The organism is Emcibacteraceae bacterium, from assembly GCA_041396985.1.
Classification (GTDB): Bacteria; Pseudomonadota; Alphaproteobacteria; order Sphingomonadales; family Emcibacteraceae; genus Pseudemcibacter.
The window spans coordinates 865,072-956,471 of record JAWKXO010000001.1 but is presented as its reverse complement, the minus strand read 5'-3'; the positions used below and the strand labels follow the sequence as shown (position 1 = coordinate 956,471).

General features: G+C 40.5%; 89 protein-coding genes and 1 tRNA gene (1 of these 90 running past the window's edge). 74 read left to right on the top strand and 16 right to left on the bottom strand.

The window, feature by feature from the left end; all coding sequences use genetic code 11:
• From R3D86_04635 to R3D86_04605, 7 genes are all read left to right on the top strand, one after another.
• On the top strand, positions 1–880 hold an 880-nt coding region (locus R3D86_04635), incomplete at its 5' end, for a heme o synthase (GenBank protein ID MEZ5757487.1).
• Positions 881–1,000: 120 nt separating this feature from the next.
• Positions 1,001–1,567 (top strand): cytochrome c oxidase assembly protein, encoded by a 567-nt coding sequence (locus tag R3D86_04630; protein ID MEZ5757486.1) that lies wholly within the window; start codon positions 1,001–1,003, stop codon positions 1,565–1,567.
• 23 nt (positions 1,568–1,590) lie between these two features.
• Positions 1,591–2,388, top strand: a complete 798-nt coding sequence (locus R3D86_04625) for a cytochrome c oxidase subunit 3 (GenBank protein MEZ5757485.1) — start codon at positions 1,591–1,593, stop codon at positions 2,386–2,388.
• Between the two features lie 5 nt (positions 2,389–2,393).
• On the top strand, positions 2,394–2,774 hold the full coding sequence (locus R3D86_04620) for a DUF983 domain-containing protein (protein MEZ5757484.1): 381 nt from the start codon (positions 2,394–2,396) through the stop codon (positions 2,772–2,774).
• Between the two features lie 3 nt (positions 2,775–2,777).
• Positions 2,778–3,488, top strand: coding sequence for an SURF1 family protein (locus tag R3D86_04615; GenBank protein ID MEZ5757483.1), 711 nt, complete (start codon positions 2,778–2,780; stop codon positions 3,486–3,488).
• A gap of 66 nt (positions 3,489–3,554) precedes the next feature.
• Positions 3,555–4,943: a threonine synthase gene (gene thrC, locus R3D86_04610; protein MEZ5757482.1), complete on the top strand. Its 1,389-nt coding sequence runs from the start codon at positions 3,555–3,557 to the stop codon at positions 4,941–4,943.
• Positions 4,940–6,196, top strand: a complete 1,257-nt coding sequence (locus R3D86_04605) for a pitrilysin family protein (GenBank protein MEZ5757481.1) — start codon at positions 4,940–4,942, stop codon at positions 6,194–6,196. The genes thrC and R3D86_04605 overlap by 4 nt, the downstream gene beginning before the upstream one ends.
• Here the strand turns inward: R3D86_04605 and R3D86_04600 are convergent.
• The 3 genes from R3D86_04600 to mutY are packed head-to-tail and all read right to left on the bottom strand — an operon-like array spanning position 6,193 to position 8,312.
• Complete coding sequence (locus R3D86_04600) at positions 6,193–6,591, bottom strand: GFA family protein (protein ID MEZ5757480.1); 399 nt, start codon at positions 6,589–6,591, stop codon at positions 6,193–6,195. The two genes, R3D86_04605 and R3D86_04600, sit on opposite strands and share 4 nt — an antisense overlap.
• Positions 6,588–7,211 (bottom strand): glutathione S-transferase family protein, encoded by a 624-nt coding sequence (locus R3D86_04595; GenBank protein ID MEZ5757479.1) that lies wholly within the window; start codon positions 7,209–7,211, stop codon positions 6,588–6,590. Before R3D86_04595 ends, R3D86_04600 begins: the two co-directional genes overlap by 4 nt.
• Before the next feature lie 3 nt (positions 7,212–7,214).
• Entirely contained in the window at positions 7,215–8,312 is a 1,098-nt protein-coding gene (mutY, locus tag R3D86_04590; GenBank protein ID MEZ5757478.1) for an A/G-specific adenine glycosylase, read from the bottom strand.
• A 160-nt stretch (positions 8,313–8,472) separates the two neighbouring features.
• Between mutY and R3D86_04585 the strand changes: the two genes are divergently transcribed.
• From R3D86_04585 to R3D86_04550, 8 genes are all read left to right on the top strand, one after another.
• Positions 8,473–8,958 carry a DciA family protein gene (locus R3D86_04585; protein ID MEZ5757477.1) on the top strand — a complete coding sequence of 162 codons (486 nt, stop codon included), beginning with the start codon at positions 8,473–8,475 and terminating at the stop codon, positions 8,956–8,958.
• 175 nt (positions 8,959–9,133) lie between these two features.
• Entirely contained in the window at positions 9,134–9,853 is a 720-nt protein-coding gene (locus tag R3D86_04580) for a thioredoxin domain-containing protein (GenBank protein MEZ5757476.1), read from the top strand.
• Between the two features lie 32 nt (positions 9,854–9,885).
• Entirely contained in the window at positions 9,886–13,371 is a 3,486-nt protein-coding gene (gene smc, locus R3D86_04575) for a chromosome segregation protein SMC (protein ID MEZ5757475.1), read from the top strand.
• Between the two features lie 206 nt (positions 13,372–13,577).
• The gene (locus R3D86_04570) at positions 13,578–13,913 is read left to right on the top strand and encodes an AtpZ/AtpI family protein (protein MEZ5757474.1); all 336 of its coding nucleotides are present in this window, start codon (positions 13,578–13,580) and stop codon (positions 13,911–13,913) included.
• A gap of 18 nt (positions 13,914–13,931) precedes the next feature.
• Positions 13,932–14,681 (top strand): F0F1 ATP synthase subunit A, encoded by a 750-nt coding sequence (locus R3D86_04565; protein MEZ5757473.1) that lies wholly within the window; start codon positions 13,932–13,934, stop codon positions 14,679–14,681.
• A gap of 74 nt (positions 14,682–14,755) precedes the next feature.
• Positions 14,756–15,007, top strand: a complete 252-nt coding sequence (locus R3D86_04560; GenBank protein ID MEZ5757472.1) for a F0F1 ATP synthase subunit C — start codon at positions 14,756–14,758, stop codon at positions 15,005–15,007.
• Positions 15,008–15,074: 67 nt separating this feature from the next.
• Positions 15,075–15,578, top strand: coding sequence for a hypothetical protein (locus R3D86_04555; GenBank protein MEZ5757471.1), 504 nt, complete (start codon positions 15,075–15,077; stop codon positions 15,576–15,578).
• The gene (locus R3D86_04550; protein ID MEZ5757470.1) at positions 15,575–16,081 is read left to right on the top strand and encodes a hypothetical protein; all 507 of its coding nucleotides are present in this window, start codon (positions 15,575–15,577) and stop codon (positions 16,079–16,081) included. The genes R3D86_04555 and R3D86_04550 overlap by 4 nt, the downstream gene beginning before the upstream one ends.
• Positions 16,082–16,130: 49 nt before the next feature.
• Here the strand turns inward: R3D86_04550 and R3D86_04545 are convergent, their stop codons facing one another.
• Both R3D86_04545 and R3D86_04540 read right to left on the bottom strand, forming a co-directional pair.
• The gene (locus tag R3D86_04545; GenBank protein ID MEZ5757469.1) at positions 16,131–17,009 is read right to left on the bottom strand and encodes an MBL fold metallo-hydrolase; all 879 of its coding nucleotides are present in this window, start codon (positions 17,007–17,009) and stop codon (positions 16,131–16,133) included.
• 3 nt (positions 17,010–17,012) lie between these two features.
• Positions 17,013–18,035: a polyprenyl synthetase family protein gene (locus tag R3D86_04540; GenBank protein MEZ5757468.1), complete on the bottom strand. Its 1,023-nt coding sequence runs from the start codon at positions 18,033–18,035 to the stop codon at positions 17,013–17,015.
• 121 nt (positions 18,036–18,156) lie between these two features.
• Here R3D86_04540 and R3D86_04535 point away from each other — a divergent pair, with 121 nt between their 5' ends.
• The 3 genes from R3D86_04535 to R3D86_04525 are packed head-to-tail and all read left to right on the top strand — an operon-like array spanning position 18,157 to position 19,994.
• Positions 18,157–18,384, top strand: coding sequence for a DUF2007 domain-containing protein (locus R3D86_04535; GenBank protein ID MEZ5757467.1), 228 nt, complete (start codon positions 18,157–18,159; stop codon positions 18,382–18,384).
• On the top strand, positions 18,381–19,127 hold the full coding sequence (locus R3D86_04530; protein ID MEZ5757466.1) for a methyltransferase: 747 nt from the start codon (positions 18,381–18,383) through the stop codon (positions 19,125–19,127). The genes R3D86_04535 and R3D86_04530 overlap by 4 nt, the downstream gene beginning before the upstream one ends.
• Before the next feature lie 12 nt (positions 19,128–19,139).
• The gene (locus R3D86_04525) at positions 19,140–19,994 is read left to right on the top strand and encodes a S49 family peptidase (GenBank protein MEZ5757465.1); all 855 of its coding nucleotides are present in this window, start codon (positions 19,140–19,142) and stop codon (positions 19,992–19,994) included.
• Between the two features lie 7 nt (positions 19,995–20,001).
• Here the strand turns inward: R3D86_04525 and R3D86_04520 are convergent, their stop codons facing one another.
• Positions 20,002–21,024 (bottom strand): polysaccharide deacetylase family protein, encoded by a 1,023-nt coding sequence (locus R3D86_04520; protein ID MEZ5757464.1) that lies wholly within the window; start codon positions 21,022–21,024, stop codon positions 20,002–20,004.
• Between the two features lie 199 nt (positions 21,025–21,223).
• On the opposite strand from R3D86_04520, the gene R3D86_04515 reads away from it, so the two are divergent.
• The 7 genes from R3D86_04515 (at position 21,224) to R3D86_04485 (ending at position 30,555) form a co-directional block, all read left to right on the top strand.
• Entirely contained in the window at positions 21,224–22,105 is an 882-nt protein-coding gene (locus R3D86_04515) for a glycine--tRNA ligase subunit alpha (protein MEZ5757463.1), read from the top strand.
• A complete protein-coding gene (gene glyS, locus R3D86_04510) occupies positions 22,106–24,142 on the top strand; it encodes a glycine--tRNA ligase subunit beta (GenBank protein ID MEZ5757462.1) in 2,037 nt (678 codons plus the stop codon).
• A gap of 6 nt (positions 24,143–24,148) precedes the next feature.
• Positions 24,149–26,812 (top strand): pyruvate, phosphate dikinase, encoded by a 2,664-nt coding sequence (gene ppdK / locus R3D86_04505; GenBank protein MEZ5757461.1) that lies wholly within the window; start codon positions 24,149–24,151, stop codon positions 26,810–26,812.
• Between the two features lies 1 nt (position 26,813).
• A complete protein-coding gene (locus R3D86_04500; GenBank protein MEZ5757460.1) occupies positions 26,814–27,545 on the top strand; it encodes a DUF3047 domain-containing protein in 732 nt (243 codons plus the stop codon).
• Between the two features lie 426 nt (positions 27,546–27,971).
• On the top strand, positions 27,972–28,349 hold the full coding sequence (locus tag R3D86_04495) for an SEL1-like repeat protein (GenBank protein MEZ5757459.1): 378 nt from the start codon (positions 27,972–27,974) through the stop codon (positions 28,347–28,349).
• Between the two features lie 83 nt (positions 28,350–28,432).
• On the top strand, positions 28,433–30,022 hold the full coding sequence (locus R3D86_04490; GenBank protein MEZ5757458.1) for a peptide chain release factor 3: 1,590 nt from the start codon (positions 28,433–28,435) through the stop codon (positions 30,020–30,022).
• A 77-nt stretch (positions 30,023–30,099) separates the two neighbouring features.
• Complete coding sequence (locus tag R3D86_04485) at positions 30,100–30,555, top strand: PAS domain-containing protein (GenBank protein MEZ5757457.1); 456 nt, start codon at positions 30,100–30,102, stop codon at positions 30,553–30,555.
• Here the strand turns inward: R3D86_04485 and R3D86_04480 are convergent.
• Together R3D86_04480 and R3D86_04475 are read right to left on the bottom strand one after the other, a co-directional pair.
• Complete coding sequence (locus tag R3D86_04480; GenBank protein ID MEZ5757456.1) at positions 30,552–31,187, bottom strand: nitroreductase; 636 nt, start codon at positions 31,185–31,187, stop codon at positions 30,552–30,554. The two genes, R3D86_04485 and R3D86_04480, sit on opposite strands and share 4 nt — an antisense overlap.
• A gap of 20 nt (positions 31,188–31,207) precedes the next feature.
• On the bottom strand, positions 31,208–31,813 hold the full coding sequence (locus R3D86_04475) for a DUF4136 domain-containing protein (protein ID MEZ5757455.1): 606 nt from the start codon (positions 31,811–31,813) through the stop codon (positions 31,208–31,210).
• 134 nt (positions 31,814–31,947) lie between these two features.
• On the opposite strand from R3D86_04475, the gene R3D86_04470 reads away from it, so the two are divergent.
• The 19 genes from R3D86_04470 to R3D86_04380 all read left to right on the top strand — a co-directional run bounded on the left by R3D86_04470 (position 31,948) and on the right by R3D86_04380 (position 51,898).
• Positions 31,948–32,022 (top strand) — tRNA-Val (locus R3D86_04470).
• Positions 32,023–32,098: 76 nt separating this feature from the next.
• On the top strand, positions 32,099–32,998 hold the full coding sequence (gene cysD / locus R3D86_04465) for a sulfate adenylyltransferase subunit CysD (protein MEZ5757454.1): 900 nt from the start codon (positions 32,099–32,101) through the stop codon (positions 32,996–32,998).
• Positions 32,998–34,875: a sulfate adenylyltransferase subunit CysN gene (gene cysN / locus R3D86_04460; protein MEZ5757453.1), complete on the top strand. Its 1,878-nt coding sequence runs from the start codon at positions 32,998–33,000 to the stop codon at positions 34,873–34,875. The genes cysD and cysN overlap by 1 nt, the downstream gene beginning before the upstream one ends.
• Before the next feature lie 103 nt (positions 34,876–34,978).
• On the top strand, positions 34,979–36,436 hold the full coding sequence (locus tag R3D86_04455) for a capsule assembly Wzi family protein (GenBank protein ID MEZ5757452.1): 1,458 nt from the start codon (positions 34,979–34,981) through the stop codon (positions 36,434–36,436).
• A 26-nt stretch (positions 36,437–36,462) separates the two neighbouring features.
• Positions 36,463–37,455 (top strand): NAD-dependent 4,6-dehydratase LegB, encoded by a 993-nt coding sequence (locus R3D86_04450; protein MEZ5757451.1) that lies wholly within the window; start codon positions 36,463–36,465, stop codon positions 37,453–37,455.
• The gene (locus R3D86_04445; protein MEZ5757450.1) at positions 37,448–38,587 is read left to right on the top strand and encodes a LegC family aminotransferase; all 1,140 of its coding nucleotides are present in this window, start codon (positions 37,448–37,450) and stop codon (positions 38,585–38,587) included. The genes R3D86_04450 and R3D86_04445 overlap by 8 nt, the downstream gene beginning before the upstream one ends.
• Before the next feature lie 2 nt (positions 38,588–38,589).
• A complete protein-coding gene (neuC, locus tag R3D86_04440; protein MEZ5757449.1) occupies positions 38,590–39,786 on the top strand; it encodes a UDP-N-acetylglucosamine 2-epimerase in 1,197 nt (398 codons plus the stop codon).
• Positions 39,777–40,850: an N-acetylneuraminate synthase gene (neuB, locus tag R3D86_04435; GenBank protein MEZ5757448.1), complete on the top strand. Its 1,074-nt coding sequence runs from the start codon at positions 39,777–39,779 to the stop codon at positions 40,848–40,850. Before neuC ends, neuB begins: the two co-directional genes overlap by 10 nt.
• Positions 40,843–41,475 (top strand): acetyltransferase, encoded by a 633-nt coding sequence (locus R3D86_04430; protein ID MEZ5757447.1) that lies wholly within the window; start codon positions 40,843–40,845, stop codon positions 41,473–41,475. Before neuB ends, R3D86_04430 begins: the two co-directional genes overlap by 8 nt.
• A gap of 7 nt (positions 41,476–41,482) precedes the next feature.
• Positions 41,483–42,541 (top strand): nucleotidyltransferase family protein, encoded by a 1,059-nt coding sequence (locus R3D86_04425; GenBank protein MEZ5757446.1) that lies wholly within the window; start codon positions 41,483–41,485, stop codon positions 42,539–42,541.
• Complete coding sequence (locus tag R3D86_04420) at positions 42,531–43,547, top strand: Gfo/Idh/MocA family oxidoreductase (GenBank protein ID MEZ5757445.1); 1,017 nt, start codon at positions 42,531–42,533, stop codon at positions 43,545–43,547. The genes R3D86_04425 and R3D86_04420 overlap by 11 nt, the downstream gene beginning before the upstream one ends.
• Entirely contained in the window at positions 43,544–44,254 is a 711-nt protein-coding gene (locus tag R3D86_04415) for an acylneuraminate cytidylyltransferase family protein (GenBank protein ID MEZ5757444.1), read from the top strand. Before R3D86_04420 ends, R3D86_04415 begins: the two co-directional genes overlap by 4 nt.
• The gene (locus tag R3D86_04410) at positions 44,241–45,011 is read left to right on the top strand and encodes an oxidoreductase (protein MEZ5757443.1); all 771 of its coding nucleotides are present in this window, start codon (positions 44,241–44,243) and stop codon (positions 45,009–45,011) included. The genes R3D86_04415 and R3D86_04410 overlap by 14 nt, the downstream gene beginning before the upstream one ends.
• Before the next feature lie 15 nt (positions 45,012–45,026).
• A complete protein-coding gene (locus R3D86_04405; GenBank protein MEZ5757442.1) occupies positions 45,027–46,007 on the top strand; it encodes a hypothetical protein in 981 nt (326 codons plus the stop codon).
• Positions 46,004–47,161: an acyltransferase gene (locus R3D86_04400; GenBank protein MEZ5757441.1), complete on the top strand. Its 1,158-nt coding sequence runs from the start codon at positions 46,004–46,006 to the stop codon at positions 47,159–47,161. The genes R3D86_04405 and R3D86_04400 overlap by 4 nt, the downstream gene beginning before the upstream one ends.
• Before the next feature lie 63 nt (positions 47,162–47,224).
• Positions 47,225–48,160 carry a Gfo/Idh/MocA family oxidoreductase gene (locus R3D86_04395; GenBank protein MEZ5757440.1) on the top strand — a complete coding sequence of 312 codons (936 nt, stop codon included), beginning with the start codon at positions 47,225–47,227 and terminating at the stop codon, positions 48,158–48,160.
• Positions 48,161–48,186: 26 nt separating this feature from the next.
• Positions 48,187–48,873, top strand: a complete 687-nt coding sequence (locus tag R3D86_04390) for a hypothetical protein (GenBank protein ID MEZ5757439.1) — start codon at positions 48,187–48,189, stop codon at positions 48,871–48,873.
• Between the two features lie 21 nt (positions 48,874–48,894).
• Positions 48,895–50,727, top strand: coding sequence for a hypothetical protein (locus R3D86_04385; GenBank protein MEZ5757438.1), 1,833 nt, complete (start codon positions 48,895–48,897; stop codon positions 50,725–50,727).
• A gap of 55 nt (positions 50,728–50,782) precedes the next feature.
• A complete protein-coding gene (locus R3D86_04380) occupies positions 50,783–51,898 on the top strand; it encodes a hypothetical protein (protein ID MEZ5757437.1) in 1,116 nt (371 codons plus the stop codon).
• Between the two features lie 34 nt (positions 51,899–51,932).
• On the opposite strand, the gene R3D86_04375 is transcribed toward R3D86_04380, so the two are convergent.
• Positions 51,933–53,315, bottom strand: coding sequence for a hypothetical protein (locus R3D86_04375; GenBank protein ID MEZ5757436.1), 1,383 nt, complete (start codon positions 53,313–53,315; stop codon positions 51,933–51,935).
• Between the two features lie 160 nt (positions 53,316–53,475).
• Between R3D86_04375 and R3D86_04370 the strand changes: the two genes are divergently transcribed.
• The 8 genes from R3D86_04370 to R3D86_04335 all read left to right on the top strand — a co-directional run bounded on the left by R3D86_04370 (position 53,476) and on the right by R3D86_04335 (position 61,543).
• Positions 53,476–54,378 (top strand): Wzz/FepE/Etk N-terminal domain-containing protein, encoded by a 903-nt coding sequence (locus R3D86_04370; GenBank protein ID MEZ5757435.1) that lies wholly within the window; start codon positions 53,476–53,478, stop codon positions 54,376–54,378.
• Between the two features lie 107 nt (positions 54,379–54,485).
• Positions 54,486–56,348, top strand: coding sequence for an asparagine synthase (glutamine-hydrolyzing) (gene asnB, locus R3D86_04365; GenBank protein ID MEZ5757434.1), 1,863 nt, complete (start codon positions 54,486–54,488; stop codon positions 56,346–56,348).
• A gap of 15 nt (positions 56,349–56,363) precedes the next feature.
• Complete coding sequence (locus R3D86_04360; protein ID MEZ5757433.1) at positions 56,364–56,798, top strand: hypothetical protein; 435 nt, start codon at positions 56,364–56,366, stop codon at positions 56,796–56,798.
• Between the two features lie 41 nt (positions 56,799–56,839).
• Positions 56,840–57,388, top strand: coding sequence for a hypothetical protein (locus tag R3D86_04355; protein ID MEZ5757432.1), 549 nt, complete (start codon positions 56,840–56,842; stop codon positions 57,386–57,388).
• Positions 57,389–57,393: 5 nt separating this feature from the next.
• Positions 57,394–57,897, top strand: coding sequence for a hypothetical protein (locus R3D86_04350; GenBank protein ID MEZ5757431.1), 504 nt, complete (start codon positions 57,394–57,396; stop codon positions 57,895–57,897).
• Positions 57,887–58,693 (top strand): formyltransferase family protein, encoded by an 807-nt coding sequence (locus tag R3D86_04345; GenBank protein MEZ5757430.1) that lies wholly within the window; start codon positions 57,887–57,889, stop codon positions 58,691–58,693. The genes R3D86_04350 and R3D86_04345 overlap by 11 nt, the downstream gene beginning before the upstream one ends.
• 55 nt (positions 58,694–58,748) lie before the next feature.
• Complete coding sequence (locus R3D86_04340; protein ID MEZ5757429.1) at positions 58,749–60,335, top strand: alginate lyase family protein; 1,587 nt, start codon at positions 58,749–58,751, stop codon at positions 60,333–60,335.
• Positions 60,332–61,543 (top strand): glycosyltransferase family 4 protein, encoded by a 1,212-nt coding sequence (locus R3D86_04335; GenBank protein ID MEZ5757428.1) that lies wholly within the window; start codon positions 60,332–60,334, stop codon positions 61,541–61,543. Before R3D86_04340 ends, R3D86_04335 begins: the two co-directional genes overlap by 4 nt.
• Positions 61,544–61,579: 36 nt before the next feature.
• On the opposite strand, the gene R3D86_04330 is transcribed toward R3D86_04335, so the two are convergent.
• Positions 61,580–62,155, bottom strand: coding sequence for a carboxymuconolactone decarboxylase family protein (locus tag R3D86_04330; protein MEZ5757427.1), 576 nt, complete (start codon positions 62,153–62,155; stop codon positions 61,580–61,582).
• Positions 62,156–62,249: 94 nt separating this feature from the next.
• Here R3D86_04330 and R3D86_04325 point away from each other — a divergent pair, with 94 nt between their 5' ends.
• Both R3D86_04325 and R3D86_04320 read left to right on the top strand, forming a co-directional pair.
• Positions 62,250–63,029 (top strand): enoyl-CoA hydratase-related protein, encoded by a 780-nt coding sequence (locus R3D86_04325; GenBank protein ID MEZ5757426.1) that lies wholly within the window; start codon positions 62,250–62,252, stop codon positions 63,027–63,029.
• On the top strand, positions 63,022–65,049 hold the full coding sequence (locus R3D86_04320; GenBank protein ID MEZ5757425.1) for an NADPH-dependent 2,4-dienoyl-CoA reductase: 2,028 nt from the start codon (positions 63,022–63,024) through the stop codon (positions 65,047–65,049). The genes R3D86_04325 and R3D86_04320 overlap by 8 nt, the downstream gene beginning before the upstream one ends.
• Before the next feature lie 28 nt (positions 65,050–65,077).
• Here the strand turns inward: R3D86_04320 and R3D86_04315 are convergent, their stop codons facing one another.
• Positions 65,078–65,386 carry a DUF1272 domain-containing protein gene (locus tag R3D86_04315; protein ID MEZ5757424.1) on the bottom strand — a complete coding sequence of 103 codons (309 nt, stop codon included), beginning with the start codon at positions 65,384–65,386 and terminating at the stop codon, positions 65,078–65,080.
• A 121-nt stretch (positions 65,387–65,507) separates the two neighbouring features.
• Here R3D86_04315 and R3D86_04310 point away from each other — a divergent pair, with 121 nt between their 5' ends.
• The 12 genes from R3D86_04310 to rodA all read left to right on the top strand — a co-directional run bounded on the left by R3D86_04310 (position 65,508) and on the right by rodA (position 78,878).
• Entirely contained in the window at positions 65,508–66,749 is a 1,242-nt protein-coding gene (locus R3D86_04310; GenBank protein MEZ5757423.1) for a M20/M25/M40 family metallo-hydrolase, read from the top strand.
• 83 nt (positions 66,750–66,832) lie between these two features.
• Positions 66,833–67,771, top strand: coding sequence for a radical SAM protein (locus R3D86_04305; GenBank protein MEZ5757422.1), 939 nt, complete (start codon positions 66,833–66,835; stop codon positions 67,769–67,771).
• Positions 67,772–67,840: 69 nt separating this feature from the next.
• Positions 67,841–69,055, top strand: coding sequence for an O-succinylhomoserine sulfhydrylase (gene metZ, locus R3D86_04300; GenBank protein MEZ5757421.1), 1,215 nt, complete (start codon positions 67,841–67,843; stop codon positions 69,053–69,055).
• Between the two features lie 40 nt (positions 69,056–69,095).
• Positions 69,096–69,503 carry a Co2+/Mg2+ efflux protein ApaG gene (gene apaG, locus R3D86_04295; protein MEZ5757420.1) on the top strand — a complete coding sequence of 136 codons (408 nt, stop codon included), beginning with the start codon at positions 69,096–69,098 and terminating at the stop codon, positions 69,501–69,503.
• Positions 69,504–70,097, top strand: a complete 594-nt coding sequence (gene folE, locus R3D86_04290; protein ID MEZ5757419.1) for a GTP cyclohydrolase I FolE — start codon at positions 69,504–69,506, stop codon at positions 70,095–70,097.
• Positions 70,098–70,176: 79 nt separating this feature from the next.
• Positions 70,177–71,337 (top strand): acetylornithine deacetylase, encoded by a 1,161-nt coding sequence (gene argE / locus R3D86_04285; protein ID MEZ5757418.1) that lies wholly within the window; start codon positions 70,177–70,179, stop codon positions 71,335–71,337.
• Positions 71,338–71,678: 341 nt separating this feature from the next.
• Positions 71,679–73,223, top strand: coding sequence for a 2-isopropylmalate synthase (locus R3D86_04280; protein ID MEZ5757417.1), 1,545 nt, complete (start codon positions 71,679–71,681; stop codon positions 73,221–73,223).
• 213 nt (positions 73,224–73,436) lie between these two features.
• Positions 73,437–74,474, top strand: coding sequence for a rod shape-determining protein (locus R3D86_04275; protein ID MEZ5757416.1), 1,038 nt, complete (start codon positions 73,437–73,439; stop codon positions 74,472–74,474).
• Between the two features lie 41 nt (positions 74,475–74,515).
• Positions 74,516–75,376 carry a rod shape-determining protein MreC gene (gene mreC, locus R3D86_04270; GenBank protein MEZ5757415.1) on the top strand — a complete coding sequence of 287 codons (861 nt, stop codon included), beginning with the start codon at positions 74,516–74,518 and terminating at the stop codon, positions 75,374–75,376.
• A complete protein-coding gene (mreD, locus tag R3D86_04265) occupies positions 75,376–75,882 on the top strand; it encodes a rod shape-determining protein MreD (protein MEZ5757414.1) in 507 nt (168 codons plus the stop codon). Before mreC ends, mreD begins: the two co-directional genes overlap by 1 nt.
• Positions 75,883–77,730, top strand: coding sequence for a penicillin-binding protein 2 (mrdA, locus tag R3D86_04260; GenBank protein ID MEZ5757413.1), 1,848 nt, complete (start codon positions 75,883–75,885; stop codon positions 77,728–77,730).
• Positions 77,730–78,878, top strand: a complete 1,149-nt coding sequence (gene rodA, locus R3D86_04255) for a rod shape-determining protein RodA (protein ID MEZ5757412.1) — start codon at positions 77,730–77,732, stop codon at positions 78,876–78,878. The genes mrdA and rodA overlap by 1 nt, the downstream gene beginning before the upstream one ends.
• Positions 78,879–78,888: 10 nt before the next feature.
• Here rodA and R3D86_04250 read toward each other — a convergent pair whose 3' ends face one another.
• A complete protein-coding gene (locus R3D86_04250; protein ID MEZ5757411.1) occupies positions 78,889–79,461 on the bottom strand; it encodes a DNA-3-methyladenine glycosylase I in 573 nt (190 codons plus the stop codon).
• A gap of 1 nt (position 79,462) precedes the next feature.
• Positions 79,463–80,266 (bottom strand): hypothetical protein, encoded by an 804-nt coding sequence (locus R3D86_04245; GenBank protein ID MEZ5757410.1) that lies wholly within the window; start codon positions 80,264–80,266, stop codon positions 79,463–79,465.
• 86 nt (positions 80,267–80,352) lie between these two features.
• Here R3D86_04245 and R3D86_04240 point away from each other — a divergent pair, with 86 nt between their 5' ends.
• Entirely contained in the window at positions 80,353–81,630 is a 1,278-nt protein-coding gene (locus tag R3D86_04240) for an amidohydrolase family protein (protein ID MEZ5757409.1), read from the top strand.
• Positions 81,631–81,636: 6 nt separating this feature from the next.
• Here the strand turns inward: R3D86_04240 and R3D86_04235 are convergent, their stop codons facing one another.
• Entirely contained in the window at positions 81,637–82,776 is a 1,140-nt protein-coding gene (locus tag R3D86_04235) for a mechanosensitive ion channel family protein (GenBank protein MEZ5757408.1), read from the bottom strand.
• A gap of 124 nt (positions 82,777–82,900) precedes the next feature.
• Here R3D86_04235 and R3D86_04230 point away from each other — a divergent pair, with 124 nt between their 5' ends.
• A complete protein-coding gene (locus R3D86_04230; GenBank protein MEZ5757407.1) occupies positions 82,901–84,271 on the top strand; it encodes a VanZ family protein in 1,371 nt (456 codons plus the stop codon).
• Here the strand turns inward: R3D86_04230 and R3D86_04225 are convergent.
• Positions 84,216–85,388, bottom strand: a complete 1,173-nt coding sequence (locus R3D86_04225; GenBank protein ID MEZ5757406.1) for a VanZ family protein — start codon at positions 85,386–85,388, stop codon at positions 84,216–84,218. The two genes, R3D86_04230 and R3D86_04225, sit on opposite strands and share 56 nt — an antisense overlap.
• A 152-nt stretch (positions 85,389–85,540) precedes the next feature.
• Between R3D86_04225 and R3D86_04220 the strand changes: the two genes are divergently transcribed.
• The 5 genes from R3D86_04220 (at position 85,541) to R3D86_04200 (ending at position 89,687) form a co-directional block, all read left to right on the top strand.
• A complete protein-coding gene (locus R3D86_04220; GenBank protein ID MEZ5757405.1) occupies positions 85,541–86,569 on the top strand; it encodes an NAD(P)/FAD-dependent oxidoreductase in 1,029 nt (342 codons plus the stop codon).
• A 188-nt stretch (positions 86,570–86,757) separates the two neighbouring features.
• Complete coding sequence (locus R3D86_04215) at positions 86,758–87,069, top strand: hypothetical protein (GenBank protein MEZ5757404.1); 312 nt, start codon at positions 86,758–86,760, stop codon at positions 87,067–87,069.
• Positions 87,070–87,072: 3 nt separating this feature from the next.
• Complete coding sequence (locus R3D86_04210; GenBank protein ID MEZ5757403.1) at positions 87,073–87,732, top strand: response regulator transcription factor; 660 nt, start codon at positions 87,073–87,075, stop codon at positions 87,730–87,732.
• On the top strand, positions 87,719–89,101 hold the full coding sequence (locus tag R3D86_04205) for a HAMP domain-containing sensor histidine kinase (protein ID MEZ5757402.1): 1,383 nt from the start codon (positions 87,719–87,721) through the stop codon (positions 89,099–89,101). Before R3D86_04210 ends, R3D86_04205 begins: the two co-directional genes overlap by 14 nt.
• 115 nt (positions 89,102–89,216) lie before the next feature.
• Positions 89,217–89,687 (top strand): RT0821/Lpp0805 family surface protein, encoded by a 471-nt coding sequence (locus R3D86_04200; GenBank protein ID MEZ5757401.1) that lies wholly within the window; start codon positions 89,217–89,219, stop codon positions 89,685–89,687.
• 122 nt (positions 89,688–89,809) lie between these two features.
• Here the strand turns inward: R3D86_04200 and R3D86_04195 are convergent, their stop codons facing one another.
• Complete coding sequence (locus tag R3D86_04195; protein ID MEZ5757400.1) at positions 89,810–90,325, bottom strand: FKBP-type peptidyl-prolyl cis-trans isomerase; 516 nt, start codon at positions 90,323–90,325, stop codon at positions 89,810–89,812.
• Between the two features lie 223 nt (positions 90,326–90,548).
• On the opposite strand from R3D86_04195, the gene R3D86_04190 reads away from it, so the two are divergent.
• On the top strand, positions 90,549–91,400 hold the 5' portion of the coding sequence (locus R3D86_04190) for an inositol-3-phosphate synthase (GenBank protein MEZ5757399.1). 276 nt of this gene lie beyond the right edge of the window; only the first 852 of its 1,128 coding nucleotides appear in the window; it begins with the start codon at positions 90,549–90,551; its stop codon lies off the right edge, out of view.

Here is a 91,400-nt window from a genome sequence, read left to right as displayed (position 1 = left end):
GCCGAGTGCAGGTGACTATTTTAACCTGCTTAAACCGCGGGTGATGTCCCTTGTTATATTCACGGCCTTTATTGGAATGCTAGTAGCACCCGGAACTATTCATCCGGTGATAGGGTTTACGGCTATTTTATGTATTGCAGTTGCCGCAGGAGCTGCCGGTTGCCTGAATATGTGGTATGAGGCCGATATTGATGCCATGATGCGCAGAACGGCAAACAGACCAATCCCATCCGGACGAATTGATGCACAGTCTGCCCTCCATTTTGGTGTTGCACTGTCTGTTGGCTCCGTTCTTGTGATGGGCCTTACAGTTAATGTTACAGCAGCCATCCTGCTTGCGGTTACGATACTTTTTTACGTGGTTGTTTATACAATGTGGTTAAAAAGAAGAACGACGCAGAATATTGTTATTGGTGGTGCTGCGGGCGCATTTCCCCCTATGGTGGCCTGGGCAGCAGTGACAGGTGATATAAGCCTGGAGAGCGTTGTTCTTTTTGCCATTATTTTTATGTGGACCCCTCCGCATTTCTGGGCACTATCCCTGTTTGCCTGTAAGGATTATGAAAATGCAGGAATTCCGATGCTTCCGGTTGTGCGCGGAGAAGCCTATACAAAAAAGCAAATTATGCTTTATACGGCCCTTATGGTTCCGGTATCAATTCTGCCCTGGTATTTGGGGTATGCCGGAATAGCATATGGTTTGACAGCTGCATTACTCGGTGGAATGTTTATCTGGCTTTCTTATGCCCTTTTGACGGATCGAAAATCAGTCGATGAAAATAGTGCAAGCGCAAAGAAAGTGTTTTTCTTTTCGGTATTTTATCTTTTTGCATTGTTTGCTGTGCTGGGTATTGAAAATATAGTCGGGAGGCTATTTTGATGCCGCTGCATGACGAACATAAAAAACGTGCAGGACGTAATTATGCTCTGGCCGCCGTGCTGGGCGCTCTTGTTGTGTTGTTTTTTTTCATCACGCTTGCAAAGCTTGGGGTGATTTGAAATGACTATGCAGGCTAGACAACAAACCAATCATACTAAAGCTCTTGCCCTATCATTGGGCATAGTTTTTGTAATGGTTATGCTAGTCGCTTTTTCAGTGCCTCTATACAGATTATTCTGTGCAGCAACGGGCATAGGCGGGACAACAAACAGAGCTGAATATGCACCGGACCAGAATAAAATTCTTGATCGTGAAGTTACCGTGCTGTTTAACGCGGATGTTAATGGAAATCTGCCCTGGTATTTCAAGCCGGAACAGAGAAAAGTAAAAGTGAAAATTGGTGAAGAAGCACTAATTTTCTATAAAGCCATAAACAAAAGTGATAAACCGGTAACCGGCGTGGCAACATTTAATGTAACACCATTTAAAACGGCTTATTATTTTAACAAGGTTCAATGTTTTTGTTTTACAGAACAGACACTGCAACCGGGTGAAGAAGTGGATATGGCAGTAAGTTTCTATATTGATCCCGAATTCGATAAGGATGAGGACGTGGATGAGATCAAGGAACTGACACTTTCATACACTTTTTTTAAATCAGAAGACTATAACAAACAATTTGAATAGATATATCATATAAGGAATAATTTATGTCAGATTCACATGCCCCAAACCATAACTACCATCTGGTAGACCCAAGTCCATGGCCAATATTCTGTTCGTTTTCGGCATTTATATTGTTTTTCGGTGGCGTTCTTTATTTGCATTATGACAACCCATGGGTTGTCAGCATCGGTGCATTGCTTACAATTTTTGGTGCCTATAGCTGGTGGGGTGATGTGATCCGCGAAGCTGAACATGAAGGGCACCATAAGCCTATTGTTCAGCTCGGTCTGCGCTATGGCATGTTTTTGTTTATCATGTCCGAAGTTATGTTCTTCGTGGCATGGTTCTGGGCATTCTTTGATGCCAGTATTTTCCCGAAAGAAGCCATTAATTATGTCTGGCCACCTGAAGGGATTGAAACACTTGATCCATGGCATCTGCCATTAGTGAACACTCTAATCCTGCTACTGTCCGGTTGTACTGTAACCTGGGCCCACCATTCGCTTATCGAAGGTGACCGTGCAATGTTTAAACAAATGCTCCTATTTACAGTTCTGCTGGGAATGAGCTTTACAGGCATTCAGGCATATGAGTACCATCATGCAACATTCGGCTTTGCTGATGGCATCTATAGCTCAACATTCTATATGGCAACAGGTTTTCACGGGTTCCATGTTCTGATTGGAACTATATTCCTTCTTGTGAATCTGTTCCGTGGAATGGCCGGGCACTTTACACCGAAACATCATTTCGGGTTTGAAGCCGCTGCTTGGTACTGGCATTTCGTTGACGTTGTCTGGCTTGTATTGTTCTTCTGCATTTATGTGGGAATTACAGGTTAGAAAAATTGCCTGATATCAAAAAAACAGACACATCAGCCTCGCCTATAAAAGCGGGGCTGATGTGTCGTTGTCCCCGGTGTGGCAAAGGTAAATTATATAAGGGGTTTCTTGATTTCGCCGATAAATGTTCAGAATGTGAACTGGACTATTCGGACTTTGAAAAAGGCGACGGACCAGCCGTCTTCATAATTCTGATTATGGGTTTTATTGTCGTCGGCTTTGCCCTGGTTGTTGAAGTTAGATTTCATCCGCCGCTTTGGGTTCATGCGGTGCTCTGGACACCGCTTATTCTTGGCGGGTCTATCGCAATGCTCAGACCAATGAAAGGTCTGATTATTGCCATGCAATATATTTATAAAGCACGTGAAGGTAAATTGGACCAATAATAAATGTTTCCCTATTCATTCAAGCCCAGATTTTGGCCAACTCTGATCTCGATCATTTTGCTGGCTTGTTTGTTATGGCTAGGAAACTGGCAGGTAGAGAGACTTGAGTGGAAACTCGGTTTAATAGAACAGATTGAAAACAGGGCCTATGCCGAACCAGTTGCACTTCCCGATACAGAAATCACGCCTGAAGACATGGAATACTTATCAGTGAAGGTCACAGGTAAGTTTAAAAATGATCAGGAAATGACATTATATAGTGTCGGCCCGAATGGCGAGGCGGGTTATGATCTTTATACACCGTTTGCGGATCAATCCGGGAAAATAATCATTATAAACAGAGGCTGGGTCCCGGAACGGATGAAGAATCAGCAAAGTCGACCTGAAACCCTGGAATCGGATATTGTAACTGTTGCAGGGTTGTTAAGAGCGCCGGTAAAGAAGCTGTGGTACGGTCCAGAAAATGATCCGGACAATAATAATTGGTATTACGGAAATTTGAACGCCATGATATCGGCACATAATCTGACAAATGTATTTCCCATGTTTTTATATGCTGTAAGTATGGGAAATAACGATGGTTTTCCAATTGCGGGTCGAACAGAACTTAATATCGTCAACAACCATCTTGATTATGCCTTGACCTGGTATGGACTGGCCATTGTACTTGTGATCATTTATTTGATCGCACATTTGAAAAAGAAAGAAAAGTAACAGTTGCAAGTAGCCGGCATTTCGCTAATGTGTGCAACGAAATTTTAATGTCTAAAGGACAGTGAAGTGAAATACAAAAGCACACGTGGCGAGGCGCCGGAATTAAATTTTGAAGACGTGCTTCTTTCGGGACTTGCCCGGGATGGCGGATTATATCTTCCGGAAAGCTGGCCTCAGATTTCTGAGGCTGAAATCAGGGATATGCGTGGAAAAAGTTATCAGGAAATAGCTTTTCAGGTAATGTCGCCATATGTTTGTCCGGAAATTCCCGAAGCGGATTTTAAAGGCCTAATCGAAAAAGCTTATTCCACCTTTCGCCATGAAGCAGTTGTCCCGCTGTCCCAGCTGGACAGTAATGAATGGATGCTTGAACTATATCATGGTCCTACCCTGGCCTTTAAGGATGTTGCCTTACAGCTGCTTGGTCATTTGTTTGATTATGTTCTGACCAAACGCGGTGAGAAAATTACCATTGTTGGCGCCACTTCCGGTGATACTGGCTCTGCTGCCATTGACTGCGTGCAGGGGCGGGCATGCGCAGATATTTTTATGCTCCACCCGCATGGGCGGGTATCGGATGTTCAACGCCGGCAGATGACCACTGTCCTTAAAAATAATGTTCATAATATAGCCATTGAAGGCGATTTTGATAATTGTCAGGCCCTGGTAAAGGCATTGTTTAATGATCTTGAATTCAGGGATAAAATCAGACTGTCCGCTGTAAACAGTATCAACTGGGCACGGGTGATGGCTCAGATCGTCTATTATTTTACGGCTGCCGTGGCTTTGGGATCACCCGATAGAAAGGTTTCTTACAGTGTGCCAACCGGAAATTTTGGTGACGTTTACGCAGGATATATCGCAAAACAGATGGGACTTCCTATTGATCGTTTGATAGTTGCCACCAATGTTAATGATATCCTGTCCCGCACATTGTCAATCGGCGAATATAAAGTTGGGGAGACCATACCAACCATCAGCCCAAGCATGGATATTCAGGTTTCCAGCAATTTTGAAAGACTGCTGTTCAATATTTATAATGGCAGTGGTGCTGATGTCCGGCATCTGATGGAAAATTTAAAACAGTCTGGTGTGTTCATTATTTCATCTGCGCAGTTAGAGAGAGCAAAAGAAACATTTGATGCTCTGCGTGTCGCGGAAGACGAAACAAAATCCACGATTGCGGAAGTTTATAACTCAACAGGCCAGATCATTGATCCTCATACGGCTGTTGGTATTCATGCGGCAAGGCAAATCAGACAGGATAACTCAGTGCCAATGATCAGTCTGAGTACGGCTCATCCGGCTAAATTCCCGGATGCGGTTGAGGATGTCACGGGCATCCATCCGGCGCTACCGGCTCACATGGCGGATTTGTTTGATAGAGAAGAAAAATTCGATATTCTTCCAAATGATCTTGGCGCTCTCAAAAAATATATACTGGACCATTTATGAGTGTTGAGATAACGAGACTTAAAAACGGTCTGCGTGTTGTTTCTGACAGGATAGCCAATGTTGAAACAGTAACTGTTGGAGCATGGGTTGATGTTGGCAGCCGGTTTGAACGGGCCGAAGAAAACGGACTTTCCCACATGCTTGAACATATGGCCTTTAAGGGAACCGAAAAAAGATCCGCTTATGATATTGCTGAGCAAATTGAGGACGTGGGGGGATATTTAAATGCCTACACATCCAGGGAACATACCACATATTACGCAAGACTTTTGAAAGAAGATCTGGAACTTGGTGTTGATGTACTTGGTGATATTCTGCAACATTCCATTTTTGATGAAGGTGAACTGGAACGTGAACGCGGTGTAATCATTCAAGAAATTGGCCAGGCAGAGGACACGCCGGATGATGTGGTTTTTGACCTGATGCAGCAGGCCGCCTATCATGACCAGCCTATGGGAAGACCAATCCTTGGGACTATAGATCTGATCAACCATTTCAGTCGCAATGACCTGACCGGGTATATGGCGGATCATTATAAAAGCGAACAGATGGCTGTGGTTGCCGCCGGAAATCTTGATCATGATAAGCTTGTCACCATGGTAGAGAAATATTTCTCAGATCTTGATTTTAAAAGAACCAAAAACAAGCAAACAGCTATTTATACAGGGGGCGAGAAACGCACCGAACGTGATTTGGAGCAGGTAAATCTGCTTTTCGGATTTGATGGAATATCCTATTCCGACCCCGATTATTTTGCATCTCAGGTCATGTCGATGGTGTTGGGAGGCGGAATGTCTTCAAGACTTTTTCAGGAAGTGCGTGAAAAGCGCGGACTGGTTTATTCCATATATTCATATATGGGATCATATGTCGATGGTGGGACCTTTGGCATCCATGCCGGAACCGGCGAGGATCAGGTAGAGGAGCTAGTCCCGGTCATTGCCTCTGAGTTTCATAAGATGGCGGAATATACGGATGAGCAGGAAGTCAATCGTGCCAAAGCTCAATTGAAAGCTGGTCTTCTTATGTCGCTTGAAAGCACAACAAGCCGTATGGAACAACTGGGTAGGCAGCAGATGATTTTTGGCCGACATGTGCCACATGATGAAATTCTGCAAAATATTGAAGTTGTAAATGCCGAAGCCGTCATGAAATGTGCCAGGAGAATTTTGTCGGGCAGTACCCTAAGTTTAGGGGCAATCGGCCCTCTTAAAAATCTTGTTGAGTTTGAAAAAATATCCGCCCTTTTTTAATTTGGTGCACCTTCATCATATTTAGGAAGTCCGTCGTCCAGATAAACATGTTTAAGAGCACGTTTAACCCAGATATGCTGTGTAATTTCAATTTTATCAGGATCTTCAAGTACGCCGATCGGTATATCAAAACATTTTTCAGAATGTATCGACATGTTGGATCCGCAAGTGGCGCAAAATCCTCGTTTTAATCGACTGCTTGACGCATAAAGCTTCAGACTGCCTTTGGTGATTTTTACCTTATCCTTATCAAAGACCACCCAGACCATGAAACTTGATCCGGATGATTGCTGGCAGGTTTTACAATGACAATATTCCGCATAATTAGGCTTGCCACAGGCTTCTAATTCAATTTCGCCACACATACAGCTGGCTTTATGAATTAATTCTGTCAATTTCTTTTCCAGTCCTTCGGATACATGGTCTGATAATTTGGCTCTGCTTCAATTCGCCCAAACCATTTTTTTATTGCCGGGAAGCGTGTCATATCGAAATTTCCCATATGGGCTTTATGGCTATACGCATAAAGCGCGATATCGGCGATCGACAGGTGATTTCCAACAAGATAGTCGTTATTTTTCAAATGATCTTCCATAATCTGTAAGGCGGCATATCCCTTTTCATGGAGTGTGGGGATTTCAGCTCTTCGTGGTGACGTTTCCGGTAACATGGTCAGGATGAATTTTGCAACAGCAACAAATGGTTCATGCGAATATTGTTCAAAAAATAGCCATTCCATAACTTTGGCCTGCTGCCATGGATCATCCGGAAAATAGTCCGTATTTTGTGACATATAAAAAAGTATGGCGTTTGATTCTGCCAGACATCTGCCGTCTTCGAACTGAAGAACGGGAATGCGTCCGTTTTTATTTATATTTGTCAAAAAATCCTTGCTACGGGTCTCTCCGTTGACCACATCATATTGAATATTTTTGAAATCAGTTTCCAGTAATGAAAGCAAAAGGCGTATTTTATAGGCATTCCCGGATTCGGTATTATCGTGAAGTATCAGCATAGTTTATAGATCCAATAAGGGTTCACCGACATGAGTGAAAATTTTTTTCATAACAGTTGGCAGGGCATATTTTTCAGTTTTATCGACAGCACACCATTCACCTTCCTGAAGATTAATCATTTCTTCCAGATCAAGTTTTACTATTTTTAATTCAAGATGGAAATGGGTAAAAGTGTGCCGAACAATGCCGGGCAGCAAGTCCCAGTTTGCAATAATGGGAACTCTTGGGGGTGGAATATTGTCCCAACTGTTGCTTAAGGCCCATTCATTGGATGGAACTTCCATCATGCCGCCAAGCAACCCTTTATCTGGCCGTCGTCTGAGCCATACTTTCCCGCCATACTCAGCCCAGAAAGCATATCCTCTTCTGGTCGGGCGCTCTTTTTTATCGATGCGTGCCGGCAATTCTGCCGCAGTTCCCAGTGTATGAGCAAGGCAGTCATTTTCTATAGGGCAATTCGGACATTTTAAATTTCGCGGGGTACAGATCGTTGCTCCAAGATCCATAAGGCTTTGTGCGTAGTCTCCTGGTCTGTATCTGGGGGTTAGTTTTTCGGCAAACTCTCTTATTTCCGCTCTTGAATCCGGTAATGGTGTTGTGATGTTGAATATACGGGACATCACCCGTTCCACATTGCCGTCAATAACAGTTGCCGGAATATCGTAGGCAATAGAGCTAATCGCCGCAGCAGTATAGGTACCTACACCGGGTAATTTTAAAAGTTCGTCATAATTTTCGGGAAACTTGCCACCCAGTTCATCAACGATATGGTTAGCACATTTATGCAGGTTTCTGGCCCGCGCATAATATCCAAGTCCTGCCCAGGCGACCAGGATATCGTCAAGATCAGCTGCCGCCAGGCTCGCTATCGTTGGCCATTCGGTTGTAAATTTCTCAAAATATGGAATGACAGCAGCAACGGTGGTTTGTTGCAGCATGATTTCGCTTAGCCATACATGGTAGGGGTTCGGAACAATGCCCCCGATTTTTGCCTCGGGCGAAATTCGCCAAGGCAGAATACGTGCATTCAGATCGTACCAATCAAGCAGTGCATCAACCAGTTCTGCCTTTTTTTCATCATTATTTATAATGCTGCCCATTTTTATCCTGATCTACCGATTCTTTTTATAAACTATACAATAACGCGAGAGTGAATACAGACATGAATCAGCAAATTATATATAATCGACCGGATTAAAGCCTTATTTTTGCCACCAATTTTCCTATCATGAATATGTATAAAAGAGTATTGTGTAATTTATGTCAGAAAATGTAACAGAGAACAGATCCTTTAAAACCAAGTCAATTGCCGAACTTGCCGGAGCCATTAACAACTCGACATTCCGGCGGTTTGGTTTTGTAAAGAGCGATATTCTCATCCATTGGAAAGAAATTGTAGGAGCTGTTCTGGCAAAATCAAGTCTGCCTGAGCGTCTGATTATGCCCAAACATAATGAATATGACGGTATTCGAGCGGGTACACTTCATATTCGGGTAGAGGGAAGTTTTGCTCCAGAAATGCAACATCTTGAACCTCTGGTCATTGACCGGATAAATTCTTATTATGGCTATAAAGCTATTGAGAAACTTGTTTTTCACCATGGTATGATCAATCCGGTTCCAGAGAAAAAGAAATATCAAAAACCGATTCTTAACGATTCTCAAAAAAGTGAACTTGATTCTCTGCTTAAAAATATAAAAGATGACAAATTAAGAAAAAGTCTTTTACGGTTGGGGCGGAGCTAATCAGCGGGAATAATCAGCAAAAACCGAAGCAAACCAAGAGATTTACAAGACGCAGGCTGGGGAGCATGAAAACAGGGTTAAAAAAGATCGGTAAAAGCAGGGCACTTTGTTATTCTTGACTTGATTTGTAGATAATTTCATTTTTATATTAACAACAATATATTGTAGGTAGATTATGATTAAACAACTATATACGCGAAAAATTGCTGTCTTTATTGGAGCGGCGCTCTTTGGAATGCTCTTATCCATACTACCGGGCTGTGCTCAGGAAAACAGTGATTCTGGGGCGTCGACAAACGCAGAAACATCTGCTGATATGTCATTTCTCGACCATGATATGGTTCTGGGAGATCCGAATGCACCGGTGGAAATGATAGAGTATGCCTCACTAACCTGTGTGCATTGTGCTGAATTCCAGAAAAGAATTTTGCCTGAGATTAAAGAAAAATATGTTGATACGGGAAAGTTGAAAATTGTGATGCGCAGCTTTCTTCTGAATGCAATTGATGCTCAGGCAACACTCCTGACTCGTTGTGTTCCGGAAAAGCGATATTTCAAATTCATGGAAGCACTGTTTACATTACAGGATCAATGGTACGATATTCCGGAATATCAAAGACTGACCAGTCAACATGATGCACAAACGGCAAACCGGATGTTCGTTGAACATACTATGGGGGAAGTTGAAAAAATGGCACGTCAGATAGGCTTGAATAAAAGTAAAATTGACGCCTGCCTGACGGATCAGAAAATTGCAGATTATGTATTTTCAGTACACAGAGGCGGTATTGAGCAATATAAGGTAAATGCTACTCCAACAATTATCGTCAATGGCAATAAAGTAAATCTTGATCTGGCATCTGTTGAAAATGCTATCGAGGCGGCACTGAAATAAGTTTCGGCGCAAAAATATAGGAAGGGAATATTTTGCATTTTACGCGACTAAGATTATCCGGGTTTAAATCATTCGTTGATCCGACGGAACTGGTTATTGAACCTGGGTTAACGGGTGTAGTGGGCCCGAATGGTTGTGGAAAATCAAACCTTCTTGAAGCCCTGCGATGGGTGATGGGGGAAAATTCCGCAAAAAGCATGCGTGGGAATGGGATGGATGACGTGATTTTTGCAGGCACCTCAACCCGTCCCGCCCGTAACCTTGCTGAAGTTACCCTCAGTCTTGATAATCAGGACCGAACAGCGCCATCTGCTTTTAACGATGAAATTGATCTTGAAATTTCAAGGAGGATTGAGCGGGATAGCGGCTCCGCCTACCGGGTGAATGGCAAGGAGATCCGCGGCAAAGATGTTAAGCTTATGTTCGCGGATGCCTCAACGGGTGCCCATTCGCCTTCTTTGGTAAGTCAGGGACGGATTGGTTCTCTGATTAGTGCCAAGCCAAAGGAAAGAAGGGCCATCCTGGAAGAAGCAGCCGGGATCAGCGGGCTTCATTCGCGTCGTAATGAAGCTGAAAGCAAGCTTAAAAGTGCGGATAAAAACCTGGAACGGTTGGGCGATGTGGAAATCGGTCTTCAGGAGCAGATCAGAAACCTTAAAAATCAGGCAAGGCAGGCAACACGCTATAAGAATGTCGCCGGTGAAATTAGAAAACTTCAGGCACTTCTCCTGTATATCGAATGGCAGACTATAGAAAAAAATATCGGCACGACGTCACGGGATGAGAGGGAAGTATCGCTCATTGTCGCTAAAGTAACGGCTGAACTTGCAGCGTTAAGTAAAGAGCAGGCCATAATTGCATCAGGACTTCCCGAACTTAGACAGAATGAAGCCGAACTGGCGGCGAAGCTGCACCGGATAACTGTAAGCCGTGACAGTCTCGACGGCGAAGAGCAGCGCGTAATAGAAACACAGGAAAAGCTGAAGGCGCTGCTTATTCAGATAGATCAGGACGAAGAACGGGAAAAGGACGTTATTAAGGATTCTTTATCCACTATGGAGCGTCTTGAGGTTGAAAAGAAATTTCTTGAGGATGAAATTGCTGGTGCTACAGGTAATATTGAACAACTTGCAAAAAATTTACAGGAAAAACAGTCTGATACACTGGACGCAGAACTGGCACTGGAAGAATTGACGGGAAGACTGGCGGAAAGAAATGCTGACCGTATCAATTTTACCCGTGAGATTGAAGAGCGCAGGGGGCAAATTCAAAATCTTGAAGACCAGAAAGTCACTGTTGAGGAAAGACTTTCCACACTTGAGAATAATAATCTGTTTACCCAGACTTTAAGTGGTGCCGAGAAAAAACTGAAAGAGGCCGAGCAACAGATAACAAAAATGCGCCTGGCCTTTAATGAGGCAGAAGATAAGAGACAGTCAATTCAGCAAATGGAGCAGGAGGCAAGAAATCTGCTACAAATGTGTGAAAGCAAACTGGCCAGAGTAAAAGCAGAGAAAGAAGCCCTTGAAGAAGTGTTAAGTGCCGATTTTGATGGCAAAGGCATCCCTCTTCTTGAAAAGCTGTCTGTTAAAAAAGGCTATGAAACAGCCCTTGGTGCTGCCCTAAATAGTGATCTGGATGCTAGCGACGATCCCCAGTATTCTGTGCACTGGCGGGAATTGCCGCCCTTGGGTGAAAATAATAAATTCCCGCAAGGGGTGGAAACTCTTGATCAGTTCGTTAAGGCTCCATCGATTTTAAAAAGACGTCTTTGCCAGATAGGTGTTGTGGACAGTGAAGAAAAAGCCCTTGAAATTTTAAAGGATTTAAAAGCGGGACAACGTCTTGTAACGCTTGGCGGTGGTCTCTGGCGATGGGATGGGCTTTGTGTTTCTCCTGATGCGCCATCGGGAACTGCGATCAGGCTTGCCCAGAAAAACAGACTTGAAAATCTCAAAAACGAATATTCAGAAAAAGAAAAAGAAGTATTAAAGGCATCAGAAAATCACAGTAAATTTAGTGAAGAGCTTTCATCCATAAAAGACATAAGCAGGGCGGCGCGTGACGAATGGCGCAAAGCGGATGAGGAAGCGATAAATGCCCGTCGGGAGATGACCGAAGCTGAGAAACTGGCTGCCCGGCATCAGTCGGAAGAGACTGCTCTAAAGGATCGTCAGGCTCACATTGTGCAGGATTTGAAAGATCAGAATATTCGTTATATGGCGGCAATAGAAAATCTCGAAAAATTGCCGGAGATGGTTGAGCTTGAAGAACTGATTGCCCAAAACAGGGAAAATGTGGAAGCGCGTCGTAGAGAATTTTCAGAAGCCAGAATCGCCCATGACAGTCATCAAAATCAAAGCGAAATGCGCCTTAAGCGCCTTGAGCAGATAAATTCTGAATATGACAATTGGCAGGTGCGGATTAGAAACGTCAATAATCATCTTGAAAATCTCGCCATAAGAAGCGAGGAAACAAAAAAAGAGCTGAGCACACTGGAAAACAGACCCGGTGAGATTGTTGTAGAGCGACGTAAACTGAATGTATTGATTGACGAAGCCGAAACGGAAAGAAAAGCCGCTGCGATTAAATTGGCGGAAGCAGAAAATACGCTGGCCAGCAAAGAGCGTGAAATGCGTGAGGTTCAAAGTCGTGTCAGTGAAGCGCGTGAGCGTAAAGTACGCCTTGAAACCAATCTTGAGCAGTTTATCGAACAGAAAGATCATCTGGGTCGCCGTATTCAGGAAGAGTTTGACCATGAACCGGCCGAACTTTTCGCTCTTGCAGAACTTAATGAAGGTGATGAATTGCCGGATGAAGATGAATCGCATCAGAAGCTGGAGCGCCTTAAAATTGAGCGTGAACGACTTGGGGCAGTGAACCTAAGAGCTGAAATTGAGCTTGAAGAAATAAATGCCCAGCTAGATGCGTCTATTAAAGAGCGTGAAGAGCTGGAAGAGGCAATCAAAAGACTGAATAAAGCCATTTCAGATATTAACCGAGAAGGCCGTGCCCGCATGCTCAAGGCCTTTGATGAGGTGAATAATCATTTTAAAGATTTATTCACCACCTTATTTGGTGGCGGTGAAGCTTTTCTTGAACTTACAGAATCTGATGACCCGCTCGATGCAGGACTTGAAATTATGGCCAGTCCTCCGGGCAAGAAAATGCAGAATTTGGGCCTCCTTAGCGGTGGTGAACAGGCTCTTACAGCGCTCTCGCTCATTTTTGCGGTGTTTATGACAAACCCATCACCAATTTGTGTGCTTGATGAGGTTGATGCACCGCTTGATGATGCCAACGTGGAACGATTCTGTGATTTGCTTGATGAAATGAGAAAAAACACCACCACCCGTTTTCTGATTGTGACGCATAATGCCATCAGCATGAGTCGTATGAACAGATTATATGGTGTGACAATGGCGGAAAGAGGGGTTTCCCAATTGGTTTCTGTTGACCTGGAAAGTGCTGAAAAAATCCGTGATCGGGTCACGGATTCTCAATTTCAGAACGCCTGAATATTTTAAAGCTTTTTACTGAAAAAAATTTGATCTTAAATACCATTTAGTTTCAATAAGTTAATTTTATGAAATCGGGTGAATAATGAGTGCTTTTTGGTGCTTGACAGCTGTGACGTCTGAAACTATGTTGCACACAATTTTACGGGTGTGGGGCAAGGTGTTTTCAAGTGTAACATCTCTCCGGAATATGCAGGAGCCTTTCATTGACTGACAATAAAAAATCGTCAGAGGAAATGAAAGCGGAACTGGATGATTTAAACGCCCGGTTAAGCGCCGCTCGCGAAGCCTCTAAACCAAAAGTGGCAGGCGGGTATAATGAAGCGACCACTTATGGCAGGGCCACAAGACTGGTTGCGGAATTGATTGCCGGAATACTGGTAGGGGTGCTTTTGGGCTGGTATTTGGACCAGTGGTTGGGTACCAAGCCGTGGCTTATGATCCTGTTGATCATAATTGGGGCCGCTGCTGGTATTTTGAATGTTATGCGTGCCGCCAAGCAAATGGTGCAAGGTGGGTCGTATAATGAAGAAGGTAAATAGAGACTAAGGATATTTAAAGTGGCAGGTCCGCTCGAACAGTTTGAAATTCATTCGAAAGTTCCGATTGAGGTCGCTGGATACGATATTTCAATCACAAACTCTGCAATAAGCCTGGCAATTGCCCTGGTTATTTTGATGGTCTTTATGCTGGGTGGTATGCGTAAAGCGGCGCTGGTACCAGGCCGCTGGCAGTCCAGTGTTGAAATGTGTTATGAGTTTATCGCCAAAATGCTTGGGGACACAGCTGGCCATGAAGCCCGCCAGTTTTTCCCATTTGTCTTTACGCTCTTCATGTTTATTCTGACCGCAAACCTGATGGGAATGGTGCCCTGGCTGCATCTCTTTACAGTTACCAGCCATATTGCAGTCACCTTTGCGTTGGCATTTTTTATTTTTATTGGTGTAACAATACTGGGTTTCATTAAGCATGGAATTGGCTTTTTGAAATTTTTTGTTCCTGGTGATGCGCCACTTGCTTTGTTGCCCTTGCTGGTGATTATTGAGATTGTATCTTATCTTTCCCGCCCAATCAGCCTTTCAGTGAGGTTGTTTGCAAATATGGTTGCAGGACATACCATGCTGCAGGTGTTTGGTGGATTTGTGGTAAGCCTTGCGGCAGCAGGAGGTATTTTCGCTCTTGGCTCAGTATTGCCATTTGCATTCATCGTTGCCCTAACCGGACTAGAATTACTGGTTGCCTGTTTGCAGGCATATGTATTTGCAGTATTAACCTGCATTTATCTGAACGACGCTCTTCATATGCATTAATGGATATGAGAAACGAAACTTTTAACGACTAAATGAATTTAAACTTTTCATAATTAAAGGAAAATAAAATGGAAATGGAAATCGCAACCCTCGCAGCAAATGCTGACATCCAAGCTGCTCGTTATATTGGTGCCGGTCTTGCCTGTACAGCGCTTATCGGTGCTGGTGTTGGTATTGGTGTGATCTTCGGTAACTATGTTTCTGCAGCAATCCGCAACCCATCTGCTGCCGGTCCGGTTTTCGGTCAGGCGATGCTTGGTTTCGCTCTTGCTGAAGCGACTGGCCTTTTCGGTCTGGTTATCGCCTTCATTATCCTGTTCGTATAATAAGTCTGAACTTTAAAATTAGATTATTAATGAACAGGCCTGATCCGTCAGGATCAAGGAGGAACCCATGCCACAATTAGATCCAGCGGTATTTCTGCCCCAGATTTTCTGGTTAATCGTTGTTTTTGCAGCACTCTATATTTTTATTGCCCGTAAAGCGGCACCAAAAATTGCAGATGTGCTTAAAAAACGTCAGGATAGAATTGCTGATGATTTAACAGCTGCGGAACAGCTTCAGGCAAAAGCTGAGGAAGCCCGCATCGCCTTTGAAAAAGCACAGGCAGATGCCCGTAATAATGCGGCATCGATTGTGCTGAGCAAGAGGGATGAGATTAAGGCTGATACCGAGGCTGCTTTGCAAAAGCTCTCTGAAGAGTTGAATGCAAAAATTGATGAAGCACAAAAACGCATTGATGAAGCAAAAAGCAAGGCTTTGAGAGACGTCCGTGACGTTGCAACCGATGTCTGTTCAGAAATTGTATCGCAAATTTCAGGATTAAATCTGGATAAAAAATCAATTGAAAAAGTTGTTAAAGCAAAAACCGATGCTGCCATGAAGGGAGACGCATGATGGAAGAACATGTAAGCTTCTTTGCCAATCCTGAAAGCTGGGTTTCAATAGCGATCACAACTTTCTTCATTCTTATCATCTGGAAAAAAATTCCGGCTGTTTTTGCCAAAATGCTTGATGACAGATCGCGGGAAATTGAAAATCAGCTTGAAAATGCAAGAAAACTTCAGGCTGATGCCGAGGCGCTTCTTTCAAAATATGAACGTGATCTGCATGATGCTGAAAAACAGGCTGTTGAGATGATGGAAAATGCAGAAGCGGAAGTGAAGCTGATGGTTTCAGAAAGCAAAGCGCAAATGGCCGAGCTGACCAAGCGGCGCAGCGAGTTGGCCGAGCAGAAAATTGCTTTGGCTGAAGCCGCCGCACTAAAAGAGATCAGATCGTTAACCGTTAACATTGCGACCGAAGCGGCCCGTGACCTGATTGGCGAAAACATGAAAAAAGCCGATCATGATAATCTGATCAAATCCGGCACGGATAAACTGGATGCTAAATTCCATTAATCTATGGCGATAAAAAGTTTTAAAGCCCTGTCATAATTGACGGGGCTTTTTATTTTTTAAGGCTGTAAATGGAATTTTCTGTCGGTGGGCTGTCGCTGCCGACTTTTCCCAATTCAACCAATCGGATCAAATGGGCAAATATAGTCCTTGATGCCGCCAGATAGAGGCTCTTATCAATCGCCGGGTAGATCATCCTTACAATTTGATCCATTGATTTGTCGCCCTGTTCAAGAAAACGGCAAATTTCATTATCCCGTCTTAACCTGTGGGCATAAACCTGTTTCACAAATTTTTTGGGATCATCAATGGGCCATCCATGGGTTGGGTAATAAATATTATCATCCCGCATCAGTAATTTTTCGAGACTTATCAAATATTTGGTCATATTGCCATCCGGCGGTGAAATAATAGTTGTTGACCAACCCATGACATGATCGCCGCTGAATAGGGCTTTCTCCTCCAATAGCGCAAAACAAAGATGATTGGAAAGATGTCCTGGTGTGTGAAGTGCCTCAAGCGTCCAGTTGTCCCCTTTCAAAATATCGCCATCTTTTATAAGTATGTCAGGTTTGAATTTTTTATCGAGCCCTTCTGCACTTTTGCTCATTGAATATTGCTGTCCACTTATATCAAACCCATATATTTTTGCTCCGCAACGTTCTGCAAGGGGTCTTGCTCCCGGTGAGTGGTCGGTGTGATTGTGGGTTACCAGAATGTGGCTGATCTGCTCGCCTTTAAGGGAAGAAATGATAGCCTCAATATGGTCAGTCATATCGGGACCGGGATCTATGACAGCCACATTTTTATGGCCGATAATATATGTACCGGTACCTTTAAATGTATAGGGGGCGGGGTTGTTGGCAGTGATGCGTCTAATAAGCGGGCTTATATTCTCTATTACCCCATATGGAGGTGAGAAATCCTGCATATATTAATAAGCTCTGTTGATGCAGAAATCGACGATCCCGATCAGGGCTTTTCTATACTCATTATCCGGGAAGATTGCCAATGCATCACGGGCAATGGATCCATAATGACGCGCACGTTCAATAGTGTCAGAAAGGGCATTATGCTTATTCATAAGCTTGATAGCATGTTCCAGATCGCCTGCTTCCTGCTCAAGATCTTCCATCGTTCTTCTCCAGAACTGGCGCTCTTCGTCAGTACCGCGTCTGAAGGCAAGAACAATTGGTAATGTTATTTTTCCTTCCTGGAAATCATCACCGACAGATTTGCCCAGCGTTTTCTGCTCTGCCGAATAATCCAGCACATCATCAATAAGCTGGAAAATAATGCCAAGATTTTGGCCGTAACTCATCAGTGCTTCGCATTCTGATTTAGGGCGGGCAGCAATAACGCCGCCGATTTCACAGGCCGCTGCAAATAAGGCTGCTGTCTTTGCACAAATAACTTCCATATAAGCGTGCTCGGTCGTGTCCGTATCATTGGCTGTGACCAGCTGCAGCACTTCACCTTCAGCAATAACGGAAGAGGCACTTGAAAGAATGCGTAAAACCTCTAGTGATCCGTCCTCAACCATCAGTTCGAATGAACGGCTGAATAAAAAATCGCCAACCAGAACGCTGGCTTTATTTCCCCAGATGGCATTGGCGGTATTTTCACCGCGCCTAAGATCACTTTTATCGACCACATCATCATGAAGAAGGGTTGCAGAATGAATAAACTCAACACAGGTGGCCAGATGGATATGACGGTCACCTTCATAACCACATAGCCGACTGGCGGCGAGTGTCAGAAGAGGACGCAGTCTTTTGCCGCCTGAAGCAATCAGATGCCCGGCAAGCTGAGGGATAAGGGCAACTGGGCTCTGCATTTTGAGCAGAATTGTCTGATTAACTTTTTCAAGATCATCACTTACAAGATCAACCAGTGTTGCGAGTGCGGTCGCACCTTTATCTTTTTTTTCTTCTTCAAAATTTATTACAAGGCCCACTTTTCTTTTCCCTGTTGCGGATTTTAAATTTACGCTAGAACTGAATATACTGCAAAATAGTCATATGGGTACATTATGGCAAGCAGACAAACGAGAAACCACATAAAAAAGGGCAATTTTATTGAAAGATTTGTTATTTACTTCCAATCCTGTGTTACTTTCCCGCATTTCTGCGATTTTGGAGGCAGAAAATATTGAATTTGTTGTTCTGGGCGGTGTTGCAAGTCTGTTTGGAGGTAGTTTTGCAGGTATGTCGACACGGGTGATGGTTGAGGAAAGTAAATTTGAAAGAGCCATAAGATTGATTCGTGAAAATCATCTGCAGGATGATGTGGAACTCGTGCAATGACTGACGGGAAAATAACAAAAGATGACTTTCTGGGAGGGCGCATTTCATTAAGCCAACCTGCAAAAGGATACAGAATTACCAGTGACAGCGTCTTTCTTGCTGCAACGATCAGCCTAAAAGCAGGTGACAAAATTCTTGATGTGGGTGCTGGCACCGGTGCAATCCTCTCATGTCTTTCAGCACGTCTAGGCGAAAATGCCAGCGAAGTTACCATGCACGGAATTGAAATTCAGGATGACCTGATAACATTGGCCATGGAGAATTCAGGGGGAACCATAAAATATTATAAAGGCGATATATTCGATGACGTACCGGGATGTGAGCCGAACAGTTATCATCATGTTGTCAGCAATCCGCCTTATTATGAAAAGGGTAAGGTAAAAGCCTCACCTTATAAAACCAAAGCTGTCGCACAAGGCGATGGAATTTCTGATTTAAGGCTTTGGGTCGAAAGATGCTTGCGTATGGTCCGGCCAAAAGGCTTTATCACACTCGTCCACAGGGCGGACCGGCTTGACGATATTATTTGTGCTTTAAGCCAAAAGGCAGGGTCCATCATCATTTATCCGCTTTATTCAAAAGCAGGCAAAGATGCCAACAGGGTTATTATTCGTGCCCAAAAAGATGCAAATGGACTTTTATCCTTGAAATCAGGACTGATCGTGCATAAATCTGATGGACATTACACGGATCAGGCAGAAAATATTTTACGACATGCCCGGTATTTGGATATTACAGAATAAAGAAGAAATTTTATGAAAAAAACATTCCGTAACCTCATTTCAAAGCTTCCCATTGATGCACTGGCCAATCCGGCGCCGGTTGTTGCCGTATTGCCGCTTGAAGGGGTGATCGGCTCAAGCGGCCGTTTTAGCAACGCCATCAATCTGGCTAATCTGGAAGATAAAATTACTGAAGCATTTGAAGTTTATAATGTAAAGGCGATTGCCCTGACTATAAATTCCCCGGGCGGATCACCTGTTCAATCTGAACTGATCGTTAAACGTATTCGTGAGCTTTCAAAGGAGAAAGATATCCCCGTTTATGCTTTCGCCGAAGATGTGGCCGCATCCGGCGGTTATATGCTTGCGCTGGCTGGTGAGGAGATTTATGCACATCAGGCCTCAATAGTCGGTAGCATTGGGGTCATTAATGCAGGATTTGGCTATCCGGCAGCAATTGAGAAACTTGGGATTGAACGTCGCGTTTACACAGCCGGGGAGAGCAAATCCCTGCTTGATCCCTTTAAGCCGGAAGTGGAAAAAGACGTTAAAATGATGAAAAGTCTTCTGAAGGAAGTTCATGATTTCTTTAAGGATTTTGTCAAGGATGCCCGCGGAGACAGGCTGAAAGGCTTGCAGAAGACTATTTTCTCCGGTCAGGTCTGGAATGGCGAGGAAGCCACTAAACTCGGGCTGATTGACGGTGTCGGGGATATGCGCTCCGTAATGAAAGAAAAACTTGGCGATGATGTTAAATTTAAACGCATTAAAGAGGAAAAAAGCTTCTTTAAAGGTCTTCTGGGAATGAGAAGTCCAAATGTGTCAATCGCTGATGATGTGATTAAAACGCTTGAAACAAGAAGCGAATGGGGCCGATTTGGCTTGTAAAGAGCCGTTATTTTCCACGCAACTTTCTTAATAATTCAGTAAAGCCTGAAAGCTCGGATTCATATTCGATTTGTGAAATGCGCGCGCTGTCCAGAAAACGGCTCCAGGCATGATATGGTGTTTCCGGTGTGATTAGGCCATTATCGCATGTGGTTGACGTTTTAATCCCCAACTCATCAAGAATATGCCAATGTTCCTTTGACCAGACACCACTGGGGTAGCAAAAATGGCTCATTGGTTTTTCAAGCAGGGGATTAATTTGTTCCTTGTTTTTCTCAATTTCTTTGGCGGCTAGGATTGGGTCTGTGGGAAATGTATGGCGGTGAGTATGAATTTCAATATCCATTTTTCCTTCCACACACTCCTTAAGCTCAGCCTGGTTGATGAGATTTAAAATCCTGCTTTTATTAAGGACATCAAAATCCTGACCGGTTGCTTTTCCAAGCTTGGTGAGTAGGTTTACCCTGTCTTCGTTTCGCTCATAGGCCTGTCCGGTTGCCGTAATTTTCAGGCGGGCTTTTTCGCATTCTTCTGTTCCCGCTTTCACAGTTCCCAACCCCTCGATCCCCAGTTGGGAAAGATCAAATTCATCAAGCTCACTATTCCAGAACATATAATTGACCCCAAGAGTGAAGATGGGGCAATCCTTGTCAAAATAATAAGACGTTAGGTAAAGTGTAGACGGAAACCCATATTTTTTTAAAACGGGCAGACCAAGTGCATAGGTGCTATAAAATCCGTCATCAATGGTAATAACAACTGAATTATCCTCTATATTTCCCGATTTTGTTGCCTGAAAAGCTTCTTCAAGTGAAATGACATTATAGCCTTTGTCTTTGAGAAAGCGCATACGCTCATCAAAAATGTCCGGTTTAATAAATAATCCGGGGACAAATTTCTCCTCATTTTTCAGGCTGAAACCATGATAACAAAGAATACGGATTCTATTTCTGTAGGATAATTTGGCCAGATGGAAAAGGCCGATATATTTCGCAACCATCAGAATGGTTTTTTTTATGGTGTCTTTCACTGATGGCTATTCCATGCTGATTCTTATTAATTATTTGAAAATAATGGTTTTTTTTATTTAAGTTCAGAGATATATATACCCTTGGAACTAACCTCCACTTTAGTTTATGTGAATTATAATTTCAAGCCTTGACCTAGGCCATCCGGATAGGTAGTTTTCAGCGTGTTTTTCTTCATTTAAATTAGGAAGATCCTGCCTTATGAGTGGTGATAATTTGGACGATACTTGTTTTCAAAATCTTATTTTGAAATTGCAGCACTTTTGGGCGGATCAAGGCTGTGTCATCTTGCAGCCCTATGATATGGAAGTCGGTGCCGGTACATTTCATCCGGCAACGACGCTCAGGTCACTTGGATCCAAGCCATGGAAAGCAGCTTACGTTCAACCCTGTCGTCGACCAACAGATGGCCGCTACGGCGAAAATCCAAACCGTATGCAGCATTATTACCAGTTCCAAACAGTCTTAAAACCATCTCCTGATAATATTCAGGAACTTTATCTTAAAAGTCTTGAAGTGCTCGGCATTGACAGTAGTCAGCATGATATCCGTTTTGTTGAGGATGACTGGGAAAGTCCAACCCTTGGGGCCTGGGGTCTTGGCTGGGAAGTATGGTGTGATGGAATGGAGGTAAGCCAGTTTACCTATTTTCAGCAGGTTGGCGGTTTTGACTGTAAACCGGTTATGGGTGAACTGACATACGGCCTGGAAAGGCTGGCTATGTATATTCAGGGTATTGATAACGTATATGACCTTCGCTGGAACAATGATGGCGTAAAATATGGTGATGTATTTTTACAGAACGAACAGGAATTTTCGGCCTATAATTTTGAGTTGGCCAATACGGATGCATTATTCCGTCATTTCAGTGATGCAGAAACAGAATGCCGGTCAATCCTGAAACAGGGGAATTATCCACTGCCTGCTTATGATCAATGCATAAAAGCATCCCATTGTTTTAACCTGCTTGATGCCCGCGGTGTTATCAGTGTTACTGAGCGTCAGGCCTATATCGGCCGGGTTCGTGCCCTCGCCAAGGCTTGCTGTGAAGCTTATCTGGTTTCATTGGGTGAGGAGGCATAAATGGCTGAATTTTTACTTGAAATTTTCTCGGAAGAAATTCCCGCCCGAATGCAGGAAAGGGCTGCTGCTGACCTGACCGCTCTTGTTACCTCAAAATTGGATGATGCAACGCTGGCTTATGGTAATGCTACTTCTTATGTAACTGCAAGAAGGCTGACACTTCATATTAATGGTCTCGCAACCGAACAGCCGGATGTTTCCGAAGAACGTCGTGGCCCAAGGGCCGATGCGCCGGAGCAGGCAATTGAAGGTTTTCTGCGCGGTGCCGGGATCAGTCGTGAAGAACTGATTGAGAAACAGGATAAAAAGGGATCATTTTTATATGCCGTTATCAATCAGAAAGGTCGCCCTGCGGCAGATGTCATTGCGGAATTCCTGCCGGATATAATTAAAAACTTTCCGTGGCCGAAATCACAGCGCTGGGGGTCTGGAAATTTACGCTGGGTTCGACCCATGCACAGTATTCTCTGTATTCTTGACGGGGCCATTATCAATTTTGATGTTGATGGCATTCAGTCGGATAATAAAACGCGCGGTCATCGTTTTATGGCACCGGATGAAATAACGGTTTCGTCATTTGCCGACTATAAAAAGAAGCTGGAAGATGCCTATGTTCTTATAGACCGCAATGAACGTATGGATAAGGTTGCTAAGGAGGCAGCTAAAATTGCAGCAGAATCCGGACTTGATATAGTTGAGGATCAGGGTCTTCTGGGTGAAGTGGCAGGGCTTGCGGAATATCCTGTTGCCATGCTGGGAAGCTTTGATAAAGAATTTCTTGATGTGCCGCCGGAAGCATTAACATCAGCCATGCGTACCCATCAGAAATATTTCTCACTTAAAGATAAAACGGGCAATCTGGCCAATAAATTTATCTTTGTGTCAAACATGATAACCTCTGATAGTGGTGCAAAAATTATTGATGGGAATGAACGTGTCCTGCGCGCCCGGCTTAGTGACACAAAATTTTTCTGGGATCAGGATTTAAAAACAAAATTGGCTGATCATCTGCCGGCGCTGGATGACATTATTTTCCATGCGAAACTGGGTACTGTCGGCAAACGTGTTGAAAGGCTTGAAAAACTTTCAGGGTTTATAGCGGGCCTCATTGGTGCTGATCAGGACAAGACAAAATTGGCGGCAAAACTGTCTAAATCGGATCTTGTGACCGGTATGGTTGGTGAATGTCCGGAACTTCAGGGACTAATGGGAAAATATTTTGCCCTGCATGAAGGACTGGATAAAGACATTGCCAATGCCATTGCTGAGCATTATTCGCCGAAAGGACCGTCTGATATGTGCCCTTCAGCGCCGGTTAGTATGGCGGTTGCTTTGGCTGAGAAGATAGATACTTTGGTAGGCTTTTTTGCAATTGATGAAAAACCGACTGGGTCGAAAGATCCGTTTGCACTTCGCCGTGCGTCCCTTGGTATTATCCGTCTGGTTATCGAGAATAAATTACGGATTGGGCTGGATGATTTAATTTCAAAATCAGCGGAAACCTATGGATTTGACTATGATCAGGAAGATCTTATGAATTTCTTTTGGGACCGACTTAAGGTCTACTCCAGGGATGGGGGCATCCGGCATGATATTATCGGTGCTGAATTCTGTTGGGATTTTGTAAAGTTGATGAACAAGGCAAAAGCCTTGCAAAGTTTTGTGTTAACCGATGACGGTGAAAATCTCCTGGCCGGGTATAAAAGAGCGGTAAATATCCTTGTCGCAGAGGAAAAGAAAGATAACGTGAATTATCAGGGAATTGTTAACCAATCATTGCTAGAAATGTCAGAGGAAATAGCCTTATTTAATGCTTTGTCAGATGCTGAAAATAAAGCGGTGGCAGCTAATGAAGATGAAGAGTTCGAGGAAGCCATGTCACAATTATCCACACTGCGTGGACCAATTGATAATTTCTTTGAAAAAGTAACAGTAAATAGCAATAACGATAAAATACGCGAAAATAGATTAAAATTATTATCACAAATCAGGACAACCATGAATTTGGTCGTCGATTTTTCTAAAATAGAAGGTTAAGTAATTATGGCAAAATGGGTTTATAATTTCGGTGATGGATCGGCTGAGGGCGAGGCGTCCATGAAGAATTTGCTCGGCGGGAAAGGGGCTAATCTGGCGGAAATGTCAAATCTTGGCCTTCCGGTTCCCCCAGGGTTCACAATCACCACCGAAGTTTGTACAGCATTTTATGAAAATGACAAAAATTATCCAGATGATCTGGTTGAACAGGTAAAGGCGTCAATTGCAGCAATTGAAAACACTGTTGGGGCCAAATTTGGTGATGAGGAAAACCCGCTTCTTGTGTCTGTCCGCTCCGGCGCGCGTGTTTCAATGCCGGGTATGATGGATACGGTTCTTAACCTTGGTCTTAATGATAAAACGGTTGAGGCGCTGGCCCGCAAAAGCGGTGATGAGCGATTTGCCTATGACAGTTACCGCCGGTTCATTCAGATGTATTCAGATGTGGTTCTGGGTGTTGAACATTATCTGTTTGAAGAACTACTTGAAATTCATAAAGAAGAAAACGGTTATATTCTTGATACAGAGCTAGGGGCAGCAGACTGGAAAGAGCTGGCACAGGCATTTAAGAAAAAAGCGGAACAGGAACTGGGCCGCCCATTCCCGCAGGATGTGAATGAACAGCTTTGGGGTGCCATAGATGCCGTGTTCGGGTCATGGATGATTGAACGGGCAATGGTATATCGTCGCCTTCATAATATTCCACATACCTGGGGGACAGCTGTTAACGTCCAGTCAATGGTTTTTGGTAATATGGGCGATGATTGTGCAACCGGGGTTGCCTTTACCCGTGATCCATCAACGGGTGAAAATGCCTATTACGGTGAATATCTGATCAATGCGCAAGGCGAAGATGTCGTTGCCGGGATCAGAACACCACAAAACCTGACCAAAGATAGCCGTATTGCGGCAGGCTCGGATATGCCATCTATGGAAGAAAGCATGGAAACTGTTTATAATGACCTTGCTGATGTCTTTCAAAAGCTGGAATCCCATTACCGGGATATGCAGGATATTGAATTTACCGTTCAGCAGGGTAAATTATGGATACTGCAAACCAGAAGCGGTAAGAGAACAGCACCTGCTGCACTGAAAATCGCTGTTGAAATGGTTCATGACAATATTATCACCAAGGAAGAAGCCTTGATGCGGGTGGACCCTGCAGCACTTGATCAGCTGCTTCATCCGACGCTGGACCCGAAAGCCCACCGTGATGTTCTGACCAAAGGTCTGCCGGCATCACCCGGTGCGGCCAGCGGTATCGTGGTCTTTAGTGCCGATGAGGCGGAAAAACTGGCTAAAGAAGGAAAAGATGTCATTCTGGTTCGTATTGAAACAAGCCCGGAAGACATTCACGGAATGCACGCGGCAAAAGGTATTCTGACAAGCCGTGGTGGCATGACGTCACATGCGGCTGTGGTTGCCCGTGGCATGGGTCGCCCCTGCGTGTCGGGCGCTGGTGCCCTTTATATTGATATGGCTGAAGGGACCATTACTGTAAACGGCCGGACTATTAATCGACATGACATTATCACAATCGATGGCGGTAATGGCGAAGTAATGGCCGGTGAAGTTGCAACAATAAAACCACAACTGGGGGGTCATTTTGCCGAGCTTATGGGTTGGGCGGACGGCAAACGTAAATTAAAAGTCCGCACCAATGCGGAGACACCGCTTGATGCCACAGCTGCGCGTGAATTCGGCGCAGAAGGAATCGGCCTTTGCCGGACCGAGCATATGTTCTTTGACGCTGACCGTATTGTGAATGTGCGTCAAATGATTATGTCAAACAGCGAAGAAGGGCGCCGTTCCGCTCTCGAAAAACTTCTGCCTGTACAAAAGCAGGACTTTATTGAGCTCTTTACAATTATGAAAGGGCTTCCGGTAACCGTACGTCTTCTTGACCCGCCGCTTCATGAATTCCTTCCTCACGAAGATGAAGATTTCCGAAATGTTGCGGAAGCCATGAATGTTGACATCAGTTTCCTTAAACGTCGCGCGGAAGAGCTTCATGAATTTAATCCAATGCTTGGACACCGGGGGTGCCGTCTTGGTATATCCTTCCCTGAAATTTATGAAATGCAGGCGCGGGCTATTATTGAGGCGGCGATTGAAGTTTCCAAAACTCTTGGCGAAGCCGTAATTCCGGAAATTATGGTGCCACTTGTTGGAACCCGCAAGGAACTTGAAATCCTCCGCAAGCTGATTTGTAAAACCGCTGACGATATAATTGCACAGTCCGGGGAGAAGCTTGAATATCTTGTTGGGACTATGATTGAGCTACCTCGTGCTGCCCTACGCGCCGGGGATATTGCCAATGTTGCGGACTTCTTCAGCTTTGGTACAAATGACCTGACCCAGACCACATTTGGTATCAGCCGGGATGACAGTGGTCATTTCCTTGATGATTATCTAAAAGCGGATATTTATGATCAGGATCCTTTCGTCAGTCTTGACCAGGAAGGGGTTGGAGAGTTGGTGAAAATCGGCGTTGAACGTGGTCGAGCCACAAGGGCGGATCTTAAAGTCGGCATCTGCGGTGAACATGGCGGTGATCCGGCATCGGTTGAATTCTGCCATAATACTGGTCTTGACTATGTATCCTGTTCGCCTTACCGTGTTCCTATAGCAAGATTGGCCGCAGCACAGGCCGCATTAAAGCAGGGATGATATGAGAAGCTTGTGGAAATGGATGAAAATCAGAAAATTTCTGTTTCTTTTATTTCCACTATTGATGTTTTCAGGTTGTGGTCAGCAGGAACGGAGTAATATACTCACTCCGGATGGCTCACCTTCCGTATCAATAATGGATTTCAGCAATCCAGTTTCGCTAAAACCGCTTGCCGAAGGCTGGTATCACAGAACTTTCTGGTTTGTCTCCCCTATGGATATTTCCTTTGTAACCAAGGACGGCCATCCATCAATCAGACTGGCCACGGATAATAGTGCTTCCATGCTTTTTCGATATGTTGATTTCAATCTGGATCAGTATCCTGAACTAGGTTGGGACTGGATGGTTGAAAAAGGGATCAATAGTGACATCAGTGAACTTACCGAGGAAGGGGATGACCAGCCGGCAAGACTTTTTTTAAGTTTTGAAGCACCAAACGGTGAAAAACATCGCATGGAAATTATCTGGGGCAATCGTGAGGTAAAGCGGGGCGACTGGAAATATATAAAAGGGTCATCCTTCCCCCATTATGTGGCAAACGGTGGTGATGAAAATATTGGCAGGTGGTTTCATGAAAATGTTGATCTGGTCGCTCTTTATGAACATTTATGGGGGCCTTCAACCGGTGTCAGGCTGACAGATATCGGCTTATTCTGTGATACGGATGCAACAGGCGGGCAGACCGTTGCTTATTTTTCTGATATCCGGGCCAATGCGAAAGTGGTTCAATAAAATTTATTTTCCAGAATTTAAAGAGTGGCCAATATCGCGACCAGCAGAATAACCGCAATAACCAGCACTAAAAGTGTTCTGTTGTCACTGGGGTTTGTGTGTTTTTTCTTGTTTCTGTGGAATTTGCTCATCTTAATCCCCTTATGGAATATATATCATTCTACTGCAATCTTATGTCATCATTCAAGCATGTCAAAAAGATTTTTATCCAATTATTTTAATTGAATCCCAAATCAGGACAAGTGAATTGTGGCTGTAAGAAATCCTTACAATTACTGACTAAATTACTGCACTGATTGAAAAGTTAAATTGTTAACTTATTGATAAGTAATAATAATTTGTTTATGGCATGGGAATTGCTAATAAATGCAGCAGTTCGTTAATAAAAAGTAAACAAGTATGGATTTTGTAAAAGGGGTGCATTTAATGTTAAAATCAATAATCAGAAACAGTATTTTATCAGTGGGTTTGTTAATGACTGTTGGATCGCTGGCCAATGCATCCACACACGATATGATCCCCAACATTGATGATCAGAAAATTGTTGATTTTGAATATTTCGAAAGAAAGCAGGATCGTTGTCTTGAAGCTTTCTCCCGTTCTGAATTTGAAGTGGCCTTTGCGATTTGTACACCACTTGCCAAAATCGGTTTCAGAGATGCGCAGCTGGTAACCGGACTTCTTTATGCATATGGCGAAGGTACTGATAAAAATCTTCAGAGAGCCAAGATATGGCTTATGGAAGCCTTAAAAAACGGACGTGAGGACGCGGCGCAGGCGCTTAGCGAGTTTGGGATGGACTAATTTCAAAAATAAAGCTGTACTTTGATCGGCGAAGCTCTTAAATTCCGGCGAGTTTAAGAGCTTTTTTAATTTTGAGAATACCCATGTCGTCCCTGGACAAAGAAGTAAACCGCCGCAGAACTTTTGCGATTATCGCCCACCCGGATGCCGGAAAAACCACATTGACAGAAAAACTGCTGTTATTTGGTGGCGCAATTCAAATGGCAGGTGAGGTAAAAGCGCGTGGTGACCGGCGCCGGGCCCGTTCCGACTGGATGAAAGTTGAGCAGGAGAGGGGAATTTCGGTTGCCTCATCCGTAATGTCGTTTGAATATGAAAAGAGGATGTTCAATTTGCTCGATACACCGGGCCACGAAGATTTTTCGGAAGATACGTACCGGGTGCTCACGGCGGTAGACAGTGCCGTCATGGTGCTTGATTCAGCAAAGGGCGTTGAAGGTCAGACAAAAAAATTATTTGAAGTTTGCCGGCTGCGCGATATGCCGGTTATTTCTTTCTTTAATAAAATGGACCGTGAGGCATTAAACCCTTTTGAGCTTCTGGATGATTTGGCCGATAAGCTGGCACTTGATGTCGCACCGGCAACCTGGCCCATCGGCATGGGCCGTGATTTTAAAGGGTGTTATGATCTGATCAATGATCGCCTGATCCTGATTGAAAGAAGCAAGGGAGACATTCCGGATGCCGGTGTGGTCTGTCAGGGGATTAACGATCCGAAACTTGATCAGCTTTTACCTGAAAACCTCGTATCAAAACTGCGTGATGATATTGAAATGGTCAGAGAATTATGCCCTGCATTTGATCAGAAGGCTTATTTAGAAGGGACGTTGACCCCAGTTTATTTTGGCTCTGCTATTAATACATTTGGTGTTAAGGAACTTCTGAATGGATTGACTGATTATGCGCCAATGCCAGGTAACTATACAACGGATTTGCGCACAGTGGATGCGCATGAGCCAAAAGTCAGTGGATTTGTTTTCAAAATTCAAGCCAACATGGACCCGAAGCATCGTGACCGCATTGCATTTTTCAGACTTGTTTCCGGTAAATTCAAACGGGGAATGAAGCTCAAACATGTGCGCGATGGCAAGACCATGAACCTTCATAACCCGGTTTTATTCCTCGCCCAGGACAGGGAGCTTGCAGAAGAGGCATGGCCCGGTGACATCATCGGAATACCGAACCACGGAAATTTACGGATCGGCGACAGCCTAACCGAAGGTGAGAATTTAAAATTTACCGGCATTCCAAGCTTTGCACCAGAGCATATTCAGACAGTGCGTGCTGAAGATCCAATGAAAGCAAAGCATCTGGCACGTGCCCTTTATCAACTGGCAGAAGAAGGTGCGGCAAGGGTTTTTAAACCTGTAATCGGGTCAGAATGGTATGTTGGTGTGGTAGGTATTCTTCAGTTTGAAGTGATGGCTGACCGCATCCGTACTGAATATGATGTTCCCTGCCGGTTTGAAACGACATCGCTTTATACTGCCCGATGGGTTGAAAGTGACGACCCGTTCAAGCTTAAAAAATTTATCGATAGCAACAAGGCAAATATGGCAGAAGATCATAATGGTTCCCCGGTTTTTCTTGCTCGTAACGCGTGGCGCCTGGATAAAGCCATTGAGGATAATCCTGATTTAAGATTTTTAAAGACAAAAGAACAACTTATATAAAAATCTTCTTTGTTGTAAATCCATTGAACCCATGGTTATAATAGCATCTTCTAATATATAAGCCGGACTTATTTAAAATGGATGATGAAATCAAAATATTGTTTGATTTTTACGAGAGTGATTTCACGGCTCCCTATCAATTTGAGCTTTTTAAGTACTGGCAAAATTTGAAACGGGGTAGATTAATGCCGAAACGTTCCGAAATAAAAGTGGAAGATCTTAAAAAAAATCTGCCGACTTTGATGTTACTTGATTTTGATAAGGAAAAAGAAACCTTTTCCTTTCGACTGATCGGTACGGCCTGCGTTAAATATTATGGTGAGCTTACAGGAAAAATAATGAATGATTATGAGCAGCATAGTCAGGCTGTAAAGAGACTTTTATGGAGCGTGCAACATAAAAAGCCATATTATGGCATCAAAAATCTAGCCAATATAAATAAAAATTATATCAGCACATCATTTATTGTCCTGCCATTGTCTGAAGATGGTGAAAATGTTGATAAGCTTCTTGTATCACACCATTTCTACTAATTTTCCGGGATCCATTTTTCAACAATTGTATGTAGTTCCGGGCGGCTCCGTTCAGTTGGTTCCTTATCGGTGCTGCCGATATAGATAAACCCTGCAATTCGTTCTTCTTTCGATAGCTTGAGAATTTTTAAAATTTCTGGATCATAGGCATACCATTCCGACAGCCATTGTCCGGCATATCCCATGGCATTGGCGGCCAGCAGAATATTTTGGCAAACGGCCCCGGCAGACAGAATTTGCTCCCATTCCGGCACTTTAGGATTTTCCGGTGTTGCTTTTGAAATGACGGCAATGATAAGAGGGGCCCTTAGAAAACGCATTTCTTCGAATGTAAGAAGATCAGGGTCTGTACCGGGATTATTTTTTTCAAATATCTGTCGCAAAATTTTGCCAATTTTTGACCTTGCCTCACCTTCAAAGGTCAAAAACCGCCAGGGGGCCTGTTTTTTATGATCGGGAACTCTCGCACCAATGGTAAGGATCTGATTAAGTTGCTCCTCACTAGGGCCAGGATCAGTCATATCCTTGACAGTTAAAGAGCGTCGCAGCATCAGCAGATCAAGTGTTTCTTCGGAAGGATGGCTTGCCGGAAGCCGGTCACAGGTATCCGGTATTTTTTTAGTGGAGATCATAAATTTCTCAAAATATATTCTTAGTTGGTATTGATTTTAATGGTTTCTGTTTTTCCGCTTTCACCTGGAAAATTCTGAAAAAGAGCATCAACCATATAAGGCATTATCTGCGCTAAATTTGGATTTTTGTTAATGCTTTCGACATGGCCTTCATATAACCGCTGTCCGGTACTCAGATCAATAATATTCATGGTCAGACGGCTTACATAAGGGACAACCGGTTCAGATGAACCGAATGAAGTTGAAATACCAAGCCCCAATGAAGTGCTGCTTCGGCGGCCGCCGCTTCCCACTCCCATGCCAAAGGACACACCTGAATTATCATTGTCAATTACAGTATTGCCGATGGGGCCGATACCATAGCCAATCTCGGCAATATACTGGCTGGCGCCATTTTCAGGCGGGTGGAAACCCACATTTCCCAGTTTACTTCCGATCAACTGTGCATATGCGCGAAATTCAATGCTTTGCTGCAAGGTGGGGTCAATGGATATCACTTCAATGGTTTGTCCGGTCACGGGTGGCAGATGATGAAAACGGGTCACATTATTTTTTATGCCGGATGAGCAGGCGCAAAGAAGCAGGGTACTGGCAAGAATGATTGTGGTTTTTAGATTCTTAATCATGATATCCATCCTTTAATTTAATATAGAGTATCAAACTCCTGATAAATGTTCTACGATTAAAATAAGGCAAAATGTCGATCTTTGGACTTGCTTCTTTATGTAAATTGGGTATAAAACCCTTTCCACACCCATCAGGGCGGTTAGCTCAGTGGTAGAGCACTACGTTGACATCGTAGGGGTCACTAGTTCGAACCTAGTACCGCCCACCATCAAATAGATTAAAAATACTTCTTACAATATTTGGCCTTATGGATTAGAGTTCTGAAATATTGAGAGAATATTTAAATGTCATTAAGTCATCTTAAGCGTTTGGAAGCCGAAAGCATTCATATAATGCGGGAAGTTGTGGCTACGGCCCAATCGCCAGTCATGCTTTATAGTGTCGGAAAAGACAGTGCGGTAATGCTTCATCTGGCACTTAAGGCTTTTGCTCCTGGAAAATTACCGTTTCCTGTAATGCATGTGGATACCACCTGGAAATTTAAGGATATGATTACCTTTCGTGACAGGATGGTAAGGGAACATGATCTGGAACTTATCGTTCATATTAATCAGGATGGGGTTAAGCAAGGCATAGGCCCATTCAGTCACGGTTCTGCTACCCATACGGATATTATGAAGACTGTGGCCTTAAAACAGGCGCTAGATAAATATGGTTTTGACGCTGCTTTTGGTGGTGCCCGTCGGGACGAGGAAAAATCACGCGCCAAGGAGCGGATTTTTTCATTTCGTTCCGAAGGACATCGGTGGGACCCGAAAAATCAGCGCCCCGAGCTTTGGAATATATATAATTGCCGCATCAATAAGGGGGAAAGCATACGCGTTTTTCCCTTATCAAACTGGACCGAGCTGGATATCTGGCAATATATCCATCAGGAAAATATCAGCATCGTTCCGCTATATTATGCCGCCGAAAGGCCAGTTGTCATGCGTGACGGGCAGCTCATTATGGTTGATGATGACCGCATGCCCATAAATGAAGGCGAAGAGGTTTCGCACCGCAAAGTACGATTTCGTACCCTTGGGTGTTATCCTCTTACGGGGGCAATAGAGAGCGAAGCCGATACTCTGGAAGCGATTATTCGAGAAATGCTGCTTGCCCATACATCGGAACGTGAAGGGCGTGTTATTGATAAGGATGCGGATGCCTCCATGGAGCAAAAAAAGAAAGAAGGGTATTTTTAATGACCAGTCTTTCTATTACGGATATTTCGGATTATCTCAATGAGCAGGAGCAAAAATCTTACTTACGCTTTATTACCTGCGGTTCAGTTGATGACGGTAAATCAACCCTGATCGGGCGCCTTTTATATGACAGCAAACTCATTTTTGAAGATCAGCTTGCCGCTCTTGAAAAGGACAGCAAAAAGCAAGGAACACAAGGTCAGGATATTGACTTTGCTTTACTGGTAGACGGGCTGGCGGCAGAGCGGGAGCAGGGGATTACGATTGATGTTGCTTACCGCTTTTTCACGACAGACAAGCGAAAGTTCATTGTTGCCGATACTCCGGGCCATGAACAATATACCCGAAATATGGCAACGGGCGCCTCAACAGCCGACCTTGCTATAATTATGATTGATGCCCGTAAAGGTATACTGACCCAGACAAAACGCCACAGTTTCATTGTCAGTCTTCTTGGGATTAAGCATGTGGTCCTGGCCATTAATAAAATGGATCTGATGAGTTTTGATCAGGAAGTTTTCAAAAAAATTGGTGAAGAATATAGACTATTTGCGAAAGGTCTTGGTTTTGAAGAAATCGTTTCCATACCGTTATCTGCCCTTAAAGGGGATAATATTTTAAACATTTCGGAAAATACACCATGGTTCCAAGGTCCCAGTTTAATGGATCAACTGGAAAGCGTGCAGATTGATGCAAAAGAAGCTGAAAAACCATTTTGTCTTCCGGTGCAATGGGTTAATCGTCCGAACCTTGATTTCAGGGGCTTTAGCGGCACTATTGCTTCAGGCTCTATTGCCGAAGGTGATGAGATTGTGGTGCTCCCAGGTGCAAAAACGGCCTATGTAAACTCTATCATATCTGCCGATGGTAATGTGAGAAATGCCGAGTTCGGAGAAGCAGTAACCATCTGCCTGGATCGTGAACTTGATATTTCACGGGGAGATGTTATCTCGCAATCAAGCAATAGGCCAGAAATAACAGATCAGATTCAGGCATATATAATATGGATGCACGAAGATGAAATGCTGCCCGGGCGGCCTTATCTGATTAAAACCAATAACAGAACTCTGGACGGTGTAATCACAGATTTGCGGCACAGGGTTAATGTCAATTCACTTGAACAAGAAAGCGCAAAAACTCTGGCACTGAATGAAGTGGGCCTTGTTAATATCAAGCTTGGTCAGAAAATCGTCTTTGAAGCGTATGTAGACAATAAAACTCTGGGCAGTTTTATCATAATTGACAAATTTACCAATGCGACAATTGGCTGCGGCATGATCAAGTTTGGACTTCGCCGGGCCAGCAACGTACACTGGCAGGCGGTCGATGTGGGTAAGGAAAGCCGGGCAAAACAAAAACACCAAAGCCCTAAACTGCTCTGGTTCACCGGACTTTCAGGGTCAGGAAAATCTACAATTGCCAATCTGGTTGAAAAGAAACTCCACGCTATGGGTAAACATACTTATCTGCTGGATGGGGATAATATCAGGCACGGCCTTAACAAGGACCTCGGCTTTACAGACGCGGACCGGGTGGAAAATATCCGCCGGATCGGAGAGGTAGCCCATTTGATGGTTGATGCGGGGCTGATTGTTCTGACCGCCTTTATTTCGCCTTTTCGGGCAGAGAGGCGAATGGTCCGTGAAATGGTCGGGACAGGCGAATTTATTGAAATTTTTGTTGATACACCGCTTGAAGTTTGTGAGCAGCGTGATGTAAAAGGGCTTTATAAAAAAGCGCGGGCAGGGGAGCTTAAAAACTTTACCGGAATTGATAGCCCATATGAGGAGCCGGATGCCGCTGAGATTCATGTCAATACAGTGGAGTTTTCAGCAGACGAGGCCGCAGATATTGTTGTGAAAAAGTTGGGGTATTAAAGTAGGGATTGAGTTGATTGTTTTAGAATCCAATCATATTAACTCTATACAAAACAGGGTTTTAACTATATTAACATATTAATTTATAACGGATAATATGTTTATGAAAAATAATGTTGCTATTTTCTTCGTTGGATTAATTGCTCTAAATTCTACTGCAATGGCTCAACAATGGGCCGCGCCAAATGATGCAAGTTTACGCAGGGACATAGAACTACTTAAATCATACGATATTATTTCTGGACCATTAAATAGCTGGCCCATCAGTTGGAAACAGATCACGGAAAATATTAATATTGTTGAAGGAAGTTCGTTTCCAGCTCATGTTATGAGTGCTATCGAACGGGTTAAAAGAAAAATACCCAATAAAGGGTTTCGTGGGTCAATTGTTGCACGATATACAAATGAACCTGACCTCGTAAGAGGATTTGGTGATACGCCAATATCAGATGCTGATTTTTCTGTTTCAGCTGGTTTTACAGAAGAAAAAATTGAAGCCAACGTAACTGTGAATTACAGGGATAATGTATCCAACCATCATGTTAATTTTGATAATTCTTATATTGCCACCCATTTGGGAAATTGGTCACTTTATGCTGGAGCTATTGACCGTTGGTGGGGACCGGGACAGGAAAATACATTATTATTAAGCTCAAATGCCAGGCCGATGATGTCAGTGGGGCTTCGGCGAAATAATCCAAAAGCCTTTAAAACAAAATGGCTCAGCTGGATGGGGCCATGGACCTGGGATATGTTTGTTGCCAACATGGGGGATGACCGGGTAATACCGGATGCATTAATGGCAGGAATGCGCCTTGGTTTTGAACCGATAAAGAATTTTGAAGTGGGGCTTTCAAGGACTATGCAGCTCTGTGGACTGGATCGTCCCTGCGGATTTAGTACATGGACAAAAGCCCTCATTGCTGTAGGAGATCTGGATAATACAGGAACGAGGAACGAACCTGGAAACCAACTGGCGAGCATTGATCTTTCTTATTCTACGAATTTTGGTGATAAAAGTCTAAAGATATATGCTGAAGGAACAGCAGAAGACCAGAACGTAATTTTACCATTTCAATATTCAAGGCTGGTTGGTGGTACATTAACCATGCCGATTGGAGAAAATGGTGACAGTTTATCTATAAACGCGGAATTAAGTGACTCAGGTGATGTTCAGGCGTGGTTTTTTGGGAAGCGATATCCTGGCACTATGTATAATCATTCTATATATGGAACGGGCCATCGATATGACGGCAGAAGCCTTGGGCATAGTTTGGATACCGATAGTAGGCTGGCTAGCTTAATGATAAGTTATTCTCGCGCTGAAGGTGATATGTATAGTATTATTTTAAGAACCGGCTCATTAAACTGGGATAATACAACAAGAAGTCAATTAAGTTTCGGCCGGCAAAAATATAGTGACTTTGAATTAAAAGCGTCCAAGAAAATTGGGATTGGTATAATAGAGGCTAACTTAAATATTCAGTCTGAGATTTTTACTTTAACGCAGGGTGTTCTTCCAAATGTTACCGGCGGGATAATTTGGAGAGTAAATTTATAAAAGATTAAAGAATGGTAGATTAATAAATGAATTTAAAAAAGAAAAGAGTACTGGTAACAGGCGCAGATGGATTTATTGGTTCGCACCTTGTCGAAGCATTGGTAAAAGAAGGGTATTCGGTTAAAGCATTATCATTATATAACTCTTTTAATTATTGGGGATGGTTGGAAGACATCGATTGTTTAAATCAGATAGAAATTGTGAGTGGCGATGTTCGTGACCCTCATTTCTGTCGTCATATTTCTAAGGATATTGAAGTTATTTTTCATTTGGCAGCGTTAATTGCTATTCCATATTCTTATATTGCGCCGGATAGTTATGTAGATACCAATGTGAATGGAACTTTAAATATCTGCCAGGCGGCTCTGGATAATGGGGTTTCGAGAATTATTCATACTTCCACAAGTGAGGTTTATGGCACTGCACAGTATGTTCCAATTGATGAAAAGCATCCTTTGCAACCACAATCCCCATATAGTGCATCAAAAATAGGAGCGGATGCAATGGCGATGAGTTATTTTAATGCATTTGATTTACCTCTAACAATTGCCAGACCCTTTAATACATATGGACCTCGGCAGTCAGCCCGTGCCGTAATCCCGACAATTATTTCGCAAATTGCAGACGGTGCAAAAGAAATCAAGCTGGGAGATGTCAGCCCGACGCGAGATTTTAATTATGTTGTTGATACATGTAGAGGATTTATTGACTTGGCGAAATGCGAAAAATCAATAGGGGAAACTGTCAATATAGGGTCAAATTTTGAAATATCTGTTGGTGATACACTCAATTTGATAAAAGAAATTATGGGGAGTGATGTAAAATTTGTTACGGATAAACAACGTATAAGACCCGAAAAATCAGAAGTTTTCAGATTATGGTGTGATAATACAAAAATTAACGAACTTACAGGCTTTAAGCCGGAATATTCTATTAGAGAAGGATTGCAAGAAACAGTAAATTGGTTCCAAAATCCTGAGAATCTGAGAAAGTATAAATCCGGAATTTATAATGTATAACGAAGTCGTAGATTACATTCGTGAACTATATGAAACAGATGATTTTATAGCGCTGCACGAGCCACGATTTAATGGTAATGAGAAAAAATACGTTGCTGAGACAATAGACAGTACATTTGTCTCAAGTGTAGGGCGCTTTGTTGACCAATTCGAACAGGATTTTTCAAAATATATTGGTGTTGAAAAGTCAGTTGCCTGCGTTAATGGAACTGCCGCACTTCATATGTCCCTGATCCTTGCTGGGGTATCTCAGAATGACGAGGTAATTACACAGTCTCTTACATTTATTGCCACCTGTAACGCCATAACATATCAAAAAGCGTATCCTGTGTTTGTGGATGTGGATAAAGACACAATGGGCATGTCGCCCGTTGCTCTAAGAAATTTTCTTGAGAAAAATGCCAAATTAACAAAAGAAGGCTGCCTTAATAAGTCAACAGGAAGGATAATAAAAGCTGTCGTTCCAATGCATAGTTTTGGTCATGCGTGCCGAATTGATGAAATTGCTTCAATTTGTAAAGAATGGAACATTTTATTAGTCGAAGATGCAGCTGAAGCTATTGGCAGTCGCTACAAAGGGAAAGCATTGGGGACTTTCGGTGATATTGCCGCATTCAGCTTTAATGGGAATAAAATTATCACAACGGGTGGTGGAGGGATGGTCGTTGCTAAGGATCAAAATATAGCAGCAAAGGCTAAATACTTAACGACAACAGCAAAGAAGCCTCATCCATATGAGTTTTTTCACGATGAAGTTGGCTATAATTACAGGTTGCCAAATATAAATGCAGCCCTTGGATGTGCTCAACTTGAACAGATTGATGTTTTTTTAAAATCCAAAAGACAAATTGCTCAAAAATACAAGGATTTTTTTAAGACTAGAGAAGAGCAATTTATTGATGAGATAAAAGATTCAGAAGGAAATTTCTGGCTAAATGCTATATTGCTTAAGGATAGACCGGCAAGAGATGAATTTTTAAACTTTGTTAATTCAAAAAATGTTATGGTACGGCCAGTCTGGACTTTAATTAACAAACTTCCAATGTTTAAGGGTTGTCAATCTGACTTACTTGAAAATTCAAAATGGCTTGAAGACCGTATAGTCAATCTTCCAAGCAGCGCGAGATTGTAGTTATGGATTTCACAAGGAAAATATGCGTAGTTACAGGTACAAGGGCTGAATATGGGCTTCTACGAAATTTGGTGAGTCTTATTAACGATTGTAAAGAAACCTCGCTTCAGTTAGTCGTGACAGGAACACATCTTGTTGAAGAATTTGGATTTACCATAAATCATATAATTGAAGATGGTTTTTACGTTAATAAGAAAATTGAAATGTTGCTAGCAAATGATAGCACAGTTTCTGTTACAAAGTCTATGGGACTCGCGTTGCTTGGTTTTTCAGATGCATTTGATGAGCTAAAACCGGATATAATTATTTTGTTGGGGGATAGGTATGAAATGCTCGCGGCTGCATCCGCTGCCTTAATTGCGGGTATCCCGGTTGCCCATATTCATGGTGGAGAGGTAACAGAAGGTGCCATTGACGATTCAATTCGACATTCAATCACCAAAATGTCTTATTTGCATTTTGCATCGACTGAAGAATACAGAAAAAGAATTATTCAGCTAGGTGAAGAGCCGGAGAGGGTTTTTAATGTTGGTGCTCCTGGCTTGGACAACATTGATAAACTCGAGTTATTAAGTGTAAATGAGCTCTCTAAATCAATGAAGTGTGAATTAAGCAAGCCATACGCCGTTGTCACATATCATCCCGTAACACTACCGTACAGGTCAAATCTAGAGGCAATAGATGAATTAATGAAAGCTCTCAAAGAATTTTCTGAGATGCAATTTATTATTACTTATCCTAATGCAGATACATATGGGCGACAAATTATTGATAAGTTAAAAGAATTCAGCAGGGATAATGAAAATATAATTTTGGTAAATTCTTTAGGGCAATTGCGCTACTTAAGTGCAATTAAGAATGCAGAATTTGTCCTTGGAAATTCGTCTAGCGGAATTATTGAGGTACCGTCGTTTGGAATTCCAACCATAAATATTGGTGATCGTCAAAAGGGGAGAATTTATGCGGAAAGTGTGATACATTGCGACGATAATCATAAAAGTATCATCAGAGCCTGCAATATTGCACTTTCCAGTAAATTTAAGGCTATAGCAGGACAAGTTAAAAATCCATATAAGCAGGAAAATACATCATCCAGGATTTTCAATTATATACTTAATACGGAAATAAATAGAATTAATCGAAAAGCATTTTTTAATATTGATTTTGATGAACTTGATTTGGAAAATAAATGCAAGTAAAAATAATTGCCGAGGCAGGTGTTAATCACAATGGTGATTTAGAACTTGCAAAAGAACTGATTGAAGCGGCTGCCGAGGCGGGTGCAGATATAGTGAAATTCCAGACTTTTAAAGCTGAAAATCTTGTCACAAAATCTGCTGAAAAAGCAAACTATCAAAAAGATACAAGTGGCTCTGATGAAACTCAGTTTGAAATGCTTAAAAAGCTAGAGCTTGACGAAAATATGCATCATGAGATTATCAATGTATGCAGGAAAAATAACATTCAGTTTTTATCAACAGCTTTTGACAAAGAGAGCCTGGATTTTTTAGTTAATAATATTGGGCTAAAGACATTAAAAATACCGTCTGGTGAAATAACAAATGGGCCATTTATTCATGATCACGCCAAAACAAATGCCAAACTTATTTTATCGACCGGAATGGCAACATTAGGCGAAATTGAAGATGCTTTGGCGGTAATTGCCCATGGGTACTGCATTCCTGAAACGAAAATTTCATCATTGGAAGATTGTTATAAAGTGCTTATTTCCCCGGAAGGTAGAAAATCTATTGGCGAAAATGTTTCCCTATTGCATTGCACCTCTTCGTATCCGGCACCAGCGGAAAGTGTAAATTTAAATGCAATGGATACATTGAAAAATGCCTTTAATTTAAATACTGGTTATTCTGACCATACTCTCGGGATAACAGCTTCAATTGCTGCCGTTGCAAAAGGCGCCAGCATTATTGAAAAACATTTTACCCTTGATAAAAATATGAGGGGACCGGACCATAAAGCATCATTAGATCCAAATGAGTTAAGTGAAATGGTGAAGGCTATCCGTGAAGTTAGCAAGATGCTGGGAGATGGAAGAAAACTGCCGGATATAAATGAAATGGACACCAAAAAAGTTGCTCGGAAAAGTATACTTGCTGCAAAACCAATTAAAGTTGGAGAAACCTTAAATCTGGAGAATATGACTATAAAAAGGCCTGGTTTGGGAATAAGTCCTATGGAATGGTGGTCATTAAATAACTCAATTGCTCATAAAAATTATGCTAAGGATGACTTTATTGAGTAATAAATTGAACCAAAATTTACCTACAATAATTATTGGCGCTGGTGGTCATGCCCGTATGTTGGCTGATACTATAAAAGCGAGCGGCGGAAATATATTGGGCTTCACAGACTTGGAAATAAAATCCGGTACTAATATTTTTGATGATTTCAACGTATTGGGCACAGATGATATTTTAGATGATTTTGCTACCGATGAAATAGAAGTGACTATAGGTGTTGGTTTCTTACCTAAGAAAAACTGGCGAAAAGCGATTTTTGAAAAAATTAGTTATAAAGGTTTTAAAATAAAAACAGTAATACATCCATCTGTAACATTAGGATCTTATATATTATTGGGTGAGGGGTGTCAGTTAATAGCGGGGGCTATAATTCAGACGGGATGTAAAATTGGCAAAAATGTGATTGTTAATACTGGCGCAAGTATTGACCATGATGTAACCATTGGTGATTTTTGCCATATAGCTCCTGGAGCTACAATTTGTGGTGATGTTAAAATTGGTGAAAATTGCTTTATTGGGGCTGGCGCCACAATTATTCAAGGAATAAATATAGGCCATAATGTAACAGTAGGTGCAGGTGTTCTGGTTCGTTCTGACTTAAGTTCTGAGTCAACTTATAAAGGATAAATAGGAAATGTATGATTGGAAAAAAACAATTGTTAAACCAAGCAATACATTATTAGAAATATTATCAGTTTTAGATAATGAAGCTTTACGTATTGCCTTAGTGGTTGATGAAGAAAATAAGCTTATTGGCGCTTTAACCGATGGTGATGTGCGCCGTGCTCTCTTAAAATATGGCAATTTGCTGATGGCGGCTGAAACTGTTATGAATAAAAAGCCAATTCTGGCCCATTCATCTATGCCACCTAGTGAAATTGATGCATTGTTGCGCAATAATAATATATTGGCAGTTCCTGTTGTTGATAATGACAATTTTCTCGTAGGGCTCCATTCACTTCGAGATCATTATAAAAGTACTATTAAAGAAAATCCTATATTTATTATGGCAGGTGGATTCGGAACCCGCCTTAAACCTTTGACCGACAATTGTCCAAAACCAATGCTGAAGGTAGGGGGTAAGCCAATTTTGGAAACAATATTAGAAACTTTTATAGAGGCAGGATTTCGAAATTTTTATTTTTCAACACATTACTTGCCAGAAGTTATTCAGAATTATTTTGGCGATGGATCAGAGTTTGGATGTTCTATTACATATGTTCACGAAGCAAAGCCGCTTGGTACTGGTGGTGCTTTAGGATTACTCCCGAATGATTTACCTAACCTGCCAATTATTATGATAAATGGTGATATTCTTACTAAAGTTAATATTGACCATCTTCTGGAAGATCATAAGGAAAAAGGTGGTATTGCAACAATGTGTGTCAGGCAACATCAATATCAGGTACCTTATGGGGTTATTCAAGAAAGTGATGGCAATGTTATAGGCGTAGATGAGAAGCCTGTACAAACTTATTTCATAAACGCCGGGATATATGTATTGGAGCCCGAATTGCTCAAAGACATTGAGCAGAATGTAAAAATTGATATGCCTCCTTTCTTAATGAAAAAAGTTGAAGAGGGAAAGAAAGTAAACTTGTTTCCTATACACGAGTATTGGCTTGATATTGGTCAGCCAAACGAGTTTGAAAAAGCGCAGTGTGATGTTCAGGAGGAATTTATTGGAAAATAAACACATTATAATTATTGGGCTTGGTAGTATAGGACAAAGACATTTAAGAAATATTAGAAAGTTATATCCAGAATCTATAATAACAGTAGTACGTAGATCACTTAAGAACACCGTTCCTTGTGAAGATCTGGCTGATAATATTGTAAATTCTATAGATAGGGCGATAAAAATTTCAAAGCCATATGCATGTATAATTGCTTCACCAGCACCATTTCATGTCCAGGATGCTTTAAAATTTATTGAGATAGGCTGCCCTGTACTAATTGAGAAACCATTATCAAACCAAGTATCAGGTGTAAGTGATCTTATAGTACAGGCGATGAACAATAATACAATTTGCATGGTAGCGTATGTAATGCGTTTTTTACCGACCATGGATCGCATAAAAGAAATTATTAACACAAAGAGGTATGGGGAAGTTATTACAGCAACAATTTCAGCTGGTCAGTATTTGCCGAACTGGCGACCTGAACTTGACTATCGTAATACAGTATCAGCACAAAAAAAATTAGGTGGTGGAGCATTACTGGAATTGAGCCATGAGATAGATTACATGAATTATCTTTTTGGAATGCCAAGTAGAGTAAACGCAATAGTTAGCAGTACAAATAGATTGGAAATAGATGTCGAAGACAGTGTTGATTGTATACTGGAGTATGCTTCTGGCCATTGCCTATCATTACACTTGGATTTTCTTCAAAAAATGCCGACCAGGTTCTGCGAAATTTCATTTGAGCAGGCACATCTCAGGTGGGAAATAAATAAAGGACACCTGTATTTGGAAAATAGTAATCACGAAAAATATATTGAAGAAGTCCCTCTGATTAATAATGATACATATATTAGTGAAACTGAGTATTTTTTTGAATGTATAGCGAAGTCAGAAAAACCATCGGTTGGATTAAAAGAGGGACATGATGTATTGATGTTGATTGAAGCAATGTCAATATCTTCCAATCGGAAAAAATCTGTTGAATTAAAGATGGAAAGTGATCATCAAACATGACTTTATCATGCATAGCATTTATATTTGCTAGAGGGGGATCCAAAGGGTTGCCCGGAAAGAATAAGAAGCCTCTGAATGGAATTCCGCTTTTGGCACATTCTATTATTACGGCAAAGAAATCACCGTCAATATCTCATGTCATATTGTCAACAGAAGATAAAGAACTTGCAGAAATAGGAAAGGAGTTCGGGGCAGAAGTGCCTTTTATACGACCTAAAGAGTTGGCCGCTGATAATTCACCTGAATGGTTGTCATGGCAACATGCTATTACAGAAGTACAAAAAATATATGGAAAATTCGATGTATTTGTTAGTTTGCCTCCTACTGCACCTTTAAGATCTGTTGAAGATGTTGAGATATGTATTTCTTTGTTAAAAGAGGATGTTGATGTAGTAGTTACCTGTACAGAAGCAGCGCGAAATCCGTATTTTAATATGCTAAGGGCGGTTGAAAAGAATAAATATGTAATAGCATTTAAACCAGAGGTTCCATTTTCCCGAAGACAAGATGCCCCAAGTTTTTATGACATGACAACCGTTGCTTATGTTAGTAGGCCATCATTTATATTAAATAATTCTGGATTGTTTGATGGCAATATTGACGCACACATTGTCCCAACAGAGCGGGCAATTGATATTGATACAATTTTTGATTTTAAGGTGGCAGAATTAATGAGTAACTTAGAAAAAGTGAATGGAAATGATTAAAGGAAAAGTTGTTGTTGTTACAGGGGGAGGTGGCCTAATTGGCCAGTCTTTTGTAGAAGCTATAGTCAAAAATGGGGGTATAGCAATTGCAGCTGACTTAAATTTAGAAGCAATTGAAAAAATAAAAAATTTATATTCTAATAAGAAAAATAAAGTTGATGCTGTTGTAATGGATATTACTAAAAAAGATTCTGTTATAAATGCAATTAATTATATACACGAGCGTTATGGAAAAATAGACGCCCTTGTTAATAATGCTTACCCAAGAAATAAAAATTACGGGAAGCATTTCTTTGAAGTTGAATATGAAGATTTTTGTGAGAATGTAGGCCTTAATTTGGGAGGATATTTCGTAACCTCCCAGCAGTTTGCAGAATATTTTAGAGACGGTAAAGAAGGCAACATTATTAATATTTCATCGATATACGGCGTAATGACTCCTAGATTTGAGATTTATAATGGGACTAAAATGACAATGCCGGTAGAATATGCAGCAATTAAATCCGGGTTAATTCATTTGACAAAATATATGGCGCAGTATTTTAAAGCAGACAAGATTAGGGTAAATGCAATTTCACCTGGGGGCATTCTGGATAATCAGCCTCAATCATTTTTAAATGAGTATAAAAAGTACTGTGCAGTGAAAGGCATGTTAGACCCTTCAGATATTGTTGGAGCGCTTATTTTTCTTCTTTCTGATCAATCTAAATATATTAATGGACAGAATATCATTGTGGACGATGGGTTTAGTCTTTAGTACTAGGAAATTTAAATGAAGAAATTTAATGTATTATTAGTGGGTGCGGGGCAACTAGGTAGCCGTCATCTTCAAGCTTTAGCAATGAGTGAATTAAAGATATCTATTTCTGTAGTTGATCCATTTGAAGATGCTCTTAAATTAGCTAAAACTCGGTTTGATGAGGTAGGAAGTTCAAATAATATTTTAGATCTGAAATTTGAAAAAGATCTAAATAATATCAGCCAAAATATAGATTTATGTATTATTGCAACGAGTGCAGATTGCAGATTGCATATATTGAAAGAGTTGGTTCACAAAGTTAGTTTGGCCAACATAATATTTGAAAAAGTATTATTTCAATCTGAAGAACAAATAATTGTGGCAAGTAATTTATTAGAAAAGTATGAAATTTCTGCTTGGGTCAATTGTCCTCGGCGTATGCAACCCATTTATCATAAATTACACGAACTGCTAAGCGCTGAAAGTAACATAGAAATAAATGTAGTGGGCAATAATTGGGGGCTAGCATGTAATTCTATTCATATGATAGATTTATGGTCATATTTAACGGATAAAATTACATATGAGCTTGATATGAGTGGTTTGGAACCCAGAGTATTAAACAGTAAAAGACCTAACTTTAAGGAATTAGAAGGCAGAATAATCGGTACTTCTCCTAACAGTAAATTTGTTTTGGATTGTAGAGTCAATGAAAAAGAACCCTCTGTCAAAATTTTTATAAAATCAAAAAATTATGAAGTATCAGTAGATGAAATGAAAGGTATATGCCAAATCATTGATCTCAGAGACAATCAATTAAAAGTTGAGAACTTTTCATTTCTTTATCAAAGCCAATTAACAAATATTGCTCTCAAAGAAATATTAACCGAAGGTAAATCTGACCTGACACAGTATTCTGACTCAGCAGCATTACATAGACCATTTTTAAATTCAGTATTAAAACATATAAATAAATATAGCATCAGTAATTATGATATTTGTCCTATTACATGAAAAAGAAGGGTGAAATTATAAGGGGCCCGAAAGAATATTTTAATTCCTTGGAATCCCTCCGAGGTCTTGCGGCAGTATTTGTCATTTTCCATCATATGAAATGGGCAAGTCACATATATTTTACGCCATTTCGAGAAGGCAGTTGGCTGTTCGTGGATTTATTCTTTGTTATCTCTGGTTTTGTTTTGGCATTTAATTATCAAAATAATATTGTTGATGCCCAATCAATGATGAAGTTTATGATTTTTAGAATAGGCCGCCTTTTCCCGCTACATTTTGTACTCTTAAATGTCTGGCTGATTTATGAATGTATACAGTGGGTGGCAATAACAAAATTTGGGATAGCTCCTGGAATGACTGGTCCCTTTACTGAAAATAATTTTGGATCATATTTGGCAAATGTATTTTTTATTCATTCCATGGGAATTTATGATTATCTGACTTTTAATGGTCCAAGTTGGAGCATAAGTGTTGAGTTTTTTACATATATTACATTTGCTATTATTATGTTAATTTATAATAAAAGGCTTAAATTAAAGATCGCGGCATATCTATTTCTAATAATCTTTTCATTCTCCTTGTTAATTTCACCCTTGAATGACCGAATGTTGGCAACAACATTCCATTTTGGGATTTTTCGCTGTTGGTTAAGTTTTTTTATAGGATGTTTAGTGTTCAATTTCAGAGAGCTGGGAATGAGCGTTGAGAAGATAGTTCCCCGTAAATATTTTTCCATTTTAGAAATTTTAGCTTTATTTTTAATTGGATATAGTCTGGTTCTTGGGGCAAAAATAGATAATTTAACTTATTTAGCAGTACCAATTTTTGCATTTTCTGTTTGGGTTTTTACTGGGACAAATGGTGTTATTTCTACGTTACTGCAAAATAAGATTTTATTGTGGCTCGGAAAGCATTCATATTCAATCTATATAAATCATATGATAGTTGTTACTTCTATTTATGTGTCATTAAGGACATTTAAATTTCCTCAATTTGATATTAATAATTCAATAGCTCTATCAAAATGGAGCGGAGATATGCTTGTAATAGTAACATTAGGAATTATTTTTATCATTTCTTCGTTGACATACCGTATCATTGAAGAGCCGGGTCGTAACTACTTCAGAAGTATTTATAAAAAAAAATCCACATAATCTTTATATAATAGACCTAACTGGTTGAAGTGTATTTAAAGAGTTTTTGTAGAAAGGTTAAAAATGACATTATTGGTTGGTGCTGGAACTATGGCTATTGACTATAGTAAGGTTTTAACAGCCTTGAATAGAGATTATCTTGTTATTGGAAGAAGCAAGGAATCAGCCTTAAAATTTGAGCGTGAAACTGGAAAGAGGGTTATCTGTGGTGGGATAGATGAATTTCTTTTAAGAGATGAGCCGGTCCCAAATTCAGCTATAGTGAGTGTAGGTATAGAACAGTTAGCCTCTACGACTAAAAGTTTAATCAGGGCTGGCATTAAGCACATATTATTAGAAAAGCCTGGTGGATTAAACATTGAAGAAATTAATTCACTTACTCAAGAAGTTAATGAATGTGAGGCAAAGGTATATATTGCTTATAATAGAAGGTTTTATAGTTCAGTACTTGAGGCACAGAAAATAATTAAAGAAGATGGTGGTGTTGAAAACTTTACATTTGAAGTAACTGAATGGGCTCATACCATTGAACCTTTAATAAAAGCAGAAGGAGTTAAAGAGAATTGGTTTCTGGGAAATACAACTCATGTATTAGATTTGGCTTTCTATTTAGGAGGAAGGCCGCAAGAAATAGTCTGTTTTACTAAAGGTAATACACCATGGCATAGTAGAAGTGCAATATATTCAGGAGCAGGAGAAACAGCTGATGGCGCTCTATTTTCATATACTGGAAATTGGAATGCTCCAGGTCGATGGGGAGTGGAAATGTTGACAAGAAAGCATAGATTAATCTTTAGGCCGATTGAAAAGCTACAAATTCAGAAATTAGGTTCAATAGAAATTGATGAACTAACTATAGATAATTCTTTAGATATATTATTTAAGCCTGGTTTATATAGGCAAGTTCAGGACTTTTTATTAAATGAGACAGAAAATTTTTGTACTCTTCAAGAGCATTTAGATCATTGTAAAGTATATAATAAAATTGCTAATTATTGAATATCAAATAGGAAATATCTGTTTTAATGGGAAATATTCTTTTAATTGGAGATAGTTATGGTGCTCCAAGGCTGTTTTCGTCTCAGAAAGTTTTACTAAAAGAAACGTGGCCGGCAATCGTGAAATCTGAGTTGAATCTTGATGGAATAAACTGTGAATATAATTTTAAAACTTATAGGACTTTCGTGGATTGTGCAGAAATAATTAAAAATGAGAATATAAGATATGACACTATTGTCATAGGAGCTGGAATTGTTGATATTTTTCCTAGGACACTACCTTATATGTTATCAACTGCACAGAACTTTCCAATGAAGTTTTTTAGAGTCTGTGTAAGACAGATTAAAGGTTTTTGGCAAAAGTATATTTACTGGCGACCTTGGAAAACGACAGAAGACATAGAATCTTCAATTAGAGAAGTATTGAAATTCTGTTGTAATTTGATCGTTTTAACAACACCGCCAATTATGAAACAACATGCTTCAGAGAATCCTCACTGCCAAGTGTTTATTGATGAATTAAATATTTTCTTGAAATGTAAAGTTAAATTTTTATCTAATAATATTTATTGCATAGATGCAGAAAAATTGATTAAGGATGAAGGAATTGATCTATGTCTTGATCCTATAGATTCCCATTATAATGTTTGGGGGAATGTAGTAGTTGCTCGTTCTGTAATTCAAATGCTGAGAAAAATTCACAATTTAGCGTAAGCAAGTTATGGTATCTGCCTTTTGCGTGGTAGTGGGCCGAAATTTAAAGAAATTAAGGAGTTGAAGTTGACTTGTTCAGTTTATCTTGCTCTAACATCTGATGATATTTCTAAGACATTGCGTGTTGTGAAAGAGGGAGATGTTATCTTAACAGACTTGTTTTGCCCAACTCATAAAGGCGAAACAATTAAAGCAGATTTTATAGATGTGGATAATGCTATGTTAACATCTGAATTTGCAGAGTGGTTTAAGAATAAAAGCGAAAAAAAACAATTTTTATTTGGATACGCAAACAGTTTTTATCAAAGTTCACTCAGACCAATTGCTGGCTATCTACATGGAATTGATACAGTTCTAACATTAAAAGGACGAAAAAATGTTATTTTCCGATTGCCTTCATCATTATTGTGGAACTTTAGAACATCAAATCATTATTTAGCAGAATATGAATCTTCCGGTGTTAGATTATATGACCGTCATTCTGTTTTATTGCCGTATATTGAGAATTATCTGAAAGAAAATAAAGTAACTTATACGAAGGGTAAGTTAAAGTTTCCATTGCAGGTTGGTATTTTTAATCCTTTGAGATTATGGGCAGTTTTTCTTGTTAGGTTAGCAGTGGATATAAAAGGAAGTATAAAAAGAAAAGTAGATCATAATTGCGTTGAAGGTAAAATATTTGAACACGTCTTCATTGTTAGGACAGTTGGTCAGGCTATTACAATTCTACCTTATCTAAGTTTAACTGAGAAAAGAATATTAATAATAATTGGTTCTACCTATACTGATACGGGAGCATTTAGTTTTCTAAAAGAAAACACAATGAATAGAAATAATATACATATTGTCACAGGGCTTTATACAAGTTTTCTAGAAACTCTTAGAATATACAAAAATACATTCGTTGAGATATTTATGTCTAAAAGTAGTGAATTCATATACAAGAATGTAAAAATAAATTTCACACAAGCAATATTGGAAACGTTAGTACTAAAATCAAGTATTGAAATTTACCAACATCAAATATGCTCAATTTTAAAGCTTGTGCAGTCTAAAATGCTCATTAGTCTAGAACAAAAATCCGTTCAGGCATACATAGACGCTAAATTGGCTAGAAATTTTAAGATGGTGTCTATTCAACTTCAATGGTGCCAGCAAGCTTTCTTTAATTTACCCATACCTATTTGCTCAGATTTTTTTATATGCGAAACACCAAAGGTCCAAGAGGCATTTAAAAAGTGTTGGCCGAGTGAAACCGCAAAAATTAAATATATTGGTACTATACAGGGTATATGTAACTTTAATAAAGACAATTCAGCTTCTTATGAAAATAAAATCATAAGACTATGTATATTTACAGGTGTTGAATCGGATGTGAATGCTAAGTTTTTAAAGGAGCTGCAAAAACAATTAAAAAATTCAAATATAGATATTTCAGTTAAATTACATCCTAGAGATAATGAAAAATATGAACATATAATTCCAGAAGCATATTATATCAGATCATATAAGCAGGATTTTTCTGTTTTCTGTAGTAGTTTTGACCTTGCAATTACATATCCATCCGGCGTTATAAGTGACCTGTTATATACAAATTTACCTTTTATAGTTTTTGTCCCTGAATTTAATAGTTATCAAAATACGGAAAGTGATTTTATTCCGGAAGGAATAGAAATTATCACTTCTATTCCTCTTTTGGCAGATAAAATCTATTCACTTAATGAACTTATAAAACGACATAATTTAGCATTGGAAAATTTTAGAAAGAATAACGGGATTATTACTGATATAGAAGTATTTGATAAGAATTTGGATGAATTAATTGCTATAAGTAATAAGGAAAAATGTAATTAAACTGCTTATTAATATCACATATTTTTTTATATTTTTACCATATCTTAATATGGGGTTGCCCCTAAATATTGATATTCAACCGTTTGCCGGAATTTTTGCACTTTCATATTTAGTGGCAAATATTAAAACATTAGAAATCAATAGAAATGCAATATTTCTTTTTTGCTTCTCAATTTTTGCAATTACCTGGGCTTTATTTATTAAGGAAGAAAACAAAATAGTTTTTAAAATATTAGCCTTTCCCTATGCATTGATAATCTATGTTTTTATATATAATACTTTAAATAAGGAAATTATTCTGAGTGTTAAAAAATATGCTATTGTCTATATATCTTTTTCATTGTTTCAATTTATTTTCCCAGCTTTTTACTCTCAATTCTCCGGGATATTAGTCCGTGATGTAAAAATTAAGGATATTAGCGGGGTTCGAGGTATAAGTGCACTTACCACGGAGCCCTCTTTCACTGCCTTTGTATTATTTACTTTTCTCGTAATTATTTGTTATTCAAATGTTTTTGTTAGAACGAAAGCTATTCATATTTTGAATTTCTTTATAGGAATTTGTATCGCTCTAACCAAGGCTTCAACAGGAATCATAATGATAGCAACCCTATTTTTATATGAAGGGATTAAAAGATTAAATATTTATAGAATAATTATTGTTGGAACGGTGTTTATAGCTTTTTATTTTTCAATTAATTACTTTGATCTGGATAAATATAGGGCAGTAAATTTGATGACTATAATTGCGTCATCCCCTGAGAAAATTCTCTATCAAGGTTCACTTTTCGTTAGAATTTATTCTATAACGGCAGGTTTTGTATCGTTAGCAAATAATCCTTTTGGAGTAGCTTTAGGGAACGTTGATTTAAACAGCCTTAAAATGATTACCGATTCAATATTTTACGGTTATACTTTTGATATTAATTTTGAATTAGTGGCACCAGACATTAATATGCCGAGTACATTAGGTATGGGGTTATTGATTTTTGGTTATTTTTATTTGATATTTTATATTCTGCTTTTTTTCCCTTTATATGTAAATAAGAATGTGCCTGCACTGGTAAAGTTTTTGGTCTTTGCTTTTACAGCTCAGTCTTTCTCTTTTGCATTTCCGCTGCTTTGGTTTTTAATCGTTATGGCTGAGAAAGGTTTTTGGGAAAGTGATTAAAACAGGAAGAGCTATTTATATGGTTTTAGTTATTTTACGCATTGCGGTATTTAAATAGATAGAAAAGTGAATTGATTGCACAGATTAATGTAAATACTATTGATGCGGCATGGAAATAGATTGATTCTGAATATGATGTGGATAATCTTTCAAATATTTTTCCAAAAACAAGTATTGATCCTAGGACGCTTACTAAGAATAAGTATTGCTTAATAATTTGACTAAAATTAAATGCTAAAAAAATCCCTAGTGTAAGTATTGAAAATTGTCCCACAGAAATTGCAACAATCACGCTACGATAATTGAATAGAGAACCAAAAATTAAAAACAAAACAATTAGGGAGAAAATTGGCAAGCTGTAAATCATTATTTTTTTCGATAGAAGGTTTGAATGGTCAAAATATAAATCTATGCTGGAACTCATTAACCACAAAGCAGTAGAGCCAGCTAAGCATATAGAGAAACTAAAATAATCGGGTTTTATTTCCGCTAATCCCCATGCCGACCAAAGCACATTGAAAAAAGAAATAGCACCTACAGAAACAAAAGTACTAAAGAATAAAATCTGGACCCAACTCGCTGGCAATCTTTTTCGAGATTGTTTGTATTCTTTAAGGATTTTCGGCTTTAAAAAAGTTGCGAATGGCATCATTACCACGGTTGTTAATAGGGAATTCTTTATATATATGAGCAAAATAGCTAAGTCTTGAGTTTTATCATAATATTCCAATGAAAGGCGGCCGATGTTGGCTAAAATATAAGATAAAAATATTACAATCAATGCAACTCTACTCATTCTGTAAAGATACTTAATATGTACTCTTAGGCTTTTGACTTTCCAATTTTCTAAAGATTCAGGAAGGCTATCGTAAACCGCAAATATGCTGCCAATAAAGAGTGATAATGGATAAATTAAAACAGAATTAAAGTCTATATTTATGAATATTAAGGCGCAAATGATAATGCCAATTCCGCGTTTGAATTGTGTTTTAGTAAGTGCAGAATAATTTTCAAGTACAAGATTACGTTGGATTTGAATATTATAAAGCCCAGTACTTGCACATGCGGCTATTACCATCAACGACAACCAAAATAATTGTAAATTTCCTGAAACCCATTGAACTAAAATACTTAAAATAAGAATGGACAGTGACGAGATAATAACAATTACTACTCCTGAAGCGAATAAATTTAATCCGGAATATGAAGATTTTTCATAAAATGCTATTACGGAGGATCTTTCGCTTGCCAAAGTGAGAAAAAATGGAAGAAATAATATTATTCCGTCAATAATCGCAAGCTGTGCAATATCTTCTACCGAAGAATTTCTAACAATGAAAAGTAATAAAATTAAAGACGGGAACTGGGCAATAAATGAACCTAAGTATAATCCAAATTTGCTCTTTATATCACTCATTTAGGTTCCATTGGATGAAATTCATATAATTATCTTTCGCTAATAAAGATTTGCTCTCTTACTTGCAATACTAATATATTGTGTTATAGGTTTTAACCTAAAAAAGTTATAATTTATATTAATTTGCTGATGAAAATATTAATATGGCCACAAAATACATATGAAAGATGTGAGAATGAATTTGTTTGATTTAATCAAATTATTTTGGGCCGGTAAGTTAACTATTATAATTTCTGCGTTAGTTGGTTGCTTACTCGCTTTTTGCATTATTCTCTTATTGCCAAATAAATATCAGTCAACAGTAGTGGTTGCACCAACAGATAATAATGACAGCCAGAGATCTAGTATCAACGATAGTATTGCATCAATTACAGGAGTAACAGCAAGTCCAGGTTCGGTAATGGAAATAGATTTAGTGCTTGAAATACTTCAGTCGAGAAAGTTTATTTTGGATTTTGTTGAACGGCATAAACTAAAAATCCCACTTATGGCTATAAAAGGGTGGGATCAACGTACGGATGAACTTATTTATGATCCCGACATATATCTTTTGGAAAAAGAGGAATGGAATATAGCAGAACTTAAGAAAAATAGAATTCCGACCTCAGAAGAAGTATACGATGAATTTAGAGGCAGATTATCCATTGTTACAGATCCTAAAACAGGAATAATAGAGATTTCATTTAAATCGCCTTCACCTAAACTTTCACGACAATGGCTTGAAATGTTCATTAATGATATTAATGCTTTTAAAAGAAATCAAGATATAGAGAAATCGGATTCTAGAATCAAATATCTTCAAACTCAGCTACTTGAAACTAATGTTGCAGAAATAAAGAATATTTTCTTCGATCTAATACAAGAGGAGCTCAAAACACGATTGTTGGCGAAAACCCGCGATGATTACTCGTTGTCAATTATTGACCCAGCTACAGAATCAGATTTACCGGTTAGTCCTAATAAGGCATTAATTTTTGTTATAGGCTTGCTTCTGGGAAGTTTTATAGGTCTATTAATTGAGTTTTGTAGATTTTCTTATAAAGAATATCAGGGCAATTTGTAAAGTTAAAATATAATGCTGTATTCCTATAATATAAATTATTTATCATGCAATTTTATAAAGGATTGTTTTTTTAAGTTGCCTATTACATATTTTAATAGAGTTCGATAATGTGTGGTATAGTAGGATACATCTCCCGTCAAGATTACGAAAAAGAGTTAGAGTGTGCCATTGAGGCGATGATACATAGGGGGCCTGATAATCAACAAAAAAAGTTATTGAATTTTGGACAGATGAAGATGGGAATTGGGCATCTTCGTCTCAGCATACTTGATCTTGACCCTAGATCAAATCAACCATTTTGCATCGATAATGAGCAATATATTATCATTTTTAATGGCGAAATTTATAATTATCGTATTCTTAAGAATGAACTAATTAAGCAGGGAATTACATTTGTAACTAATTCTGATACGGAAGTATTTATTCAAGCATATAAATTTTATGGAATTGAATGTTTAAAAAAATTTAATGGTATATTTTCCGCCTTCATAATTGATAAAGTTGTTAATAAAGCCTATTTAGTCAGAGATCAGATTGGTGTTAAACCCGTTTATTATTTTTTAGATAGAAATAATAATTTCTTTTTTGCTTCAGAGCTGAAAGCATTATTTAAATTTTCCAAAGTTAAGCAGAAAATATCGCCTGCTGATATTTGCCAGTATATTAATATGGCTTATTTGTTTGAACCTAGAACTGGCTTTGAAGATGTGAATAAGGTAAAGCCGGGAACATACTTAGAGTTTAATCAAAGTGGCAATATAACACAAACTGAATATTACAAGCCAACTATAGCTGATAATTGCGATATGGATGCTGTTGATGAAAAAATTAAGCATGCAACAATTGATCAATCGATGGCAGATGTTCCAGTTGCCTTATTATATAGCGGTGGACTGGATTCGAGCGTTTTGGCACGTTTCCTTGGCAAAGATACTAAGTGTCTGTTTTTCGAAAGTAGTAAGAAAGAAATACTAGAGTCTGGGATGGCAGATGATAAATTCTATGCAACAAAAATTGCAGATAAGTTAAACCTAGATTTGGAAATGGTTAAATCAGCTGACAGTGCTCCAGAAAACTTCTTAAAAGAAATTGAACACATTGCTAAAATGGTTGAAGAGCCAATATCAGATTACACATTTATAGCTTCAGAGAGATTATGTAAGAAAGCCCGCGAGAAAGGATATAAGGTTGTAATGAGTGGTATGGGTGGGGATGAGGCATTTGCAGGTTATCCAAGACACTTATTAGCAAAATATCATTTTTTATTTAAGGGTATTAAGTATTTATTATTGGCTGCCACACCTTTTATTTCCATTCTTAAAAAATATGAAAAGAAAGTTGATAGATTAAAAAGCTTTTTATTGGAAAAGTCTTTTAATCTTGGATATATCCATCTTATAGGTTTTTTCTCGTCAAATGAAATTCGTGGCCTTATAAAAAATAAAGATTTACAGGATGGTTTCGAGAAATATGTAAATAATTATTTCTTTCAAGAAAATAAAATAACTCCTTTAAAGAAAGCATTGTTGCTAGATTTTTCATGTGTTCTGGCTCATAATTTATTAGTAGCGGATAAATCAAGTATGTTAGCTAGTGTGGAAATGCGGGTTCCATTACTGGATTTGGAGGTATATCAGTCAGGTATTTCCTTACCGGACAATGAATTAATTAATAAAACAAAGCAGAAATGTGTTTTGCAGAAAATATTGAAAAAAGAAATTCCTAATGAGTTAGTATCTAGGCCAAAAGCGGGATTTAATCCCCCTCTAGATGAAAGAATTAATAGGCTGGGATTTGCCAAAACTTGGGAAATTTTATCAAAAGGGCAACTAGGTGATTTTTTGAATCTTGATATTGTCCACTCTATTATCATGGACCATTTTGACAATAAAAAGAACAATGCATTTAAAATATACCAGTTTTTATTTCTTGATGCATGGATTAGAGTTTGGACTAAAAAGATTCAATAGAATGAACTTTAGAATATGAAACTGAAACAAATAAAAAATGCTGAAATCATCCATCATGCGGATGATCAGGTAATGATCTATAGTAAATTTAATAAGATATTCATTAAAATTGGTAAAGAAGCTCATTATGTTGAACTTCCTTTGCCATTTTACTATAGAGCTTTAGGTTATATAAGAATATTCAGGCGTATATTGAGGTTGGATAAATCTTCAATTAGATTAGCAAAAGATAGGTCTTCTATTGTTATCACATATAGGTCAAATATTTATTGTTATACACTAGCATCACAAAAAATAGAAAGAACGCACAAGCTCAGGAACTGCAATACTGTAATGCATATGAGCATTGAAAGTTTGGCGCCTAACACATTTATTCTTGGTGAATATGGAAGTAACTCAGAGCGACTTCCAGTACCAATTTATATATCGAAAGATGGTGGAAAAACTTGAAAACAATTTGCGAGATCGAGGGTATAAGACATATACATGGAGTGTATCATGACCCATATACAGATCATCTTTGGGTTGCAACTGGTGATTTTCAAGGTGAATGTTATTTATTTGAATTTACGGATTCTACTTTCAAGAATAAAGTAGTGCATGGTGACGGAAGTCAGATTTGGAGAACGGTCAATTTATTTTTTACAAAAGAAAAAGTAGTTTGGATTATGGACTCGCAATTAGAGACCAGTCATTTAGTAACTCTGGATAGAAAAGATAATAGTATAAAAGTTACGCAACCTTTCGATGGGCCAGTCTGGTATATTAAGTCATTTCCTGGAGATATACATTTAGCACAGACCACAGTTGAAATCGGTGATGGTGTCCATTCTAATTTCGTTCATTTATATCGATCTTACGACCTGAAAAACTGGGAGAAAATAGCATCATTTCCTCATGACGGATTGCCTTTGGGATATTGTAAGTTTGCAGTGATTTCATTTGCTAATGGTAAACAAAGTGCAGATAAGTTTTATATTTCATGCGAAGCCATAAAAAATAAAGATGGGAAAAGTTATGAATGTTCGCTTGCGGATTAATGAAAATGGATGAAATTACGAATTTAATCAATAAATGGCTAAATAATATTCAATTGGGGGAGCCGTTACAGAAACGGGAAGACTTTGACTATAATAAGAGGATAAATAATCCTCCCTCTAAAATTGAAGAATTTAATCAGGATCTTTTTGAGAAGCTGGTGAGTACTTTATCTTTCACTCAATCGAATGAAAATTTTCCATTATCTGAGTGGCTTGAAAAAGTAAGGCGGTATATCGAAATTAATAGACCTAATTTATGGAAGATAAGTTGTAAGCGATTTGGGAGCGCTGAAAATGCTCAATTGTGCCTAGAGCGAATGGTTTGCCTTTTGGCTATTTATGCGTACGACTACAATGATATATTGTTATTTAATGCTACTTGTAATGGATATGATAGTCTTAATGTAAAATTTTCATCGAAAAATTGGAAGCAGCAAAATTTAAGAAAAATTATTGTAACGGTAGTTTCAAACCCGAGTAGGTATGTAGAGTTTAGTAATGAAGCATAAAATAGTTGTAATTTCTCCAAATCCTTACAGCAGATATACATTATCGGTATTATATTTGTTGGAACGTAATGATATAAAAATACAAGGTGTAATACTTAATAAGATTTTAAATTTGAAAAGAATAAAGAGTGAAATTAGTCGTGATGGAGTAAGGCTAATTCGTAAAATATACCGTAAGTTGATTTTAAAGAGTGCTGAGAATCCAACTACTAATAATGATAATATTATTACTTATATGCAGAAAAATAGTATGAATTTTGTTTCTATTCCTGAATTTTGTCAGGAAAGAAACATTGATTTAATAAAGACATCAGATATTAATAACTTACAGGCAGAAAATTTTATTAAAGAGAGGCAACCAAATTGTATAATCTTTACTGGTGGTGGTCTAATAAGAGAGAATATAATAAAACATTCTGGGCGTGGTGTAATTAACTGTCATATGGGTATTTTACCAATATATCGAGGAATGGATGTTGTTCAATGGCCTATATTAAGGGGGGATTTTAATAATATCGGCTTGACAACGCATTTAATGGACAAGAGTATTGATACAGGAGATATCATTAAAAGACGAAACATCGAGGCAAAGAAATTCTCTTCAATAGGTGAAATGAGAAATAGCATGGAGCGTCAAATGCCTGAATTTATAGTAAATAGTAGCATACAACTCCTAAATAATGAAGTTGTATTAGAGGCTCAAAAAGAAGATGAGGGGAAACAATACTTTATCGTTAATCGCAGACTAGAAAAATATATTGATAAGGCGCTTAAGAAATTTTCTAATTATGGATGAAACTCTAAAGTGGAAATTAAGTACGCATTCTAATAATTCTAATTTAAGAAACTGAATGGTGAATGTAAAAATGGCATCTATGCTTTATTTTTATACCTTGCGACATTTAAAACTAATACAGTTAATCAATCGTTTTACAAGAAGGTTATTTAGTGTAAAAGTTGATGCTTCTTCAGCGCCGAGCTACCAAATTTCTTCTCCTTATGGACATAAGATTATTAAAAAACATAGAGTTTTTATTCCGGGAAGCAATTATAATATTTTAAATTTAACTAAAAAACTTTCTTTTCCTGAAGGATGGAACGACCATAATATTCCTAAGCTCTGGCTTTATAACCTTCATTATTTTGATGGCCTTTTAAATGACGAAACTCCAAATAGTTTAAAACAGACTTTAATTAATTTATGGATTGAGCAAAACCCCCCAGGGAAAGGAAATGGATGGGAGCCTTACCCAATTTCTCTACGAATTGTTAATTGGATTAAATGGAATCTATCAGGGAATAAATTATATGATCAGGCGATTCAAAGTCTGGCGATACAAACAAGATATTTAATCGGGACACTTGAATTCCATCTCCTAGGCAACCATCTTTTTGCAAATGCCAAGGCACTTATATTTTCAGGTTTATTTTTTGAAGGAAAAGAGGCCGATAATTGGTATCAGCAAGGATATAGAATTCTTCAGGAACAAATTCCTGAACAGTTTTTAAAAGATGGCGCTCATTTTGAACTCAGTACTACATATCATGCTACCTTGACAGAAGATCTTCTCGATATAATTCAATTGCTGAAACTGAATAATATGGAAATTCCGACGACTTGGCAATTAGCGGCCAAAAATGCTGTTCAGTGGCTGATTTATATGACCAGACCAGACGGAAATCCGCCCCTTTTCAATGATGCGGCTTATGGAATTTCGCCAAAATTAGATGAACTTCTAATCGTATATCATTCAATGGGACTAGGAGAAGTTTCAAATTTAGAAACGGGTATGACAGATTTGCCTGAAAGTGGATATTTCAGATTTGAAGGTGAAAATTATTCATTCTTTGGAGATGCGGGACAAATCGGTCCTGATTATATTCCTGGGCATGCCCACTGTGATATGTTGAATTTTGAACTTTTTGCCCATGGAATCCCAATTATTGTCGATACAGGGACAAGTACCTACGAATTAGGTGAGAGGCGCAATTTAGAACGGAGTACGGTATCCCATAATACAGTGCAAATTGATAATTTTGAACAAAGTGAAATCTGGGGTGCTTTCAGAGTAGCCAGAAGGGCCAGAATAATAAAAAGAGAAGTGAATAACTATAATGTTTCCGCTGAGTATTTTATCTATAAATCAAAAAAAATACGCCATAAAAGAGAGTTTTACTTTGATAAGGGATTTGTCAAACTTATTGATAAAGTCCAAAATTCTAATATAGCGACGGCGAGAATACATTTCCATCCCAATATATTGGTATCAATTGAAGAAAATGTTATTAATGCTGGCCCTATCAAAATCGAATTTGAAGGGGATATTTCCATCAATATTAAAGAGTATGAATATGCACCCAAATTTAATAATCTAATTCCTGCTAAAGTTCTGGAAATAACATTTATAAAACAACTGACAACCAAGATTTCTATATGAAGGTCCTTTTTATAACAGATAATTTTCCTCCTGAAGTCAATGCGCCAGCGGCCCGTACCTATGACCATTGCAAACGTTGGGTTGAGAGTGGAGCAGATGTTACGATTATCACCTGTGTGCCAAATTTTCCCCAGGGAAAAGTTTATGATGGGTTTAAAAACAAATTGTACCAAAAAGAGTATATTGATGGAATAAAAGTTATTCGTGTTTGGAGCTATATTACCGCAAACGAAGGGTTCCTTAAAAGAATAATAGATTATACAAGTTTTGCATTTATGGCATTCTGGGTGGGACTTTTTCAATCTTGTGACGTTATCATTGCTACATCACCACAATTTTTTACGACTTTTACCGGATGGTCTTTATCTAAGTTGAAAATGCGGCCATGGGTTTTTGAGCTTCGTGACCTTTGGCCGGAATCCATTGTTTCTGTGGGGGCAATGAAAAAAGGTATAGCAATTGAGATTTTTGAAAAAATTGAGCAGTTCATGTATAGGAGTGCCGATATGATTATTCCAGTGTCTGATGCCTTTAAAAAACATCTGATTGGACGAGGCATTCCGGCAGAAAAAATTCATGTTGTAACAAATGGTGTTGACCCTCAAAAATTTCCTGTCAAAGAAAAAAATGAAAAACTGCTTAAAAAACTGAATTTAGAAAATAAGTTTATCATTGGTTATATTGGTACTCATGGCATGGCGCATGGACTGGATTTCATAATCAGAACTTTGAAAAAAATAAATGACTCTTCTATTCACTTTTTGTTTGTAGGGGATGGAGCCGCAAAATTGTCTACTGAACAATTAGCAGGAGAATTGGAGTTGAACAATGTCACTTTTCTTCCTCCTGTTTCTAAAGATGAAGTTTCTGAATATGTAGGTTTATCTGATGCTGTGTTAGTTCCATTAAAAAAGTCTGATACTTTTAAGGCAGTAATACCCTCTAAAATATTTGAATCTGCTGCAATGAGTAAACCAATTCTCCTGGGTGTGGATGGACAAGCTCGTGAAATAGTTGAACAATATAATGCAGGTCTCTATTTTGAACCGGAAAATGAAGAGGAGTTTATAAAGTCGGTGACCGAAATTAAAAATAATAGAATTTTATATGCAAACATTCAATGTGGAGAGAAAAAACTCGCTGATGCATATGACAGGAACAGACTTGCCGACAAAATGCTTTCTTACATAAGTACTTTAAAGATTTAAATAATCCGAATTGGATCAATTTAATTAGATCGCTTTTCAGACAAACATAAATTTATCTTCCACCATCCCTTCCGGCAGTCTTTCATTTATATGAGGATCAAGTTCAAGGCCCCAGCTGTTAATCATGCAGCCTAAAATAATATACATACCGTGGATGGCGATGATGTCCATAATTTGCTTATGGCTATAATGGTCTTTAAGAGCGGACAGTGTTTCCTGAGAAAGCGCGTGATTTTTAATAAGTTCATCCACGGCGCTTAGTAATATGGCCTCAGAAGGCTCCCAGTCCTTAACGGTTTCTTTTTTAACCCGGTTTATTTCATCCATACTAAGGCCACAGGAAAGCGAGCGATCAACATGGGATGCCCATTCGTACCAGGATTTCATATGAACGGCCACGCGTAAAATGACCAGTTCTCCCTTTCTCCTTCCAAGCGAGCCGCCATTGACGGAATAATTTCTGAAATTCCACCAGGCTTTTAGAAGCTCAGGATTATGGGCCATCAGGCTATGAACATTAAGCGGCCTGCCGTTCATGTCATCAATAATTTCTGACAGGGAAGGATCCCAATCGGCCAGTGCAAGGGGTTCTAGTTTTATGTCGCTTGTCATCGGTATATTTCCAAAAATCAATTACAGGCTGGATGCTTCGTAGACTTAAGGGTATATTTTAAATTTAAGTCAATCAACAAGGGAATAGAATAAGATGAAAATTGATAATTTACCCTCCAGTCTGGTTGCAGAACTATCAAACCAAATTCTTCATATAAAAATTAGCAGAGCGGAAAAGATGAATTCATTGTCTTTTGAAATGTACCGTGCGCTTACAAAAATGCTGAACGATGTTGAACAGAATGATGATGTTAAACTGGTCCTTATTTCGGGTGAAAAAGAATGTTTTTCCGCCGGAAATGACATTGATGATTTTATTGAGCTTCAGCAAAATCAATCCTTCAGCCGAAATCATGTAGCACCAGCATTCATTGATACACTGATCCATTTTCCAAAACCGATTATCGCTGCGGTGGAGGGGGTTGCTGTCGGTATTGGCACAACAATGCTGCTCCATTGTGATCTTGTCTATGCATCACCGGAAGCCAGTTTTTCAATGCCTTTTGTAAAACTGGGCCTTAGCCCGGAAGCAGCAGCCAGCTATATCATGCCTCAGCTGATGGGTCGGGCAAGGGCTTCTGAATGGCTCCTGCTGGGCGATACCATTACCGCGGAACGAGCATCAAAAGACGGACTGCTGACGGCTGTCGTTGAAAACCCGCTTGAAATGGCCTTTCAAAGCGCAAAAACCATCACCGCCATGCCAACGCAGGCCGTATTGGCGACAAAGAAGCTTATGAGCCATGACAGTAAAAAAAGGATGAAGACGTTTGACCGGGAAATGGTTGAGTTCTTAAAATGCTTTTCATCTGAACCGGTCAAGGCTGCATTTGAAGCTTTTGTGGCAAAAAGAGCGTCCCATAAAGATGAATAAATTTTATCCGCATTTTATGGAACCTCTTGATTTGGGGTTTTGTCAGCTTAAAAACCGTATCCTTATGGGGTCAATGCATACGGGTCTGGAAGAGGTGCCGGGAGGGTTTGACCGCATGGCTGCATTTTATGCCGAGAGAGCCAGAGGCGGTGTAGGGCTGATTGTGACGGGCGGTATTTCGCCAAATGCGGAAGGGGCGGTTTTTGCCGGTGCCGGGCAAATGGCAAATGAAAAGGATGTTAATAACCACAGTACAGTGACCGAAGCCGTTCATAAAGCAGGCGGCAAAATATGTATGCAGATCCTGCATTCAGGACGATATGCCGCGCATTCGAATTCGGTGGCACCTTCCGCCATTCAGGCACCGATCAATCCGTTCAAGCCACATGAAGTTTCCGAAGAGGAAATTGAAAAATCCATAGATGATTTTGCAAGATGTGCCGAACTGGCAAAAAAAGCGGGCTATGATGGTGTTGAGATTATGGGTTCAGAAGGATATTTCATAAACCAGTTTATTGTCCACCGCACCAACCGGCGAAATGACAAATGGGGCGGTTCTTATGAAAACCGTATGCGTTTCCCCCTTGAAGTGGTGCGGCGGGTAAGAAAAGCAGTCGGCAATAATTTTATTATTATTTATCGGCTTTCAATGATTGATCTGGTCGAGGATGGCAGTACATTGCCAGAGGTCATTAAGCTCGGCAAAGCGCTGGAAAAAGTAGGTGTCAATATTATCAATACCGGGATCGGCTGGCACGAAGCGCGTATTCCAACCATCATCACAAAAGTACCGCGAGCCGCGTTTGCCTGGGTCACGGCCAAAGTAAAAAAGTCCCTGTCAGTGCCGGTGATCACATCAAACCGTATCAATACGCCTGAGGTGGCGGAGGCCGTTTTGGCAAGAGGGGACGCAGATATGGTTTCAATGGCGCGTCCGTTTTTGGCGGATCCGGAATTTGTTAATAAAGCGGCAAACGGAAAGGCAGATGAAATTAACAGCTGTATTGGTTGTAATCAGGCCTGTCTTGATCATGTTTTTCAGATGAAACTGACCAGTTGTCTGGTTAATCCACGGGCCTGCCATGAAACGGAACTTAACATTACCCCAGCGAAACGGAAGAAAAAAATTGCCGTAATCGGGGCCGGTCCTGCTGGGCTGGCGGCTGCTTGCACAGCAGCGATGCGGGGACATCATGTTACCCTTTTTGATGCGACAGATCAAATTGGCGGTCAGTTTAATCTTGCTAAGAAAATTCCGGGCAAGGAAGAATTCAATGAAACAATACGCTATTTTAGACGCCAGATTGAGCTTTTAGGCATAAGTCTTAAGCTTGACCATAAAGTGACTTCTCATGAATTAAATGTAAGCGATTTTGAGGATGTGGTGGTTGCGACAGGCGTCACTCCCCGGGTGCCTGATATTGCGGGTATAGATCATCCGAAAGTGCTGGGTTATCTGGATGTCCTTAAAAATATGAAACCTGTTGGTAAAAAAGTGGCCATTATTGGTGCCGGGGGAATTGGTTTTGATATTGCCGAATTTCTGGTTCATGAGAAATGCGAACCTTCTGCAAGCCTAGATATTAAAACATTCATGAATGAATGGGGCGTGGATATGAGCTTAGAGACCCGCGGCGCCATTGAAGGGATAAACCCGGAAATTGGTAAGCCGGCAAGAGAAATATTTCTACTTCAAAGGAAAAATTCTAAGATAGGCAGCGGGCTTGGTAAAACAAGCGGCTGGGCCCATCGGGCTGGGCTTCTTAAAAAAGGCGTAAAAATGATTGCCGGTTGCGTCTATATAAAAATTGATAATCAGGGACTTCATTTGAAAATTGGCGGTGAAGAAAAACTGCTCCCCGTTGATAATGTTATCATTTGTGCCGGGCAGGAACCCTTGCGTGAACTTGTAACCGGACTAAAAAAACCATTTCATCTAATCGGTGGTGCCGAGGAAGCCGTAGAACTTGACGCTAAAAGGGCGATTGACCAGGGCACAAGATTAATGGCCGGACTTTAATAAAATTATCGTATAAAAAAGTCTAAAATCAGCGTTCTGACGGTGGAATGTCTTTGGCCTTGCTGGAAAATTCCTTTATTTCAGACATGGAATATTTTGTATTTTTCCGTTTTGTAGATGCGGGGTCGTGAGCGAGGCTTACGTTAGGGCGTCTGGCCGTTTTGGGTCTGATGGGGCGTTTTTCAAACCCGCCACCACAGTTGGGACAGACATTTTCAAGAATATTATCAACACAATCACGGCAGAATGTACATTCATAAGTACAGATACAGGCGTCATTAGCATCCGGCGGCAAATCTTTATCACAAAATTCACAGTTGGGTCTTAATTCCAGCATAGTCTGGCCTTTCACAATTTATGAAACTAATCTTTATCAACAGTTTTAGCTTAAATCAATCAGGCTTGATATCCAGAATAAAGTATGCTTTTTTATCAAAATATTCATAGGGGAGCTTCAATTGTTCAGATTTATTTTATCTACATTTATCTTGTTAAACAGCATTACAGCATTGGCAGGTGAAAGGTCATTGGAAGAGGTCATTAATGACCAACACGTAAAGGAAGGATTATCTGAAATTGATGGGATGCGTAATGATGCTGCCAATTTGCTGATTAAAATAGGCGGTATTATTTCCCCCTCGGGAAAAGAACAGGAAAGGGCAGAGGCCGTTGCTGAAGAAATGAAAAAAATTGGACTAAGCGATGTTCATATAGATGAGGCTCCAAATGTTATCGGTAAAATTAGGGGGCGTTCAGGAAAGGCACTGATCTTTGTTTCGACACTTGATGATTTGACAACAGTGGCCGAAAATCAACGGGCGGCGGGAACCTTGCCGCATATTGACGGGGACCGGGTGGTTGGGCCTGGAACCAACACATCCTTAACTTCCGTTTCATTATTAATGGCGGCAAAAGCGTTGGTCGATATGGGCTTTATTCCCGAGCATGATATTATTTTTGCCGGTGTCGCGGAGGAGGAAACAGGGCTTCGGGGCATGAAAAAACTTTATGCAGATTATAAAGATAAGGCGATTGCCTTTGTAGATGTTCTGGGTGAGGGAAACAGCATCAGTTATGGAGCATTAGGCATTCACTGGTGGAAAATTCATGCATATGGCCCGGCCGGACATACCCTTAACGGCGGTCTTCCCAATGTTAATCAGGCCATTGGCCGTTCCGTGGACAGAATTATGCAAATCCCGGAACCGCAGATTTATGAGGACAGACGCACAAGGTTAAATGTAGCGGTAATTAATAGTGGATCGGTATTTAATCATAAACCGGAACATGGCTGGTTTTCGCTTGATGTAAGGTCACTTGATCTTGAGCATATCATGACAATGGAAGATAAAGTGCGTGACATTCTTGCTGAAGTAACCAAAGAACTGGGAATTAAGTTTGAAATGGAAGTCGTCTCTGATACGCCTCCGGGGCAGATTGAGGGTGCCCGGGAGTCTTCACTGTTGCAAACCTCAATTAAAATATCAGAGTATCTTGGAAATAGCCCGCGACTATCAGATGCCGGATCGGCAAATTTAAATGTATCGATTGCGGGTGGAACATTATCGATTGGCATTTCAAGCGAAAGAGGGGGACGTCGTGGCTTTACGGATGAATGGGCGGATATTTCAACCATGGTTCGCACAGCAAAGAATGTGTTTTTAACAGCAATTACAATTGGAAATGCTCACGCTGAATAAAGTCTCAATTGACATGTTTGTAATCACGATTATGTTACAAATTAATGATATCGGGGATAAAATTTTTGATGTATGGTTCGCCAATGGACAAATTAATTGAAAATACCGGTAAATTTAGTAATCCTGATTTTACTCTGGATGGCAGCCCGCGGGCCCATGTTCGCCTGAAAAACCTTGAAACCCTATGGTTTAATACGGGCACACTTTGTAATCTTGAATGTGAAAATTGTTATATTGAATCGTCCCCTAAAAATGATGCGCTCTCCTATATCCGTCTGGAAGAGGTGATCCCATTTTTCGAAGAAATAAAAGAGAAAAATATTGCGGTTTCAGAGATCGGCCTGACCGGAGGGGAGCCGTTTATGAACCCGGATATTATTAAAATCCTCGAAACCGCGCTGGATTTTGGGTTCAGGATTTTGGTTCTTACCAATGCCATGAGGCCTATGATGCGTCATCAGGATGCGTTGCTTGATTTAAAAAGCCGCTATTCTGACCGCTTGTCAATCCGGGTTTCGATGGATCATTACACCAGAGAAATTCACGAGAAGGAACGTGGGAATAAAAGCTGGGAGCCTATGATAATGGGGCTTAAATGGCTATCGGATAACGGCTTTGATATCCATGTAGCAGGGCGAACGTTTACCCACGAGAGCGAAGATGAGCTTAGGAAGGGCTATGCTAGGTTATTTTCTGAGTTATCAATTAAGGTTGATGCAATTAATCCCCATAAGCTTATACTTTTCCCGGAAATGGATTTGCAGAAGGATGTGGTTGAAATCACCACGGCCTGTTGGGGGATATTAAATGTTAATCCTGAAAATATGATGTGTGCCACGTCCCGAATGGTTGTAAAACATAAGGGCGCAGATCGTCCTGCCATCATGGCCTGTACACTTCTTGCCTATGATCAGCAATTTAATATGGGCGACACGCTTTCATCTGCGCGGCAGGACGTTTCATTAAATCACCCATTTTGTTCAACTTTTTGTGTACTTGGTGGGGCATCCTGTAGTAATTAGCGGAGTCTGGTTTAAATTTAAAAAAATATTCCAGCCTAATATACGTAATTACAAGTCAGGGTAACGATAATGAAACGAGACACAGGACAAAATAAAGACATAACGGATAAGTGGCGTTTGCAAACGAAACTTGTTCGCGGAGGCACTTATCGAAGCGAACTCGGCGAAACAAGCGAGAGCATGTTCATGACATCAGGTTATGCTTATGACTGTGCAGAGGACGCGGCCGCCCGTTTTAATGGGGAACAGGACGGCTATACCTATTCGCGTCTGCGCAACCCGACATGTGCAATGTTTGAAGACAGAATGGCGTTGATTGAAGGCGCGGAGACGGCACGGTCAACGGCAACCGGGATGGCAGCGATGACATCGACGATGCTTTCAATTGTAAAAGCTGGTGATCATGTGGTTTCCAGCAAGACTTTGTTTGGCTCATGCCGCGTCTTCATTGAAAATATCCTGCCGAAATTTGGTGTCAGCTGCACTCTGGTTGATGGGCAGGATAACGAAGCCTGGAAAGCGGCAATGCAGCCAAACACCACGGCTGTATTCCTTGAATCTCCAGCCAATCCAACCCTTGATGTCGTGGATATTCAGTTCGTTTGTGACGTGGCTCATGAAAATGGCGCATTGGTTGTTGTTGATAATGTTTTTGCGACGCCACTTTTGCAGAAGCCGGTAAAATACGGGGCCGATTTTATAATTTATTCGTCTACCAAACATATTGACGGGCAGGGCCGTTGCCTTGGCGGCTGTATCCTTACATCTGAAAAAAATATGGATGAAATTATTCTTCCCTATATTCGTCATACCGGGCCAAACTTAAGCCCATTTAATGCCTGGGTGATGCTTAAAGGCATGGAAACGCTGGATTTGCGAATTGATAAAATGTGCTCAAATGCTGCGAAAGTGGCTGATGGCCTTGCCGATCTTGGTGTCTTTACGTCAGTAAATTATCCCGGACGTCCCGATTTCAAACAGCATGAACTGGCGATGAAACAAATGTCAGCTGGCGGTACAGTTGTAACGGTGTTTGTCCCCGGTGGCAGAGAACAGGCTTTTAAATTCCTAAATGCATTGGAAGTGACGGATATTTCCAATAATATAGGGGATGCGAAAAGCCTGATGACTCACCCCGCAAGCACGACACATAAGTCTGTTGAGGAAAGTGCGCGTCTTGATATGGGAATTACGGAAGGTATGTTGCGGCTTTCAGTCGGTCTTGAACATGCGGATGATTTGATCGAGGATTTTGCAAGAGCGGCAAAGATCGCTGGACTGTAACAGTCAATTTGATTTGATTAGTATTTTAAAGAGCAGCGTTATGGACGAACAAAAAAAATATAAATCCATTACCAATGATATTGGCGTTTCAGTAGTCCCCTTTTACCTTGATCAGGAATCAGTTCCGGAAGAAGGGCATTATGTCTGGGGATATCAGGTCCATATTGAAAATTATGGCAGGGAAACGGTTCAACTGCATAGACGTCATTGGATAATTACAGATGGAAATGGCCAGCAACATGAAGTGGACGGCGAAGGTGTAGTGGGCGAGCAGCCCATTCTGGAGCCCGGTGGTGCGTTTGAATATACGAGCGGAGCGCCACTCACAACTTCATCTGGGTTTATGACGGGTAGCTATAGAATGAAAGTAATGGACGGGGCCTATTTTGATGTGGAAATACCAACTTTTTCACTGGATATCCCGACAGAAGACAGGAAGGTTCATTAAATGTCAGATAAAAAACCAAGCAGAAAAGAAGCGGAAGAAGCCATTCGTACTTTGCTTAGATATGCAGGTGAAGATCCGTCGCGGGAAGGGCTGATAGATACACCCAAGCGCGTCGTGAAATCTTACGATGAATTTTATAAAGGGTATCATCAGGATCCGAGAGAGTATCTTTCGCGCACTTTTGAAGAGGTGCATGGCTATGATGAAATGGTCGTACTGAGGGATATTCCATTTGAATCTCACTGCGAGCATCATATGGCTCCCATCATTGGAAAGGCTCATGTCGGCTATCTTCCCAAAAATAAAATTGTCGGTATTAGCAAGCTTGCACGTGTTGTTGAAACCTATGCCAAGCGACTTCAGGTTCAGGAAAAAATGACAGCGCAGATAGCCGACTGTATTCAGGATATTCTTGAGCCGTTAGGGGTCGGTGTTGTTATCCAGGCCACTCATGAATGTATGAGCACCAGAGGTGTTCATAAACACGGCGTTTCTATGGTTACAAGTCAAATGGTTGGAGCTTTTCGTGAGGATGAAAAAACACGCCGAGAATTTCTTGCCGTTGTCGGCCCTCTTAATGCAATGAACAGCTGAATTTTGCTAAAATAAAAGACCCTGATACGAAATTGGTCATATCCTGCATGCAGAATAAATCATGATTAATGGGTGAGAAATGGATAGAATGTCTACAAAAGAACTCCTGAATAAACTTATCGGATTTGATACGGTCAGTTCAAAATCAAATATGGATTTAATCCATTTTATTGAGGATTATTTAAAAGACCATAATATTGAATCGCGCCTTGTCAGGGACCTGCATGAAGACAAAGCAAATTTACTGGCTGTAATTGGTCCGGCTGATGTCCCGGGGATAATGCTGTCAGGCCATACCGACGTTGTGCCCGTTGAAGGGCAGAACTGGACCAATGATCCGTTCGATATGACAGAAAAAGACGGCCGGCTTTATGGTCGTGGAAGCTGTGACATGAAGGGTTTTATCGCCTGTGTTTTGGCAAAAATTCCGGACTTTAAAGCGGCGGAATTAAAAGAGCCAATTTATCTTGCATTTTCATATGACGAAGAAACAGGATGTACAGGTGTCCATGGACTGGTCGATGTAGTAAATGAAATGCCCGTTAAGCCGCGTGCTTGTATCGTCGGGGAACCCACATCGATGAAGGTTGTAAACAGTCATAAAGGTATCCGGCATTTGCTGACAAAAGTTTATGGACATGAAAATCATTCAAGCACGGACCGTGGTGTCAATGCGATAAATTATGCCGCTGAAATTGTGATGTTTTTGGATCAAATGCAGGAAGAAATGAGGGCGCGCCCCACAGATGTAGAAGGGTATGATCCGCCATACTGCACGGTTCACGCTGGCCGCATAAAGGGGGGTACGGCTGCCAATATCACCCCGAACTACTGTGAAATTGAATGGGATTACCGTCCCATCCCGGGCACTGATGAAGACGAGATTTATAATCGTTATGTTGATTTTGTTGAAAATAAAATCATTCCGAAAATGAGGCTGAAATCAGATAAATACGGTGACGTAAAAACGGAGTTTCTGGCAAAAGTGCCGTGCCTGTTCCCGGAAACGGGATCTGATGTTGAAGCATTGGTCAAGCATCTTGCTGAACAAAACTCAACCCATGTTGTATCATATGGTACGGAAGCGGGAATTTTTTATCAAAAAGGTGGTGTGCCAGCGGTTGTCTGCGGACCTGGAAGCATACTTCAAGCCCATAAAGCGGATGAATATATTGATATTTCAGAGCTAACGGCCTGTGAACGGTTTTTGGACCGTCTGCTGGAAATCGTAAAAAAATAGAGTTTTGTAATTTTTTTATTTCCAAATTAACTTTTTACCGTTAAAAGGAAAAATATATAAACGCAGAGGTAAAGAATATTATGGGCAATCATAATGCCATAAACAAAGTTATATTAATCGCGCGGAAGTCTATTTCCGGTGCGAATATTCTGCTTGCCTCGCTCTCACTACTCGGTCTTGGTCGACTTACTCGCCCCTGAGCGCTTCACAGATTTAAAGCTAAAATGTTAGCGAGCGTTTAGGGGAGAAAATCCTTCGACGCCGAGATTTCAATATAAAATATATTTATATTCTCGGGAAATATGATAAATTATTTAAAAGAATATAAAGGACTTAGGTCAATGACTAGAGATAAAAACAGAGTAGTTATATTTGATACTACATTAAGAGACGGTGAGCAGTCGCCAGGCTGTTCAATGACATTAAATGAAAAATTAAGAGTGGCGGAAGCACTTGAGCAATTGGGTGTAGACGTCATTGAGGCTGGTTTTGCCATTGCATCAAATGGCGACTTTAATGCCGTGTCACAAATTTCGGCACTGATGAAAAAAACAATTGTCTGTTCTTTGGCGCGGGCCTCGATTAAGGATATCGACCGTGCGTGGGAAGCATTGAGAGGTGCAAAACGCCCGCGAATTCATACGTTTATTTCGACAAGTGCCCTTCATATGGAACATAAATTGCAGATGTCCCCTGAAACGGTTCTGGATAAAATTCAGGAAAGCGTTTCATATGCACGAAATCTTTGTGATGATGTTGAGTGGTCCTGTGAAGATGGAACAAGAACGGATGAAGATTTTTTATACCGTTCAATTGAAATTGCCATTAAAGCTGGCGCGACCACAATCAATGTGCCTGACACTGTAGGATATACAATTCCGCAGGAATATGAAAAAATGATGAGAAAAATTATCGAGAATGTTCCTAATTCCGATAAAGCCATTTTCTCAACCCACTGCCATAACGATTTGGGACTTGCGGTGGCAAATTCTATCGCGGCAGTTCAGGGTGGTGCCCGACAAATTGAATGTACGGTCAACGGTATTGGGGAACGTGCTGGTAATGCGGCCCTTGAAGAAGTGGTCATGGCCTTTAGAACACGTCATGATGTATTGCCATATACAACGGGTGTTGTAACGGAAAATATAACCAAAACATCCCATTTGGTGTCATCGGTTACCGGACTTAACGTTCAGCATAATAAAGCGATTGTTGGTGCTAATGCCTTTGCCCATGAAAGTGGTATTCACCAGGACGGTATGCTTAAAAATGCTGAAACTTATGAAATTATGACGCCGGAATCAGTAGGATTGGGTAAATCAACCCTAGTTATGGGTAAACATTCCGGACGTCATGCGTTTAGTGAAAAGTTGAAAGAACTGGGATATGTTTTAGGCAACAACGAGTTTTTAAGTGCGTTTGAGCAGTTCAAAGACCTCGCCGACGCAAAAAAAGTGGTTTATGACGAAGATATTATTTCCATTGTTGATGATGGTATGCGTGACAATGAAGGAATGCAGATCACGTCCTGGAAATTTGTCTGTGACAAAGATGTACCAAACAGCGCTACATTTGAAATTGTTGATGGCGGCGACGTCAAAACAGTGCATAGTGAAGGTAATGGACCCGTTGATGCTGCCTTCCTTGCTCTGTCTTCACTGATTGATGGAGAGCCTGATCTTGATCTTTACCAGGTCCACGCTGTCACCAAAGGGACAGATGCGCAGGCAGAAGTGACCGTCCGTCTTTCTGAAAATGGTAAAACGGTAAATGGGCATGCTGCGCATACCGATACTCTGGTTGCCTCTGCTAAAGCTTATCTGAATGCGCTGAATAAACTTTTGGTCAAACGCGAAAAAAGCAAACCGGAAGAATTATCAGCTTAAAATAGTCAATTTTTATGAGGCAAAGGGCAATATAACGCTCTTTGCCCTAAATTTGCCGCGAATTAAATGCAAAAGCTCTTTATTTTATCAATATTTATTAAATTCTGATAATTAATTTGCAATAATAATAGTATGTTAATACAAACAGTTTATAAGTTTGCGTAATTAATAATAATCATTAACCCGCAAACGTGCGGCAAAGGCAAAAATTGAATGTTTGAACGAATTTTAGGTATGTTTTCCTCAGATATGGCAATTGATCTGGGAACAGCAAATACACTTGTTTATGTTAAGGGACGGGGCATTGTACTGAACGAACCTTCAGTGGTGGCCCTCAAGACGACTGGCGGCGTAAAAGAGGTTTTGGCTGTTGGTGAAGCGGCTAAAATGATGCTGGGCAGAACGCCGGGTGATATTGAAGCCATCAGACCGCTTCGTGACGGGGTCATTGCTGACTTTGAAGTGGCGGAGGCCATGATTAAGGACTTTATTCGCAAAGTTCATAATCGAAGCATTTTTGCCAGCCCGCAAATCGTCATTTGTGTGCCATCAGGTTCAACGCCTGTGGAGAGAAAAGCGATCCGTGACAGTGCACTTGAAGCTGGTGCAAGACGCGTATTTTTGATTGAAGAGCCAATGGCTGCCGCGATTGGTGCCGGACTTCCGGTGACGGAGCCGACCGGATCTATGATTGTTGATATTGGCGGCGGGACCAGTGAGGTTGCCGTTCTTTCTCTTGGTGGGATTGTTTATTCTGCGTCTGTCCGTGTTGGCGGTGATAAAATGGATGAAGCGATCATTGCCTATATTCGACGCAATCATAACCTGCTGATCGGTGAAGCCAGTTCAGAACGGATTAAAAAAGAAATCGGTACGGCTGCGGCACCCGAAGACGGTGTCGGTCAGACCATGCAGATCAAAGGTCGTGATCTGATGAATGGTGTACCAAAAGAAATAGTCATTGATCAGCTTCAGATTTCTGAAGCACTTGCCGAACCACTTAGCGCAATCATTGAAGGTGTTAAATTTGCTCTTGAGCAAACCCCTCCTGAATTGGCAGCTGATATTGTTGATAAAGGTATCGTGCTTACTGGTGGTGGTGCGTTACTTCGTGATTTCGATAAAGTGCTTAGAAAAGCCACCGGGCTTTCAGTGATCATAGCTGAAGAACCGCTGACTTGTGTTGCCCTGGGAACCGGCCGTTCACTGGAAAGTGAAATTCTAAAACATGTTCTTAGCGACTCTTATTAATTAAGACGGGATCGGTATCGGTATAAAGAAAGAGGATAGTTATGAAGGGGTTTGGACAGCGATTTACTGCCTTCTTCTTTATTATTGCATCTATCGCCTTGCTTATATTCGGCCGAAGTCAAACCAGGCTTATTGAAGAAATCAGGGCACAGATTTTTGCGACTTTTATCCCTGTCATTCAGGTCGTGGATTTTCCGCGTGAAGCAACATCAAGTCTTTCGGATTGGTTTAGAAATATAGCCGTTGTATATTCAGACAATGAATTCCTACGAGCCGAAAATGCGGAACTTAAAAGCCAGCTTGCGGCTTCGACTGAACTTGAGGTTGATAATCTCCGTCTGAAAAATTTACTTAAAATTAAAGATGGTACAGTCACCACGATCACAGCGTCGAGAATTGTATCCGACAGCAACAGCCCATTTTTTAAAAGCATGCTGATTAACAGTGGCACCAATGACGGGGTAAAAAAAGGTCATGCCGTTGTCAATGAGGATGGTATTATCGGCAGAATAATTAATGTTGCCCCCAATTCGGCCAGAGTATTGCTTCTTAATGATATAAACAGCAGAATTCCGGTCAAATTTGCCAAGTCAGGTGTTAATGTTATATTGGCGGGTGATAATTCTATGACACTCAAAATAAATTTTATGCCCAACGAAGAAAAAGCGCTGGTGGGTGATATTATCCTGACTTCGGGTATGGGTGGCGTATTTCCACCTGATATGGCCGTCGGTAAAGTAAACGAAGTAACGGAAATAGGTGAAATCAGAATTAAACCGGCCGTTGATTTAAACCGCTTAAATTATGTAAGTGTGATCGCTTACGAAATTGCCAGTTTTCCTGTTTTAAATCAGGAACAAGGCGAAGAAAAAGGCGAAACAGGAAACAATGGAGATCAGTGATGAGCATTTCTCAGTCAAATGAAAAATCATTCGGATTGAAATCGGTCATTCCTTTTTTCACTGTCGTTTTCCTTATTATTTTAATGGTCCTGCCCTATAATATGCCGCTTATCAGTGATATTATGCCCTATTTGACGTTAATCGGCGTTTATTACTGGAGCGTTTTCAAACCCGAATATATGCCGGTCAGTGTCGTGTTTGCGATTGGAATATTGCAGGATATATTGCTTGGTAGCCCATTGGGCCTGACCTCATTATTACTTGTTGTTGTGCAGCAATTTATATTTTTTCAGGGCCGTCGTTTTCTGGAAAGGGATTTTCTCTTCAACTGGTTTGTGTTTGTAATGATTGTCATTGGATTTGGAACGTTAACCTGGATTATTGTCTCCCTTTATTTCAGAGTTTTTCTGGATTATATTGGTATAATCGGCCAGATATTATTAACAATTGCCTTTTATCCCCTGATTACCTGGCTTCTCGGGATTACAAAGAAAATGGTTAGTTAGATGCAGCCATCTGATAAAAACAAATTGAAAATGTATACGCGTCGGGCGTCTCTTCTGTCCGGCGGCATGATGCTTTTGTCATCCGCTCTGGTTGGACGTATGTATTATCTTCAGGTGATCAGCCGCAGTCAGTATGAACTCCTTGCCGAACAGAACCGTATCAGTATGCGTCTGCTGGCACCCAAAAGGGGCGATATAGTAGACCGAAATGGCCATCCCATGGCGACAAGCACGACTGATTATCGGGTAAATGTCATTCCTGAAGAAACAGAAGAATTGCAGGATACCTTAAAGTCGCTCGGAAAATTTATCCCCATCTCTGCAAGTGATAATGATCGAATAGTTAAAGCATCGAAGAAACAGAGATCTTTCCTGCCCATCAGTGTTGCCAATAACCTGGACTGGAAAACATTTTCTAACATTAATGTAAATATGCCTGATTTGCCGGGAATTCAGCCTGATGTCGGGACCAGCAGATTATACCCGGAAAAGGAACTCGCTGCTCATATTATCGGCTATGTTGGGCCGGTAAGTGAGGAGGAGCTGACAGGGGATCCGCTTCTTGAGCTTCCTGAATTTAAAATTGGTAAAAACGGCATAGAAAAAGTTCTTGATGAAAAATTGCGAGGCAGTGCAGGAAACAGTAAAGTTGAGGTGAATGTTTTGGGGCGGGTTATTCGCGAACTTTCCAGACAGGATAGTATTCCGGGTAAAACTGAACGCCTGACAATTGATCTTGATCTCCAGAAATATGTTGCAAACCGTGTGCGTGATGAAAGTACGGGGATCGTGGTGATGGATGTCCATAATGGTGAAATTCTGGCGATTGCATCTACTCCGTCTTTTGATCCCAATGATTTTAATAATGGCATCAGTCAGAAAAAATGGGACAGTCTGCGCGGTGATATAAGAAAACCGCTTATTAATAAGGCAGTATCAGGTCAATATTCTCCCGGGTCAACTTTTAAAACGGTTGTTGCCCTTGCCGCGCTTGAAGCCGGAATTATTACGGAAGAAGATACCAAATTCTGTAATTCCCAATATAGAATAGGAAACCGCATTGCCCATTGCTGGAAAAGGGGTGGACATGGCCGGATCAATGTTGTCCAGGCACTGGCCCAGTCCTGCGATGTATTCTTTTATGATCTTGCCATTGAAGTGGGGATTGATAGAATTCATGAAATGTCAGCCCGCTTTGGATTGGGAGAGCGGTTTAATATTGGTATTATGAGTGAAGCCCGGGGCATTAATCCAAATAATGAATGGAAAATGGGGGCACAGGGTGTCAAATGGCAGCTGGGCGATACGGCTAATGTTGGTATAGGACAGGGGTTTGTGTCGACAACGCCGCTGCAGTTGGCTGTTATGACTTCGCGGCTGGTGAATGGCGGCATTGCCGTACGCCCCAAAATTTATTTTGATGATGACGATGATGGTATCACCATTCCGGGTGATATGGGCATTTCTGCAAAAAATCTTAAAATAGTTGATCAGGGTATGAGCGATGTATTCAACCATCCCCGTGGAACGGCTTATGCGCATAGAAGCAGAAAAAAAGACTATAAAATTGGTGGGAAAACGGGAACGACACAGGTGACCAGGATCAGTATGGCGGAACGGCAGTCCGGTGTTATTCAGAATGAAGATAAGGAATGGATTGAACGCGATCATGCCTTATTCATTGGTTACGGCCCGGTTGAAGCGCCAAAATATGCTGTCTCAGTGCTTGTTGAACATGGTGGTGGCGGGTCATCAGTTGCGTCGCCGATCGCCTGTGACATTCTCGAATATATGCTGGATCGGGATCTTGCAAAACAGAATGAGCTGAATGGAGGGCAGGACGTATAATGCCCCTTTCAGCACGAATTGGTAGTCATAAACAAAAATCACTCAGACAGAAATTTGTTGATCTGAACTGGTTCATTGTCTTCATCATTGTTTGTGTAGCCAGTGTTGGATTTGCCATGCTTTATTCAGTTGCAGGGGGAAGCATAGACCCCTGGGCCAAAAACCAGCTTATCCGCTTTCTTATCGGGCTGGCGGCGATGATCTTCATTGCACTTATTGACATCAGGGTCTGGATGTTTCTGGCCTATCCGCTTTACGTTCTCTCGCTGTCGATGCTGGTGGTGGTTGATATTATGGGGACAATCGGTAAAGGGTCGCAGCGGTGGATTAATCTTGGTTTTATGAACCTTCAGCCATCAGAATTCATGAAAATAGCCCTTGTGCTGGCTTTGGCCCGCTATTTTCATTGCCTATCAGATGAAGACACACTCAAGCTTAAAAGCCTGGTAAAGCCGCTTATACTTATTGCACTTCCGGCAGTTTTAGTGCTCAGGCAGCCTGATCTTGGGACAACCCTGCTGATTGTTATGGGTGGAATTGCCATGTTCTTTGTTGCGGGTGTTCGCATGTGGCTTTTTATCGTCAGCTTTGTTGCGATGATCCCAGCGGCTTTTGGGGCATGGCAGTTTCTAAAACCTTACCAGAAACAAAGGGTGCTGACTTTTCTTGATCCGGAAACTGATCCGCTTGGGGCGGGCTATCATATTATCCAGTCAAAAATTGCTCTAGGTTCCGGTGGAGTTTACGGCAAAGGATTTATTCAGGGCACCCAAAGCCAGTTGAACTTTTTGCCGGAAAAACACACCGACTTTATTTTCACGGTTATTGCAGAGGAATTTGGGTTGATCGGCGGCCTTACTTTGCTCACCCTTTATTTCATTCTTCTTGGCTATGCCATGATTATGAGTATGAGTGTCAAGAACCAGTTTGGCCGATTGCTGGTTGTCGGCATGGTCATTACCTTCTTCCTTTATATGTTTATAAATATTGCCATGGTGATGGGGCTGGTCCCTGTAGTGGGTGTGCCACTGCCGCTGGTATCTTATGGCGGGTCGGCGATGCTGACACTTCTTGTTGGTTTTGGCTTTATTTTAAGCACGGCCATTCACAAGGATACGTCTATCCCCCGTGGCGGTGCCTTCGCCTAAAAAGCGTTATTTATTTTAATTTTTCGTAACGATGACAGCTTACAATATGGTCGTTGATGATGCCTACCGCCTGCATGAAAGCATAGCAGATCGTCGGGCCGCAAAACCCGAAACCACGTTTTTTAAGGGCTTTGCTCATGGCAACGGATTCAAGACTTTGGGCGGGTATATCGCCCATGGTTTTGGGTTTATTTTGTTTGACCTTGCTATCTGTGAAACTCCAGATGAAGTCACTGAAAGAGCCAGGCTTTTCATTTTCCATTTCAAGATAGCATTTTGCATTTTTAATGGTTGCAACGATCTTCATCCGGTTTCTGATGATGCCCGTATCATTCATCAGTCGTTCCACGTCATTTTCATCGTAAGCGGCGATTTTTTCTGGATCAAACTGATCAAAGGCAGAAATAAAATTATCACGGCGTCTCAGGATGGTGATCCACGATAGGCCCGCCTGAAAACCATCCAGAATAAGTTTTTCAAACAGAGCCCGACTGTCATAAACCGGAACACCCCATTCCTGATCATGATAATCCTGATACTGTTGATCTTCACCACACCAATCACATCTGATTTTATTATTCATGTCATTTATCTTTCAAAAACCCTGGCATAAATGGTGTGACTTTTATATCACAACAACTATACTCCCTGCCAAATTCCATTTTTTCTATATTAAATAATGCTATGGCATTTTTGTCACAGCTTGATCTTAAGTCACCAATTTTATTGCCATTTTCGTCCATGATTAATGATCCGAATTGCGGGACTGGTCCGGATAAGGTAACAGGGAACATTTGTTTCTTAACCTTACTCCTATATTTCATCCGTGCGGTCACTTCCTGACCGACATAACAGCCTTTTTTAAAATCAACCCCCTTTAACTCTTCAAAATGACCTTCAAGGATGGTGCTTTTGTCCATTATGAAGTCCTGTGTGCCTTCGGGAATACCAAGCTTGATGCGGCGCAGATGATAGGGCTTGTCATCACCACCAACAGGCATGGTTTCAATGATGGCCCGGTATCCGAGATCCGGTAGTCGGGGGTCAGAAAATGAAAATTCATATTCTTCGAGCGGCTGGGCAGAAGTAATAATGGAGAATTGTTCGCTTCTGTCGAGAATTTCAACGTCCTTACGAAGACGATACATCATTAGCTTTTGAATAAGAGCGGATTGGAATTGAGCTTCGCAATCCATATAAATGGTATTGTCCCGTTCAGATAATATGAAATCATACAGGAATTTTCCCTGCGGTGTGAGCAGGGCAGAATAAACGGCCGCTTCACTATTTAGTCGTTCAATATCATTGGTAATTATCCCCTGAAGCAGGCTTCGTCTTTCCGGCCCTGATAAGGTAATGATTGCCCTGTTTTTCTGAATTTCGATCATTTATTGTCCCTGAATATTATTGCTATACGCTAGCATTTATTTAATGTAGTGAATAGAAAAATTGCGCCAAAATAAGTGGAAAAATTGTGCAGGTAGATTTGATAATCAGGGGCGGGATATGTGTTTCGCACCGCGGGCAGGACCGTGCTGATATTGCGGTGCGGGACGGTATTATTGTGGCCTTTGGTGACCTCGGCGATTTGAAAGCTGAAAAAATCATAGATTGCACTGGGAAACATATTTTGCCCGGCGTTATAGATACTGAAATTTACATAAACGAATTGCTTGGAAATGATAGTCGTGCCGCTGTTAGGGGCGGTGTGACTTCGGCTTTGTTTATAAACAGTCAGCTTTCCCCTGAGAAAGAATTTTATTGTGATTATGGTTATTTTGAACCGGCGACCTCAACAAACAAAAACCAGCTTATCGGGCTGGAGCAGCAGGAGGGATGTGCCGGAATATTCCTATCCATGGCCAGGTTTGGTGAATTTGAGGGAGTATCTGATGACCGGACTTTGCTGGAAATCTTAAGAAGCGGATCACGTCGGGTTATCATACATGCTGAAGATCAGAAAAAACTTGATCAGCGCGAAAATCAGATCGCTCTGGGAGATATCCGCTCACATCTGGCCTGGCGCGATGAATCCGTGGCCGTTGAAGCAACAAGACGTATACTGGCGATTGCCCGGGGAGCCGGGCGTCCTATACATCTCATGCATATTTCTACAGACAAGGAAATGGCGATGGTGGCTGCTTATAAGGATATTGCGACGGTTGCCGTATCACCAGCCCATTTGCTTCTTTCTGCGCCAGGCTGCTATGATCATTTTTTGAATTATGCGAAAATTGACCCACCCTTAAGAGGAGAGGAGAACCGCATCGGTCTCTGGAAAGCGCTATCTGGTGGTATCGTTGAAATTCTGGCTTCATCACATTGTCCGCAGACCACAGAACAAAAAGAGCTGTCCTATCCGAATTGTGCATCAGGTGTGCCGTCTGTGCAAACCATGATACCGCTGATGCTTGATCAGGTGAATAAGGGATCATTATCGTTACAGACGCTTGTGGATATTACAAGTGCCGGCCCGGCCCGTGTTTTTAACATTGCCTCTAAGGGACGTATAGCCGTTGGGTATGATGCGGATTTTACTGTGGTGAATTTGAACAGTCAGTGGATATATGAAGACCAAGACGTTGAAACGGCATGCGGTTGGGATTTATTCGCCGGCAGTGAATTAACGGGGCAGGTCACATCAACCATCATACGCGGTCAGGAAGTCATGCAGAATGGCAAAATTATATCCGAACCATTAGGAAAAACCCTTAAATTTTTTGATAATTATAAGCCTTATGAGGAAGTTTAAAGTCAATTAAACAGGGAAAATTTCAGGTTTATCCGTGTCAGTATTCTCCGGAAAATTTTCTATATAAATGGACTGGCTTGGGAAAGCAAAGCTGCTACCATTTCTGGCGACTATATCCTTGATGGCCAGTGCCAGTTTCTCTTTAATTTCAAGCCATTCGCCCCAGACTGTCGTTTTCGTAAAACAATAAAGCATTAAATCAATCGAGCTATCATTAAAACTGTCAATGCGGACGAAAGTAGAGACTTCCGGCGGTTTGGCGAAGTCTTCATTTTTCATTACATACTCTTCGATTTCTGCACGTATGTTTTTGAGCTGCTCAATTGTTGTGCTGTAAGTAAGGCCGATTTTCCAGAAAATACGGCGATGACTCATGCGGGAGAAATTGATGGCAGCATTATCGGAAAGTTTTGAATTGGGAACATAAACAGGGGCCTTGTCAAATTGTACAATTGTGGTTGTCCGAAAACCTATACTCTCAACCGTGCCTTCGACGATATCGTTAATTTTAATCCAGTCTCCAGGTTGGAATCGTTGTTCGGCAATGATGAAAATACCTGAAATGAGATTTTTGAAAAGATCCTGAGCGCCAAGAGCAACAGCAACGCCAAAAAGACCAAGACCGGCAATTAGTGGTGCGACCTGAATGCCCCAGATTTCGAGAATTGATGCGGCGCCAAGGAAAATAAACAATGCCCGCATGGCCTTTATCAGCCAGTCAATCATGCTTTCCGAAAAAATTTCTTTTAACCGGCCGAAGGTCAGGCTGATCGGGCCGATGGTTTTATAAAAAGCCCAGAAAATAGTAAAAGTTATCAGAGACCGATTTAAATTCGCCGCTCCAAGAGCGAGATTTCCAGTTAAATCAAGCAGTTCAGTGGCAAAAAATACGCCAAGCACGATAGGCAGAAAGCTTAATGGACCTTCTGTAGCCTCTATTATTTGATCGTCAATTGTATTTTTAGTCTTTTTTGTAAAAACTTTTAGCCGGCCAATAACAATCCTGCTGAATACATTTCGAAGAAGCAAAAAAGTGAAAAAAAGAAAAACCGCCGCAAGCATTTGCCCGACGGCCACGCCGTAAACGCCATTTTGCCAGACATCTACAACGAGTAGCCAAAAGTCCTGAAATGAATTTATCGTCATATCTTAAAAAAATGTTCAAAAAAATAATCTGTATCTTATTCACTATATAGACTAAATTAGCGTGAGTTAAGGTTTTTATGATAAATATTAACTCTCGCAAAAAACATTTGGGCAATACCAAAACATGGATCATCATTCGACCGAGCAGGACATAGACAAAAAAATTGCCAGGCTATTACTCAATGCGACAAGTCTGATTTTTCTCTTTATTTTTTATGCGGCACTCCTCCCTTATAATATTATATCCAGTCCACGTGGTGTTTCTTTAATAGATTTTATTGAAACATTAAAATATTCACCAACCGGTGAGGAACAGGGGCAATGGATAGCTCATATTATTTTTACCGCTTTACTGACTTTTGTGGCCAGTATGTATGCACAAATCAAAGGACAGAAAAAAATTTGGCTAATAATTTATGGTGCAATAATAGTCTTTGGCTTTTTGGTTGAATATTGCCAGATGTTTATCGGTTCCAGAGGAACCTCACTTGAAGATATATATGCAAATTTGGCGGGACTGTTTTTTGGTTTCATACTCTGGAAATTTTTTGGTACGTTTTCAAGTGATGCTTTAAGATATTTTCTTAAAAACCAAAAGATGCCAATTGAATTTGTCAGAAAACTCTATCTGGCATTTGTTATCATTATTATTTTGTTTCCATTTGATTTTTTTATTAATGGCCTTCAGCTGGAAGTGGCATTTGCAACAAAAGGAGTGCCTTTATTTGAAAGTGCAGCAGATAGACAGATAGGCATTATATCACTTATTGCTTCAATATTGTTACTTTTCCCCCTAGGGATGATTTACCAATATTCAAACAGAATTAAACGGAAAAGTAACAGTGCTACAGTCATCAAATATGCTTTTATCCTGCTAATTCTGGAGATTTTGCAGTTTTTTGAAATGTCTGGACAAAGTTCTCTGCTGTCTTATTTTTGTAAAATATTTGGTTTTTCATTTGGATTGTATTTTGCAAGATTTATGTCGCTGGAAGCGCTGATAAGTCTGGCTTTAAAGTTAAGATTACTTTTTATCGCAATCCTGCCGGTTTTTATTTATGCCGTTTTAAAATTAAAGGGAATGAGTTTTGAATATCCATTCTCTGTTGACCGCATCTTTAGTGTCATTGAAACAACCAGTTTCTTGCCCTTCAGATATTATGTGGATGTTGGAAGCGGTGAAGCTCTGCTCAGTTTTCTGATTAACTTTGTAATTTTTATGCCCATAGGAGCAATTATCGCGCTACAGGATATTGAAGGTCACCGGAAAAAACGGAGACATTTTCTGAAGCTTTTTCAAATAGGGGCAGGCATCGCGCTATTGTTTGAGATTATTGTTCTTTGTTGGGGAGAGAGAATTCCTGACATTACTAACGTCATTATTTCTGCATTTGCATTGCCGCTGGGATATTATATCCTGCTTATGGTGAATGATGGCATTAAGGTTTCTTCGGATCTAAATCAGCAGGAAGGTCTGCATCCTGATAAAGATTGAATAGTTTTGGTTTTTGATGAATGAAGGTGATTAGAAAAAGGACAATAAGTGGCTCTGTCAGTCCGCCGATGCGGGTTAGGGTCAAATGCTGCAAATATTCAATTAAACCTGCATAAATAAGACAGAAATAATTTATCCATCTTGCGTTTGGGAAACTTTTATAAAGGGTCCAGACGATCGCCCCATAGGCAAATACCTTGTAAAACACCGTACGGATTATCGGCAGCATATCATCGGAGAATAGCTCTGAAAACGGTATCCACATAAATTCCTTAAAAGGATTTGAATAAAATTCGAACGGATAAAGGCTGTTATAAAACATGACGGGCACCAGGATCAGAGCGGCCATTTTATAGGGGCTGATTATATCAAAGAGATGACTGCGCATAAGGATAATTGCTATGATTCCGCCAGATAGCAGTTCAGGTTCTATAAAATCGCGGTAAACGAATATTTTGGCACACAGCATAACAATGACTGAAAATTCCAATGAGAGAAAAATATTTCTTTTAGTCGGATGAATTTCGTCAATCAGTTTTGTATAAGTAATCCAGATGGCAACGTAGAATATAACATTGGCAAATCGATGCTCGTTTATGTTCAGATGGATGGCAATATTTTCTTTCAGGATTCCCATATTAAACTCAAAAAAGAAGGGAACCAGCAAGAAAATGATCCAGGAAATAATCAGTGCGAGAAGGGCCATTCTGTCGTCAGAAGCCAAAATCCCGGGAAATTTTATGCGCATGACCCTTGCAAAAACGACACCAAAAAATAATCCCACACTGTTCCAGACGGCGTCATAAAGGGCAGGGACCCTGCCCGGCAAGTAAACCTGCAAGACCTGCAGTGAAATGGCGAGGATAATACCAATAAAAAAAAGGGCCAGATAAAATTCTTTTTGTTTATGATTTCTTGAAATAAGCTCGCTGCCGGCAAAGCCGTATGGCATAAAAAGTATAATGTTCCCTAATATATCAGGCAATTCAGCTTCAGACAGTGTGTGTGAGAAGAATGCATATCGTCCCTCTTCAAGCCAGCCAACATAATGAAAGTCAAAAGGAAATAGAGATCCATAAATGATTACAAAAATGCTGAAAAGGAATAATCCTTTCATAATAACCCTTTTGTTTTGATCTGATCAAATTAAGCGGTTTCTAATTTGTAGAAAAAATTCAATTTAATCCAGCTTAAAGTGTGTTAAAGTCAATTTATGCCTGAAAAATTAAATATAGTTTATTTATCATAAATAAAATATGGGAGTTTTTTATGGATACGGAAAAAGTAGAAACAGATATGGTTATCATAGGGGCTGGGCCGGTAGGCTTATTCGCTGTATTTGAAGCGGGGCTGCTTGGGCTAAACTGTCATCTGGTTGACAATCTCGATCGACCAGGAGGACAATGTACTGAACTTTATCCTGAAAAACCAATTTATGATATCCCGGCCAGACCCAAAGTCACCGGCCAGGAGCTTGTTGATGACCTATTAAAGCAATCAAGCCCGTTTAACCCGGTATTTCATTTTTGTCAGCAGGCTGAGGCTCTTAAAAAACTTTCTAACAATAACTGGCAACTCACAACCAGTCGGGGAGAGGTGCTTGAGGCACCTATAATTGTACTGGCTGCTGGCGCCGGGAGCTTTGTGCCAAAAAAGCCAAATTATCCTGATCTGGAAGTGTATGAAGACAAGTCCATTGATTATGCTGTGCATAAAATGAATAAATATGAGGGTAAGGAACTGGTCATTGTTGGCGGGGGGGACAGCGCCCTTGACTGGGTGCTTGGTCTTCAACCCCTGGCTAAAAAAATAACCCTTATCCACCGTCGTGAGGGCTTTCGGGCTACAACAGATTCTGAAACAAAGTTTAAAGAACTGGTTGCGTTAGGAAAAGTGGATTTTATCATAGGAAATATTACAAAATTAAATGGCGAAGATGGCCAGCTCAGCAGTGTAGAGGTTGAAACCGCAGAAGGTGAAATTCACCAGGTTTTTTGCGATTATCTTTTGCCTTTTCTGGGATTAAAAGTAACTCTTGGCCCAATCGCAGAATGGGGTTTAAATCTTGATCGTAAGCATATAACGGTTGATACAGAAACTTTTGCCACTGATGTGGAAGGAATTTATGCAATTGGAGATGTATGTACCTATCCTTCAAAGATAAAATTGATATTGACGGGTTTTTATGAAGCGGCTGTTATGTGTCATGCTTCATTCAAATATGCATTTCCGGACCGTAAAATGACAACGGGCTATACAACGACAAATACAGCAATTCAGGAAAGATTGGGCGTATAATCATAATATTCAAAACGTTAAACTATTGGGGTCAACAGCTGATGAGTAGGAATTCAATCCTATTCATCCTATATTAAGCAGGTCGCCACTAGTATTCGATCATGAAAAGAATCACTTTGTACATATACGTGATTTTGGTTTGTTCTATAATCATTCCAATATCCGGCAATGCACAGGAGCCTATTGAGGTGCCTGGACAACGGAGAATTGGACCGAATTCTTTATCAATTCCTCAGCCCGCCCGACGTATACCGGATTCTTTTTCCAGACATGATGACCTTCCCGGCAAAGTAATCAGTGGTGAAATACTGTCTCTTTCAGAAATCCGAAAAGTGGTGAGAGATAAATATCCGGGCAGGATCGTTGATGTTCAGCTTCTCATTCCCAGAAGAGAAGGATTGAATTATCTATATGACGTAAAAGTGTTAACAGACGCAGGTAAGCTGGTCTCCATAAAAGTGGATGCTAAAAGCGCACAAATTGTAGATGTGAAAGGGTAAAATATGAGATTGTTGCTGGCGGAAGATGATCCGGATTTGTCGCGCCAACTTAAAAGTTTTTTGGAGGATGCGGGTTATGCTGTTGATGCTTCACTGAATGGGGAGGATGCCCATTTTCTTGGAGAGACAGAAAGCTATGACGCCATAATTCTTGATCTGGGGCTACCAGTCATGGACGGCATCAGTATTTTAAAGAAATGGCGCGGGGCAGGCATTGATACACCGGTATTGATCTTAACGGCACGCGACAGTTGGTCCGAGAAAGTTGCCGGTTTAGATGCAGGAGCAGATGATTATGTTCCCAAACCATTCCAGATTGAAGAAATCCTTGCAAGGATCAGAGCACTAATAAGGCGTGCGGCTGGTCAAAGTTCATCGGAACTTTCAATTAAGGGCCTGACATTAAACAGTGCCTCCTCAAAAGTAACGGTAAATGGCGTGCCCATAAAACTGACGGCACAGGAATATAAGCTGCTGTCTTACATGATGCATCACCCGAATAAAGTGATCTCACGTACAGAACTGACAGAGCATATTTATGATCAGGATTTTGATCGTGATTCAAACACAATAGAAGTATTTGTCACCAGGATCAGAAAGAAAATCGGAATAGATATTATTAAAACCATTAGAGGACTGGGGTATCAGCTTGACGCTGAATGAAGCTCAAAAAACAGGAACAGGAAGAAGGCGGTCGCTATGGGTGCGACTGGTTACTATTTCTGTTATCTGGACAGCACTGGCATTGGTTCTTGGAGGGTATCTGCTTTCCCTTGTTTTTCGTGATACGCTTGAACAAAATTTTGATGAACGCCTGAACAGCCTGCTCGAAAATCTGATCGGGATAAGCTCGGATGATACGTCAACAACGGTTAATTTATCCAGGCCAATGGTTGATCCGAGGTTTGAGCAACCTTATTCCGGTTGGTATTGGCAGATTGCCCCGAAAGGATTTAGTCCGGTAAGATCAAGGTCGTTATGGGATGTCAGCCTCGACGTCAATTTTGATCAAACTGTAAACAGGACAAGATATCGGTTTACATCAGGCCCGGAAGAACAGCAGTTGCGTTTAGTTGAGCGTGACGTGACATTGCCGGGAAGTGATTTAATTTACCGTTTTGCTGTTGCTATTGATACTTCTGAAATTGATGAACAGGCGGATCGTTTCGACAAAATCCTTCTGGTCGGGTTGGGGGCCCTTGGTGCGGGACTTATTGCGGCATCGCTTCTTCAGGTTTTTCTCGGCCTAAAACCACTTGGCCATATTAAAGAATCGCTTAGTAAAGTCAGAAATGGCGAAGAGGAATATTTACCGAAAGATTTCCCCAGTGAGATTCAGCCACTGGCTGATGAATTAAATGCATTGCTTGACCATAATAATGAAATTGTAGAGCGCTCGAGGACTCAAGTGGGAAATTTGGCACATGCCCTTAAGACGCCCATTGCCGTATTAAGAAATGAGGCCCGAATGAATGATGGACCAATGTCGGAAACGGTCGCCAAGCAAACCGAGAATATGCACAAATATGTTGAGCATTATTTAAAAAGGGCTCGGATGGCTGCGAATGTTAAAACAATCAGCAGTCATAGCCAGATTATGCCCTCCATACATAATATTGCACGTGCATTAAATAAAGTTCACCCGGATAAGAATATTATTGTAAAGACTGAAATGGAAGAAAAGCGCCTGGTCTTTAAAGGCGATCTTAATGATTTTGAAGAGATGGTTGGCAATATTATGGAAAATGCTGCCAAATGGGCCAGAAGAAATATCACCGTTGAATGTTTTAAAGAAGGTCAAAATATAAGAATTCAGATTTGTGATGATGGCCCGGGTATAGATATAAAAGCCAGAGAAGCTGTCTTCGCCCGGGGAGGACGCCTAGATGAAAAAATTCCAGGGACAGGATTGGGGCTATCAATAGTCAAAGACTTGGCGGACCTCTATGGTGGGAAAATAATTCTGGATGAAAATAAGCAATCAGACACGGGAAGCGGGCTTCTTGCAACATTAATTCTACCATCAGTATAGAATTATGAACAAAAATACATCTTTTGCTGAACCTGATGTTCAGAATTCATTCAGTTTGATATTGTTAGTATGAAATCATGAAAACAGTTTTAGTTATCTATGTGAGGAAAGAGTTATGAAAAAAGTTACAGCATTGGTGTTATGTGTTTTTACACTGTCAGCCTGTGAACAAGGCTCCAAAGAAGGATTTGGAACATTCATGGGTGCCATAGGCGGTGCGCTTGTTGGATCGGCTATTTCAGATAACGGCCGTGGCGGTACAGGGAATGGCATGGTTATAGGTGCTCTAGCCGGCGGTATTATCGGGAACAGTATTGGCCGTTCACTGGATGAAGCCGATCGGAAGTCCATGTATCAGGCACAGCAGGTTGCACTGGAAACTTACCCATCAGGACAGGCTTCCACCTGGTATAATCCGGATAACGGTCATTCAGGCAGTTATATTGCCCAACCGGCACAACAAAATGATTCAGGACAGTATTGTCGTGAGTTTCAGCAAACTGTAACGATCGGTGGTGAAACCCAGAATGCTTATGGTAAAGCATGCCGTCAACCAGACGGTGACTGGAAAATAGTCAACAATTAAAAGGAATTTTTTGAGTAGTTTGAGTTGTAGTAACTGAGTTTAGGTGGTCCCGGTTTATTCTGTATAAACACTCCCCTCACAATTTGTGCAAAACGCTAATCGGGGCCACCTAATTTTTTTAATTAATTCACGCGAATAAGTTCTACCGTAAAAATCAAATCTTCATTGGGCCCGATTGGTCCTCCAGGCGTCCCGCTTGCACCATAGGCAAGGTTTGAAGGAATGAAAAATTTATATTTTGCGCCTTCTTTCATCAACTGCACACCTTCTGTCCAGCCTGCGATTACGCGATTTAAGGGAAATTCCGCTGGTTGCCCACGCTGAATACTGCTGTCAAATACAGTTCCATCAGTATGGGTGCCTTCGTAATGTACGGTTACCATGTCAGTCGCCATGGGGCGTTCACCTGTTCCTTCGGTAATAATTTCATATTGTAGGCCGCTTTTTGTGACGTGGACGCCTTCTCTGTTTTTATTTTCTTCTAAAAAACTATGTTCTGCCGTCATGGGTTGCTCCATTGTTTCAGAGGATTGAGACACTTTGGTCTCGTCGTTTGATTGGTCGGAACATGACATAAGAATAATTCCCGCCAGAGGAACCGCAATGAACTGACCGAGTTTGCTAAGGGTGAGTTGCATTAAAATACTCCGTAAATGATTTCAATTATTTTAAATACATCACTGCTATAAAGCAAAAATGTGGCGGTTCCAAGTTTCAATTTTTATCATCCCTTTTCTCAACCTTCCATGTAACTGTTAAACGCTTGTCACAATTATGTAATATACGATATAAAATTTTCAGGAAAATGGGCTTTTTATGTGAAGAGCTATTCAACAAAAGAATTAGACAAAGGTAAAATAAATGTCGAAAATTAAAATTGCGATTGCTGGTATTGGAAATTGTGCGAGTTCACTTATTCAGGGAATTTACTATTATACGCCTGAGCGTGTCGGGAATGAAAAAATTGTTCCGGGTTTGATGCACTGGGATGTTGCAGGATTTCGTCCCTGTGATATTGAAGTTGTGGCAGCATTTGATGTTGATGCCCGTAAAGTTGGTAAAGACCTAAACGAAGCTATTTTCCAAAAACCTAACTGTACAACAGTATTTTACGGCGATATCCCAAAGACAGGCACTATTGTAAAAATGGGCAATATCCTTGATGGTGTTTCCCCGCATATGGCTGAATATGATGAAAATCGTACTTTTGTTCTTGATGGTCGTCCATCGGCTACAAAAGAAGATGTGGTCCGTGAGTTAAAAGAAAGCGGCGCTGAAATTCTGACCAACTATATGCCAGTTGGATCAGAGGAAGCCGCAAAATTTTATGCAGAATGCGCCCTCGAAGCCGGAATTGGTTTTATCAACAATATGCCGGTCTTTATTGCCAGCAACCCGGAATGGGCTAAAAAGTTTGAAGATGCAAACTTGCCAATTATCGGCGATGATATTAAAGCACAGCTCGGCGCTACCATTACCCACAGAACACTTACAGATCTGTTTGCAAAACGTGGTGTGGTGCTTGAGCGTACCTATCAGCTGAATACTGGCGGAAATACAGACTTCCTTAACATGAAAAATCAGGACCGTCTTAAATCCAAGAAAATTTCCAAAACAGAAGCCGTTCAATCTGTTGCCGGTTCACGCCTTGATGATGAAAATATCCATGTTGGACCGAGTGATTATATTCCGTGGCAGAATGACAACAAAGTT

What these genes read in the sequence shown, in the direction of transcription:
- R3D86_04350 (MEZ5757431.1), top strand. Translation starts at nt 57,394, where the DNA reads ATGGATGAAATTACGAATTTAATCAATAAATGGCTAAATAATATTCAA.
- R3D86_04445 (MEZ5757450.1), top strand. Translation starts at nt 37,448, where the DNA reads ATGTATAACGAAGTCGTAGATTACATTCGTGAACTATATGAAACAGAT.
- R3D86_04595 (MEZ5757479.1), bottom strand. Translation starts at nt 7,211, where the DNA reads ATGCTGATACTTCACGATAATACCGAATCCGGGAATGCCTATAAAATA.
- rodA (MEZ5757412.1), top strand. Translation starts at nt 77,730, where the DNA reads ATGCCCCTTTCAGCACGAATTGGTAGTCATAAACAAAAATCACTCAGA.
- R3D86_04410 (MEZ5757443.1), top strand. Translation starts at nt 44,241, where the DNA reads ATGGAAATGATTAAAGGAAAAGTTGTTGTTGTTACAGGGGGAGGTGGC.
- mrdA (MEZ5757413.1), top strand. Translation starts at nt 75,883, where the DNA reads ATGCAGCCATCTGATAAAAACAAATTGAAAATGTATACGCGTCGGGCG.
- R3D86_04340 (MEZ5757429.1), top strand. Translation starts at nt 58,749, where the DNA reads ATGGTGAATGTAAAAATGGCATCTATGCTTTATTTTTATACCTTGCGA.
- mreD (MEZ5757414.1), top strand. Translation starts at nt 75,376, where the DNA reads ATGAGCATTTCTCAGTCAAATGAAAAATCATTCGGATTGAAATCGGTC.
- R3D86_04630 (MEZ5757486.1), top strand. Translation starts at nt 1,001, where the DNA reads ATGACTATGCAGGCTAGACAACAAACCAATCATACTAAAGCTCTTGCC.
- R3D86_04220 (MEZ5757405.1), top strand. Translation starts at nt 85,541, where the DNA reads ATGGATACGGAAAAAGTAGAAACAGATATGGTTATCATAGGGGCTGGG.
- R3D86_04500 (MEZ5757460.1), top strand. Translation starts at nt 26,814, where the DNA reads ATGAGAAGCTTGTGGAAATGGATGAAAATCAGAAAATTTCTGTTTCTT.
- R3D86_04545 (MEZ5757469.1), bottom strand. Translation starts at nt 17,009, where the DNA reads ATGCAGGATTTCTCACCTCCATATGGGGTAATAGAGAATATAAGCCCG.
- ppdK (MEZ5757461.1), top strand. Translation starts at nt 24,149, where the DNA reads ATGGCAAAATGGGTTTATAATTTCGGTGATGGATCGGCTGAGGGCGAG.
- R3D86_04335 (MEZ5757428.1), top strand. Translation starts at nt 60,332, where the DNA reads ATGAAGGTCCTTTTTATAACAGATAATTTTCCTCCTGAAGTCAATGCG.
- R3D86_04605 (MEZ5757481.1), top strand. Translation starts at nt 4,940, where the DNA reads ATGAGTGTTGAGATAACGAGACTTAAAAACGGTCTGCGTGTTGTTTCT.
- R3D86_04225 (MEZ5757406.1), bottom strand. Translation starts at nt 85,388, where the DNA reads ATGAAAGGATTATTCCTTTTCAGCATTTTTGTAATCATTTATGGATCT.
- R3D86_04330 (MEZ5757427.1), bottom strand. Translation starts at nt 62,155, where the DNA reads ATGACAAGCGACATAAAACTAGAACCCCTTGCACTGGCCGATTGGGAT.
- neuB (MEZ5757448.1), top strand. Translation starts at nt 39,777, where the DNA reads ATGCAAGTAAAAATAATTGCCGAGGCAGGTGTTAATCACAATGGTGAT.
- R3D86_04490 (MEZ5757458.1), top strand. Translation starts at nt 28,433, where the DNA reads ATGTCGTCCCTGGACAAAGAAGTAAACCGCCGCAGAACTTTTGCGATT.
- neuC (MEZ5757449.1), top strand. Translation starts at nt 38,590, where the DNA reads ATGGATTTCACAAGGAAAATATGCGTAGTTACAGGTACAAGGGCTGAA.
- R3D86_04550 (MEZ5757470.1), top strand. Translation starts at nt 15,575, where the DNA reads ATGATGGAAGAACATGTAAGCTTCTTTGCCAATCCTGAAAGCTGGGTT.
- R3D86_04515 (MEZ5757463.1), top strand. Translation starts at nt 21,224, where the DNA reads ATGAGTGGTGATAATTTGGACGATACTTGTTTTCAAAATCTTATTTTG.
- R3D86_04275 (MEZ5757416.1), top strand. Translation starts at nt 73,437, where the DNA reads ATGTTTGAACGAATTTTAGGTATGTTTTCCTCAGATATGGCAATTGAT.
- R3D86_04455 (MEZ5757452.1), top strand. Translation starts at nt 34,979, where the DNA reads ATGAAAAATAATGTTGCTATTTTCTTCGTTGGATTAATTGCTCTAAAT.
- R3D86_04395 (MEZ5757440.1), top strand. Translation starts at nt 47,225, where the DNA reads ATGACATTATTGGTTGGTGCTGGAACTATGGCTATTGACTATAGTAAG.
- R3D86_04195 (MEZ5757400.1), bottom strand. Translation starts at nt 90,325, where the DNA reads ATGCAACTCACCCTTAGCAAACTCGGTCAGTTCATTGCGGTTCCTCTG.
- R3D86_04525 (MEZ5757465.1), top strand. Translation starts at nt 19,140, where the DNA reads ATGAAAAAAACATTCCGTAACCTCATTTCAAAGCTTCCCATTGATGCA.
- asnB (MEZ5757434.1), top strand. Translation starts at nt 54,486, where the DNA reads ATGTGTGGTATAGTAGGATACATCTCCCGTCAAGATTACGAAAAAGAG.
- R3D86_04495 (MEZ5757459.1), top strand. Translation starts at nt 27,972, where the DNA reads ATGTTAAAATCAATAATCAGAAACAGTATTTTATCAGTGGGTTTGTTA.
- R3D86_04325 (MEZ5757426.1), top strand. Translation starts at nt 62,250, where the DNA reads ATGAAAATTGATAATTTACCCTCCAGTCTGGTTGCAGAACTATCAAAC.
- cysN (MEZ5757453.1), top strand. Translation starts at nt 32,998, where the DNA reads ATGACCAGTCTTTCTATTACGGATATTTCGGATTATCTCAATGAGCAG.
- R3D86_04480 (MEZ5757456.1), bottom strand. Translation starts at nt 31,187, where the DNA reads ATGATCTCCACTAAAAAAATACCGGATACCTGTGACCGGCTTCCGGCA.
- folE (MEZ5757419.1), top strand. Translation starts at nt 69,504, where the DNA reads ATGTCAGATAAAAAACCAAGCAGAAAAGAAGCGGAAGAAGCCATTCGT.
- R3D86_04530 (MEZ5757466.1), top strand. Translation starts at nt 18,381, where the DNA reads ATGACTGACGGGAAAATAACAAAAGATGACTTTCTGGGAGGGCGCATT.
- mutY (MEZ5757478.1), bottom strand. Translation starts at nt 8,312, where the DNA reads ATGGGCAGCATTATAAATAATGATGAAAAAAAGGCAGAACTGGTTGAT.
- R3D86_04250 (MEZ5757411.1), bottom strand. Translation starts at nt 79,461, where the DNA reads ATGAATAATAAAATCAGATGTGATTGGTGTGGTGAAGATCAACAGTAT.
- R3D86_04580 (MEZ5757476.1), top strand. Translation starts at nt 9,134, where the DNA reads ATGATTAAACAACTATATACGCGAAAAATTGCTGTCTTTATTGGAGCG.
- apaG (MEZ5757420.1), top strand. Translation starts at nt 69,096, where the DNA reads ATGGACGAACAAAAAAAATATAAATCCATTACCAATGATATTGGCGTT.
- R3D86_04475 (MEZ5757455.1), bottom strand. Translation starts at nt 31,813, where the DNA reads ATGATTAAGAATCTAAAAACCACAATCATTCTTGCCAGTACCCTGCTT.
- R3D86_04425 (MEZ5757446.1), top strand. Translation starts at nt 41,483, where the DNA reads ATGTATGATTGGAAAAAAACAATTGTTAAACCAAGCAATACATTATTA.
- R3D86_04390 (MEZ5757439.1), top strand. Translation starts at nt 48,187, where the DNA reads ATGGGAAATATTCTTTTAATTGGAGATAGTTATGGTGCTCCAAGGCTG.
- R3D86_04400 (MEZ5757441.1), top strand. Translation starts at nt 46,004, where the DNA reads ATGAAAAAGAAGGGTGAAATTATAAGGGGCCCGAAAGAATATTTTAAT.
- mreC (MEZ5757415.1), top strand. Translation starts at nt 74,516, where the DNA reads ATGAAGGGGTTTGGACAGCGATTTACTGCCTTCTTCTTTATTATTGCA.
- R3D86_04625 (MEZ5757485.1), top strand. Translation starts at nt 1,591, where the DNA reads ATGTCAGATTCACATGCCCCAAACCATAACTACCATCTGGTAGACCCA.
- R3D86_04415 (MEZ5757444.1), top strand. Translation starts at nt 43,544, where the DNA reads ATGACTTTATCATGCATAGCATTTATATTTGCTAGAGGGGGATCCAAA.
- R3D86_04230 (MEZ5757407.1), top strand. Translation starts at nt 82,901, where the DNA reads ATGGATCATCATTCGACCGAGCAGGACATAGACAAAAAAATTGCCAGG.
- argE (MEZ5757418.1), top strand. Translation starts at nt 70,177, where the DNA reads ATGGATAGAATGTCTACAAAAGAACTCCTGAATAAACTTATCGGATTT.
- R3D86_04210 (MEZ5757403.1), top strand. Translation starts at nt 87,073, where the DNA reads ATGAGATTGTTGCTGGCGGAAGATGATCCGGATTTGTCGCGCCAACTT.
- R3D86_04560 (MEZ5757472.1), top strand. Translation starts at nt 14,756, where the DNA reads ATGGAAATCGCAACCCTCGCAGCAAATGCTGACATCCAAGCTGCTCGT.
- R3D86_04305 (MEZ5757422.1), top strand. Translation starts at nt 66,833, where the DNA reads ATGGACAAATTAATTGAAAATACCGGTAAATTTAGTAATCCTGATTTT.
- cysD (MEZ5757454.1), top strand. Translation starts at nt 32,099, where the DNA reads ATGTCATTAAGTCATCTTAAGCGTTTGGAAGCCGAAAGCATTCATATA.
- R3D86_04585 (MEZ5757477.1), top strand. Translation starts at nt 8,473, where the DNA reads ATGTCAGAAAATGTAACAGAGAACAGATCCTTTAAAACCAAGTCAATT.
- glyS (MEZ5757462.1), top strand. Translation starts at nt 22,106, where the DNA reads ATGGCTGAATTTTTACTTGAAATTTTCTCGGAAGAAATTCCCGCCCGA.
- R3D86_04485 (MEZ5757457.1), top strand. Translation starts at nt 30,100, where the DNA reads ATGGATGATGAAATCAAAATATTGTTTGATTTTTACGAGAGTGATTTC.
- R3D86_04375 (MEZ5757436.1), bottom strand. Translation starts at nt 53,315, where the DNA reads ATGAGTGATATAAAGAGCAAATTTGGATTATACTTAGGTTCATTTATT.
- R3D86_04405 (MEZ5757442.1), top strand. Translation starts at nt 45,027, where the DNA reads ATGAAGAAATTTAATGTATTATTAGTGGGTGCGGGGCAACTAGGTAGC.
- R3D86_04450 (MEZ5757451.1), top strand. Translation starts at nt 36,463, where the DNA reads ATGAATTTAAAAAAGAAAAGAGTACTGGTAACAGGCGCAGATGGATTT.
- R3D86_04360 (MEZ5757433.1), top strand. Translation starts at nt 56,364, where the DNA reads ATGAAACTGAAACAAATAAAAAATGCTGAAATCATCCATCATGCGGAT.
- R3D86_04200 (MEZ5757401.1), top strand. Translation starts at nt 89,217, where the DNA reads ATGAAAAAAGTTACAGCATTGGTGTTATGTGTTTTTACACTGTCAGCC.
- R3D86_04320 (MEZ5757425.1), top strand. Translation starts at nt 63,022, where the DNA reads ATGAATAAATTTTATCCGCATTTTATGGAACCTCTTGATTTGGGGTTT.
- R3D86_04615 (MEZ5757483.1), top strand. Translation starts at nt 2,778, where the DNA reads ATGTTTCCCTATTCATTCAAGCCCAGATTTTGGCCAACTCTGATCTCG.
- R3D86_04555 (MEZ5757471.1), top strand. Translation starts at nt 15,075, where the DNA reads ATGCCACAATTAGATCCAGCGGTATTTCTGCCCCAGATTTTCTGGTTA.
- R3D86_04280 (MEZ5757417.1), top strand. Translation starts at nt 71,679, where the DNA reads ATGACTAGAGATAAAAACAGAGTAGTTATATTTGATACTACATTAAGA.
- R3D86_04315 (MEZ5757424.1), bottom strand. Translation starts at nt 65,386, where the DNA reads ATGCTGGAATTAAGACCCAACTGTGAATTTTGTGATAAAGATTTGCCG.
- R3D86_04245 (MEZ5757410.1), bottom strand. Translation starts at nt 80,266, where the DNA reads ATGATCGAAATTCAGAAAAACAGGGCAATCATTACCTTATCAGGGCCG.
- R3D86_04370 (MEZ5757435.1), top strand. Translation starts at nt 53,476, where the DNA reads ATGAAAGATGTGAGAATGAATTTGTTTGATTTAATCAAATTATTTTGG.
- R3D86_04235 (MEZ5757408.1), bottom strand. Translation starts at nt 82,776, where the DNA reads ATGACGATAAATTCATTTCAGGACTTTTGGCTACTCGTTGTAGATGTC.
- metZ (MEZ5757421.1), top strand. Translation starts at nt 67,841, where the DNA reads ATGAAACGAGACACAGGACAAAATAAAGACATAACGGATAAGTGGCGT.
- R3D86_04345 (MEZ5757430.1), top strand. Translation starts at nt 57,887, where the DNA reads ATGAAGCATAAAATAGTTGTAATTTCTCCAAATCCTTACAGCAGATAT.